Origin of the sequence: Pseudanabaena sp. CCNP1317 (genome assembly GCF_034931345.1) — a bacterium.
Classification (GTDB): domain Bacteria; phylum Cyanobacteriota; class Cyanobacteriia; order Pseudanabaenales; family Pseudanabaenaceae; genus Pseudanabaena; species Pseudanabaena galeata.
Genome location: NZ_JAYGIF010000055.1, coordinates 1 through 115343, shown reverse-complemented (window position 1 = coordinate 115343; position 115343 = coordinate 1). Strand labels below are relative to the sequence as shown.

97 protein-coding genes, 1 tRNA gene and 2 pseudogenes (1 of these 100 running past the window's edge) are annotated in these 115343 nt (G+C 41.7%); 60 read left to right on the top strand and 40 right to left on the bottom strand.

Going from position 1 to position 115343, the window contains the following annotated elements; genetic code table 11:
- The 3 genes in view from VB775_RS10770 to VB775_RS10760 are tightly spaced (each overlapping or abutting the next) and all read left to right on the top strand, a layout consistent with a single transcriptional unit that may run on beyond the window.
- Nucleotides 1-376 carry the end of a class I SAM-dependent methyltransferase gene (locus VB775_RS10770; protein ID WP_281005537.1) on the top strand. It extends 542 nt beyond the left edge of the window, so the window shows 376 of its 918 coding nt (coding positions 543-918); its start codon lies off the left edge, out of view; the stop codon is at nt 374-376.
- Nucleotides 363-1211, top strand: a complete 849-nt coding sequence (locus VB775_RS10765; RefSeq protein ID WP_281005536.1) for a class I SAM-dependent methyltransferase — start codon at nt 363-365, stop codon at nt 1209-1211. Before VB775_RS10770 ends, VB775_RS10765 begins: the two co-directional genes overlap by 14 nt.
- On the top strand, nt 1208-2422 hold the full coding sequence (locus VB775_RS10760; RefSeq protein WP_281005535.1) for a glycosyltransferase family 4 protein: 1215 nt from the start codon (nt 1208-1210) through the stop codon (nt 2420-2422). The genes VB775_RS10765 and VB775_RS10760 overlap by 4 nt, the downstream gene beginning before the upstream one ends.
- 162 nt (nt 2423-2584) lie before the next feature.
- On the opposite strand, the gene VB775_RS10755 is transcribed toward VB775_RS10760, so the two are convergent.
- Both VB775_RS10755 and VB775_RS10750 read right to left on the bottom strand, forming a co-directional pair.
- Complete coding sequence (locus VB775_RS10755) at nt 2585-4108, bottom strand: NADH-quinone oxidoreductase subunit M (protein ID WP_281005534.1); 1524 nt, start codon at nt 4106-4108, stop codon at nt 2585-2587.
- Between the two features lie 61 nt (nt 4109-4169).
- A complete protein-coding gene (locus VB775_RS10750; protein ID WP_281005533.1) occupies nt 4170-6044 on the bottom strand; it encodes an NAD(P)H-quinone oxidoreductase subunit F in 1875 nt (624 codons plus the stop codon).
- 490 nt (nt 6045-6534) lie between these two features.
- Here VB775_RS10750 and VB775_RS10745 point away from each other — a divergent pair, with 490 nt between their 5' ends.
- The 4 genes from VB775_RS10745 (at nt 6535) to VB775_RS10730 (ending at nt 10194) form a co-directional block, all read left to right on the top strand.
- Entirely contained in the window at nt 6535-7563 is a 1029-nt protein-coding gene (locus tag VB775_RS10745; protein ID WP_281005532.1) for an ABC transporter permease, read from the top strand.
- 29 nt (nt 7564-7592) lie between these two features.
- Nucleotides 7593-8243 (top strand): rhomboid family intramembrane serine protease, encoded by a 651-nt coding sequence (locus VB775_RS10740; protein ID WP_281005531.1) that lies wholly within the window; start codon nt 7593-7595, stop codon nt 8241-8243.
- Between the two features lie 96 nt (nt 8244-8339).
- Nucleotides 8340-9566 (top strand): AAA family ATPase, encoded by a 1227-nt coding sequence (locus VB775_RS10735; protein ID WP_281005530.1) that lies wholly within the window; start codon nt 8340-8342, stop codon nt 9564-9566.
- 1 nt (nt 9567) lies between these two features.
- Nucleotides 9568-10194 carry a phage tail protein gene (locus tag VB775_RS10730; protein WP_281005529.1) on the top strand — a complete coding sequence of 209 codons (627 nt, stop codon included), beginning with the start codon at nt 9568-9570 and terminating at the stop codon, nt 10192-10194.
- Here VB775_RS10730 and VB775_RS10725 read toward each other — a convergent pair.
- From VB775_RS10725 to VB775_RS10715, 3 genes are all read right to left on the bottom strand, one after another.
- Nucleotides 10189-10950: a cadmium resistance transporter gene (locus VB775_RS10725; RefSeq protein ID WP_281005528.1), complete on the bottom strand. Its 762-nt coding sequence runs from the start codon at nt 10948-10950 to the stop codon at nt 10189-10191. The genes VB775_RS10730 and VB775_RS10725 overlap by 6 nt on opposite strands.
- 195 nt (nt 10951-11145) lie before the next feature.
- On the bottom strand, nt 11146-12468 hold the full coding sequence (locus tag VB775_RS10720; protein ID WP_281005527.1) for a sensor histidine kinase: 1323 nt from the start codon (nt 12466-12468) through the stop codon (nt 11146-11148).
- A gap of 59 nt (nt 12469-12527) precedes the next feature.
- Complete coding sequence (locus VB775_RS10715) at nt 12528-12818, bottom strand: DUF3181 family protein (protein ID WP_281005526.1); 291 nt, start codon at nt 12816-12818, stop codon at nt 12528-12530.
- Nucleotides 12819-13114: 296 nt separating this feature from the next.
- Between VB775_RS10715 and VB775_RS10710 the strand changes: the two genes are divergently transcribed.
- From VB775_RS10710 to patD, 4 genes are all read left to right on the top strand, one after another.
- Nucleotides 13115-13774 carry a Uma2 family endonuclease gene (locus VB775_RS10710; RefSeq protein ID WP_281005525.1) on the top strand — a complete coding sequence of 220 codons (660 nt, stop codon included), beginning with the start codon at nt 13115-13117 and terminating at the stop codon, nt 13772-13774.
- A 79-nt stretch (nt 13775-13853) separates the two neighbouring features.
- Nucleotides 13854-15245 carry an argininosuccinate lyase gene (gene argH / locus VB775_RS10705; RefSeq protein WP_281005524.1) on the top strand — a complete coding sequence of 464 codons (1392 nt, stop codon included), beginning with the start codon at nt 13854-13856 and terminating at the stop codon, nt 15243-15245.
- 99 nt (nt 15246-15344) lie between these two features.
- Nucleotides 15345-15587, top strand: coding sequence for a 2TM domain-containing protein (locus tag VB775_RS10700; protein WP_281005523.1), 243 nt, complete (start codon nt 15345-15347; stop codon nt 15585-15587).
- Between the two features lie 155 nt (nt 15588-15742).
- Nucleotides 15743-16087 (top strand): heterocyst frequency control protein PatD, encoded by a 345-nt coding sequence (gene patD, locus VB775_RS10695; RefSeq protein WP_281005522.1) that lies wholly within the window; start codon nt 15743-15745, stop codon nt 16085-16087.
- 223 nt (nt 16088-16310) lie between these two features.
- Here the strand turns inward: patD and VB775_RS10690 are convergent, their stop codons facing one another.
- From VB775_RS10690 to VB775_RS10680, 3 genes are all read right to left on the bottom strand, one after another.
- Nucleotides 16311-17579, bottom strand: a complete 1269-nt coding sequence (locus tag VB775_RS10690; protein WP_281005521.1) for a bifunctional folylpolyglutamate synthase/dihydrofolate synthase — start codon at nt 17577-17579, stop codon at nt 16311-16313.
- Nucleotides 17560-17916 (bottom strand): ethyl tert-butyl ether degradation protein EthD, encoded by a 357-nt coding sequence (locus tag VB775_RS10685; protein ID WP_281005520.1) that lies wholly within the window; start codon nt 17914-17916, stop codon nt 17560-17562. Before VB775_RS10685 ends, VB775_RS10690 begins: the two co-directional genes overlap by 20 nt.
- Nucleotides 17917-18115: 199 nt before the next feature.
- On the bottom strand, nt 18116-18601 hold the full coding sequence (locus tag VB775_RS10680; RefSeq protein WP_281005519.1) for a CGLD27 family protein: 486 nt from the start codon (nt 18599-18601) through the stop codon (nt 18116-18118).
- A 614-nt stretch (nt 18602-19215) separates the two neighbouring features.
- Between VB775_RS10680 and mfd the strand changes: the two genes are divergently transcribed.
- From mfd to VB775_RS10655, 5 genes are all read left to right on the top strand, one after another.
- The gene (mfd, locus tag VB775_RS10675) at nt 19216-22662 is read left to right on the top strand and encodes a transcription-repair coupling factor (protein ID WP_281005518.1); all 3447 of its coding nucleotides are present in this window, start codon (nt 19216-19218) and stop codon (nt 22660-22662) included.
- Between the two features lie 22 nt (nt 22663-22684).
- Nucleotides 22685-23602 carry an Rpn family recombination-promoting nuclease/putative transposase gene (locus VB775_RS10670; RefSeq protein WP_281005517.1) on the top strand — a complete coding sequence of 306 codons (918 nt, stop codon included), beginning with the start codon at nt 22685-22687 and terminating at the stop codon, nt 23600-23602.
- A 189-nt stretch (nt 23603-23791) separates the two neighbouring features.
- Nucleotides 23792-25552 (top strand): EamA family transporter, encoded by a 1761-nt coding sequence (locus VB775_RS10665; RefSeq protein WP_281005516.1) that lies wholly within the window; start codon nt 23792-23794, stop codon nt 25550-25552.
- A 92-nt stretch (nt 25553-25644) separates the two neighbouring features.
- The gene (locus VB775_RS10660; RefSeq protein ID WP_281005515.1) at nt 25645-26370 is read left to right on the top strand and encodes a hypothetical protein; all 726 of its coding nucleotides are present in this window, start codon (nt 25645-25647) and stop codon (nt 26368-26370) included.
- 86 nt (nt 26371-26456) lie between these two features.
- Nucleotides 26457-26960 carry a hypothetical protein gene (locus VB775_RS10655; protein ID WP_281005514.1) on the top strand — a complete coding sequence of 168 codons (504 nt, stop codon included), beginning with the start codon at nt 26457-26459 and terminating at the stop codon, nt 26958-26960.
- Nucleotides 26961-26992: 32 nt separating this feature from the next.
- Here the strand turns inward: VB775_RS10655 and VB775_RS10650 are convergent, their stop codons facing one another.
- The gene (locus VB775_RS10650; protein WP_281005513.1) at nt 26993-27343 is read right to left on the bottom strand and encodes a hypothetical protein; all 351 of its coding nucleotides are present in this window, start codon (nt 27341-27343) and stop codon (nt 26993-26995) included.
- Between the two features lie 468 nt (nt 27344-27811).
- Between VB775_RS10650 and VB775_RS10645 the strand changes: the two genes are divergently transcribed.
- The 3 genes from VB775_RS10645 (at nt 27812) to VB775_RS10635 (ending at nt 30921) form a co-directional block, all read left to right on the top strand.
- Nucleotides 27812-28213, top strand: coding sequence for a pentapeptide repeat-containing protein (locus VB775_RS10645; protein WP_281005512.1), 402 nt, complete (start codon nt 27812-27814; stop codon nt 28211-28213).
- Nucleotides 28214-28364: 151 nt separating this feature from the next.
- The gene (locus tag VB775_RS10640; protein ID WP_281005511.1) at nt 28365-29441 is read left to right on the top strand and encodes a PIN/TRAM domain-containing protein; all 1077 of its coding nucleotides are present in this window, start codon (nt 28365-28367) and stop codon (nt 29439-29441) included.
- A gap of 52 nt (nt 29442-29493) precedes the next feature.
- Complete coding sequence (locus VB775_RS10635) at nt 29494-30921, top strand: hypothetical protein (RefSeq protein WP_281005510.1); 1428 nt, start codon at nt 29494-29496, stop codon at nt 30919-30921.
- Between the two features lie 32 nt (nt 30922-30953).
- Here the strand turns inward: VB775_RS10635 and VB775_RS10630 are convergent, their stop codons facing one another.
- Nucleotides 30954-31421: a tetratricopeptide repeat protein gene (locus tag VB775_RS10630; RefSeq protein ID WP_094531081.1), complete on the bottom strand. Its 468-nt coding sequence runs from the start codon at nt 31419-31421 to the stop codon at nt 30954-30956.
- Nucleotides 31422-31598: 177 nt separating this feature from the next.
- Between VB775_RS10630 and VB775_RS10625 the strand changes: the two genes are divergently transcribed.
- On the top strand, nt 31599-31937 hold the full coding sequence (locus tag VB775_RS10625) for a rhodanese-like domain-containing protein (RefSeq protein WP_281005509.1): 339 nt from the start codon (nt 31599-31601) through the stop codon (nt 31935-31937).
- A 21-nt stretch (nt 31938-31958) separates the two neighbouring features.
- Here the strand turns inward: VB775_RS10625 and VB775_RS10620 are convergent, their stop codons facing one another.
- On the bottom strand, nt 31959-32144 hold the full coding sequence (locus VB775_RS10620) for a hypothetical protein (protein WP_281005508.1): 186 nt from the start codon (nt 32142-32144) through the stop codon (nt 31959-31961).
- A gap of 81 nt (nt 32145-32225) precedes the next feature.
- On the opposite strand from VB775_RS10620, the gene VB775_RS10615 reads away from it, so the two are divergent.
- The 9 genes from VB775_RS10615 (at nt 32226) to VB775_RS10575 (ending at nt 41183) form a co-directional block, all read left to right on the top strand.
- On the top strand, nt 32226-33584 hold the full coding sequence (locus VB775_RS10615) for an anthranilate synthase component I (RefSeq protein WP_281005507.1): 1359 nt from the start codon (nt 32226-32228) through the stop codon (nt 33582-33584).
- Between the two features lie 149 nt (nt 33585-33733).
- Nucleotides 33734-34459 (top strand): phosphoribosylaminoimidazolesuccinocarboxamide synthase, encoded by a 726-nt coding sequence (gene purC / locus VB775_RS10610; protein ID WP_281005506.1) that lies wholly within the window; start codon nt 33734-33736, stop codon nt 34457-34459.
- 246 nt (nt 34460-34705) lie between these two features.
- Entirely contained in the window at nt 34706-36712 is a 2007-nt protein-coding gene (locus VB775_RS10605) for a BamA/TamA family outer membrane protein (RefSeq protein ID WP_281005505.1), read from the top strand.
- 2 nt (nt 36713-36714) lie between these two features.
- The gene (gene lpxC, locus VB775_RS10600) at nt 36715-37542 is read left to right on the top strand and encodes a UDP-3-O-acyl-N-acetylglucosamine deacetylase (protein WP_281005504.1); all 828 of its coding nucleotides are present in this window, start codon (nt 36715-36717) and stop codon (nt 37540-37542) included.
- A 39-nt stretch (nt 37543-37581) separates the two neighbouring features.
- Nucleotides 37582-38088: a 3-hydroxyacyl-ACP dehydratase FabZ gene (gene fabZ / locus VB775_RS10595; RefSeq protein WP_281005503.1), complete on the top strand. Its 507-nt coding sequence runs from the start codon at nt 37582-37584 to the stop codon at nt 38086-38088.
- Between the two features lie 99 nt (nt 38089-38187).
- Nucleotides 38188-39006 (top strand): acyl-ACP--UDP-N-acetylglucosamine O-acyltransferase, encoded by an 819-nt coding sequence (lpxA, locus tag VB775_RS10590; RefSeq protein WP_281005502.1) that lies wholly within the window; start codon nt 38188-38190, stop codon nt 39004-39006.
- 101 nt (nt 39007-39107) lie between these two features.
- Nucleotides 39108-39257 carry a hypothetical protein gene (locus VB775_RS10585; protein WP_323216784.1) on the top strand — a complete coding sequence of 50 codons (150 nt, stop codon included), beginning with the start codon at nt 39108-39110 and terminating at the stop codon, nt 39255-39257.
- A gap of 167 nt (nt 39258-39424) precedes the next feature.
- Nucleotides 39425-39754, top strand: a complete 330-nt coding sequence (locus tag VB775_RS10580; protein ID WP_281005501.1) for a Mo-dependent nitrogenase C-terminal domain-containing protein — start codon at nt 39425-39427, stop codon at nt 39752-39754.
- 157 nt (nt 39755-39911) lie between these two features.
- Entirely contained in the window at nt 39912-41183 is a 1272-nt protein-coding gene (locus VB775_RS10575) for a hypothetical protein (protein WP_281005500.1), read from the top strand.
- On the opposite strand, the gene VB775_RS10570 is transcribed toward VB775_RS10575, so the two are convergent.
- On the bottom strand, nt 41176-42465 hold the full coding sequence (locus VB775_RS10570; RefSeq protein ID WP_281005499.1) for an FGGY-family carbohydrate kinase: 1290 nt from the start codon (nt 42463-42465) through the stop codon (nt 41176-41178). The two genes, VB775_RS10575 and VB775_RS10570, sit on opposite strands and share 8 nt — an antisense overlap.
- Before the next feature lie 138 nt (nt 42466-42603).
- The gene (locus tag VB775_RS10565; RefSeq protein ID WP_281005498.1) at nt 42604-43008 is read right to left on the bottom strand and encodes a DUF3119 family protein; all 405 of its coding nucleotides are present in this window, start codon (nt 43006-43008) and stop codon (nt 42604-42606) included.
- A 179-nt stretch (nt 43009-43187) separates the two neighbouring features.
- On the opposite strand from VB775_RS10565, the gene VB775_RS10560 reads away from it, so the two are divergent.
- From VB775_RS10560 to VB775_RS10550, 3 genes are read left to right on the top strand one after another with little or no spacing between them, the layout of a single operon-like run.
- Nucleotides 43188-43430, top strand: a complete 243-nt coding sequence (locus VB775_RS10560) for a hypothetical protein (protein ID WP_281005497.1) — start codon at nt 43188-43190, stop codon at nt 43428-43430.
- Nucleotides 43431-43445: 15 nt separating this feature from the next.
- Nucleotides 43446-44114 carry a HEAT repeat domain-containing protein gene (locus VB775_RS10555; RefSeq protein WP_281005496.1) on the top strand — a complete coding sequence of 223 codons (669 nt, stop codon included), beginning with the start codon at nt 43446-43448 and terminating at the stop codon, nt 44112-44114.
- Nucleotides 44111-44995 carry an Rpn family recombination-promoting nuclease/putative transposase gene (locus tag VB775_RS10550; protein WP_281005495.1) on the top strand — a complete coding sequence of 295 codons (885 nt, stop codon included), beginning with the start codon at nt 44111-44113 and terminating at the stop codon, nt 44993-44995. The genes VB775_RS10555 and VB775_RS10550 overlap by 4 nt, the downstream gene beginning before the upstream one ends.
- Nucleotides 44996-45066: 71 nt before the next feature.
- Here VB775_RS10550 and VB775_RS10545 read toward each other — a convergent pair.
- Nucleotides 45067-45254, bottom strand: a pseudogene (locus tag VB775_RS10545) (DUF29 family protein); the annotation flags it as partial.
- 157 nt (nt 45255-45411) lie between these two features.
- Nucleotides 45412-47025 carry an iron uptake porin gene (locus VB775_RS10540; protein WP_281005494.1) on the bottom strand — a complete coding sequence of 538 codons (1614 nt, stop codon included), beginning with the start codon at nt 47023-47025 and terminating at the stop codon, nt 45412-45414.
- A 795-nt stretch (nt 47026-47820) separates the two neighbouring features.
- Between VB775_RS10540 and VB775_RS10535 the strand changes: the two genes are divergently transcribed.
- The 6 genes from VB775_RS10535 (at nt 47821) to rdgB (ending at nt 57003) form a co-directional block, all read left to right on the top strand.
- A complete protein-coding gene (locus tag VB775_RS10535) occupies nt 47821-50145 on the top strand; it encodes a ribonuclease R family protein (RefSeq protein ID WP_281005493.1) in 2325 nt (774 codons plus the stop codon).
- 103 nt (nt 50146-50248) lie between these two features.
- Entirely contained in the window at nt 50249-52264 is a 2016-nt protein-coding gene (locus VB775_RS10530) for a chloride channel protein (RefSeq protein WP_281005492.1), read from the top strand.
- 55 nt (nt 52265-52319) lie between these two features.
- A complete protein-coding gene (locus tag VB775_RS10525) occupies nt 52320-52910 on the top strand; it encodes a GUN4 domain-containing protein (protein WP_281005491.1) in 591 nt (196 codons plus the stop codon).
- A gap of 142 nt (nt 52911-53052) precedes the next feature.
- Nucleotides 53053-54207, top strand: a complete 1155-nt coding sequence (locus VB775_RS10520; protein WP_281005490.1) for an Hpt domain-containing protein — start codon at nt 53053-53055, stop codon at nt 54205-54207.
- Nucleotides 54208-54291: 84 nt separating this feature from the next.
- A complete protein-coding gene (locus tag VB775_RS10515; RefSeq protein WP_281005489.1) occupies nt 54292-56286 on the top strand; it encodes a DUF3352 domain-containing protein in 1995 nt (664 codons plus the stop codon).
- A 117-nt stretch (nt 56287-56403) separates the two neighbouring features.
- A complete protein-coding gene (rdgB, locus tag VB775_RS10510) occupies nt 56404-57003 on the top strand; it encodes an RdgB/HAM1 family non-canonical purine NTP pyrophosphatase (protein ID WP_281005488.1) in 600 nt (199 codons plus the stop codon).
- Between the two features lie 108 nt (nt 57004-57111).
- On the opposite strand, the gene VB775_RS10505 is transcribed toward rdgB, so the two are convergent.
- The 4 genes from VB775_RS10505 to VB775_RS10490 form a co-directional block, all read right to left on the bottom strand.
- Nucleotides 57112-58077, bottom strand: a complete 966-nt coding sequence (locus tag VB775_RS10505) for an exopolyphosphatase (RefSeq protein WP_281005487.1) — start codon at nt 58075-58077, stop codon at nt 57112-57114.
- A 611-nt stretch (nt 58078-58688) separates the two neighbouring features.
- Nucleotides 58689-62210, bottom strand: coding sequence for a response regulator (locus tag VB775_RS10500; protein ID WP_281005486.1), 3522 nt, complete (start codon nt 62208-62210; stop codon nt 58689-58691).
- 500 nt (nt 62211-62710) lie between these two features.
- Nucleotides 62711-62998: a DUF3288 family protein gene (locus VB775_RS10495; RefSeq protein ID WP_281005485.1), complete on the bottom strand. Its 288-nt coding sequence runs from the start codon at nt 62996-62998 to the stop codon at nt 62711-62713.
- A gap of 39 nt (nt 62999-63037) precedes the next feature.
- Entirely contained in the window at nt 63038-64234 is a 1197-nt protein-coding gene (locus VB775_RS10490; RefSeq protein ID WP_281005484.1) for a hypothetical protein, read from the bottom strand.
- Between the two features lie 449 nt (nt 64235-64683).
- On the opposite strand from VB775_RS10490, the gene VB775_RS10485 reads away from it, so the two are divergent.
- Nucleotides 64684-65865 (top strand): glycosyltransferase family 4 protein, encoded by a 1182-nt coding sequence (locus tag VB775_RS10485; RefSeq protein WP_281005483.1) that lies wholly within the window; start codon nt 64684-64686, stop codon nt 65863-65865.
- Nucleotides 65866-65882: 17 nt separating this feature from the next.
- On the opposite strand, the gene VB775_RS10480 is transcribed toward VB775_RS10485, so the two are convergent.
- A complete protein-coding gene (locus tag VB775_RS10480; RefSeq protein WP_281005482.1) occupies nt 65883-66077 on the bottom strand; it encodes a hypothetical protein in 195 nt (64 codons plus the stop codon).
- Between the two features lie 100 nt (nt 66078-66177).
- The gene (locus tag VB775_RS10475; protein WP_281005481.1) at nt 66178-66810 is read right to left on the bottom strand and encodes a GIY-YIG nuclease family protein; all 633 of its coding nucleotides are present in this window, start codon (nt 66808-66810) and stop codon (nt 66178-66180) included.
- A 123-nt stretch (nt 66811-66933) separates the two neighbouring features.
- On the opposite strand from VB775_RS10475, the gene VB775_RS10470 reads away from it, so the two are divergent.
- The 3 genes from VB775_RS10470 (at nt 66934) to VB775_RS10460 (ending at nt 71047) form a co-directional block, all read left to right on the top strand.
- Nucleotides 66934-67917, top strand: a complete 984-nt coding sequence (locus VB775_RS10470) for a tRNA dihydrouridine synthase (RefSeq protein WP_407072987.1) — start codon at nt 66934-66936, stop codon at nt 67915-67917.
- Between the two features lie 138 nt (nt 67918-68055).
- Nucleotides 68056-69744 carry an ABC1 kinase family protein gene (locus VB775_RS10465; RefSeq protein WP_281005479.1) on the top strand — a complete coding sequence of 563 codons (1689 nt, stop codon included), beginning with the start codon at nt 68056-68058 and terminating at the stop codon, nt 69742-69744.
- Nucleotides 69745-70093: 349 nt separating this feature from the next.
- A complete protein-coding gene (locus tag VB775_RS10460; protein ID WP_281005478.1) occupies nt 70094-71047 on the top strand; it encodes an RluA family pseudouridine synthase in 954 nt (317 codons plus the stop codon).
- 23 nt (nt 71048-71070) lie between these two features.
- On the opposite strand, the gene rsmI is transcribed toward VB775_RS10460, so the two are convergent.
- Nucleotides 71071-71907, bottom strand: a complete 837-nt coding sequence (gene rsmI / locus VB775_RS10455; protein WP_281005477.1) for a 16S rRNA (cytidine(1402)-2'-O)-methyltransferase — start codon at nt 71905-71907, stop codon at nt 71071-71073.
- 122 nt (nt 71908-72029) lie between these two features.
- Nucleotides 72030-72353: a phasin family protein gene (locus tag VB775_RS10450; protein WP_281005476.1), complete on the bottom strand. Its 324-nt coding sequence runs from the start codon at nt 72351-72353 to the stop codon at nt 72030-72032.
- Between the two features lie 202 nt (nt 72354-72555).
- On the opposite strand from VB775_RS10450, the gene VB775_RS10445 reads away from it, so the two are divergent.
- Complete coding sequence (locus VB775_RS10445; RefSeq protein WP_281005475.1) at nt 72556-73038, top strand: peptidylprolyl isomerase; 483 nt, start codon at nt 72556-72558, stop codon at nt 73036-73038.
- Between the two features lie 245 nt (nt 73039-73283).
- Here VB775_RS10445 and hmpF read toward each other — a convergent pair whose 3' ends face one another.
- The 5 genes from hmpF to VB775_RS10420 all read right to left on the bottom strand — a co-directional run bounded on the left by hmpF (nt 73284) and on the right by VB775_RS10420 (nt 77948).
- Nucleotides 73284-74972: a pilus motility taxis protein HmpF gene (gene hmpF / locus VB775_RS10440; protein WP_281005474.1), complete on the bottom strand. Its 1689-nt coding sequence runs from the start codon at nt 74970-74972 to the stop codon at nt 73284-73286.
- 173 nt (nt 74973-75145) lie between these two features.
- On the bottom strand, nt 75146-76174 hold the full coding sequence (locus tag VB775_RS10435) for an ABC transporter permease (RefSeq protein WP_281005473.1): 1029 nt from the start codon (nt 76172-76174) through the stop codon (nt 75146-75148).
- A complete protein-coding gene (locus tag VB775_RS10430; protein ID WP_281005472.1) occupies nt 76174-76359 on the bottom strand; it encodes a hypothetical protein in 186 nt (61 codons plus the stop codon). Before VB775_RS10430 ends, VB775_RS10435 begins: the two co-directional genes overlap by 1 nt.
- Before the next feature lie 134 nt (nt 76360-76493).
- Nucleotides 76494-77207 carry a hypothetical protein gene (locus tag VB775_RS10425; protein ID WP_281005471.1) on the bottom strand — a complete coding sequence of 238 codons (714 nt, stop codon included), beginning with the start codon at nt 77205-77207 and terminating at the stop codon, nt 76494-76496.
- A gap of 330 nt (nt 77208-77537) precedes the next feature.
- On the bottom strand, nt 77538-77948 hold the full coding sequence (locus VB775_RS10420; protein ID WP_281005470.1) for a GIY-YIG nuclease family protein: 411 nt from the start codon (nt 77946-77948) through the stop codon (nt 77538-77540).
- 131 nt (nt 77949-78079) lie between these two features.
- On the opposite strand from VB775_RS10420, the gene VB775_RS10415 reads away from it, so the two are divergent.
- The 4 genes from VB775_RS10415 to VB775_RS10400 all read left to right on the top strand — a co-directional run bounded on the left by VB775_RS10415 (nt 78080) and on the right by VB775_RS10400 (nt 80580).
- Complete coding sequence (locus tag VB775_RS10415; RefSeq protein WP_271254026.1) at nt 78080-78214, top strand: hypothetical protein; 135 nt, start codon at nt 78080-78082, stop codon at nt 78212-78214.
- 168 nt (nt 78215-78382) lie between these two features.
- On the top strand, nt 78383-78871 hold the full coding sequence (locus tag VB775_RS10410; RefSeq protein WP_281005469.1) for a flavin reductase family protein: 489 nt from the start codon (nt 78383-78385) through the stop codon (nt 78869-78871).
- Between the two features lie 135 nt (nt 78872-79006).
- Nucleotides 79007-79078, top strand: a tRNA-Gly gene (locus VB775_RS10405).
- 59 nt (nt 79079-79137) lie between these two features.
- A complete protein-coding gene (locus VB775_RS10400) occupies nt 79138-80580 on the top strand; it encodes a TldD/PmbA family protein (protein ID WP_281005468.1) in 1443 nt (480 codons plus the stop codon).
- Nucleotides 80581-80612: 32 nt separating this feature from the next.
- On the opposite strand, the gene VB775_RS10395 is transcribed toward VB775_RS10400, so the two are convergent.
- Complete coding sequence (locus tag VB775_RS10395; RefSeq protein WP_176453325.1) at nt 80613-80768, bottom strand: hypothetical protein; 156 nt, start codon at nt 80766-80768, stop codon at nt 80613-80615.
- 200 nt (nt 80769-80968) lie between these two features.
- Nucleotides 80969-82567 carry a glycoside hydrolase family 57 protein gene (locus VB775_RS10390; protein WP_281005467.1) on the bottom strand — a complete coding sequence of 533 codons (1599 nt, stop codon included), beginning with the start codon at nt 82565-82567 and terminating at the stop codon, nt 80969-80971.
- A 1147-nt stretch (nt 82568-83714) separates the two neighbouring features.
- Here VB775_RS10390 and VB775_RS10385 point away from each other — a divergent pair.
- The 5 genes from VB775_RS10385 (at nt 83715) to VB775_RS10365 (ending at nt 92144) form a co-directional block, all read left to right on the top strand.
- Nucleotides 83715-86264 carry a peptidoglycan DD-metalloendopeptidase family protein gene (locus VB775_RS10385; RefSeq protein WP_281005466.1) on the top strand — a complete coding sequence of 850 codons (2550 nt, stop codon included), beginning with the start codon at nt 83715-83717 and terminating at the stop codon, nt 86262-86264.
- 150 nt (nt 86265-86414) lie between these two features.
- On the top strand, nt 86415-87419 hold the full coding sequence (gene pheS, locus VB775_RS10380) for a phenylalanine--tRNA ligase subunit alpha (protein ID WP_281005465.1): 1005 nt from the start codon (nt 86415-86417) through the stop codon (nt 87417-87419).
- Nucleotides 87420-87451: 32 nt separating this feature from the next.
- Nucleotides 87452-89296, top strand: a complete 1845-nt coding sequence (gene hepA / locus VB775_RS10375) for a heterocyst formation ABC transporter subunit HepA (protein ID WP_281005464.1) — start codon at nt 87452-87454, stop codon at nt 89294-89296.
- A gap of 211 nt (nt 89297-89507) precedes the next feature.
- Nucleotides 89508-91013 (top strand): hypothetical protein, encoded by a 1506-nt coding sequence (locus tag VB775_RS10370; protein WP_281005463.1) that lies wholly within the window; start codon nt 89508-89510, stop codon nt 91011-91013.
- Between the two features lie 288 nt (nt 91014-91301).
- Entirely contained in the window at nt 91302-92144 is an 843-nt protein-coding gene (locus VB775_RS10365) for an ABC transporter permease (protein ID WP_281005462.1), read from the top strand.
- Between the two features lie 17 nt (nt 92145-92161).
- On the opposite strand, the gene VB775_RS10360 is transcribed toward VB775_RS10365, so the two are convergent.
- The 6 genes from VB775_RS10360 to cpeB all read right to left on the bottom strand — a co-directional run bounded on the left by VB775_RS10360 (nt 92162) and on the right by cpeB (nt 98011).
- Entirely contained in the window at nt 92162-92944 is a 783-nt protein-coding gene (locus VB775_RS10360) for a TIGR03943 family putative permease subunit (protein WP_281005461.1), read from the bottom strand.
- A 366-nt stretch (nt 92945-93310) separates the two neighbouring features.
- Nucleotides 93311-94504, bottom strand: coding sequence for a class I SAM-dependent methyltransferase (locus VB775_RS10355; protein ID WP_281005460.1), 1194 nt, complete (start codon nt 94502-94504; stop codon nt 93311-93313).
- A gap of 89 nt (nt 94505-94593) precedes the next feature.
- A complete protein-coding gene (locus VB775_RS10350) occupies nt 94594-95202 on the bottom strand; it encodes a HEAT repeat domain-containing protein (protein WP_281005459.1) in 609 nt (202 codons plus the stop codon).
- Nucleotides 95203-95393: 191 nt separating this feature from the next.
- On the bottom strand, nt 95394-96659 hold the full coding sequence (locus VB775_RS10345) for a HEAT repeat domain-containing protein (protein ID WP_281005458.1): 1266 nt from the start codon (nt 96657-96659) through the stop codon (nt 95394-95396).
- A 226-nt stretch (nt 96660-96885) separates the two neighbouring features.
- Entirely contained in the window at nt 96886-97380 is a 495-nt protein-coding gene (locus VB775_RS10340; RefSeq protein WP_281005457.1) for a bleomycin hydrolase, read from the bottom strand.
- Nucleotides 97381-97453: 73 nt separating this feature from the next.
- Nucleotides 97454-98011 (bottom strand): C-phycoerythrin subunit beta, encoded by a 558-nt coding sequence (cpeB, locus tag VB775_RS10335; protein WP_281005456.1) that lies wholly within the window; start codon nt 98009-98011, stop codon nt 97454-97456.
- Nucleotides 98012-98508: 497 nt separating this feature from the next.
- Here cpeB and VB775_RS10330 point away from each other — a divergent pair, with 497 nt between their 5' ends.
- Nucleotides 98509-99660 carry an ABC transporter ATP-binding protein gene (locus VB775_RS10330; RefSeq protein ID WP_281005455.1) on the top strand — a complete coding sequence of 384 codons (1152 nt, stop codon included), beginning with the start codon at nt 98509-98511 and terminating at the stop codon, nt 99658-99660.
- 3 nt (nt 99661-99663) lie between these two features.
- Here VB775_RS10330 and VB775_RS10325 read toward each other — a convergent pair whose 3' ends face one another.
- Nucleotides 99664-100239, bottom strand: coding sequence for a Uma2 family endonuclease (locus VB775_RS10325; RefSeq protein WP_281005454.1), 576 nt, complete (start codon nt 100237-100239; stop codon nt 99664-99666).
- A 127-nt stretch (nt 100240-100366) separates the two neighbouring features.
- Nucleotides 100367-101431 carry a heat-inducible transcriptional repressor HrcA gene (gene hrcA / locus VB775_RS10320; RefSeq protein WP_281005453.1) on the bottom strand — a complete coding sequence of 355 codons (1065 nt, stop codon included), beginning with the start codon at nt 101429-101431 and terminating at the stop codon, nt 100367-100369.
- Nucleotides 101432-102075: 644 nt separating this feature from the next.
- On the opposite strand from hrcA, the gene VB775_RS10315 reads away from it, so the two are divergent.
- Together VB775_RS10315 and VB775_RS10310 are read left to right on the top strand one after the other, a co-directional pair.
- Nucleotides 102076-103947 (top strand): protein phosphatase 2C domain-containing protein, encoded by a 1872-nt coding sequence (locus tag VB775_RS10315; RefSeq protein WP_281005452.1) that lies wholly within the window; start codon nt 102076-102078, stop codon nt 103945-103947.
- Between the two features lie 62 nt (nt 103948-104009).
- Nucleotides 104010-105554, top strand: a complete 1545-nt coding sequence (locus VB775_RS10310; protein ID WP_281005451.1) for an NAD(P)H-hydrate dehydratase — start codon at nt 104010-104012, stop codon at nt 105552-105554.
- A 216-nt stretch (nt 105555-105770) separates the two neighbouring features.
- On the opposite strand, the gene VB775_RS10305 is transcribed toward VB775_RS10310, so the two are convergent.
- Nucleotides 105771-107942, bottom strand: coding sequence for a glutamine synthetase III (locus VB775_RS10305; RefSeq protein WP_281005450.1), 2172 nt, complete (start codon nt 107940-107942; stop codon nt 105771-105773).
- A gap of 514 nt (nt 107943-108456) precedes the next feature.
- Here VB775_RS10305 and VB775_RS10300 point away from each other — a divergent pair.
- The 5 genes from VB775_RS10300 to VB775_RS10280 all read left to right on the top strand — a co-directional run bounded on the left by VB775_RS10300 (nt 108457) and on the right by VB775_RS10280 (nt 114920).
- Complete coding sequence (locus VB775_RS10300; protein WP_281005449.1) at nt 108457-113583, top strand: DUF4011 domain-containing protein; 5127 nt, start codon at nt 108457-108459, stop codon at nt 113581-113583.
- A 28-nt stretch (nt 113584-113611) separates the two neighbouring features.
- The gene (locus VB775_RS10295) at nt 113612-113833 is read left to right on the top strand and encodes a hypothetical protein (protein ID WP_281005447.1); all 222 of its coding nucleotides are present in this window, start codon (nt 113612-113614) and stop codon (nt 113831-113833) included.
- Entirely contained in the window at nt 113821-114216 is a 396-nt protein-coding gene (locus VB775_RS10290) for a type II toxin-antitoxin system VapC family toxin (RefSeq protein ID WP_281005446.1), read from the top strand. Before VB775_RS10295 ends, VB775_RS10290 begins: the two co-directional genes overlap by 13 nt.
- Nucleotides 114217-114309: 93 nt before the next feature.
- Nucleotides 114310-114534, top strand: coding sequence for a hypothetical protein (locus tag VB775_RS10285; protein WP_281005445.1), 225 nt, complete (start codon nt 114310-114312; stop codon nt 114532-114534).
- The gene (locus VB775_RS10280; RefSeq protein WP_281005444.1) at nt 114522-114920 is read left to right on the top strand and encodes a type II toxin-antitoxin system VapC family toxin; all 399 of its coding nucleotides are present in this window, start codon (nt 114522-114524) and stop codon (nt 114918-114920) included. Before VB775_RS10285 ends, VB775_RS10280 begins: the two co-directional genes overlap by 13 nt.
- Before the next feature lie 70 nt (nt 114921-114990).
- Here the strand turns inward: VB775_RS10280 and VB775_RS10275 are convergent.
- Nucleotides 114991-115343, bottom strand: a pseudogene (locus VB775_RS10275) (photosystem II q(b) protein); the annotation flags it as partial.

The following is a 115343-nucleotide window of genomic DNA, read 5'->3' as shown; positions in this document are numbered from 1 at the left end:
TCAGATATTAAAGCCTAATGGGAAATTGATTTTATGTGTACCAAATGCTCAGAGTTTTCTAAAATATCAGTATAACCTGATGGATATGCCACCTCATCATATGACTCAATGGGAAATTTTGACATTTAAATCATTAGAAAATATTTTTCCTATAAAGTTGGAACGAGTGATTAAAGAACCATTAGCTCGATATCATGTGAATGGATATATCAATGCGTATAGCAATTACTTTTATAGTATCTGCCCACAGGCTAAGATTTTATTCAATCGTTACACTAATAATATCTATAGCTATATTCTTAAATCTGGCTTAAGACACTTTTTGACTGGACAAAGTATATATATACAATTTCAAAAGTTAGATGAAATATCTTAATCTTGGTTGCGGTCAGCGCTTTCATCCATCTTGGACAAATATTAACTTTATATCTACAGGTGAGACTGTGATTGCCCATGATTTAAGGCAAGGAATTCCCTTCCAAGACCAATCATTTGATGTAGTCTATCATTCTCATGTTTTGGAACATATCCCTAAAGCTGAAGCAGAACTATTTATAAAGGAGTGCTATCGCGTTTTACGCCCAAAAGGAATTTTACGAATAGTAGTTCCAGATCTTGAACAAATAGCGAGAATTTATCTGGATTGCTTAGAAAAAGCTAATATTAATTCTCAGGAATTAGATCAGAATTACCAATGGGTACTTCTAGAAATGTATGATCAAACTGTGAGAAACCAGACAGGAGGAGAAATGATTAATTTTCTTTCTCGTCAAGATCTGTATAGCAAAGACTTTATAGTTAGTCGTTGTGGAGTTGAAATTCAAAATATTATTACTGCTCAAAAATACAAATATTTGCCAAGTCCTACGACTGAAAACTTGATGGTAAAACTGATCAAATATATTTATCGTCTATTGAAATATCGTGATTACCGTCATCAAGAACTGCTCAAACTTATTCTTAGCACAGCAGAGTTAGATGCACTGAAAATTGGTCAATTTCGACAAAGTGGGGAAGTTCATCAATGGATGTATGATCGTTATTCATTATCTATCTTGCTAAAAAATTGTGGGCTAGCAGAAATCACAAAAAGAAATGCATATGAGAGCTTTATTGATGAATGGACTAAATTTTATTTAGACACAGAACCCGATGGTTCTGTTTACAAACCTGACTCCCTATATATAGAAGCTGTAAAGCCAGTAGTATGAAGATACTTCATGTCAATCAATCTGATATTTCTGGTGGGGCGGCGATCGCAGGATTTCGCCTACATCAAGGCTTATTAGCACAAGGGATTGATTCTAGGATGCTGGTTGGAACTGTGAAGACTGATAGCGATCGCATAGCATCTATTCCTCGTAAACCTCGTTTTGAAAATCAACTGAATCGGTTGACAAGGTATTCTGGGCTTAACTACATTAATCTTTTTAGCAGTTTTAATATTCCCAAGCACAAGTTTTATCAAGATGCAGATCTTCTCAACTTTCATAATTTACATACTGGTTACTTTAACTATTTAGCTATTCCTACATTAACTAAAACTAAACCCGCAGTTTTCACGCTCCATGATATGTGGAGTTTTACTGGACATTGTGCCTATAGCTATGACTGCGATCGCTGGGAACTTGGCTGTGGCAAATGCCCTCATCCTGATACCTATCCTGCCATTTATCGCGATAGTACTCGGATTGAATGGAAACTTAAAGACTGGAGTTACAGTAAATCAAATTTAGTAATCGTCACTCCTAGTAATTGGTTAACTGAGCAAGCCAAAAAAAGTATGCTTAAGGGGTTTCCCATTCACCAAATTCCCTATGGTATTGATACAAATGCTTATCTACCAGTAGATAGACTTTTATGTAAATCTATTTTAGATATTCCTAGTAACAAAAGAGTTCTTTTATTTGGTGCAGATAGTCTTAAAGACACACGAAAAGGAGGAGATTTATTATTAAAGACTCTGCAACAATTACCTCAATTTTTAAAATCTGAAACAGTACTTTTAACTTTTGGTAATGGTAGTGAAACTATTACCTCTGAATTAGGAATGCGAACTATTAATTTGGGATATATTTATAGCGATCGCTTAAAGTCTATTGCTTATTCGGCATCTGATTTATTTGTTTTTCCTACCCGTGCTGACAACCTACCTCTAGTACTACAAGAAAGTATGGCTTGTGGAACTCCAATGGTTTCCTTTGATATCGGTGGTGTTCCAGATCTAGTGAGACATATGTTCACTGGTTATTTAGCAAAACCTGAAGATGCTAAGGATTTTTGTAAGGGTATTGTGATGTTGCTAGAAGATGAGCAATTACGGCAAACAATGAGCGCTAATTGTCGGGCGATCGCCCTTGCTGAATATTCTCTAGAACTACAAGCAAAACGTTACATCGATCTATATAAAAAGATTTTGTAAACAGTTATTTAAAAGGCTTGCAAAGCAAGCCTTTTAAATAAACGTCAGTTCGACGAAAGCAAAAAATGGTAAGAATCGCTTAGCGATTCTTACCATTTTTTGCCATTTGTGTCGTGCGAAGCACGACACAAATGGCTATATCGAAATCACGTTAAATAACTGTTAAGTTGATTCTACTAAAGCAACTTGAGTTTGTTTAGTGTGATTTGGCGCGATCGCCTTTGCCGAACTCTCGATTATTTGGGTAGCAAAATTGGGGATTAATCCAAAGAAAACGATGATTAGGGCTAAGGCGATCGCAGGGAATTTTTCTTGCCATTTGGCAAAGGGAAAACTACTAACTGGTGGTTTGTTCACACTTTTCTCAACCGCAAGACGACCGAAAAATACGCGATCGATCATGATTAGAAAATAAACAGCCGTTAAGCCTGTGCCTATCATGCAGAGCAGTGTCTGCACAGGGAAAACTGCAAAGCTACTACGGAAAATCACAAACTCGGCAATAAATCCCACCATCCCCGGCGTGCCTGCGCTTGCCATCGCCGCCAAGATCATCAGTGAACCTGTGATCGGTAAACCACGTTCAGGATTGAGTAATCCATTCAAAGAATTAATATTGCGGGTTCCCGTTTTTTTGTAAACAATGCCTACCAAAATAAATAACAGTGCCGAAATTAGACCATGACTAATCATTTGGAAGGTTGCGCCTACTAGGGAGAGGGGCGTAGCCGCAGCTAAAGCTAGAAGGATATAGCCCATATGTCCAACGGAACTATAAGCCACCATTTTTTTCATATCAGTTTGGGTAATTGCGGTAAGACAACCATAGATCACACTGACTACAGCCCATCCTGCCAGAAAAGGGGCGATCGATTGCCATGCGTCTGGCAATAAGCCCAGTCCAAAGCGCAATAAACCGTAGGTTCCCAGTTTAAGTAGAACTCCAGCAAGTAACGTGGAGACTGGGGTTGAGGCTTCAACGTGAGCATCAGGTAACCATGTATGCAATGGCACGATCGGAATTTTGATGCCAAATCCGAGGAGTAGTAAAACCAGCAAAATTCTTTTGGTGGTTTTGGATACGCCTTCGAGATTTAAGTCCTGATAGTTGAAGGTAAAGGCTGTTCCATCAGCACTACCGAAGACTGCCATACCAAAGAAAGCTGATAAGATCAGAACGCCTGAGATGGCTGTATAAATCAAAAATTTAGTGGCTGCGTAGCCCCGTCTTTCACCGCCCCAAATGGCGATTAAGAGATAGAGGGGAATTAGTTCGACTTCAAAAAAGAGGAAGAAAAGGAGGAGATTTTGAGCAAGAAAAGCCCCATTTACGCCACCACCGAGTATTAATATTAATGGGAAATACAGTCGCGGGCGTTGAATATCATTGCTAATATAGATGGCGATAATTAGTAGCAATCCGTTCAGTAAAACTAGAGGAAAAGACAGACCATCTAAGCCTAGTCGATAGGTAAGTCCAATGGGATCTAACCAAACAATGGATTCACTTAATTGGATTGTGGCAAGACTAATATCAAATTTAGTGAGTAAGAAGATCGACCAACCAAAGGTAGCGATCGCAATTCCTAATGATATTCGTCGTAAATTTTGAGGGTCGAGGAATGCTCCTAGTAAAACGATCAGCAGCGCACCTGCGATCGGAACCCACACTAATGTACTAAGCATGTTTGATTTAAAAAATAATAATTAAAAAAATTAAAAGCTCAGAGCCTCATACGCTGAGTTTTTAATTAAGACCATAAAAAGCAGCAAAGCCAATCAGAATAAGCCCGATCATGATCGTTAGCACATACTGCTGTAATCGACCTGTCACCGTATATTTCAGACTCTCGCCACTAAATATCGAAGCAAATCCCAAAAAATTGACGGAGCCATCAACTAAGTAGCGATCTATCCAAGCTAAAACCTTAGAACCGCCGCCCACAATTAAGACCACCGTATATTTATAGATAGTCTGCACATAGAGATCGTAGGCAAGTAAATCCTGAACCGCTTTCCATGAACTGCGAATAAATTTGGGAGGCATAGATACTGAAGTGGTAGTGCCATAATAGGGCTTGATATAGATGTATGCACCTACCCCAAAACCAAATAAGCCTGAAGCTGATAATACGGTCGCACTCAAAACATCAACTGTATTTAAGTCGATATCTACAAAGTCCCACGATGGAAGCAAGATGGGAACAAGTAAAGTAATGATTGTCAGTGAGACTAATGGAAGTGCGACTTGCCAAGCGACTTCGGGAACACGACGGGTTTTAGGTTGAACGGGGCCGAGGAATACCAGCCCAAATAGGCGCATCAGTCCAAAGGCGGTAATGCTATTTACTAATAAGGCGATCGCAATTAGCCAAGGGTCACTATTCCAAAAAGTTTCTTCCCAGCGTAAGAGTGTCCAAAATCCTCCAAAGGGAACCAGCGCTACTAGTCCTAGTGAGCCAACAATGAAGGCGACTAGGGTGGCGGGCATTCGCGTTTTAATGCCTCCCATTTCCGTGAGATCTTGAGTCATGGTAGACATCATCACCGCACCTGAACTTAGGAATAGCAGCGCTTTGCTGATGCCATGACTAAAGAGTAGCCCCAAAGCTAGATCAGGTTGTTGCATCCCCACAGCGATGAAAACTAGACCGAGGTAAGCACTGGTGGAGTGGGATAGAGCGCGTTTCATATCGATTTGGGCGATCGCTACTAACGATGCACCAATCGCGGTAATTGCGCCAATGATCACCGAGACTTCCGCAGCGACAGGAAACAAAGACAATACAGGTTGAAACTTGATCAGCACATAGGCTCCAGCGCCCACAACAACTGAATTTCGCAAAATCGACGCTGGGTTTGGACCTTCCATCGCCTCATCAAGCCAGAGATGTAAGGGAAACTGAGCGCATTTACCTAGTGGCCCCGCAATTAGAGCTAGCCCCAATAAAGTGCCAAATTGTTGATGTTCGGCAAAATAGGCGATCGTTTGTGGTGCGGCAGCCCATGAGTTTAGATCAGAAAAATTTAGACTGTCCGTAAGATTGGCGAGTGTAACTACAGCCATTAACAAAAACAAGTCACCAACCCGCTTTGTCCAAAAAGCATCTCTTGCTGCGGTGACTACTAGGGGCTGTGCATACCAAAATCCTACTAATAAATAGGTGGAGAGGGTCAGCATTTCTAGTAAAGCATAGCTAAAAAACAAGGAGTCACTAAAGGCTATCCCTGTAATCGCCGCTTCAAAAAAACCAATTAAGGCACAAAATCTGGCGATCGCCCAGTCAGTTTCTAGCGATCCTAACCCATAGACCTGTGAGATTAAGCTCATGGTGGCGATCATCACTGATGCACCAGCACTAATCGTGGAGAGTTCAAAGGAGCAGGCAATATTTAAATCAAACGTTTGAAACCATATAAACTCAAATTGTTGAGGAGGTTGCCCCCAAACTGATGTTAATAACCAACAACTATGCACTAAGGCAAGGGCTGTCATTAAAATATTTAGGTAAGCCGCAGGACGGGGACCAGTACGACGTACTATCCTTAACGACCAAGGAAGGGTAAGCCCTGCGCCCAGCAAACCATAGCAAGGAAGTAACCAAGCTGTTTCTAGGATCATTGATTCTACTATAGAGTTTTTACTATGTTTATATTAAAATATATCGATTGTTCCATAAGTCTACAGCAAAATGTTTCACCTCTAGGCTGTAGTGAGCGGCATAAAAAAGTAAGCGATTTAAGCACCCTTGTTCAATGCATATGGTTACTTGACATCATTAACTAAACGTGAGTTCGATATAGCCATTTGCGTCGTGCGAAGCACGACGCAAATGACGAAAAATGGTAAGAATCGCTTAGCGATTCTTACCGTTTTTCGCTTTCGTCGAACTGACGTTAACATGAGTGCGGGATAAGCTACAAAATGTTAAAAGCCAAAACAGTAAAAGCCTCGCGAAGCGAGGCTTTTACTGTTTTGGCTCCTAGATAGGGAATCCTATCTAGGAGGTGGTTTGAAATTCACCCGAACTCACGTCTATTTACCTAGATGAGTGTTTAGACTAATATAACTGCATAGAAAATGACCCAAATTGACTAAGCAACTTTGAGCTATGACAACTGCAAATCAAGGAAATCGCTCTTTCTGGCGCTTAATCATTAATGATACGACGGGTTTTGTGGCAAAGCGTTTAGGACAAGCGATTATTGTCGTTTTGGGTGTGTCAATTTTAAGTTTTTTTGCAATCACGAAGTCTCCTGGAAATTGCTTTGCAGATCTGCGAAACAATCCCAGTACCCCAAAAAAGACCATTGAACAGTTAGAAAAACAACTGAATTACGATAAGCCTGAAGCAGTACAGTACCTTCTATGGTTACAAAATACTCTAAGTGGTGACTTAGGAGTGCGTTGTCAAGGCTTAGCACCTGTTACACCATTAATTGTTGAGCGGGCTGGCAATACATTGCTGATGTCGCTTGCGTCCTTGTTCACGACATGGTTTTTGGCGATACCCCTAGGTATTTACAGCGCTGTTAAACAAAATACTTGGAGCGATCGCCTGATCCAAATAGTAAGTTATGGGACACAAGGTTTTCCTAGCTTTGTTCTAGCAATCTTATTGTTGATGTTGGCGCAAAATACAGGTTGGTTTCCTGTTGGAGGGATGACTAGTATTGATTTTGCCGATCTCTCACCCTTTGGCAAGTTCCTCGATATTAGCCATCACATGATCTTGCCAACTTTGACGTTGACAGTGGTTAGCTTTGCAGGATTGCAAAGGATTATGCGCGGCAGTTTGCTAGATGTATTGCGGCAAGACTACATCAAAACAGCACGTGCGAAGGGATTACCTGAGAATAAGGTGATCTATGTCCATGCTCTCCGCAATGCCATCAATCCTTTAGTTACATTGTTAGGATTTGAGTTTGGCGGATTACTGGGTGGAGCCTTTATTACAGAGTTCTTTTTTAGCTGGCCGGGATTAGGCAAGTTGTTGCTAGACGCAACCAAAGAAAAAGATACGAATCTGGTTATGGCTGGGCTAATGTTAGGAACTTTGATGTTAGTAGTCGGCAATCTTATTGGTGACTTATTGCTTAAAGCCGTCGATCCGCGCATTAAGCTTGATGACATGGAATAAAATCTATAAAGTGTCGCTTATGGTTAGCAATGTTTCCTTTACATGATGACAATCCCACCCAAGATACTTCTGTAGTTGTCTATGCGTTGATTTTGGTAAATGTGCTGATTTTTGGATATCAGGTCAGTTTGCCAAACTTTCAACTTGGTGAATGGCTAAACAATTGGGCTTTAGTTCCAAAGGAATTAATTGCTAACCCTTCAAAAGAAGCGATCGCTTTATTCTCATCGCAATTTCTCCATGCCAGTATCTTCCATTTAGTTGGGAACATGTGGTTTCTCTATCTATTTGGCAATAATATCGAAGATCAACTTGGGCATTGGAAGTTTTTATTTTTCTACTTGCTTTGTGGAGTTGTGGCGGGACTGGTGCAGGTAATCACGGCTCCCACATCGCTAGTGCCAATGGTGGGTGCTAGTGGTGCAATATCAGGAATAATGGGTGCATATCTAGTCAGGTTTCCGCGTGCAAGGATTTTGAGTCTAGTATTTTTAGGGATTTTTATCACTGCGATTCCCATTCCTGCGGCTGTGTTTTTAGGTTTATGGATTGCAGCACAAACTGTTTATGCTGCAATGGCAAATCCCAATTTACCAGGGGTGGCTTATTTCGCTCATATTAGCGGTTTTGTAATTGGCGCGATCGCCATGCTGCTAATCTCAAGGCTTTCTAAAGATTAGTAGCAACACATAGCAATATCGCTGGTGGTTACTTAACTAAGGTGAATGCTAAGCTATAGCTAACTCATCACGGTTGTTCACCTAAGTCTCAATCCTATGTTTACCAAAGTTCAAATCGAGAACTATAAGTCTATCCAAAATCTCAAGATAAATTTGGGTCGGGTTAATGTGTTCATTGGTGAGAATGGTTGTGGGAAGAGCAATATTTTAGAAGCGATCGCGTTGGCTTCTGCTGCCGCCGCTGACAAGTTAGACAATGAGTTTTTAGCTCCTAGAGGAATTAGAGTTACTGAGCCAGAATTTATGCGATCAGCCTTTGATAAAGAGAATATTACAAAAGATATAAAAATAAATTTAAAGAAAAAGCAAAAAGAAAATTTAGAAGAAAGTAATTTGCAGTTTATAATTCAGCATGACAATCAACCTTACTCAAATTGGCTTCAAGCTGGAGTAATTGGGAAACTTGATGTTTTAAACTGGGTTCCTCAAGGTGTAACTAGTCAATACGAAAAAGTAGCTTTAAATCTAAAATCCAGTGAAGAAACTGAGCGTATAGCTAAGATTACTCAAGATTTTTTTGAGAGTCAATTTGGCGAGAAAATTTCATACGATGCAATAACTTACTTCTTACTTAACTTAAAAAATAAGTACATTCAATATAGTGATGAAATCAAACATTTTATAATTTATTCTCCTGAAAACTCTCTGTTACGAATCTTCGCTGAAGAAGGTCAAGTTCAACCTTTAGGCATTAAAGGAGAAGGCTTATTAAAACTTTTAAGAGTTTTAAATAACAATCAAGATAAAATCAATGAAATCAAACAAAGGCTCAATTTAATTGATTGGTTTGATGATTTTAAGCTTTCAGTTGATTCTGAATTAGAAAGAATTATTCAAATTAAAGATAGATACTTAGATAAAGAGTTACCTTACTTTAATCAAAGAAGCTCTAATGAAGGTTTTTTGTTTTTGATGTTTTATTTTGCTTTATTTGTCAGTGATGATACGCCGAAATTCTTTGCGATTGACAATATTGAAAATGCACTAAATCCTAAACTATGTACAAGACTAATTCAAGAATTAGTAGAACTAGCTAAGAAATATGATAAACAAGTTATATTTACAACTCATAATCCTGCGATTTTAGATGGATTAGATTTAAGTGACGATGAACAAAAGCTTTTTGTTATTTATCGAAATATGGATGGGCATACTCAAGCTAGGCGTATAGCTCCATTAGAACCCTTAGACGACGATGAAATTGCGCCTTTGTCAGAGGCTTTTATAAATGGTTATATTGGTGGACTACCGAAAAATTTTTAATATGTATACATTTGGCGCAATTGTAGAAGGAATAACTGATTTTCCTATTATTAATAGTATTTTGATAGGATATTTTCAAGACAGTAAAATTGATATCAACCCGATTAGCCCTATCAACTTTAAAGCCTCATCTAATTACGACAAAGTTTTTAAAAGCTGTAAGCCAGAAAAATTAAAACGAGCTTTTCTAGCTAACAGATATATTATTATTCATGTCGATACTGATGTATCCGAAAGTTTTGGCGTTTCACATTACGAAAATAATCAACCACTTTCTCCACAACAATTAATTGATAAAACAGTCGATAAATTTAAAAAGCAGATGGGAGAAGAATTTTATAGTCAGTATGGACATCGAATTATTTTTGCGATCGCAGTCCATTCAATAGAGTGCTGGCTATTTCCTTTATTAGCCTCTGATGATAAAAGTGCAGAAATAGAAAACTGTTGTCAAACTTTAGAAAAAACCGTTCCCAGCTTTAGGAAAAAATACGATTATTATCAAGAAATTACCGAGAGATACCGCAATCACGATGATTTATTAAATCTCTATTCTAAAAATCCAAGCTTGAAGATTTTTATTGAGCAACTTGAGAGTAGAAATATTGAAATATCTGAAGAATCATGATTTAACAAAAGGAAGCAATTGATAGGTTTTGCTTTCGTAGAGAATGTAAATACCTAGCGCAATTAAGACAAAAGGCATGATCGCATCACTGTATTGTGTAAGAAACTTAGCGATCGCAGGATGACTACTGATACTTTTGGCGGCATAACACCAAACTGTGATCAGAATCAAAAAAGTAGCGATCGTAATTGAGAGAGTAACTGCATTGCTACTCGCAAATAGAGGAATATAAACGCCAATATTGTCGCCGCCATTGGCAAAAGTGACAGCCGCCACATGATAAGTCTGTGGCGCGATTAGAGTTGATTTCCTTTGCTCAGGAATCGCGCAAGTTTGCACAGTTACTTCTTCTTGTTTTTGGAATAAATCTTTAAGCCCGATCGCGATCGGTAATAGCCCTAACAGTCCAATCCATTTAGGGTCAATAATCAGACCACCCAAATATGCAGGCAAACTCGCTAAGAGAATTAATCCAAAACCTAAGTACTGACCAATCAGAATATGACGCGGACGAAATTTTTCATCAACTTGAGCAAAGAAAATTGTGAGAATGAGAATGTCATCGATATTTGTAGCAGTAAAAGCAGTAATTGCGATCGCTACATTACCGATAATCCATTCCATATTTTTCCTCAAGCTAATAGTCAGTAGAAGTATAGCAAAGATAGAGATGCCGCACTCCTCCTCATATTCACGGCTAATCAGCGTTGTTTGAGGTGAAATAAGAGGCTTGTCACTAACTGTTGCCGCTAGCAATGCTTTAGCTCTTTAACTTTCGTGTTCGTATAGCTAAAGATTTGAACTGATGTTACGTGGAATGAAGATTGCCCTCACCCCCCCCAGCGCCCTCTCCCAGAGAGGAGAGGGGGAGCAAAATCCAGAAAATTCTTGTTCCCCTCGCCCTTTGGGAGAGGGGCTAGGGGTGAGGGTCTTAGAAACTTCCACGTAGCATCAGTTAGAATTTAAAAAACTTACCGTAAATATTGTTCCCTGACCGACCTTGCTCTCTACCTTGATTTGTCCCTGATGACTTTCGGCGATCGCTTTGGCAATGGCTAATCCCAGCCCTGAACCACTGGTGTAGAGATTACTAGATTTAGAACTAGATTTAATGTTTTTTTGTGGTTGGTAGCGATAGAAACGCTCAAAAATTTGAGATAGCTCTGCTTCAGGAATCCCCATCCCAGTATCTTGAACTTGAACTTGGATTTGATTTTGAGAAGTGATTTGCACGGTAATTTGGACTTTCCCACCTGCGGAAGTATAGGCGATCGCATTACTGACGAGATTGGTAAACAAACGCCCTAGGCGATCGCGATCGCCTGACACCGATAGTTTTGGTTCCAAGCTAGGTAGCTCCAAACTGATTTGTTTTTGTTGCGCGATCGTCTGTTGCTCTTCACCCACCTCACGCAAAATTTGCGATAAATTGCAAGGCTCCCGCCTTTGATTAGTAATACCACCATCATGTCTTGCTAAAAATAGCAAATCTTCGATTAATCTACCTAAACGTCTGGTAATTCTCTCAATTGCTTCCAGTTGCGATCGCTGAAATTCTAGATCAGGATGAGGATCGGCAAGGGCAACTTGGACATTAGTTTGAATCACAGCGATGGGATTGCGAAGTTCATGGGAAGCATCGGCGGTGAACTGTTTTAAACGTTGGTAGGATTCGCGCACAGGTTCCATAGCGATCCCAGCTAACCACCAACCGCATAGTAAAACCACAAATACCATCAGCGTTGTGCCGATCGCCAAATCGAGAAACAATTGCTTGACGGGTTTAGTAACTTCAAACCAAGGATGACTAATTCGCAAATATCCCAATAGTTTGTCATTAATCACAATTGGCTCAATCATCTGTCGCAATGGCTCTGCTTCTGACAAATGCACAGTGCGATAGAGTGGTTGTAAGATTCCTCTCTCTCTCTGTTGTAATGGCTCCGTATTCGCATTAGTCGTCCAGAGAATCTCTCCGCTGGGGCTAAACCAGTCAATATCAATATGATCGGCATCGATCGCTTGAGCGTTTGCCGAAAAGCTGCGACTAAAATCTGATTCTAAATCAATTAAGTTAGACCGTATCAGTGATCGCTCGATTACTTCCGCAACATGGTCGATTGTGTCGTCAATGCGATCGATTAAGGTTGTCTGCACATATAGATAGAATCCTGTCGCGAACACAATTAATAAAATTGCCGTGACAATCGCATACCAAAGCGCCAAACGGCGGCGCATTGACTGAAAGACAGGATTGGGAGTGACAATGGTCATGAGTAATTTAATGGCAAAGCTGTAGCGCACGCTGTGCGTGCGCTACAGGGCTTAGGATTTTAATATTCAAACTCTTCTAAAATCGTTACTAATCGATTTTGACAAGACTTAGGAATCAAGTCACTTAAAGGAATTTCACGATGACCACCACCGATCGCAATCATCGTTTCATTTAATACTTTAGTGACATCCGCCGACTTAATACCATTGAGCAACATGGGATAGAACTTTTCAGCAAGAGGGCGATGCAAATGTGCGTCATTTAAGTACAAGTGCCACTTTGCAATATCAATATAAACATCTTCGGCAATAGTGGCAGCTAGTTGTTCGATACGTTCTGATGTACTCATTTGTCTCGTAATTGGTGATTTATAGCGATCGTTATCATGTAAGAGTCTTAGAAACCATTTTAAGAATTGTCTAGATCCCCCCCAGCCCCCCTTAAAAAGGGGGGAGAATTATCTTCTTCCCCCTTTTTAAGGGGGATTGAGGGGGATCTCTTAGAGCTTTTGACCATAGAAAGTCATTCTTAAATGGTTTCTTACATGATAACGATCGCTACATCTGAATTACACAAGACTAGGACAATATGACAGATTAAATTATGATCAAATTATGATCATTTGTGTTGCGCGATCGCAAATTTATGACTACTACTCCCCTCCCTCTCAAGCCAGAAATTACTACAACAAACATTAGTAGTGCGAGTAATGCTGTACTAAAAAATATTAGCTGGCAAACCTATCAAGCCATGCTAGCTGACATGGGCGATCACCGTTCAGCACGTTTAAATTATGACCAAGGAGTTGTAGAAATTAGAATGCCGTCTGACCTACATGAAGCAATTAACCGTTTATTAGCGCGAATTGTTGGGGTTTTAGCCGAAGAACTAGATTTGCCATTAAAAGAATTTGGTTCAGTGACGCTCAACCGTCAAGACATCAACAAAGGTGTAGAGCCAGACTCTAGCTTTTATATTCAAAATAGCGATCGCATCAAAGGCACTAAAATCGATATCTCTGTAGATCCGCCCCCAGATTTAGTATTGGAAATTGATATTACTAATTCCAGTATGCGAAGTTTTGCAGTTTATCAACAATTAGGTATTCCTGAAATATGGCGCTATGCCAATGGAACCATAAAAGTTTATCAATTACACAATGGTCAATACCAAGAATGTGAATTTAGTGCTGCTTTTCCGATGATTTCTGGGGTTGTGCTTGATCGCTTCTTACAAATGCTCAACACTGAAGACAGTATTAGCATTGTCCGTGCAGTACGGAAATGGCTCAAGGAAAGTAGTTAAATAATGAACTTATGACAAAAAGGCGCAAAACCTCCTGTCAAAAAGTAAACTTAACTCTCAATTAACACAGTTTTTTTGTATGAGCCAGCCAACAGCCCCCCAACCTTGGAGTCAGCGTTTCGAGACAGCGCTACATCCTGCGATCGCGCGATTTAATGCCAGTATCAGTTTTGACATTAATTTAATTGAATATGACATCACAGGATCGCAAGCGCACTCGCGAATGTTGGCGAAAGTGGGGATCATTAGTGCCGAAGAAGGGGAAATGCTTGTTAATGGTTTAGAGCAAATCCACCAAGAATATCGGTCTGGAAATTTTAATCCTGGGGTTGATGCCGAAGATGTGCATTTTGCGGTAGAGCGTCGCCTGACTGAGTTAATCGGTGATGTTGGGAAAAAAGTGCATACCGCGCGATCGCGTAATGATCAGGTTGCTACCGATGTGCGTTTATATTTGCGTGACCAGATTCGCAAAATTCAAACGGATATCAGAACTTGGCAACAAACTTTAGTGAATAAAGCTGAGCAGTATGTCGAGACGTTCATCCCCGGATATACCCATTTGCAACGTGCCCAGCCAATTAGCCTCGCCCATCATCTGCTTGCTTACTTTGAGATGGCGCAGCGCGACTGGACAAGACTTGATGAAATCTATCAAAGGGTCAATGTTTGCCCCCTTGGTTCGGGCGCATTAGCGGGAACACCTCACCCCATCGATCGCCATTACACCGCCGAACTTTTAGATTTTGGTTCCGTAGGACGCAATAGCCTTGATGGTGTATCCGATCGCGACTTTGCCGTAGAATTTCTCTGCGCTGCGAGTCTAATCATGGTGCATCTCAGCCGCCTTTCTGAAGAAGTAATTCTTTGGTCATCACAGGAATTTAGTTTTGTAAAACTCAGCGATCGCGTCAGTACTGGCTCCAGCATCATGCCCCAAAAGAAAAATCCTGATGTTCCCGAATTGGTACGTGGCAAAACAGGCCGTGTATTTGGACATTTGCAAGGTTTACTGACAATTATCAAGGGCTTGCCTCTAGCTTATAACAAGGATATGCAAGAGGATAAGGAAGGTATCTTTGATGCAGTGGTCACGGTTCGGGCTTGTTTGGAAGCAATGACAATTTTGATTGATGAAGGGATCGAATTTCAGACAAAACGCCTTGCTGAGGCAGTTGCTGAAGACTTCTCTAATGCGACCGATGTTGCCGATTATCTCGCTTCTAAAGGAGTTCCTTTCCGTGAGGCTTATCAACTGGTTGGCAAACTTGTGAAAACCTGTACTAGTGAAGGGATTTTACTCAAGGATTTGTCAGTGGAACGTTGGCAGACTTTTCATCCTCAGTTTGAGGCGGATATTGTCGAGGCGATTGCTCCTGCCCAAGTCGTTAAGGTGCGTAATAGTTATGGTGGTACTGGCTTCGAGCAAGTCCGAATCCAAGTAGAAGCTGCCAAAAAACTTATTGCTTAAATCCAAAAATGAGTGTCAGCACGAAGTGCTGACACTCATTTTTGGATGCTTTTGCGTTAGCATAAGTTTTAGTTAAATTTGCCAAATTTTCGATTTTCTATGCCCAAGTTATCAAAACCACCAGATCCTAACGATCCTGAATACCAAAACCTCGAACGCAGAGTTAACTTTTATCTACACCTTGCTATCTACTCAGCTTGCATGACCTGTATGTGGTTTATCCAGTCAATTACGGAGAAAGTCTGGATCTGGTCAATTTGGGTTGCCGTGATCTGGGGAATCCTCATCCTCGGTCATGGGATTTGGGTATTGTCTCAAGAAAAACCGATCCAGAAAGCTTGAGATAGTTAGGCTACGGTTAGAAGTAAAATTTTTTAAGATTTACACAAAAGAACGAAATGTAGGGGCAATTCATGAATTGCCCCTACGGTAAGATAAGATTTTGGAGCATTTTTGCGTAAGTCCTAATTTTTGTAAAAACAAGGTCTATGAATTAAGTGGCACAGGACTATGGAAATTTGATTGATGATTTGCAAGAGCAGTTAGAAAGATTGCAAATATTGATCGCTCCACAGTCAGAACCTGCCTCTGAAATCGTCAAAGAATGGCGGCGATCGCTGGATGAAATCCAAAAGTTTTTTCAGTCAAAAATTATCAATACCAATTTAGAGATAACGCCCCAAAATTTATCTTTGCAAGTGGAAATTGATAAACAATTAAAAATGCTCAGCGTGGATTTAAGCATGTTGCAAACTTCCCGCAGTCAAGCCACATGGCAAAAGCGACATCAACAAGCCTGCGATCGCTTTACTTTATTAGCCCGCTATTGCCAAATGCATTGAATTGGCGTTTTACATTAAACAATCCTCAAGTTCATGATATTTACTGATGTTACGTGGAACTCAGATGATGAATCTTTTGCTGCTAGCACGACAGGGTAACCACGGGGGGATTGCCCCTACCCCAATAATTTAACGTGAGTTCGATATAGCCATTTGCGTCGTGCGAAGCACGACGCAAATGGCTATATCGAACTCACATTGTTTAAGTCCAAATTTAGGAAATCTAACCACTTGTTCGTTGACTGAGGAATTCTCCTACTAAATATAAAGACCCACAAAGAATAACTACATCATTTTGCTGATCGTCAAAAGCTGCTTCTAACCCTAAATTCAAGCTTTCATAAGGGTATGGCTTAACCTTGAGAAGAGAAGATGCAATTTCAGATAAGTCCTGTGGAGAGGTAGTTGCAGAGCTAGGCACAGGCACAGGAAAAAGTAAATCATCAGTATCCAAAAGCACTTTGAGAATACCAAATTGATCTTTCGTATTCAAAATCCCCATTACCCAACGTTTGCGATGATTAGGAAAAGCTTCATTGACAAATTGACGTAGATATTCTGCTGCCGCTACATTATGCGCTCCATCAACTAGGATTTTACAGGACTTACCATTTAATTTAAATTCCACCCATTGCAACCGTCCTGACCATTGAGTATTTGCCAATCCTGTACGCATCGCCTCGTCACTAATTTGCCAACCCTGCTCTCGCAATGATTGAACCGTGGCGATCGCCACCGCAGAATTAATTAACTGATGATTTCCTAACAATTGCAAAGCATACTCAAAACCTTGATAGATAGCACCTGTAGCCGTTCTCATAGCTGCATTTACCAAGGTTATAGGCGCATCATCATCTGTTGCTTTTGCTTGCAAAGTGGCACTCACTTCAGGATGGTTTTCCGCAACTACCACAGGACATCTTCGTTTAATAATTCCTGCTTTTTCAGAAGCGATCTCCGCTAATGTATTTCCTAATTGTTGACAATGATCTAGACCGATGGAAGTAATGACAGAAACCAAAGGGCGATCGCAAACATTCGTAGCGTCCAATCTCCCCCCCAAACCAGTTTCTAGGATCGCCATATCAACTTCCTGTTTAGCAAAATACCACCACATCGCCGCCGTAATCACTTCAAATTGAGTGGGAGGAAATTCAGGAGCGATCGCCCTTTCTACTTGCTCCAAAGCCTCTAATAAATCCTGATCGCTAATCCATTCGCCATTAATCGTAATCCGTTCTCGCCAATCCATCAGGTGTGGCGACGTATAGCGACCAACGCGAAGCCCTGAAGCCTGCAAAATTGACAACAAAAAAGCACAAACAGAACCTTTTCCATTTGTGCCTGCGACATGAATCACGGGAATCTGTTGATGGGGATTTCCTAAAGCAACAAGTAGTTGATAAATTCGGTCTAAACCGAGATGAATGCCAAACTTATCGAAACTGGCAAGATATTCTGCGGGAGATAGGTTAGCTAGCTTTGGAGACATGAACTTCTAAGGCGTAGATTTTGCCATGGGCATCGACTTCGGCAATATGTCTGCCTTGCATCGCGAATAGTTCACCACTATCACGCTTACCTGCGATCGCCCAAATTGCTTCTAGTCCATTTTCCGTCTTTCTGGTCGTCCAAACACGTTGCATTCCTGAATAAGATTGAAAAAACTTACGGTATAGTTGGGCGATTTCATCTTTGCCAACTACTTTTCGCGCCCCAGATGGATGAACTTCAGCCTGCTCCGCAAACAAATCTACCAATTCATTAAATGCTTGTTCATCATCACTAGCGCGATCAGAAAGTTTAAAATATTGATCTAAAACTGTCATATTCCCTTACCTCAACTACTTTAAAGCTGAAAACTTCGTTTGATGAAGATAAGCAAGCTTTATTAGAGTTTTACTATAAATTTGATTGGTTTGTAAACATATATTAAGACTTTTGCTAGCAAATTAACTTCCCCCTACAGGGCATAAAAAAGATTGAGAAAAGTGCATATCACTTTTCTCAATCTTTCTAAAATGACATTTAGCTGAAGATATTTAGAGTGCCAAAGCCAAGTACAAGAAAACCGATGATTCCCAAAAGTGTTTTTTGTAATCTCGTCATGACTGGCTTTATTTCGTAAGTGACCAGCAACCGATCCTTGGCTAGGTCTGCTTCTGGCTTTTCCCATATTTGCCCGTCATACCAACCCGACTCTTCATAAAAAATTTTCGCACTATCTAGTCTTTGCTTGACGTGACTCCATCCTGACAGCAATAACAACACTGGTAAAATCAGCCCTACAGCACCGCCAATACTTGCTACACAGATAAATTGCCATAGGTGTCGGCTTGGTGACTCAATGCTCATCGCCACAGGTGAAAAAATAATAGTAAATCCTAGCCACATGAACAATAACATTCGCAAATACTGCGATCGCGCCAGCTTAGCCCAACGATAAAAGAACGCTTCCTTAAGTTCAATATATTCATTGAGTGGTTGTTGGTCTTTGGGAACTGGACAGGTCATGGGTTATATAATGAAAAGCAAATATTCTGACAGTGTAACTCGTTTCCACAGGTTTAAGAGCTAAAAAGGACGAACAGTTAGCGATTATCATTATGAGACTAATTTTGGCATGAAGAGCACCTTTGGCGCTGGAAATACCAGAATCGATTTTTTGAAATCACCTAGTTGCTGCTAATCGACAAATTTATCGTCTCTATCAAATGCTTCAGTAGGTTTTGATAGAACTTCGACAATTAGTTTAAGAAAATGCTTGTGATTTTGGGTTTGGGTTTGAGCGCAAAACGCTGTAAAAACCAAACCCAGTAAGCAACTGATGTTACGTAGAACAAAGATCGTCATCATGTTTCCATATCATCTTAAAAGAGGATTTGGAGACCAAATCCCTACATTTTGTAAAAGTAACGGCTTGGTCTCCAAGCCCCAATCTCAGCGTTCCACGTAACAATTAGTAAGTAATACTAAATTTAAGAAATGGCGTAGACATTTCTTAAATTTAGTATTACTTACTGGGGGGTGTTAGCCTATATTTTTCAGTTTAACCTTCATCACTAAATGACTGAATAATATTGCTAAACTTTGATGTATTGCCACTTCCTAATATTGCCTTTTAGCCCATGCCATTTTCCTCAGTAATTCGTTCTTTAATCCGATCACCTCTCACTGATGAACTAGAGAGTAAATTGGTGCGATCGCATCAAATCACGCTTTCGGGGTTATCGCGAGTCGGCAAAGGGCTGGTTAGTTCGACCCTGAGCCAAAAGCAAGAACGACTGATGTTAGTTATTGCCGCCACGATCGAAGAGGCAGGACGCTGGTCGGTACAACTAGATACTATGGGTTGGCAGACTGTACATTTTTATCCTACTTCTGATGTCCTACCCTACGAACCCTATGCACCTGAATCAGAGGTCGTTTGGGGACAAATGCAGATTTTGGCAGATTTAATCAACTGGGATGAACGGGAAGGAGAAAAGAAAAAAGTAGCGATCGTGGCAACCGATCGCGCCCTCCAGCCACATTTACCAAGTCCTGAAGAATTTAGAGAATATTGCTTATCCTTAGAAGTTGGCTCAGAAATTACACTGAAGGACATGTCAGAGAAGCTGACTCTGATGGGCTATGAGCATACATCAACGGTCGAGACAGAAGGACAATGGGGAAGACGTGGCGATATTATTGATATTTTCCCAGTTTCCAGTGAAATGCCTGTGCGGATTGATTGGTTTGGCGATGAAATAGAACGAATTCGCGAATTCGAGCCTTCTACCCAAAGACCACTAGATAGCATTCCCTCGGTGATGTTAGCGCCGATTAGCTATGGACATATTTTAGGCAAACTACCAGCAAATGATGGCAATCTAGAAGATGAATTTAGCATTCAGGGGTTTGCAGTTCATCCCAAATCTACAGCTTCTCTATTAGATTATTTACCGACTTCAGAGAACTGCTTGGTAGTAATTGATGAAATCGATCAATGCAAGGCACATTGCGATCGCTGGCACGAATCTGCCGAAGAAATTTGCCCTCACCCCCAACCCCTCTCCCTCTGGGTGAGGGGAGAAAGAGAGGAGGGCAAACTCCATCGCTCCTTTGCTGAATGTTTAGAACAAATATCCAAGTTTGATCGCCTTGAATTATTTGAACTAGGTGAAGAAAATCGCGGCGTGAATATGTCCAGTCGGTCGATTCCTGCAATTCCCCATCAGTTCGGCAAAATCGCCCAAACTATCCGTGACTACCGCGAACAGAAGTATAAAATCATTCTTATCTCCGCCCAACCATCGCGCACAGTTGCTCTGCTGCAAGAACATGATTGCCAAGCCCAATTTATTCCCAATGTTCGCGATTATCCTGCGATCGACAAAACCCATAACCTCCGCATCGCCGTTGCTTTGAAATATTCAGGCATTGCTGAAATTCAAGGTTTTGTGCTGCCCACTTATCGCATTGTGGTGATCAGCGATCGCGAGTTTTTTGGTCAACATGCTTTGGGTACTCCCAACTATGTTCGCAAACGTCGCAGGGCTGTTTCTAAACAAGTAAATCTCAATAAGCTCTCCGCAGGAGACTATGTTGTTCATAAAAATCATGGTGTGGGTCAGTTTATCAAATTAGAAAAATTGACGGTCAATAATGAAACTCGTGAATACCTAGTTCTCAAATATGCCGATGGATTATTGCGCGTAGTAGTCGATCAGATGTCGATTTTGTCTCGTTATCGGGGCATGAATGAGGGCAGACCAGAACTTCACAAAATGACGGGCAAAACATGGACAAATACCACAGCTAAAGCCAAGAAAGCGATTAAGAAAATTGCTTTTGATTTGCTAGAACTTTACGCTAAGCGATCGCAACAGTTGGGATTTGCTTTTCCGCCTGATAATCCTTGGCAACAGGAAATGGAAGATTCTTTTCCTTATCAAGCAACTCCTGACCAATTGAAAGCAACTCAGGATGTTAAGCAAGATATGGAAAGTTCGCGCCCAATGGATCGGCTCGTCTGCGGCGATGTGGGCTTTGGCAAAACCGAAGTTGCTATCCGCACAATTTTTAAAGCTGTAACAACAGGAAAACAAGCAGCGCTACTAGTTCCGACCACGATTCTCGCACAGCAGCATTATCACAGTTTGCAAGAGCGCTATGCTGCTTATCCAGTGAATATTGCACTGCTTAATCGCTTCCGCACCACTTCCGAGAAAAAAGAAATTTGTCGTAAGCTGAAGACTGGAGAACTGGATATTGTTGTCGGTACGCATCAACTTTTATCCAAAGATGTGGAATTTAAAGATTTAGGGCTATTGGTCATAGATGAAGAGCAGCGCTTTGGGGTTGCTCAAAAAGAGAAAATCAAAACCATGAAAACGGAAGTAGATGTGCTGACTCTATCGGCAACGCCTATTCCCCGAACCCTCTATATGGCTATGTCTGGGGTGCGCGAAATGAGCCTGATTACGACCCCACCACCATCAAGGCGATCGATTATGACGCATTTATCGCGTTATAACCTTGAGCTAGTTCGCGCCGCGATTCGACAGGAACTCGATCGCGGTGGTCAGATTTTCTATGTGGTGTCGCGCATTGACGATATTGAAGAAGTTTCGGCGCGAGTCCATGAAATGTTGCCATCGGTACGCATGGCGATCGCCCACGGACAGATGCCCGAATCAGAACTAGAAGCAACGATGCTCAGTTTCAATAGTGGTGAAGCCGACATGATGATCTGCACCACAATTATTGAATCAGGATTGGACATTCCCCGTGTCAACACAATCATTATCGAAGATGCCCAAAGATTTGGACTCGCGCAGCTTTATCAATTGCGTGGTCGGGTCGGTCGGGCAGGTATTCAAGCCCATGCGTGGTTGTTCTATCAGGAAAAAGGTGAACTAACCGATGTTGCTCGCAAACGACTCAAAGCAATTCAAGAATTTACCCACCTTGGTTCAGGTTACCAATTAGCAATGCGTGACATGGAAATTCGCGGCGTGGGCAATCTCTTAGGCTCTGAGCAGTCGGGACAAATCAATACAATTGGCTTTGATTTATATATGGAAATGCTGCAAGAGGCGATCGCCGAAATACGTGGCTCAGAAATCCCTGAAGTCGATGATACACAAGTCGATCTGCCAATTACAGCCTTTATTCCTGCGGAATATATTCCCGATGGCGATCGCAAAATGAGCGCTTACCGTGCGGTTGCCTCTGTTACATCACGTCGGGAACTTTCCCAAATTATCGAAGAGTGGAAGGACTGCTATGGCAATGTCCCTGCTCCTGCTATGCAACTTCTAAAAGTTATGGAATTAAAACTGATCGCTAAGCGGATTGGGTTCTCGCGGATTAAGCCAGAAGGCAAGCAACATGTTGTCCTAGAGTCTAAGATGGAAGAGCCAGCATGGAAACTATTGCATGAGCATTTACCTAGTCATCTGCGATCGCGCTTTGTTTATAGTCAAGGTAATGTCACCGTGCGAGGCTTAGGCACACTATCTCACGACAAGCAGCTTGATAGTCTGATTGAATGGCTTGATACCATGCATCTCGCCAAAGCTGAAGCTTAATTATTGAGAACTAACGGTAGTTATGAAATTTATTAATCCCAAAATTGACTTTGCCTTCAAAAGAATATTTGGCTCAGAACAAAGCCATGATATTTTAATTAGCTTTCTCAATGCCATGCTTTATGAAGGGCTTGATATCATCCAAGACTTAGAAATACTTGACCCATACCTTGCACCAAAGATACGCGGCATTAAAGACACCTACGTTGACGTGAAGGCAAATATTCGCAATCAAGAAGGCGAAATAACTTCTGTAATTATTGAAATGCAAGTGTTAAACGTAGAAGGCTTTGAAAAGCGGATTTTATACAATGCGTCCAAGGCATATTCCACTCAACTAGATATTGGTGAAGACTATACGATTTTGCAACCAGTCATCGCACTGACAATTACCGATTTTGAGATGTTTCCAGAGCTAGAACAAATTCTATCTCGCTTCATTCTCAAGGAAAAGACTTACCTTACTGATTATCCAGTTTATGATATTGAACTGGTATTTATTGAGTTACCCAAATTCAAAAAGGAATTAGAAGAGCTAGAAACAATCACCGACAAATGGCTATATTTTCTCAAAACTGCCCGTAAGTTAGATGCTGTACCAACGGTGATGGACAATGAGCCAGCAATCAAAAAAGCTTTTGCGATCGCCAGTCAAGCCAACCTAAGTAAGCAGGAGCTAGATGATCTAGAGCGCCGTTCGATCTTTATCCATGACCAACGCAACGCCCTCAAAAAAGCAACCAGATTGGGGCTTGAGCAAGGCAAAAAAGAGGGAATCCAGCAAGGTATTCAACAGGGTATCGAGCAAGGTATCGAGCAAGGAGAATTAAAAGCAAAACTGGCGATCGCCCAGCAACTATTGGCAGTACTTGATGACGAAGCAATTTGTCAGAGTACAGGACTAAGCGTAGATGCGATCACCAAACTCAGAAATGGCTAAAGCGATCGCAAAATTTCCATAATCACCATGTTTTTTTGATCAACAAACAAAACAAAATATGTCAGATGCTCAAATTAGTGTTATAAAGTTCGCAAACTAGACGCAACCAATTAAGCCAATTAAAAAATTAGTGCCAAACTTAGTCCCTAGCGTTATTTCAGATGGCATTGTTACGAGGTGATTTCTTCAATGGAGAGCAATAATATTCGTAGTAATAATAATTACGAGCAGACCCTCGCGGGAGTCACCAAGGACTTGTCGGATCTGCGGGCAAATATCTTGGGCAAGCTCAGCCGTGAAATTTTGATTTTACAAGCCCAAAAAAATGCCCTAACTGATGATATTCAGCGCCTCCAGTCTCAACGCAAAGAGCTAGAGGTGCTAACTGTCGCGCAGCAAGGCATGAACCAGCAAGAAATCCAGCGCCAACAATGGATCGAGCAACTTGCCCAAGCGATCACCTATCATTTAAAAAATGATGTGATCGTTACTAACTCAAAGGTACTTAACGATCATTCTGAGAACTTTGAGCAGTTAATGCTTAATCTTGATAGTGCTATTCGCACAACATTCCAGTCTTTACAACGGGATGTAGATACCTATCAGCGCGATCTCGACGATCAGATGCAGCGCATGTATACCCAAAGACAGCAAGGCGAGTTAATGCTCTCAGCTCTTGTTGAAAGAATTGATGAATACTTGCGGCGATCTTCAGGCGATCGCTACACAGGTGGAAACCTAGGCAGTAATCCACCTGTCAACTTCACGGGGACATCTGGTTTTGCAGGGGCGATCGGCGCTAATGGCAACAATAGCCCCGTACCTATTAATCCTAATGGCAATGCTAATTATGGACAAATTCAGATTCCCACATTTAGTAGTAGCCAGTTTAGGCAATATGACCCCAATGACACTCGCCCCTATGCTGGTGATCCCACAGAACCATCTAACTCTCTAGAATCAGCCCCTCCCATAGCTCAACCAACTAAGCGTCTCAATGACTGGTGGTTAGGATTTATCTTGGTATTAGGCGCTTCAGTGGTTTTGTCCTTGCAAAATATTTTAGTAAGGGTGATTTTCTCCAATTCCAGTATCTTTGGACTATTTAGTTTTGGGGGATTGATTAAGCCAAGCATACCTAACTCCTTCATGTTGTTGTTGTTACGAATGATATTCGCCACACCAATTATGTGGATAGTTGCTAAGCTTATTTTTCGGGTGGATGTATTACGTGACTTTCAGCAATTGCTTACACCTAACCGCAGATTATTATTCTGGCGGGTTACCTTCAGTGCTTTACTGCAATTTGCCTCTTTTGCCTTCATTTATGTAGCTTTAGGCATTTTGAATCCGGGATTAGCAGTTACCCTGTTTTTCATCTTCCCGACGGTTACAGTTTTGATGGCTTGGTTACTATTTGGCGATCGCCCTAGCAAGGAGCGCTGGTTGGTAATTGGGGTGATTTATGTAGGCATTATGCTGACTTACAACGTTTTCGGCGTGAACAAGCCCGACACATGGGGTGTAATTGCAGCGATGCTTTCGGGAATTTCTTTTGCGGGATATATCATTACCTCGCAGGCTTGTTTTAAACAACTAAATCCTGTTTCTTTTACATCAATCAACTTTGCGATAATTTTACTGCTCTGCTTTGGAACATTGCCCTTTACCTTAGCTTCGATTTCCTTTAATAGCTCACTAATATTTATGTGCTTCCTGATCGCATTAACGACTTTAGGTGGTTATTTGCTGACCAGTTTCGGCACAAAGCTAATGGGGGCGGCGCAAGCTTCAATTGTGAGTGCTAGTGGTCCCGTGTTTACCACGTTCCTAGCCTTCACAATCTTGGGAAACAAACTAGATTTCATCCAGCTATTTGGGGTGTTTCTGGTGACAGGTGGGGTGGGGCTACTCAGCTTGCAAAATATGTACAAGAAACCTGTTAAATAAAAAAGGTGAGAGTGACTAAGTGCCTCTCACCTTTTTTAACTAAAATCCTGTAAAGTAGCTATTACAGTCCTTAGGGATATAAGTGGCAATCTGTGGTCAAAACTTCACATCATTCAGAACAAGAATCAACTGCATCTCCATCGCCAGCTCAACAATTAATGCGATCGCTTTGGCGTGGGCTTGCCCGTGAGCAAGGTTTGCCAGTATGGGCTTTGTTAGCGATTTTTTTGGTGATGTTGCTACTGTGGAACTGGCAGCTAATCGCGGCAACTAGTGCGGGGATCTTTGCCATGACTGCGGTCTATATGATGCAGGACTGGAACTGGAATGTGATTTTGTGGCGCATTCAGAAGTTTTTGCAAAGTCCCTATCGCCACTTACCTTTATCAGTCGCGAGCGGCACGGTCACAGTTTTTTTGACCTATACAGTATTAGCTGTATGGTCTAACCAAGAAAATCATTGGTTAGCGTCAGCTAACATTTTGCAGCTTGTCGCAACTTTAGGGATTTTAGTGTTGCTCGTGCGTCAAGCTTTTAGCCAATGGTTGCAACGTCAACAAAATAATTTTGATCAGCTTATTGCTCAGCTAGCAGTAAATGATGATCTAGCAAGACTGATTGCCATTAAGAAAATCAATCAATATGTTCAAGATAATCGGTTGCCTGCTGCTCAAGAACGGGCGATCGCTGATTATTGCCAAGTATTGCTAAATCGCGAAACCGAGACAACTATGCGTGAGGCAATTTTTGAGACTTTAGAGTCATTGCAATCGATTACAGCCAAACCTGCACTTCAGAGATCAGCCAATAATATTTAGATGATTAAGCCGCGCAGAGCGCGGCTTAATCATCTAAATTCAAGATACTCAAGATATTAATCACGATCAACGTTAACTAAAGATTCATGCTAACTAAAGATCAAATTCTCGATCGCCAAGTTGCTTTATTAGTTCAGAGTACACCCGATGAAGAAACGGCTAGCGCAGTTAGTTTGATTGCGTCAGTACTAAAGGCGATCGCCCAAAATCTTAAACATACAATTTATTTTGTGATTCAAGATATTGAAGGTGGTTGGTTACTCACACCGCTTAGCAATCATGACAATCCTGAACTGGAAAAAACTACGATCTATGCCTATTGCGATCGCACGCCTGCCAATATTGACCGATTGCGATTAAATGACGAAAATCTCGAATGTGGAGAATATAACGTAATTGATATGCTGTTTCGCCTAATTGGGATGAAACAGGTGGACAGCATTGTATTTTTTGATAGAGCCACGGATACGCAAAACGGGATTGAAATTGCGCGTACCGATATTGAAGAATTATGCGAAAAACAAATTAAACGCGCTCAGTTCGGGCTGCAAAAGCTAAACGAACTTAAAAATAACGCCAATATTGCCTAAATCAATAAAAGGGACGCTTCGCGTCCCTTTTATTATTCATAGTCGATGAATCCACACATAACAGTACCATCAACAGAGCCAGTGCCACTTACTAAGCAAGCAAGACTATCTTTGTGACTCACAGTTACGATGCGATCATAACTATCACCAGTAACCAAGTTGTACGCGATCGCCATTACTTCAGGGGTGGTATTGACCGCAAGGATAATTTGATTGGTGCTAGTAGCAGCACTGTCATAACGAACTTCGGTTTGAGGAGCAGTAGGGTTTTGATAGAGAGCGGCGACGATCGCTGTTTGAGCATTAGCTGATGTAGCGAATGCAAAACCTGAAATGGCGAAACCCGAAATGGCTAAAAACGTGGCGACGATTGTACTTTTCATGACTGCCTCTACTTCTACGTTCTCTAATTACTTGCAACGAATTAGAAAATCAAACTTCTATAAATTTAATTTTCTATCAAAAGTAGCGATCGCTACTTCCTTCTATCAATTCAACCGACTGGGTGATCTTTAACTTGTGAGTGATTAACTCCATGAAGTCATCATCTAGCTTTTTTTGATAATCGCAAGTGACACCAGATATCTACCCCTGTGATTGCGATCGCACTCCGCAGTGATATAGCTACAGTTACTTGTCTTAGGACAAATCAAAGCCCAAGAATTGACTGGCGGCGCTCCGCGCCGCCAGTCAATTCTTGGGCTTTATGTCAAAAAAATGAAAGGGTTGCAAAGCAACGCTTTCATTTTTGGGGTGATTGAAATTTGCTAATGCTAAAGATGCGACTTTACACGGACTCTACTTTCTAGGTTTTATACTGACAGTAAGCTCAACAACTAAGATCTAAAGAAATGAAAACTCTAATCAAGACTTGCTTGATGATTTCAGGACTAGTCAGCGCGATCGCCCTAATTAGTTGGACAGAATCCGCATCTGCTGATCCCAACCAAATCCGTCAGGTTTTGCAAACTAGAGAATGCCAAGGTTGCGATCTATCAAGGGCAAAACTAAGTTTTGTAAACCTGAGAGGCGCAAATTTACGCAACGCAAATCTGTTTTCAGCAGATCTTAAGCTTGCTGATTTGCGAGAGGCAAACTTAATAGGCGCGATTCTAGATAAAGCGGATTTAAGGGGAGCTGATCTCACGGGAGCCGATCTGACAAGTGCGTATATGTCAGAAACTAACTTTTGTGGCGCAACTATGCCCGATGGACAAAAATCTAGCGAAGGATGTGTTCAACCCCCAAAATAGACAATCCTCTATTACATTTGTGTAGAATTGTATGCAAAGGATTGAGAAAGTTGGAAAACTATTAACTAAACTCAATTAAAGCTTTAGGCTAGAGGTTATTTGAGTTGATCTCACGTCCTTATATTTATTCGTCCAAGCGGAGTTCCGCCCTATGATTGACGCTATTATTATTTTCACATTTATCCTTGCGGGAGCAGGCACTGGCTTCCATGGCATTGATTTCTTACCACCAGAGACGATCTCCCATCTCAACGTCCAAAATTTGCGCTGGGTCACACTTGGTGTCGGCTCGGTAGTCGGGCTAATTGCTGGTTTAATCGTCCAAAATACCTATCGCCGTATTGAAACGAACATTCGTTCAATGCCAATTGAGACAATTTTGGGTCGTGCTGTAGGATTGGTATTTGGTCTACTGGTAGCTAACTTGATGCTAGCACCATTATTTTTGATCCCTATTCCCGATAACTTTGACTTTATTAAGCCCCTCACAGCTATTTTGGTAAGTATTATCTTTGCCTATTCGGGGATGACTCTATCGGATACTCATGGGCGTGCATTGTTGCGGTTGATTAATCCCAATAATGTCGAAAGCAGTCTCCTCGCCGATGGAACTTTGCGTACCGCGACAGCGAAGGTTTTGGATACTAGCACCGTAATTGATGGACGAATTCAGACCTTGATGGAGACAGGCTTCCTAGAAGGACAATTACTGATCCCCCATTTTGTAATTCAAGAATTGCAGACGATCGCTGATAGCTCCAACGATCAAAAACGGGTGCGTGGTCGCCGAGGATTGGATATTCTCAACAATATGCGTGATCAGTTTAGCGATCGCATCACAATTCATTCCGCCGATTATGAAGACTTGCATACTGTAGATGCCAAGTTAGTTCGTTTAGCCCAAGAGCTAAGCTGCACGCTGATCACCAATGATTACAACCTCAACAAAGTCGCCAATTTACAGCAGGTTGAAGTTTTAAATATCAATGATCTGGCTCAAGCTTTGCGCCCGACCTATTTACCAGGGGATCTGATTGAAATCAAAGTACTCAAGGAAGGCAAAGAAGCATCGCAAGGCATTGGCTATCTGGAAGATGGCACAATGGTTGTCATTGAGGAAGGTCGTGAGTACCTCGGCAAACAAATTATTGTGATAGTTACTAGTGCTTTACAAACTTCGGCTGGTCGCATGATTTTTGCGCGTCACGAAGCGATCGCCACTGTGTAAGGCAAAAGTAAAAAGTAGAAAGTAAAAATTAATTACCAAGTCACTATCGCCTATGCAAGTTTTGCCTTCTCACTCACAGCGACAATTGGTATCGGGTAAAGTCGGGTGGGGCTGGCGGCAGGCGACTTATCCTATTTCTGCGAATTTTATTTTTGCAGGTTTGTTGATTTTCGGATTGGCGATCGCTCAATTAGTGCGATTAGGTGATGCGAGTATTATGGCGATCGTCGTTGTCATATTGATTGTGGGCTTTGTGGTCGGTCTATATACAGCTAAATCTGTGGTTGAAGTATGCCGCCAAAACTCAGATTATTTATTTTCGCGATCGCAGTTAATTGGGATGACAGCCTATTGGTTAGTTTTAATCGCAGGGCTAAGTGTATCTTCCGAAGCTTTTGCAAAGTCATTGATCGCATTGTGGTGGATTTTACCTGCTGCGATTTTCGCAGGTATGGCTAGCTCTCTAGCTTGGCGTTCAGGTAAATCGAAGACAGCAGCGGAAAAAAAGCAAATCATCGAAGCCGTTAATGCGGACATATTGAATGTAATTACCTATTCTGACCAAACAGTTTTGGTTAGCCCATCGGCTATAGGTCAACAGCCACGACAGTTTAATAGTTTGGTGCTAATCGTGTTGGGCTTTTTCTTTTGGACAATGCTCGATTTTTCGGCAAATTTGAGGGCGATCGCGGCGATCGCTTTGACAGCTTCAGGACTTACAGGATTTTTTACATGGCAAGCCCAGTTGCGATCGCCCGAAAAGATTTTACATCTGAGATTTAGTGGCTTATGGGGGATTGATGCTGAATATGCGATCGATTTACGCCCATTCTCAAGTCTGTCAGTGGTTAAACTGCAAGAGGCGAGTGGCGAACTAAGCTGGATGCAGCTATCAGGCAATAAGAGTGACATCACCATCCCTTTAGCGATGACGGTTGTGACATCAAGTACTAAAGAAAGCCCAAATCAAAATGATCAGTTAGGGCAAACCATTCGCGATCAGTTTCACCTTGCCAAACAAGAATCTGAGCGAGACAGTTTAGGGATGGCGAATGTATTACTGCCACAGGGCGCAGGGATTTTAGCAGGAACTGCATTTATCATGGTCGGGGGATTGCTTCTATTTATTTTCCCTCTACCCACAAACCTATCCGCAGAAAGTGCGATCGCTTGGCTAGGTGTTTGTCTCGTCAGTCCTGCGATCGCCAGATTTTTCTTGCAATTAGTTGCCCCCAATAGTTTACAAAGCGATCCCCCTAGCTATATAAAAAATCATTTACAACCTTGGGAAATCGGTACAGCACTTTTATTAATTAGTGCGTTTCTATCCAGACAAACCACAGAGAACATCACTTCCTTAGGCACATTCAATCAATCATTGCCCCTATTAACTCTCATTTGTGGCTGGCTCAGCATTAGCATCGGTGTTTGCATCCTTTCCTTTGTACGTCGTACTCCTCTTTGGAATACAAACTACTAGCAAAAAACTCACTTCGCAAGTTTTTTGCTTGGTTAGTTAAGCATAGCTGTACATTCAAGAATTAGTTTTTGGTTGGTGAGTGAGTAGGGTTGAATCTCCAGCGCTCTGCGGAAAGTAGCGATCGCCTCATGGTAATTACCGATCGCCGCGTAGCACAAACCCAAACCGTGCACTGCTCCAAAATGATAAGGATTCAGGGCGATCGCCTTCTGACAATCCTTGATTGAACGTTTGTAATCCCCTTGCATATAAAACAAAACCGCCCGCCGATTCCATGCTTCGACAAAATCTGGTTGAGCATGAATTAATTGGGTGAGCATTAGTTCTGCTTGTCTGACGTTGCCACTATCTGCCATCATTTGGCTCTGACGCAAAACTTGCAAGCCCTGCATTCCCTTTTGCATAAACCACATTTCCCACAGTCCCTGCGTGGCGCGATCACGAATCTCCTCATCTTCACTTTTGAGGTCTCTCAACAATTCTTCGATGGGTTGGCTCATTAGTCTAGACAAATAAATTTATAGTGCTCAAATAATTTTTTAAAAACCTTGCTTTGCAAGGTTTTTAAAAAATTATTTGAGTTTGTTGCGATGGCAAAGCGCAATAATCTAAAGTTTGAACTAAAAGCGGGACTTGTGTTAGTTTTTTAACTCATACCTAAGAGATATTTTGCGCGTATGTCTATCATACAAATTACTGTCCAAGAGCTAGCCGAACGTTTGGCTGGCGATCGCCAAGATTTACAACTGATCGATGTGCGGGAACGCGATGAGGTAGAAATTGCCGCGATCGCTGATTTTACGATCTTACCTCTCAGTGAATATGCCGAGTGGTCAGTAAATTTTAAGGAAAAGTTTGATCCCCATGCGGAAACATTAGTGCTGTGTCATCACGGAATGCGATCGGCGCAAATGTGCCAATGGCTAGTCAATCAAGGCTTTACTAATGTCAAAAATATTGGTGGCGGCATTGATGCCTATGCCTATGCGGTTGAGCCAAGCATGGCAAAGTACTAAAAAATTTGCTTCGCAAATTTTTTAGTTTGAGGTCAAGAAAGGAATGCTGAAAAATACTGCTAAGCCGATCACCGAAACGATACAGGTGATAATCGTGATTATGATGAACTTGCGATCGCTTGCACCGTAGAACTTATTCGGTAACGAACTTGCCAACACCATTAGCCCAATTAAGACGAGAATCCCAATAAATAAGGTGCGATTCATAGGTTTTTGCTTTTAAATTATAGAGAGGCGGTGCGAAGCGCCGCCTCTCTATAATAAAACCATACCTTACGTAATCTATCTATGACCGATTGGTTGTGGCTTCAGCGATCGCTACCAGCAAATATGACAGGTGCAGATCTATGGGAATCGCTCTATGCTCATGAACCGATTGCAGTTCTGCTAGAAAGCCCTGCCATTGATAAAGTTCCTTCAAAACTAGCAAGATATTCGATCGCCGCAGGGAAGCCGCGACAAGTTTGGAATCCTGAAGTTGGTGAGATTTTGCCATGTTTGGAAAAATTGCGATCGCAGATGCAAAATTCTCATTCTGATTTACCTGATCATTTGCCATTTACAGGGGGATATTTAGGATGGTTGGGCTATGACCTCGCTTGGGAAATTGAACGCTTGCCCTATACCAAGCCTGATACTTTACCTTTTCCCGTTGCCTTTTGGTATGAGCCATCTAGTTTCGCGGTGATTGACCATCAAACTCAAACAGTATGGCTAGCCGCTAGCGATCGCCTTGAATTAACCGAATTAAGCGATCGCCTTAGCAATTCAGCAAACAAGGGGCTTAAGCCCCTTGCCTGTCAGAGTAAAGCTCATATTACACAAGCTATTCCAACTTATTTGCCAGAACGACAAGACTATGAAGCCATGGTGGAAAAAGCGAAACAGCATATTTATGCTGGCGATATTTTTCAGGCAAATCTCTCAATGCGGTTTGGCTATCCTTGGAACTCGGATGGGTGGCAACTATACCGCCATTTGCAAAAGATTAATCCATCACCCTTTGCGAGCTATTGGCGAACAACTTGGGGAGAGGTAATCAGCGTCTCGCCTGAGCGCCTAGTTAGCCTAAGCGATCGCCATGCCGAAACTCGTCCGATCGCAGGTACAAGACCACGCGGCAAAACTAAACAGCAAGATCTGGACTTTGAGCGTGAATTACTGGCTTGCACCAAGGAACAAGCCGAACACATTATGCTAGTCGATCTAGAGCGTAACGACCTTGGACGAGTTTGTGAATGGGGCAGCGTTAAAGTCGATGAGCTATTAGCGATCGAGCGCTACAGCCATGTAATGCACCTTGTTAGTAATGTGGTAGGGACATTGCGTAGTGATCGCACGTTGGTAGATCTCATTCGGGCTACTTTCCCTGGGGGAACAATTACGGGCTGTCCTAAAGTACGCTGTATGGAAATCGTCGAAAAGTTGGAACCTCAGCGACGCAGTTTGTTTTATGGCTCCTGTGGCTATATTGATAGGCGCGGCAACATGGATCTGAATATCTTAATTCGCACTTTACTCAAGACTAATAATCATATCTGGGGACAGGTTGGGGCAGGCATTGTCGCTGATAGTATGAGCGATCGGGAATGGCTAGAATCTTTGCAAAAAGCCCAAGCTCAATTGGCTGCACTAGGCTTAAATTGAGTGCTTCACCATAAATTTTCTGATGGCGTGGCTCAGCCGCGCCATCGCTAACCCCACAAGATATTTGGGGTGCTTCGCGCCCCAAATATCTTGTGGGGTTAGCGATCCTATAGAATACTTAAGCAACTACTATCGCCATATATCTATCCATGAGTGGAACTAAGCTCTACGAAGGCAAAGCCAAAATCCTGTTTACAACAGACGATCCCCATATTTTGCTGTCGCGCTACAAAGATGATGCAACCGCCTTCAATGCTCTCAAAAAAGGCACGATCGCCAATAAAGGAGAAATGAACTGCGCGATCGCTTCGCATATTTTTCAGTATCTGGAAACTCAAGGTATTGCTACCCACTTCATCAAGCAAGTTTCACCTAATGAGATGCAAGTTGCCGCCGTCCAGATATTGCCCATCGAAGTTGTGGTTCGGAATATTGCCGCAGGGAGCATTTGCAAACGCCTTGGTTTAGCACAAGGTCAACCACTCAAGCAGCCCCTAGTCGAATTTTTCTATAAAAATGATGACCTTGGCGATCCTCTGATTACTGATGCCCATGTCTCCATGCTTGATCTCGCCACACCTGAACAAGTTACTCAACTCAAACAACTAGCTCTAGATATTAATCACCATCTGCAAACTTTTTTTGAGCGCTGCAATTTAATCCTCGTTGATTTTAAGGTGGAAATTGGATCTGACGCTAATGGGCATTTACTGCTAGCCGATGAAATTAGTCCCGATACCTGTCGTCTCTGGGATAAGGCGATCGCCGACCCCACCGCCCGTATCCTAGATAAAGACCGCTTTCGTCAAGATCTCGGTAATGTTGCTGAAGCCTATCAAGAGGTTATGAAACGAGTCTTAGCAGCGATCAGTTAGCATAGTTTTTACAAATTTTTGCAAAAAAGGGCTTCAACGGTAGACTTTTGAGGTAGTTATGATTTTTAACATCGGCGATCGCTATGAAAAAATTTAGTTCTTAGTTAATTACTGCTAGCAATATAGGGATGTTGAAAGTTATAGTTATTTATTACTATTCTCAGAAACTTTCTGTTCACATTTGTCCGTCAATAGTTTCCTGTTCAGTATTCTGTTTAAATATTCTGTAGGTGTTTGGAAGACTTTATGCGTATAAACTTGCTCGTATTCACAGCCATTGCCGCATCCAGCACGTTACTAACAAGTCCTTTGCTGGCACAGGCTGCTCCTGTAAAGCAAGAGATTGCTCAAGCACCAACCCCGCAGCCAACTCCTCCTCCAACTACAACTGAGGAGACCCCAACTCAACCAAGTTCCCCACCCCCAAGTACATCACCAACTTTTACCCTGCCCTCGACCACTCCTCCTCCAGCAACTACAACAGAAACTCAAGTACTAGTTGGAGAAGTTGCTATTAAAACCCCAGAGGGGCAACCTCCTTTGCCTCCTGAACTTGAGCAAAGAATTTATGATGCGATCGCTACAAAGCCAGGGCGGACAGTAACTCGAACCCAGCTTCAATCTGACATCAATGCTGTATTTGCCACAGGCTTTTTCTCAAATGTTCAAGCGGAGCCAGAAGATACTGACATTGGTGTGCGTGTAACGTTCTTCGTATTACCAAATCCTGTTCTTAGATCCGTCAATACTGAAGGTACACAAGTGCTAGAGGAAGGTGTGATTGATCGCATCTTTGGTTCACAGATTGGCAAAGTTACTAATCTCAAAGATATTCAAGCAGGGGTGAAAGAGCTTGAAAAATATTACCAAGACAAGGGCTATGTTTTAGCTCAAATCGTTGATATCAAAGCTACACCAGAAGGAAATATTAATCTCGTTGTATCTGAAGGTGTAATCGAAGACATCAAGGTTGCCTTTATCAATGAAGATGGCAAAACCGTAGACAATGAAGGCAAACCAGTCACTGGTACTACTCGCGACTTTATCATTACCCGTGAACTGACGATTAAAGAAGGTGAAATCTTCAACAGAAATGCAGTTCAGGGCGATTTACAAAAGGTATTTGCTCTTGGATTGTTTGAAGATCTCAACATTGGGCTTGCCCCAGGTACCGATCCACGCAAAGTAATCGTGACTGTCAATGTCAAAGAACGCAACACAGGATCGATCGCCGCAGGTGCTGGTTTAAGCTCCTCCACAGGTTTATTTGGTACAGTTAGTTTCCAACAACAAAACCTTGGTGGCAACAATCAGAAGCTCGGTTTAGACATCCAAGTTGGTGAACGTGAGCTACTATTTGACCTCAACTTCACCGATCCTTGGCTAGCGGGTGACCCCAATCGCACTTCATTTACTGCCAATATCTTTAACCGTAGCTTGTTCAGCTTTATTTTTGATACTCCAATTGGGATTGGTCCTGACAATGTTAGTCCGCGCATCAACAGACTTGGTACAGGTTTTAGTTTCTCACGACCTCTTGGCACAGCCACGACGGCTTCACTGGGATTGCGCTACGAACGAGTCAGCATTACCAATAGCAACAATAACGAGATCTCTCCTACCGACTCCCTCGGCAATCCTCTGTCTGCTAGTGGTACTGGGCAAGACGATCTACTCTTGCTGCAATTTGCCTATGCCACCGATCAACGTGATAATCCGATTAAGCCATCCTCTGGCTCTGTATTTCGGATTGCTACTGAGCAGTCGATTCCCATTGGTTTAGGTTCCGTTTTCTTAAATCGAGTTCGTGCTAGCTACAGCTACTTTATCCCTGTTAATTTCTTGAATTTCTCTGAAGGTACACAGGCTCTCGCATTTAACGTTCAAGCGGGGACTGTAATCGGTACTTTGCCACCCTACGAAGCTTTTCAGCTAGGTGGTAGCAACTCAGTTCGTGGCTGGGATGAAGGAAAAATAGGTAGCGGTCGCAGTTTTGGCATCTTCTCGGCAGAATATCGCTTCCCTGTCTTTAATATCGTCGGGGGCGTATTGTTCTTTGATTATGGTACGGATCTAGGCTCGGCCTCAGCCGTACCAGGCAATCCCGCAGGAGCAAGAAATAAACCAGGTGACGGTGCAGGTTATGGAATTGGTGTTCGGGTACAGTCGCCTTTAGGTTCCATCAGAGTAGATTACGGCATCGGCTCAAATGGCGGTACACAGTTTAGCTTTGGGCTAGGAGAAAAATTCTAGTCATGCTCTACCAACAGACGATCGCTGCCCCATTTTCGTTGTCGGGGATTGGGTTGCATAGTGGTGAGCAAGTTTCTGTGACTGTCAGTCCTGCGCCCATTAATTCAGGTCGCTATTTCATCTATGGTGAAGCCAAGATACCTGCGGATACGACTGTAGTTTCGGCTTCGCAGTTATCGACGGAGTTACGCCAAAATGGCACAGGTGTTCGCACAGTCGAACATTTGCTGTCCGCTTTATTTGGAATGGGTGTACATAATGCCTGTATTCAGCTTGATCGTCCTGAATTGCCGATCCTTGACGGGTCGGCGTTGCCTTGGGTGGAAGCGATCGCTAAAGTTGGTATTAAAACTCAAGTGCAAGGCGATCGCCTAATCCCCCTCCCCGAAGCAGTGACAGTTTCTAAAGGTGACAGCTTTGTCACGGCGATACCTGCGGATACTTTGCGCTTCACCTATGGCATTGAATACCCAACTCAGGCGATTGGTGAGCAGTGGTTTAGCTGGTCACCTGCGATCGCTAACTTTGGCGAAAAATTTGCTAGTGAAATAGCACCCGCAAGAACTTTTACGCTTGCAGCATATATTGATCAAGCTCGTGCGGCAGGGTTAATCAAGGGCGGAAGCCTAGAAAATGCGCTGGTTTGCGATGCTGAGAAGTGGATCAATCCACCTCTACGTTTTGCCGATGAACCATGTCGTCATAAACTTTTAGATCTTATTGGTGACCTAAGCTTGCTAGGATTCTTACCGAGAGCGCATATTCTTGCCTACAAAGCTAGCCATAATCTTCATGCTGAATTTGCGATCGCCTTAGCTCAAAAGCTATAGCCCCACAATTCATTTTCCTCCTATGCAAAATTAGTTAATATGTCAACTTTGACCGAAGAACCGACCATAAATAGTGCTGAACTCAATACTGATAGTACCAACAGCGTAACTAGTCAGGTTTTAATGATTGAAGATATTCAGAAATTGTTACCTCACCGCTACCCATTTCTGCTAGTTGATCGCATTATTGATTTTGTGCCAAATAAATCTGCCACAGGAATTAAAAATGTCACTTTTAATGAACCATTCTTTCAAGGTCATTTTCCTGAAAGACCGATTATGCCTGGTGTACTAATTGTCGAGGCGATGGCGCAAGTAGGTGGTATCGTCCTAAGACATTTACCAGGAATGGAAAATCAACTTTCATTATTTGCTGGTATCGATAAAGTTCGATTCCGCCGTCCCGTAGTTCCTGGCGATCGCTTAACTATTACTACCGAGCTGATAGTTGCACGCAAGCGCTTTGGTAAGATGCATGGACGTGCTGAAGTTGATGGTCAATTAGCCTGCGAAGGTGAATTGATGTTTTCATTAGTTAACCTTTAAATCTTTTCACTCTCGTTTCAAATTTTAATTTGTTATCTGGCGATCCAAGCGATCGCAAATCAAGCGATCTAACTTAGTATCAAGCGAGCCAAACTTTTTATGCCTGTGTCTCATGCGCCTGTGTCTGAATTTATTCACCCGACAGCCATAGTGCATCCTGATGCCCAACTCCATCCGACTGTCAAAGTTGGAGCTTATGCTGTCATCGGTGAACAGGTGAAAATTGGCGCTCATACTGTCATTGGGCATCACGCCATTGTCGAAGGGAGAACTGAAATCGGCGATCGCAACCAAATTTATCCAGGGGCAGCGATCGGTTTGGATTCTCAAGACTTGAAATATGCTGGTGCTGAGAGCCTTGTCAAAATCGGTAATGACAACCGCATTCGTGAGTACGTCACCATTAATCGCGCCAATGAAGCTGATGAAGTTACCCATGTTGGCAACGGCAATTTACTGATGGCCTATGTCCATGTGGGGCATAATTGCGAGATCGAAGATCGCGTGATTATTGCTAATGGTGTAGCTCTGGCAGGACATGTTCATATCGAGTCCCATGCCAGAATCAGTGGGGTGCTAGGTGTGCATCAGTTTGTGCGAATTGGGCGATTATCAATGGTTGGAGGTATGAGTCGGATCGAGCGAGATGTACCTCCTTACACTCTAGTCGAGGGTAATCCCTCGCGGGTGCGAACTCTAAATCGAGTTGGCATTGATCGGGCTGGACTAGATGGGGAAACCCAACAAGCTTTGAAGTCGGCATTTCGATTGTTATATCACCAAGATTTAACCCTTGTTGAGGCTCTTGAGAAACTAGTCACCCTTGTCGATAACCCTCATGTTCAGCATCTGCGCCAATTTTTACAAGATTCGATCACTATTTCTCATCGACGTGGTCCAATTCCCATCCGTCTCTAATCTTAAAAGCCCAAAGAGTCAAGGCGGCGCTTCGCGCCGCCTTGACTCTTTGGGCTTTTATAGCTGTCGCCATTCTTGTTAGGACATAAAACCCAAATAGTGTGAGGCGACGCGAAGCGTCGCCTCACACTATTTGGGTTTTGATTTGTCCTGATACAGGTGGCTATAGCTATAATTCACAAAAGTGTTGGCAAACTTTTGTGAATTATAGCTATAGCGATCGGCTATACAGACAAGTGGGTACGATCTAAATTATCAAGGTCATAGAAAAAGCTCTATTCGTTCTGTTTGGATTGCATATCTCATACATAAGAATGAATAATGTATTTTCTATTCTCTATTTAAGACGGTTATGTTACGATTAGTAACGTAAATGCTTTAGATCTACATACTCTGTTGTAAAGAGCGTTTGGTGAATATGTCAAGTATTAATAGCTCAGGATTTGGTGGGGAAAACTCATATATCGGCAGACCTCAACCCAAAAAAAACTTCGATCTGCTTCAACCTTTACGTAAGACCATCGATAACTTTGAAATCCACAAATCTAAAACTGCCCATCGCATTGCTAAACTAATTCCTGCTCAATGTCCCTTTGAGCGCACCATTAAATTCTTTGGTCACACTCTCATCCACATTCCACCCCTGTGTAAACTCAACCCTGTATATGATGAACTCGTCGGGCTTCGATTCCGTGCCCTTTGCTTTTTAGCGGATCGCTGTGGCGAAGACATTAGTGCTTATTGTTAAGCCAATTAAAACCCAAATAAAGTAAGGAGGCGCGAAGCGCCTCCTTACTTTATTTGGGTTTTATGTCCTAAGTAAAATTTGCATTGCTTTATATGCGAAAAATAAATGATGTAAGCTAAGTTTGAATCATTTATTTTTTGTACTTAGGAATTTGAATATGCAAAAAAAAATGCAGTGGCTATGGCGATCGCTGTTCGCTATCTTGATTTCTTGTTTGATAGGATTTACCGCGATCGCTTTACAGCCAAGTAATGCAGCGATCGCGCCATTACCTGACCCCTATCTCACCACAGGAAAGCTTGCTGAGGGTGAAAAGGTCTTTAACGACTATCTAAAAAATAATTCTCAGGATGACAAAGCTCGCTTTGGGTTGGGCGTAATCCAATTTATGAGTAGTACTGAACGGTTAATGCAGTCGCTCTATCGTTATGGACTGATCCAAAATCCCGTAAGTGGATCGATCCCTTTATTACGCTTGCCAGTACCTCAAAACCCCAAACCACAAACTTTAACTTATGACGGGCTTCAGCAGGTTTTTCAGGCTTGGATTAATGATCTGGCTACAGTGCGGACTACCCTCGAACCAATTAAAGATCAAAATCTTAAACTTGCCTTACGTTTAGGCTTGATTCGTTTAGATTTTGATGGCAATGGCAAAGCCGATGACAAAGAAATGTTATGGCAGATTTTTAATTCTGTGACTGGTGCGAACGTTACCGAAAAAGAAGCACAACAGTTTCTAATCGCTTTTGATCGTGGTGATGCATTGTGGTTACAGGGCTATACCCATGTCTTAGGAGCAATTAGTGAATTTTTGCGGGCTTACGATAGCCGCGAGTTATTTGCTGCTTGCGCTCACTTATTTTTCCAAGATGTAGATACGCCCCATAAATTTTTGCTCACAACGCGTAGAAAATCTCCTGAAGACTATAGTTCCAGTTTCTTTGAGATTCTCGATTTGGTTTCAGCAGTTCATCTTGCTAAGTTCCCTTTAGCGGAACCGCAACGTATGACGACTATTCTCAATCATATGAAATCAGTAATTAGTCTCAGTCGTGAGTCATGGAAGTCGATTTTGGCAGAAACGGATAGCGATCACGAATGGATTCCCAATCCTAAGCAGACTTCTGCAATCCCTCAAGTTCGGGTTACGGATGAAATGGTGAAATCTTGGCTAGCCGCTCTTGATGAAATCACCGCAATTCTTGACGGCAAGAAGAATTTACCCTTCTGGCGTGATGAGAATCTCAGCATTGATTTTGTAAGGATTTTTACTGAGCCACGCATTTTTGATTTGGGATCATGGGTTCAAGGAACAGCCGCTACTCCCTATTTAGAAAAAGGAAAGATTACCGATATGAATGTTTGGAATGATATGGTTAGTGCTTTTGGTAGTAATTTATTTGGCTTTGTAGTTTGGTTTAATTGAGTGCAGCATATAAAGCAGCCCCATAGGCTGCTTCTGGTTGTTGAGACTGTTGCATTGAGATCTGTAAAAGGCGATCACGTATTTTTGTCCACACCTGATTTTTTGCTCCACCCCCTGCGGTATAAATTCGCTGAATTGGTGAAGCGCCTAATTTTTGCAAGAGTTGATAGCCCTTTGCCTCAATTCTTGCCATACTTTCCAGCAATCCATGCAAAAACTCAATGGGATCATCAGGACGTGGTTCTAGTCTTGGTACAAGCAGAGGATCGTTAATCGGAAAGCGATCGCCTATTTTGGTTAGAGGATAGTAATCCAATGAACTAGCAATTTGTGGATCAATGCGATCGCTAAACTCTTGCAACTCTGAATCTGTAAAAAATTGTCGCAATACAGCCCCGCCAACATTGGAAGCCCCACCAACTAGCCATAAGCACCCCAATTCTGGATGCTCAAACCGATGGCTATAAATCCCGTAACTGGGATCATTAATGGGGCGATCGCTTAAAACTTTTAGCACCATCGTTGAACCGAGAGAGGTCACTGCTGTACCGATGGCAGGAGTCGCCGTACCAACACTAGCTAAAAAAGCAGCATTACTATCAGTCGTTCCCGCACCAATCGCACAATCTAATGGCAAATTTAATTTTAAGGCGATCGTCTCCTCAATCTTGCCTACGGTTTTACTTGGTGCAAAAACTTCAGGCAAAACTACCGCAGGATTGTTGAGTAGCCATGACTGTAACCAATCAGGATATTGCAGCAGCAAAGGATCGTATCCTAACTTGAGCGCATTGTGATAATCACTCACGCCCAATTTGCCATGGAGTAAATAACCGAGCCAATCAGCTTGATGCAAAAAATAAAGCGATCGCACTGGGCTTGTAAATGAATCTGGAATCTCTACCTTGGCAAGGAATGAAATTAATTTAGCAAAACTGGAAGTTGCACTACAAACTGAGTGTTTTGGTGGTGCGATTTTTTTTACTTGATTTACAACTTCAGACTCACAGGCATCGCTATAGATCATTGGTGTAGCGATCGCCTTACCATTGCGATCGCATATCAAAACAGTAGAGGAAGTGCCATCAACAACTATTTTTTTAGTATTTTGCCTAATTTCCTGAGGTAAACCTGTAATTACTTCATAAAGCGCTAATAGCCATGTTTCGCAATCACGAATGTCATATTCAGCGAGAGAGACTGCGGCGATTTCTTTACTTGGATTAATGGCGATCGCCCTCACGCCCGAAGTCCCAAAATCAATACCTAAAAAGTAATTCATGCTAATTGCTAATACAGCGCTTTGCGCTGACTTAAAACCCGAAAATATTTTTAAAAGCGTTGCTTAGCAACGCTTTTAAAAATATTTATGTACTACTGTATTAATTAGTTGTAGGGTGGAAATAGCCAACCCTAATTGCTATAACTTTTTCAAAGGAATATGTTTTTCTAAACAAGTTTTCAACATACTTGCATCAAATAAAACTGGCAAGAAATGAATACTTTTTACTTCTTTGAAATAAAACAAAATTGGAAATGCAACCCAAAAAACCTTCCAATCTTGCCACTCTTGATAAGGGAAAGTACGGAACTTTTCTTGTGATCGATAAACCTCTAAATCTGTCGCGGTAAATACTAACCGAATCGTCGCTGCTTGATAAACTAAGAACAATCCAAAAATTGCAACTACACCCGCAGCAATTGGTTGAACCCAAATAAGTGGAACTCCTGCCAACACAAGTACAACTGGTATTGCATAGTTTGGATTTAGTTCTGTAGCCTGCGATGCAATGTTTGGATCAACAAAAGGATTTGATGTAGTCATAATGATTTAAATGGTTGATTTATACCTATAGATATACATTTAATTCTAGGTCTATGGCTTCTTTATTGAAGTGATAGGATAAATATTATTGAGTTAATTATGCTCTTTAGTTGGTTTATTCTTAACTAACTATGCTTTTAGCACATTTGGTAATCTCTATATAAGCTTAGGAAATGTCTATGAACTTATCCTCAACAGCGAATGACTTGGCTCTCCCTTTACATGAAGCTGCCAAAGATCCTAAAGTCTGGAGTCATCTCAAACAAGCGATCGCTACCAGTTCAGGATTTGATAAGTGGCAGCGATCTCGAAATGGTGATCCCAAAGGCGATCCCAAAGATGTTTTAGCAGTACAAGAAAGCGTTCTTGATGATCTCGTGCGTAGCTACTTACGTGAGACACTAGAAACGTTAGCGTATTAATTGCGAGATTTTCTTGTGAGCGAAACATCAGAAACTCAGTTTGAAACCTTAAGAGAGCAACTAGCTATAGATGATATGGGTATTCGGATGAAAGCCCTTCATGCTAGTCGCTCTCTTGCCATTTCTGAGAGATTTACTTTACTATCGATCGCCGCGATCGACTCCTATGCGCGTATTCGTTATGATGCCGTTAGTCAACTTGGCACAGTCGGCACGGTTGATTTAGAAAAATCCTTGGAAATTTTAAGCGATCGCCTAAATACTGATCCTGAAATAGATGTACGCGCTGCCGCCGCCGCTTCGCTTGGTTCTCTACAACTTACCCAAGCCTTTGATTTACTAAAAAAAGCCTACGAGTCCACTAACGACTGGATGTTTCAATTTAGTATCATTGCCGCGATCGGTGAGCTAGGCGACCCTCAAGGCTTTGATTTACTAGCTGAAGCTTTGCAAAGTCCTAATGAACTAGTCAGAATAGCAGCGATCGGTTCCCTTGGTGATTTAGGCAATCCCGCTTCGGTGGCTCTTCTGTTGCCCCTTGTCGAAGATCCCGATTGGCAAATCCGACATCGAGTTGCCCAGTCTCTAGCTCAACTCGGCGGCGATGAAGCTAAATCTGCTCTAGAAAAACTAGCCAATGATCCTATGCCCCAAGTTGCTGAAGCCACGCGATCGCAACTATGAGTGGATACGACAACACTTGTAAATACTTAGCCGAAACATTTCCATCAGATTTTGCTATTTGGTTATTAGGGAAAGCGATCGCCCTCACGAAACTGGAACCATCGGAACTCTCACTTGAGCCAATTCGCGCCGACTCAGTGATCTTTCTAGAATCGACAGAAGTAATTCTGCACTTAGAATTCCAAACTAGAACCGATGAGTCAATGGCATATCGGATGGCAAATTATTGGCTAAGACTTTACGGCAAGTACCCGAACAAAGAAATTCACCAAGTTGTCATTTACTTAAAACCGACTAGTTCGCCTTTGGTTTACCAAACCACTTTTAGTTCTCGTAAATTAAATCACGAGTTTAATGTGATTAGGTTGTGGGAGCAGTCAACTGAAGTTTTACAGAATTATTTGGGATTGCTACCTTTGTCAGTTTTAAGTAAAACCGATGATCCGACTGAAACTCTGAGAAAAACCGCAAAGATAATCGACAATATCAAAGACAGGCAAGTAAAAAATAATGTCAGTGCGGCAACTGCAATTATTTCTGGGTTAGCATTAAGTAAGGACGTGATTCAACATTTATTGAGGAGCGACATTATGAGAGAGTCAGTAATTTATCAAGATATTTTACTTGAGGGTACGGTCAAAGGTAAGGCTGAAGGCAAAGCTGAAGGCAAAGCTGAAGGCAAAGCTGAAGGTAAGGCTGAAGGTAAGGCTGAAGAGAGAAATCAAATTGCTCTGAAAATGTTGCGTTCTAATATGTCTGTCGATTTGGTTGCTCAGTTTACGGGATTGACGATTAAGCAGGTTGAAAAATTACAAAAATCCACTACAGAATCGAAAAAGATTACAAAGCCGACAAGATCTAAGCGATCGCCTAAAGCCTAAAATTATGAGCCTAAAATCACGGTTCTATAACTACAGGGTGATCATGGACATCTCTAATCGAATAGGGGCAATTGAATAGTTATTTGCCAACTCCACGATCGCCGTTCGGGTTGATAGTCCCATTCGAGAAATGATGCAGGATCAGCCGCACGCTACTTAATAAGCGATCGCGTTCTCGCTTGGATAAATCACGCACCTTTTCTACCAAATTATCGATATCTAATTCAGCAAAACGACCTGCCAACAACAAATCAGCCATCTGCTCGGCTCGGAGTGCATAATCCTGCTCGTATAAGTACAGTCATTGCTACGACTCCAACTAAGGCGCATCACACTTAACTATAATATTATTTTAAAAATTAAAAAGGAGAGGCGCTTTGCGCCTCTCCTTTTTAATTTTTAGGTAACACTAAATCCTAGAATGAGAAAGTGGTACGAATTACACCAACGGTTGCAGTGCCGTTAGCATTTGCACTGTTTTGATTGAATACAAAGAATACACCAGGAGTAATGCTGATATTTCTAGAAACACGGAAGCGGTAGAAAGCTTCTAGGTGATAAGGAGTATCAGTCGATCCAGTTGCTCCATTGCTCACGCTGCTGCGGAATAGTGGCTGACCAAACAATATGGCAGCAAGATCGCCTTGGGTAAATAAATCCTTAGCAGACAATGCAGCCATCCAGCTAGTAAAGGTTGTAGAGCCAGTTGTTGCACCAGTACCACCGATACGATCAGCAAAAGTCCATGCACCCCAAGTATTAAAGGTTACTTGCTTGGTAATATCCCAAATCAAGCTTCCTGCAACAGTGTTGGTCTTGGTGCCGATGCTTGGAAGAAGTGTAGCAACAGAATCAAGATTTAAACCAGAGCCTAGGTTATTACCTGGGATGTAAGCATTAGCATAGCCAACACCCAATGTAAGTACGCTAGATGGCTTGTAAACCAACTGAGCAGCCAACTTTGTAGCGCCACCAGTCAATCCACCAGAACCTGTTGCATTAGGAGAGTTTGCAGCAGTATAGGCTAGTTCAAGATTCGATTGATTGTTGAATTTGAAATTCAAACCTGCAACAGCCAACCCTGTTCCACCACTAGAAGCAATGCGAATCAAAGGATTAAAACGACCAAAGCGGGAGATAGTACCTTGGCTGTCGCTTTCCAAAGGATTCAGAGGGCTGATAACATCTTCTGGTGCGCCGATAGGTGCGACATAAGCAGTGATGCTCTCACCAATTGGGAAACGATAAAACAAGCGACCGATATCAAAGGCATTAGCAGTATTGGTAGAACCAAATCCATCATAAGAGAGCCGAGTGCTGTTGCTCCCAGCCAAGTTAGTGAAACTTGCAGTGTTGGTTGCTTGTAACCGAGTTCTTAGCAAGTCCTTACCAGTAAAGCTGGTGTCAAGATTAAGACGTGCTCGGTAGCTGAAAGTCACATTAGTTCTGTCAACACCAGCAGGAACACCGTCACTACCAGCAGCAAGCGAGAAGACTGCTTCGCCGCGTAGCTTGGTGGTTGTCGAGAATTGTTGAGCTTCGAGCTTAGCGGTCTTAGCATCAAGAGCATCTACACGACCACGAAGGGTTGCGAGTTCAGCAGCAAACTCTTCTTGTAGCTTTTGTAAAGTCGCGAGGTCTTCTTTGCTGACCTTATCAGCCAAACCTGCGGAGATAATTTCGTTGATCTTGTCCAAGCAAGCATTCAAACCAGCAGCAAACTCGAAGCGGCTGGTTGCTTGTCTACCACGGAAAGTGCTGTCAGGATAGCCAGCGATACAACCGTAGCGCTCTACCAAGGATTGCAATGCAGTGAAAGCCCAGTCAGTAGGGCGGACATCACTGAGTTGAGATACTGAAGTTACATTTTGAGCAACAGCACTGGGACGAACCAAGCTGTCAGTAGTTACGGAGCGGATTACTTCAGAGTCTTGAGAAGCTTGAGCATTAGCAGCACCGCTAATTAAAGCGGAAGCAGCAACAGCAGCAGAAATTACTACGCTGTAATTTTTCTTGGAAAACTTAGACATTTGTTACTATTCCTCACAACATAACAGCTTAAATATCTGTGTGGAAATAATGTAGCAATAATAGCAGCACAAAGTTAAGTGTTGCTCAATACATTAACCATGTATTTATGCTCAGACTTATGTATTTATGCTCAAAAGCTCTATTACAACTGCAATAAACCCGAAAAATAAATACAAAACTCCCTGAAGTTGTGATTCAAGAGATTATCTATGCAGAAGGATTTTAGGGTTTCCAGCGCCTAAAGTGCTGGAAACCCTAAAATCGTTTTTGTAATGAGAATTTCTGAAATTTTGTAGCTTGTGCTGAAATCACACTAAATTAAAGTCAATATCCAAAATATTTGCTGGAGCAATTGGGCTAAAATAGGATTAGCAGGGGAACACTGTGCAACCTAACTTTGCAAATTTGGTAATTTACCTAAGCCCTATAAGCATGCAAAAAAGCTAGAGCTACCCCCCCTTTAGAAAAAACAAAGTTTCTTAGGGAAATTCTATTCAGGATAGGTAGATATGCGTTTCGATCCATATTTTACTATCCTGTATTGAGTCTGTAATACCATCGCAGAGCTATCAAGATCGTCTCTAAGAAGATAGATTAACTTCCACAGTTTCGTTTTGATAAGTCGAATCTATCGCAGTTAATTTGTCTGTGCTAAATGTCGAAATCTTGACTGTCATTGATTTGTGATGTTGATATTTGCTTCTAGTTTGTGTTTACAAGTAGATATCTACTTTGTTGTTACCCCTCGTTTGCTCTAATTTGCTCACCTTAACCAATCGTTCGACCTTCGCCTCATGGAATTCTCGATTAATCAACTGTTAGACAATTTCTCTGATGACAAGCTAGTTACGCCCAAAGCGATCGAAAAAAAACTTGGGATCGGTGATGACAACAAAAGTGTTCGTCGGCTCCAAGTTGCCCTTGATGCGCTGGAAAAAATCGGTATTCTTGAAAAAGACAAAGGACGATATCGCCGCATCCAAGAAGAAGGTCTGGTAGAAGGTCGTTTGCGTTGTTCAAGTAAAGGTTTTTGCTTTGCGATCCAAGATATTGAGGGTGCTGAAGACATCTATGTACGCGAAAGCCGTTTGAGCAATGCTTGGAATGGCGATCGCGTATTAGTGCGGGTAACTAAAGACGGCGTGCGGCGGCGATCGCCTGAGGGTGAAGTACGGTTGATCCTTGAGCGATCAAATCCAACATTACTTTCGACCGTGAAATTTACGGATGATAGTTATCGAGCCGTACCGCTAGATGATCGCCTATTGTTTGAAGTAGAGCTAATACCAGACGAGGAAACTCCCGATCTCAGTGTGGCGAATGGCAAACTCGTACATTTAGAAATGGTGAGATTTTCCTTGGGTAATCACTTACCTTTAGGACGCATTTTGCAGATTTTGGGCGATGATGCCGAATCGACTAATGACATTGATCTGGTATGTTGCAAACATAATTTGCCCAGAAGATTTAGTGCCAAGGCTTTGACAGCCGCTGCAAGTTTACCTAGGGGTGTACGAAAAGCCGATCTCAAACATCGTCTTGATTTACGTAAAACTTTAACTGTCAGAATTGGCAATGCGGCAGCAATTTCGATCGCTGAGGACGATACTGGTTGGGAATTGGGTGTACATATTCCTGATGTTGCGACCTATGTAACGGCGGGCTCACCTTTGGATTTGGAAGCTCAGAAGCGTTTACGGTCATTTTTCTTGGGTGACACCATTTTGCCAATGTTGCCTGAGATGAATGTATTTAATCAGCCCGAATATCTCACAATGTCAGTGTTGATTAAACTGGATCACGAAGGAAACATGCTTTCTTTCGAGATTCAGCCTTCAGCAGTATTAGTTCGGGCTAACTTGAGCTATCAGAGAGCGCAACAAATTCTTGATGGGAAAGTAGCTGTTGATGAGGATGCACCTAGTCAAGAAATTGATACAGAAGTAGAAGAGTTAGTTCATCTAATTGCCAAGGTAGGAACTTTACTACAAGAGAAATCTAACGCGATCAGATTGGTATTACCACAGATTCCTTCTCAAGAGGCGGATGAGGGAGTACGAGGTTTGACAGTAGTTCCCTTAACTTTGCAGATCTCTGGCAAGGTTACAGAAGTAATGATCTTGGCAAATAAAGCGATCGCTTCCCATCTCCAGTCTTTATCAATTCCCTCTATCTATTTGCGTCAAATCCCTCCCGATCAAGGCAAGGTTGATGACTGGACAAAGCTATTAGAGAGCATGGGTATTTCGGCGCAATTAGAAACGCCTGAACAGATTCAAATAGCTGATTTGCATCGTATTTTGGCACAGGTAAATCAGCTTGAACAGGAAGCAGCTCGTGATATTCTCAAATATCTACTAATGTCCATGTTTAAGACTAATGAGTATGTACTTGCACCATCACTCCACTTTGGATTAGGGTTAATCGATCAGCCCTATGTGCATGGCGTGTTTACACAAAATCATTATGGTGATCTACTAATCCAACGCATTTTACATACTGTATTTGAAGAAGGACGTGATCGCCGCAGCATTAGGATTAAGGACGGTGTTAATCTTCGTAGTTCTAGCGCTCATGGTCAGGTAAATTGGAGTGTTTTACCACCTGAAACAGAGCGGCAGTTAATTGAGGATTTGGAAGCCATTGTGCCAAAGCTCAATCAAGCCGATGCTTTGTATCACCGTTCAATTTCTGATCTGGATGGATTGCGTAAAGCGGAATTTATGCGATCGCACACAGGCGGGAATTTCTATGGCATCATCACCAGCGTTCAGTCCTATGGGTTCTTTGTAGAGATTGAGTCTCTCTTGGTTGAAGGCTTAGTTCATGTCAGTTCTCTTAAGGATGACTGGTACGAGTTCCCCTTGATTAATGGTAAAGGTAGGGCGAGAGCTTCAACTTTACTCGTTGGTCGTCGTAGTGGTCGTCAATATTGTTTAGGCGATCGCGTAGAAGTACAGGTCAAAGGGGTAGATTATTATCGCCAACAAATCGACTTAGTTGCCGTAGTGAATTCTGAGGGCGATCGAGACTTGTCTAATTCCGAATCAGGAATGAGGGCAGAATCAGAGGAACCTTTAGAGTTTTCTGAAGATGACGATGTAGAGAATCTAGAATGATCTGCCAAATCGTCCCGTTGGACTGAGGCATTTCTCAACTCCAGTCTAGGTACAATACTGAATTGCTCTAGCTCCAATTACTCCCTTCCACGAGTTCTCCACCATGTCGCTTTCCCGCCTATTGGTGACCGTTCTAAACCGTCTTCAGCCATCTGCGGAGACGGTTATGCTTGTTTCAGCGATCGCTGTGGGCTTGATCAGTGGTACTGGTGTAACCCTATTTCGCAAGCTGATCTTATTTACCCAAGAACTCTATTGGCACAAGATCGCCGTAGTTATCAGTAACCATTTGCCTTGGGCTATTATTTGTATCCCGATGCTTGGAGCGCTAGTTGTTAGCCTTTTACGTTTCAAATTAGATAAATTAGATCAAGTAAAAGCCAGTGCTTCTAGCCGAGAGTTAGGGCTTTCCTATTCGCAAGTTCCTCTGAAAACCGTGGCGGCGGCTCTTTCGCTGGGCTCAGGTGCTTCTCTTGGACCTGAGGGACCAAGCGTTGAGCTTGGTAGCAATATTGGCTCTTTGCTTGGTCAAATGCTGCAATTTTCTAGCGAACGCATTCGGCTACTAATAGGAGCAGGGGGAGCAGCAGGATTGGCGGCAGGATTTAATGCACCGATCGCAGGTGTATTTTTTGCCCTTGAAGTCTTGCTACGTGATTCCTATCGCACTAATAAATCTAGTCCTAACTCTGATGTAAGTGTTGTTGTAATTGCCTCCGTCATTTCGGCGTTAGTTTCTCAGATTAGTCTCGGCGAACGGCCAGCTTTTAGCTTGCCTGTCTACGAAGTACGCAGCTACTGGGAGTTGCCTCTATACCTTGGATTAGGGGTACTGGCTAGTGTCGTCGCCCTGATGTTTACTCGCGCAATTAAACAAGCAAAGAAATTTTTTGCGGGGGAATGGGCGATCGCCCCATTTATGCAAAAGCTATCGATGCCAATCAAATTATTGATTGGTGGACTATGTGTCGGTCTGATTGCCTTAACTTTTCCTGAAGTAATTGGGATTGGCTACGAAACGGTGGAATCGATCTTGCAAGATACACCGTTCACAATTCCACTATTAGCAATTTTGTTGGTAGTTAAACTTTTATTGACGGCAATTAGTTCTGCGAGTGGTTTTGTCGGTGGTATTTTTGCACCTTCGATTTTCTTGGGCGCAGTGTTAGGTAGTTTGTATGGTCAGGCGATCGCTAGTTTTTTACCTGCTTCAATCCCGATCGCTGCTTCTCCTGCCTATGCCCTCGTGGGGATGGCCGCAGTTTTGGCAGGGACTGTTCGCGCCCCCTTAACATCAGTATTGCTGCTATTTGAAATGACTCGCGACTATCGCATCGTTTTACCATTGATGGCAGCCGTAGGACTCTGTGCATGGGTACTTGACCAAATTGATTCATCAAAATCCGCAGATCGGATGATCATGCAATGGTCTGGGCTACCCGCTGATATCGAAGTCCTTGAAAAAATCAAGATTGCCGAAGTCATGACCCTCAATCCCGCCTCGGTCAAATATTCCATGCCCCTGATGCAAGCCGCCCAATTTATTACCAGTGGCTACCACCATAGCGCCTTAGTATTAGATGAGATTAACCATTTGCAGGGAATTCTAACCACTCAAGATCTAAAACGCTTGCTATCCGCGCCTGCAACTGATCGCCCCCTTGAGGACATGACGGTACAGAATATTTGCACCAGTGAAGTAATCTGTACCTTTGCCGATGAATCTCTGGCTGAAGCTCTAAAACGCATGGCAACTAGGGACTTACGGCAGATGCCTGTGGTCGATCGCCACCAACCTAAGCGGGTAATTGGGATGGTGGATCGGATGGCGATTACCACAGCCTATAATACAGCACTAACAAAACGAGCGATTACTGCTAGAATTACAGCGACTAAATCGACCGTACCTATTGCGAATAATACTTATACAGCTATAACTAACGGTGCTAGTAATGGTTCTAGTAATATTCCGAGCAATAGTGCTAATGACAAGAGCAACGATAAAGAACATAATTTAAGTAATTTAAGTAATTCTTTAAGTAACAATCTAGATAGCACTTTAACCAATAACTTAAACAGAGAGTCAGATATGCATAGTTCTGAGGCAATTTCCTCTTAAAATTTACGCAGAGCTTGTCTTAAATATCTGACAACTAGCCCAAACTAAGGATGTCATGGATAGCGAAGAAATACTAATTGAATTTGTGGGAAATGGCGATCGCGCCAATGGTGAATCGATCAAATCGATCAGCACCACGAAAATTAAAGACAGCATTCAAAGACTTGCTAGCTTGGTGCAGCAACTCGCTACGGACAATGCGCCAAGTCATGCCAATGGGTTAGCACTAGATGAGGTCGAGATTTCGATCAAACTCACAGATACTGGCGAAGCCATTTTATTGGGTGATGGTCAAAGCAATGGAGCTATGACTTTGCGGTTTCGTCGTCCTCAAAAAGGATTAGCGATCGCCAATGTTGAGCCATCTACTCAATTACAATCACTCACTTCTAGCACTGGCGTTGACTATACTAAGTTAAGAGCTTTTCTATCTAATGGTAAATGGCAAGAAGCCAATCAAGAAACATGGAATGTGATGTGTCAGGCTGCACGTAAAAATATTGGTTCGGTGTTGACAGCCGAGGAGATTAAGCAAATTTCCTGTGATGACTTACAAATTATTGATAACCTGTGGCGGCAGTATAGTCAGGGTCGCTATGGATTCAGCGCTCAAAATCAGATCTATATGTCATCAATTCTGGGGTAAGTGTATGGACGCAATTAATTACAAATCCCAACCCGTAAAGTTTAGCCTCGAAGGGCTACAACGCTAAAGATTTGGGTAATTTGTATAGGTACTTAGCAACTTCACAATCAATTCACAAGGCAAATCATAAGGGGTTAGTGTCATGGATCAGGATAAGCAAAAGCAGATTACAGGCTACTTCATTGAGGAGGCTAAGGAACATCTCCAAACAATTGAATCAGGACTGCTCAATTTGCAATCACTGATGGGTAACTCTGAAGCGGTAAATGAAATATTCCGAGCAGCCCACTCAATTAAGGGTGGAGCTGCCATGCTAGGGTTTAGTAGCATTCAACATGTTGCCCATAACTTTGAAGACTATTTTAAAGTTATGCGAGAGAATACTAACTTTCAAGTCGATCAAGATTTACAGACGCTTTTTTTACAAGCTTTTGACAAATTACAAGAGCTTGTAGAACATTTGCAAAGCCCTTATGGTTTGACCAAAGATGCTGTAGATACAGTTATGGCTGGGTCTGATCAAATCTTTGCGAATCTCAAAAATCATCTGCAAAATTTAATTGCTGGTAATGACACCGAAGCCACAATGGTGGTGGCAGATCCTAAAATTGACATAAGGGGAATGCTGTCAGCATTTCAATCGGAAGTACCGCTCAAGTTGCGAAATATGCTGGAGTTGTTTAAGCAACCTGATAGTCCTCGCAGTCGTCAAAATTTAGCGGCTATTTGTATGCAGCTACAGCAAATCGGCGATCGCTTTGGGCTAGTACCTTGGTCGATGTTGATGGAATCGGTAAACATAGCCGTAACCAATCCCAACAATCAATTTCGCACCCTCGCACCGATTCTAATCAAAGAAATCAAGCAATCTCAGGAACAAGTTTTAGCACAGAAAGCGGATCAAATTAAAGCATCACCGCAGCTATTGCAATTGCTGCCCGCTAATGTCACCAGTAAGTCTTCACCACCTAAAACAGCTCCCTCACAAACTACCAAAGCGGCTAACATTGCCTCGGAAAATACTTCAGCCGATGAAGTGAGTAAAATTTTTGGTGCGGTGATCGAAGAAGATAAAGCGATGAAAGGTTGGCAAGTCTTTAGCGATTGCGTTGGGTGGCGACAAAATGGAACTTGGATTGCGTCTAATGCCAGTTCTACTCAAACCGCTCCTGAAGGACATTTCCCTACACCACTCTGGCTAGCATCATGGCATCAGTCTAAGGATTCTAAAGCCAAAGAATTTCAGGCTCAGTATGCTGCTCTCTTAGCGAAGATTGCTAGCTGTAATATTAATTAATCATCTTAATGAGAATGGGCGGCACTTTGCGCCGCCCATTCTCATAACAAAATTTTACCGTTTACTTTAAAGAGGGTTGCTTCTATGAGGAGTTTGTTTGCCACAATTTTGGCGATTAGTGCCAGTACATCAGCTTTGCCTGCGATCGCTAATTCCATTAACGATACAGTTACTAGTTCCAAATCAACGAACTTTCTAAGTACTATTGCTACTGGAAATATTCAGAATTCTGCATCTAGTCAATTTGCTCAACGTTCTCTAGATCTCGCTAAGCAGCTTCCCATAGATGTCATCGGATTAGTTGTGGTTGATCTGAATCCAGACTCATGGAATGTGGTGAGTAAATCTCAAACTGTCGATCCAATTTCTGCGCTTGATCAGTTATTGACCTTTTTCAGTCAATCCCCCCAAATTTCCATAGCCAAAGATGTCCAACCTTGGCTGGGTAAAGAAATGGCGATCGCCTTTTCGGCGAATACCGAAGACAAACTGGAATTAACTTTTACAGCATTATCTCCAGTTGCAGATGGACAGAAATTTGAGCTTTTTCTGAATAAGTTAAAAAGTCTCGATTTGCCAAAACCTACAGAAACTCTGTATCAAAATGTCAAGATTCTGGAATGGCAACTCGAAGAAGAATCTATTGGAGACAAGAAACCAGTTCTATCTCAGAAAAAACCAGCAATCACACTAAAATCTTTGTTAAGCAATAAACAAGATAATTCGCCTGATACAGATGCTCAAGAAGAAGATGCTGATTCTGAAGAAGAACCAATTGTACCTAGCGTTCCTGATTTCAGCTTAAAACGCTTGGCGATCACCAAGTTGCCCAGTGGAGTAGCCGTGATTTCTACCAATCGCCAAGCAATCCAGAAAATAATTGATACATCAGTTGAAACTTCTGAACTGAAGGTAGCACCTCTTGCTAATCATCCTTTGTTTTTGCGATCGTTAAATAATCCTCTGTGGAATCGATCTGTGATTGCAGGTTACGGTGATTTTAAAGAGTTGGGGCAAATTTCTGAGCTTGTGGCTGTGGATCTACCTGAGACTTCGGAAATTCCAGGATTTAGTCGAGCAGAATATATTCAAGGCTTAAAATACACGTTGGGGCAGTACAGCAGTTTTGATCTGTTTACATGGATAACGCCCAAAGGTATTCGTAGTCAGAGTAATAGTTATTTCTCAGAAGTGCGATCGCCTTTACCCAAAGACACCAAAACTCGCGATCGACTCCTGTCTTATCTGCCCTCCAATCTCTATGGAGCAATCACCAGCCGTAATCTCAATCGTCAATGGCAATGGTTTGTAGAAGAGTCAAAAATGCTACCTTCCTACAAAATTTTTGTCGAAGGACTACGAATGCTTACTCCTTTGATTGCTGGTTCTGGATTAGATCTCGACATTGAGAAAGATATTATCTCTTGGATGGATGGAGAATACGCAGTTGTTGTGTTTCCAAGCGAACACTCTCCTTTTAAAGAGATTGGTGTTGATTTGACCATAGGAGCATTAATTCGTACATCCAATCCTGAAGCGGCTAATGCAACTCTTGCCAAATTAGCCAAATTTTTTACTGGATTTACGGAGATGGATGAAAATATTCTCCAATTGAAAAAGCGTCAGGTGGGTACAACTCTACTAACCAGCTTTGAGTTTCCTGATAATCGAGTAGCTGGTAAAACTCAAAGCATTTTTGCCTATGGCTGGCGCGATCGCCAGACCTTAATGCTAACCTTGGGTGCAAATACTGCATCAGCTTTTATTCCCATCCCCAAGCCTGCTTTGGCTGAATCAGAGATGTTTCGCGATGCGATCGCTGATATGCCCCAACCAAACTTTGGCTATTTTTATCTCAATGCTAATGCGATCGCCAAACAAGTCGCGACTTTGGGATTCCTCTTGTTCGCACCTAATTCTGATATTCCACCCAGTCAAGACAAGTCATCGCAACCAGTGCTACCCACCGAGATCCAAAAGGCAATTGATCGACTTGGGGGTGCAGTTTTTGTCTATTCCGAAACTAGCGATCGCTTTCAGTCTGATTTCTTCCTTGGATTAAATCCATCGTATAAGTAATGGCGGCGCGAGCGCCGCCATTACTGTTTGTTTTTTTGAAACACTGTATCCTGAGAATTTATAACTGTTTTACTATGGGAATCATATATGATTCCCATAGCAATGATGGTTTAACAAATGTCTGATATGTCAACTCAACTGCAAAAATTAGTAATTGCCAGCGGAAATGCGGGCAAAATAGAAGAATTTCGTGCTTATTTAGCAGACCTAGGCGTAACACTGATTCTCAAACCTGACAGTATTGATGTCGAAGAAACAGGTACAACTTTTATTGAGAACGCTCATCTCAAAGCTTCTCAAGTGGCGATCGCGACAGGCGAATGGGCGATCGCCGATGACTCTGGACTAGAAGTAATGGCTCTTAATGGCGCTCCAGGGGTACTTTCAGCTAGGTATGCTGACACAGATAGCGATCGCATTAATCGAGTTTTATCTGAACTTAGTCAACACTCTAATCGTGAAGCTCAATTTGTTTGCGCGATCGCGATCGCCTCGCCCGATGGTGCGATCGCGGCGGATGCAATAGGTCATTGCAAAGGGGCGATCGCCAATGCTCCCCGTGGTAATCATGGATTTGGATATGATCCAATTTTCTTAATACCAGAGTTTCAGCAGACCTTTGGCGAAATTCCACCAGAAGTTAAAGCCAAAATAAGCCATCGAGCCAATGCGCTCTCCATCCTTCGCTCCAAATTACAAAATTTCGTGAATCAGTAAATTTTTACAGCCATTGCTGATCAAACTAGGATATTTTTTGAAAGTTTTGCTTTGCAAAACTTTCAAAAAATATCCTAGTTTGGGTTTAAGCGCAAAGCGCTTTAAAATCTATTCGAGAAACGTCATAGGCTGAGCCACATTATTTCTGGTAATAACGTCAATTAGTTCCTGTTTAACTTCTTCCGCTTGTTCGTTATTAATCTGACAAGTACCCGCATTAGCATGTCCACCACCTTCATACCTCAACATCAACTCACCAATATTGATCGAACAGGTACGATTGAGAACTGACTTACCAACTGCAAAAACACAATTCTGTTTTTGTCTTCCCCACATCTGATGAATAGAAATATTGCAATCAGGGTATAGAGCGTATACCATAAAACGATTTCCAGCATAGATCGTTTCTTCATTCTGCAAGTTCACTATAACTAATTTGTCATAGACTTCTGCACAGTGCTGAATCTGCCTCTTAAATATCTCCTGCTGCACAAAATAAAGTTCTACCCTTTCTTTAACATTTGGAAGTTCCATAATTTGCTCAATGGACATGACCCGACAGCCTTCTACCAATTCCATCATTAAGGCATAGTTAGAAATCGTAAACTCACGAAATCTCCCCAAACCTGTCCGCGAATCCATCAAAAAGCTCAACAATACCCATCCCTGAGGATGGAGAATGTCATCTATATCAAACTGTGCTGAATCACATTTGTCCACTGCTTGCATCATTGCTTGCGAGATCTGGGGAAACTTTAATTTGCCACCATAGTAGTTATAAACAACTCTTGCCGCCGATGGAGCTTCACCTTCAATAATATGATTTTCAGGGGTATCATAAATTCGCATCGTTTCACTTGTATGGTGATCAAAGACTAAATATGCACCTTCTATGTATGGCAAGTTAGTCAAAATATCGCGATCGCACACCTCGACTTTTCCATCTTGGACATCTTTCGGATGGACGAATAGAATCTCATCGATCATATCAAGTTCTTTAAGCAATACCGCACTAACGACACCGTCGAAGTCACTACGGGTAATTAATCGATATTTTTTGGTTGCGGCTGACATAAGTTGAGACCTTTGATAATCTTACAAATATTATGATTCTGTCCATAACTATAGCAACGCTTGAGTTAGTTAGAGCAAATCAAAAACCAAAATAGTAATGGCGGCGCTTAGCGCCGCCATTACTATTTTGGGCAAGTAAAACTTGCATCGCTATATAGCGCTTTGCGTTGTATAGCAATGCAAGTTTTGCTTAGGACAAATTAAAGCCCAAATAGTGTGAGGTAGCGCAAAGCGTCACCTCACACTATTTGGGCTTTAATTTGTCCTGATACAGGTGGCTTCTAAAAATAACGTGAGTTCGATATAGCCATTTGCGTCGAACTGACGTTAAAAATAACGTCAGTTCGACGAAAGCAAAAAATGGTAAGAATCGCTAAGCGATTCTTACCATTTTTTGCCATTTGCGGCGTGCGAAGCACGCCGCAAATGGCTATATCAACTCACGTTAAAAATAGACATAAAAACTAAAAGACTAGCGGTGCGGAGCAAAGAACCACACTGCTAATCCTTTCACAATGAAGGATTAGACACAATTACTTGGAAATCTAAACACTTAAAGTTGCGCCTCAGAGAGGCGCAACTTTAAGTGTTTGACTAATTTAGTTGCCATCTTAAGAAGAGATTTTTTGTTGCATAAATTGAGATACTTTATCAAACTCAAGCTCTAACTTCTGAAGTATCATATCTAAAGTTTCAACCTTCCTAGGATGACTAATCGATTTGCAAAGATTGCTTAATTCTTTACAAATTGCAACGAGCCTATCGGCTCCTAATGTACCGCATCCGCCTCTAAGTGAATGATTTTCAAAACTGATTGCGGCAAAATCTAGTTGGTTTAAGGCTTTTCGCATTCTGGCGATCGATGCTCCTGATTCTGTTAAGTAGGAGTTAATAATTTCAGTAAGAGCCTGCTTGCTTATACATTTTTCTAACATATTTAGAGTTGACACATTAATTACAGCAAGCCCAGCAATAGAAGTGGCTAATTGTAAGTCAGTATTAAATGTAATAACAGGTTGCTCAACATCACTAAATTTTACCTTTGATGAATCAAGTAATTTATCTGTTAATGTTTCTAGGTTTCGAGCTGGCATCTCAGCTTTAGTTTGATCATACTGAGTTGTACTTGATTGCAAATCGCCTGAAATTCCTTGTAGAACTGACATTAAATTTTCAATTTGGAGAGGTTTGGTAAGATAATCATTCATTCCCGCCGATAGAGCCTTATCACGAGATTCTCGAAAAGCATTTGCTGAAAGCCCAATTACCCAAGGGTTGCACCTTGACTTCCGTCGAATATGCTGACAAGCCATCAACCCATCCATGATTGGCATTTGTATATCCATAAAAACTAAATCATAGGATTGTCTTTCAAATGCATTAACTGCCTCCAAACCATTTGCTACTGCATCTGCTTTATAACCAAGTCGTTCTAGCATTAATAAAAGAATTTGTTGATTTACCATATTATCTTCAACAATTAAGATTTGAAAAGGATAGAGACTAGCAAAATTACTATTTATATAGGAAGCATTAATGGGATTTATTGATTGAAGGGAGTCTGTTAAAAATAAGTTTAAAAATACTTGATAAAGCTTTGATATTGTGATTGGCTTCGTTAAATATCCAGCAACACGAATAGAACTAGGAATATCAATAGCTGTAAATGAAGTCAGCAGAATAATTGGTAAAGATGGGAAAAGATCTTGAATATTGCTAGCTAAATCTAAGCCATCAATTAATTGATCTATTGATCGGAGATGACGATCAATTAAAATAGCATCATATTTTGATGAGCTTAAGTACTGTAATGCTTCCACTTCAGAGAAAGCAGGTTGTCCGAGCATACCCCATGATTGAATATAAACCCGAATTATTTGTTGAATTGTGGCATTGCTATTGACGATCAACACTTTTTTTTGATTTAGTTCTGGGGCGATCGCTAAAGTTTCTACAGCGATCGCTTGAGTGCGGATAAAAAAGCTAAAAGTTGTCCCCTGTCCTACTTTGCTGTCAACTTGAATTTCACCTCCCATAAGTTTACAAAGTTGTTTACTAATTGCTAAACCTAAGCCAGTACCACCATATTGCCTTGTAATTGAATTATCTGCTTGGCTAAAAGGCTTAAACAATCGCTTGATCGACTCTGGATCAATACCAATACCAGTATCATGTACGGCAAAATTCAGTTGATGGGTATTGGAGTCTGGCTCGATCAAAGTCGAACTCACCATAATCGAGACTTCCCCATTTTCTGTAAATTTGATCGCATTACCAATTAGATTTACTAAAATCTGTCTTAAAAAAGTAGAGTCACTAATAATCCGTTGCGGTACATCTACTTCAATTAAAGCCGAAATCTCCAGAGATTTCGCAGCGGCATGAGATGACATCAGATCGAGGATCTCTTCAACACAGGTTCTTAAATCAAAGGGGTGTTCTTCTAGTTCGATAGTACCCGATTCAATTTGAGAGAAGTCCAGAATCTTATTAATCACAGATAGCAGTACTTCACCACCTTGACGAATTCCTGAAACAAATTGGTGTTGCTGAGGGGAGAGAGGTGTATTGATTAATAATCCAGCCATCCCAATTACGGCATTCATGGGTGTGCGGATCTCGTGGCTCATTGCCGCAAGGAATTCACTCTTAGCTTTGTTAGAAGCTTCGGCGACCTTAGCAGCAGCTAGTTTCGCGTCATTTTGTTTTTTTTCGGTGATATCCTCCACACTCACGACAAACTGCACAGGATGTTTATCAATATCTCGAATTAAGCTGATACGACTAATTGCATCAACTATTGCACCATTTTTACGGATGTATTGTTTTTCTAGAACTGTACTTTCCGTTTCTCCTACCAATAGTTTGTTTAGATGGGCTAAGGTTAATTCGATATAATTAGGGTGAGTGGTATCAATAAATGAAATTTGAAGTAATTCTTCAGAAGAATAGCCATAGGTCTTACAAATATCCTTATTAACGGTTAAAAATTTTCCTTCTAGACTAAGTGTCGCCATCCCCATTGGCGCATTATCAAAAGACACCTTTAGCAATTGCTCATTCTGTCTTAATTCGTTAGTCCGCTTTTGTACTTTGTCTTCTAAAGAAGAGTTGAGATTTTGTAGATTTTGGTAGAGTTCTGCTTGTTGAATAGCGATCGCTAACTGTACTGATAATTGCTGAAGTAGTCGTAAATCTACATCTTCCCAACTACGTGTAGTGGAACATTGATGAACAATTAATAGTCCCCACAAATGAGATGAAGAATTACTAGCATCAATATCAAAATACTGTGTGGTTTCTGGTAAAAGAATGGGAACTACTAAATTCGCTTTTACTTGAAAGCTCTCTAGTAGTTGAATATGGCAATCAGTTAAGTTGGCTTGATAAATATCATTAGCAGCAAAAATTTTACCCTTTCGGTATGCACAGCCCAAGTTATCGCGAAAACAAGTGTCAAGTATATTGGCATGAAGACTTGGCTCCCAAGGAGGATCAACAGCTTCAGCGACTATTGTTCCATTCATATTTGGATTAAATTTATAAATCACCGTGCGATCAGCCTTGATAAAATCTTTGACATCCAGCACGATCGCTTTATAAATTTGAGCAAGTTCCAACGAGCTTCTAACATGTAAAGAAATTTCAGAGATTAAAGCTTCTTGTTGTTGCGATCGCTGAAGTTTAAGAAACAAAGTAAACCGATCCAGCAGTCTATGCATAGCTCGACGCAGCGATATGGCACTTATCTCATCCTTGAGCAAGTAGTCGGCAGCCCCCAGTTTAATCGCATTGGCTGCGGCAATACCATCTTCATATCTAGCCAGCATAATTACTGGTAGTTTGGGATCAACAATTCCTGAGCTGATAATCTCTAAAAGATCGATTCCATTACCGTCCAGCAAATTAAAATCCAGTAATATGATGTCTGGATTGTGCGATCGCCAAAGAGATAGAGCCTCTTTAATATTGTCAGATTCTGAAATCTGATAGTTAGTGGTAACGTCAGACTGAATATAATGGCGATAAATAGAGCGATCTTGTTCACTAGTATCTACAATCAAAACCTTGACTTGAGTAGGGGATGATTGCGAATTATTTAATGAGATCGGGCTATTTATAGAATTGAACATTTAATCTTTATAAAAACATCCTAACAGCGAATTATAAGAAAATAAGTAGCTCTCCATAATTAAAACCTAAAACCAGAAGCTGTCCCACACTCTTCGCGGGCGGGGCAGCTTTCTAGATTTTTAGTTTACTTATGTCTAGTTACTTCAATCACTAAACTTTTTTCTCAATGTATATAGAGTTTTTCAAGCAAGCGAGGCACAAAATTTTGTTTCCCCGCCTTCGGCGGGGAAACAAAACCGTACTTCACCAGACCGATAAACGCTATAGGAATCCTATTTCAGAGGTATAGGATTCCTATAGCAGGGACATATGACCATACTTCACTGGGATGGGAAACGCTACATACAAGGTTGTAAGCCCTATGATGACTTGATGTTATCAAGTATACCCGTTGTGTTTTGCTTAATGCTAAAACGCAAAATGGCTGCTGCATTTTGCGTCTGTAAAACCCTTGCTGGGCTTAGCAAAAAAGGAGATGGTGCGCTTTGCACGCCATCTGCTAAGCCCAGTCGTCTTGTCCTTCGTCCCTTGCCATATAGACCTTGCCGATCGCATGGATCTGTCGGGTTTTGACAAATAATTCTTCCTCAGTTAACTGCCAATTATGGAGAACTTTGAGTAAATCAGCCTGAATATCTCGCGCTCCTACAAATCCTTTATAGCGAATGCTCAAACGAGCTAACTCGGCATAATTGCGATTACTTGGCGTAGTTTGCGCCAATAGTTCATTTACGATTTGACGATCTTTAGTGTACTGAGGATGTCTCTGATCTTTTACTTCTGCCATAAAAACTCATAATATAAACGGCGCAAAGCGCCGTTTATATTATTGCCTCAAAATAACTACTTCGTTACCAGTGACAGGGGTACGTGCAATCAGATGATTTTCGGCATCAGCCACGAATAATTTCTTGAAATTCAGCGACTGAGAACGATTTTGTAAATCTGTCACCAATTGCGTTTGCTGACTTGGCTCTAGCTTGTACCATTCGTCATTGAGCGCCACAACTAATCGTCCACGCTTAAAGTCAGTCTGTACCGAACCAAACAAAGATTCGCCATACTGCTTGGCTACTTCAGAAACTTGAGTTTGGATTTTGGCGATCGCAATTTGCTCAGATGTTAGCGGAGCGTCACCACGTTCTGGTTTTACTAAATCTTTATTGACAGATGGTGGTTGCTTCTTAGCAATAGTGCTAACTGGTTTGTTAAGCGGTGCTGGGGTATCTGCGACCTTCTTAACATTTTGACTGAGAGCATGGGATGGCTTAAGAATGATCAACAGGGAAAACAAAGTGACCAAAGCCACCGTACCAGCCCGCTTATCCAGAATGCGTTTAACCTCATCGGAGAGGGGAACTTGTACCGCTATCCCACTAATGGATCGCCAAATGGGTGCTGTTGCAGTTACAGTCTTTTTCCAAGCATCGTTTTCTTGGAGCTTTTCCCAAGAATTGACCAAAGAAGGGGTTGCTGCCGCTTTAGTCGAAACTTTTTGCCAAATATTTGTGGCGATCGGATCAAGTTTGTCTACAGAAATTTGTAAAAACGACAAAACTTTTGGTGTGACTTGCTCTTTGACAAATTTCCAAGCAATGCCAAACTCTTGCTTAACTTGGGCTACTAGTGGGGAATCCACCTCAGTTGATGCATTAAGTAAGCCTGCCGCTTCACCTGTCGCATCTAAAGTACTTTCTCCTTCGAGACTTTGTTGAAGTTTCGTTAGGGCAACGATTAAAGTAGCGATCGCCTTAGATGAAAGTACTTTCCCTATCTCTAAAGCCTTGTTGAGGGTAGGGTTGCTAGAAAGCTTTTCTGTGCTGGTTGTGGCAGATGCGTCTTCGCCTTCCTTTGCCATCAAATCTGACTTGGTGAGCTTTGTTTGTAGGTTACGCAATGCAGGCAACAAACTCTTAACAAGTTTAAGTAGTAGCGCTTGCAACTGCGGCTGCACTTTTGTCCAAGTCTGCCCAACTTGCTTAGAAACGCCCTCAATTACTTCTTTAGTTTTGTTTTCTGTCATAACTGACTCCTGTCACAATTCACACGGTTGTCATGAAAAGTATCACAAATTATGCTGTGAGATTAACATATCTTGAGCCATTTCTTAGTATCACAGTGCGTTACGTTGAAGACAAACCCAATATTTTTGTTAAAAGTGCTTCTCTGCAACAGTTCCAAGAAAATTATTGTGGTTTGTTTAATAGCAAAGTATTGTCAGTAATTATGAAGAGATCTCCATATGAAACCGATTTTAGCTTTTATAGCAACTTCGGCGCAGGAAACACCAAAATCATTTTTTTGAAAGCCCTCCGTTGGTGGGCTTTCAAAAAAAACAACTTTTATAATCAGAATTATTGATCTGCGTTCCTATACATACATAATTGCTATAGTTAGTTAAGCTTAATTACTCAGTTATTATTCTTTTCTTAACCATCCGTTTTTACTAAATACAAACTTCACTTAAATATCATGCGTATTCTCGCTCTAGCTTGGGAATTTCCACCACGCATAATTGGAGGAATTTCTCGCCACGTAGCTGAGCTATATCCTGAAATTGTTAAACGCGGTCATGAGGTGCATTTAATCACTGTCGCTGTCGAAAATGAGCCATTAGAAGCGATCTTTGATGGCATTCATGTATACCGTATTCCCGTTGGAGTTAATAACGACTTCTTTCAATGGGTTGGGCAGATGAATAGAAATATGCTGAACTTTGCGAGAGAGTTTTTGGCATTTAATTCTATGGATTTACTCCATGCCCATGACTGGTTGGTTGAAGAAACAGCGATCGCCATTACTAACGAATTTCAGATTCCGCTAGTTACCACGATCCATGCTACAGAATATGGACGATGTAATGGGATTCACAATGACACCCAAAGATATATTCACCATAGGGAAATTCTTTTAACTCAGGCTTCCCAGCGAGTAATCGTCTGTTCTGAGTATATGCGCGGCGAACTACAGCGAGCGTTCGATTGTCCTGTCGAAAAAACTGATGTGGTTTATAACGGGCTAAGTGTTGAGCGTTGGCAAAATATCACTGCGGAATATCAGTATGATTTGGCAGACCTGAGATCGCGATATGCCAAGCCAGAGGAAGCAATTATCTACTTTGTAGGACGGATTACCTATGAAAAAGGAATTTACATCCTGCTTAATGCTATGCCCAAGATAATCGCGGCAATGAATGATCAAGTGCGCCTAGTGATTATTGGTACAGGCGACGCTTATTCGATTTTGCTGCAACGTCAAGCTTGGGATCTGGGGATCTATCACAAAGTGTTATTTACTGGCTTTATGGCCGACAGCGATTTTTGGAAATTTCAGAAAGTCGCCAATTGTGCGGTGTTTCCTAGCTTGTATGAGCCATTTGGGATTGTCGCCCTTGAGAGTTTCGCTGCCAAAATTCCGCTTGTAGTGTCTGATACGGGCGGATTACCAGAAGTAGTCCGTCATAAAATCACGGGGCTAGTAACTCGCGTTAATGATGCTGATTCCTTGGCTGACGGAATCATCGAGGTTTTACAAAATCCTGAATATGCACAAACGTTAGTCCATAATGCCCAATCAGAACTAAGAGAGCGCTTTGCTTGGGAAAAACTCGCCGAACAAACTGAAGCAGTTTTTTTCAAAGTTAAAGAAAATTAAATCGTAACTCTTAGAAATTAAACAACAACAGAAATAGCTTGCAAATTCAACCCTGAACTTTTAATTTGTGGTGAATTGCGTAGTGCTGGGGAAGAAGGCAAAAAGGCCAGAACTACAGTCAAGAGCGTGATTGCTACCATGCTACCAATAAAAAATTTTGCAAACCATAGTTCATTAACGTCATGGTTAGAGTTCAGATTGGGAGAAGACATAATAATCCTAGTGTTTTTAGTTGAAGAACTTATAGAAGGCGATTTTTAAGGCTACCTGAATCATTACTATGAGAAATGTAATTACAGAATTACAGACTCTCTAATGCATAAAAGGAGTTCCCCAATATCTCCAGTTTTCCTTATTAAATGGCGATCGCCATTTCTCGATCAAGATCCGTTCTAGCTGTTGTCGAGGGCGTGTGGCTGAAGGTGCATCCCACCAAAAGGTCATGACAACTTGTGTCGGGAGATTGTGGGTGGTATGCAGTTCACGGTAGTTAAGGAGATACCGTTTGCAGTCATGCATTCCTTTCCATCGCTTATGAGAACGGCATGTCTCACCTACATACAGTAGCACGGGTAATTGTGTTTCACAGGTGAGATCGATCACAAAGTATATGCAAGTGTCGTCACTGTCACGACTGGGCAACCGATAGAATTCCGCAGGTTGAATTGGTAAGGCAAAGGGATTAATCTTATGGGGATCGCAATGACTAGACGGCATATCAAACAGAGCAGTTTGATATGCGGGGATCATTGTGGTGATGGAGTTCTGATACTTGGCGATCGCCTGTTTCCAGCCTTGTAATGACTGACTTCCCATTTCATAATTCGCGCTACTGTCATAGACTCGCGAAGTACGCTGAATCCCTTCACTAAAGAGCGATCCCTGTTTATACTCAGAGGATTTATTCTCATCTTTGCTGTTGTATTGAGTGGGGCGATCGCTCATAGTGATTGTTATAATTGTGAATCTTGCTTTATACAGCACAGTTCACAATTATAGTTAGCCGCTTTGCCAGAAACTTTACCACCACCTATTTTATCTGGACAACCACTGACAGCCCTTGCGCCAATGCAAGATGTAACCGATCTAGCTTTCATGCAAATGCTAAGCGCCTATGGCTGTCCTGATTATTATGTGACAGAATACTTTCGAGTCTATGCTAATTCCAATATCGATAAGAAAATTCTTAGGTCAATTACCCTCAATACAACAGGAAGACCTGTATTTGCTCAATTAATTGGCGAAAGTATTCCTGACATATTGCGAATTGCTAACCAGCTTACGAAATATCCGATCGCGGGAATCGATTTAAATTTGGGCTGTCCTGCGCCGCGTGTCTATCGCAAGAATGTTGGTGGTGGATTATTGCGCGAACCTGAAACCATCGAGAGAATTTTTGAGGCTATGCGATCGCAAATTTCGGGGCTTTTCACCGTGAAAATGCGCGTGGGGTTTGACTCAACTGATAATTTTGAAAAACTTTTAAATTTAATTAATCAATACCAAATTGATCTCCTGAGCTTACATGGTCGCACCGTCAAGGAGTTATATCGAGGCGAAGTGCATTATGACTTAATCCGTCAAGCCGTACAAACCGTGAATTGCCCTGTACTAGCTAATGGCAATATTACTTCCTACCTCAAAGCCGAACAGGTTCTCCAAGAGACAGGTGCAGCAGGTGTAATGATTGGGCGATCGGCGATTCGCAATCCTTGGATTTTTCAACAAATACGCGATCGCTTTGTTGGAAAAACCGTCCAAGTGATTACCCTTGCGGATGTGCATAAATATATTCAGCATTTATTTACAATTACTTGCCAAGACACACTCAGAGAAAAATCCCATGTGAATAGTTTGAAGAAGTTCTTGAATTTTATTGGCACTGGCATCGATCCCGAAGGCAAATTTTTAGCAGGAATGCGCTTGGTGCAGTCAAAGCAAGAACTTTTTGAATTATGCGATCGCCATTTATTAACAAATCCTGAACAACCCTTTGCGATCGAGCCATACGAAAATCTTGTAGCGCGTCCTAGCTGTGAGTCCTGCGAATAAAGTTGCGGCGCTATGCGCCGCAACTTTATTGTTTAAAAAAGCTCAAAGCCCTGTAACTATTTAAAAATTATTAACACTATATTATGTAGTTTTGTATACTGATAGATTAATGGGATATAAAAAACGGTAATTACCAGCGTGAGTCAGCATCCTCTTGAGCAGCTAAATCGCTACGATGCCAAAGCCAATGCCGCATATTACGGTCGTCGTCCTTGGTTAGCGATTAGTCGGATTTTTAAAATAATTTATTTTGCAATCAGTTTTGGGCTAGCTTTTGGCTGGGATGTCTTGACTGGTAACACAGTGAGCCAACCTAAACTCGCCGAGCAGTTACGACGCATTATTACAGCCCTTGGTCCTACCTATATCAAGGTGGGGCAAGCACTATCAACACGTCCCGATTTAGTACGGATAGACTTTTTAGAAGAACTAACCAAACTTCAAGACCAATTGCCACCATTTTCTAACGAGCAAGCTTTTGCCATCATTGAGTCAGAGCTAGGTAAACCTGTTAACATGGTCTATCGCAATATTTCTGAAGATCCAGTTGCTGCGGCAAGTTTAGGTCAGGTATATAAGGCGACCTTGTTTTCAGGAGAAGAAGTGGCGGTAAAGGTACAACGCCCCACCCTAATCCCGATACTAACGCTCGATCTTTACCTGATGCGTTGGATTGCTGGGTGGCTAGGGCCACTATTGCCTCTTAATTTAGGCAATAGTCTACAAGCGATCGTTGATGAGTTCGGTTTGAAATTATTTGAAGAAATTGACTATGCCCATGAAGCAACCAATGCTGAGCGCTTCGCTGGTTACTTCAAAAATGATCCTGATGTTAAAGTTCCCTCTATCTATCGTCAATGCAGTACCCATCGTGTTCTCACCTTGGAATGGATTAATGGCATCAAGCTTAATGAGATCGAACAAATTAAATCAGCAGGCTTGAATACCGACAATCTCGTGAGAATTGGTGTCATGTCTGGTTTACGCCAACTTCTTGAATTTGGCTTTTTCCACGCCGATCCTCACCCAGGAAATCTTTTTGCCACCTACGATGGCAAAATGGCCTATATCGATTTTGGGATGATGGATCAATTGGATTTGCAAACTAAAGAGCAGTTAGTTGATTCGGTCGTTCACCTACTGAATAAGGACTACGATGAGCTAGGGCAGGACTATGTGAGACTTGGTTTCTTGCAGCCAGACATCGAGATGAAGCCAATTGTTAATGCGCTGGAATCAGTATTGGGCGATATCATGTCTGAGAAAGTGAAGGACTTCAACTTTAAAGTTGTCACCGATCGCTTCTCGAAGGTGATGTATGACTATCCCTTCTGTTTACCCGCTAAATTTGCGCTGATTATTCGCTCTGTGATTACTCAAGAAGGTGTGGCTCTAAGTCTCAATCCAGAATTTCGGATCGTGCAGGTTGCCTACCCTTACGTAGCAAGACGTTTGCTCACCGATGAGTCTGATAGTCTGCGTCAACGACTACTGGAAATTCTCTTTAAGGACGATAAATTCCAATGGTCAAGGTTAGAGAATTTATTGGCGATCGCTAAATCTGATGGTCAGTTTGACATCATTCCTACTGCAAGCATGGGCTTTAAGTTCTTAGCCTCCAAAGATGGCGAATATATCCGCCGCCGCATATTGCTAGCTCTCACCGAGGACAATCGTTTGCACACTGAGGAGTTAATGCGAATCTGGCAAATGATCGGTGCTGACTTAGAACCTGCGAAGTTATGGAATATGGCAGTTAAAACTTTGACTGGAGCAATGCCCAAGGCGATCGCTGCTGCTCTCCCCTTCGCTGTTTTTCAAAATTGATTTCATAATTAATTATCTAAGCAATCCTCAAAAAGGGTTTGTTAAGTGGGGCTAAGCCCCACTTAACAAACCCTTTTTAAACAATTTATGTTATGTATAGCAATGTAAGAGATAGCTCGGACAAAAATCAAAACCCAAAAGATGAGTGGCGGCGCGAAGCGCCGCCACTCATCTTTTGGGTTTAATGTGCTAAGCAAAACTTACATTGCTATAGAACAAGAATTGTTCTGGTCTTGCCATATCCTATTCAAAGAGGGCTTGGAGACCAAGCCCCTACCCATCTAGAAAATGTAGGGGCTTGGTTTCCAAACCCAAGTCTCTGTTTCTTTGCTTTACAGTCAAATTTGCGATGAACTTAGAGATAATACCTACAGCGAATAATATTAGCTTGATTGAAGTTACGGCAGATTTGGCTAAATCTGAGCGAATTGATCGCTTTTTAGCAAATCAACTCACTAACTTATCCCGATCGCGGATTCAAACATTAATTGAGGAGGGCTATGTCACCGTTAATAATTCTCTGTGTAATAACAAAAAGGATTTAATTAAAGCAGGCGATCGCATTCAGTTAATTACTCCAGCATCAACACCTCTTGATTTAGTCGCGCAAGAAATTCCTTTAGATATCCTCTATGAAGATGAGCATTTAATTGTAATTAACAAACCTGCGGGGTTAGTAGTGCATCCTGCGGCGGGACATAGTGATGGAACCTTAGTTAATGCACTTTTAGCGCATTGCAAAGAACTTTCAGGAATAAATGGAACTCAACGTCCTGGCATCGTACATCGTTTAGACAAGGATACTAGTGGCGCAATGGTAGTAGCCAAAAGCGATCGCACTCATCAAGATTTACAAACACAAATCCAAGCAAAAACAGCCCGACGCGAGTATTTAGGAATTGTGCGTGGAGTTCCCAAAAGTGAATCGGGAGTGATTGATGCAGCGATCGCCAGACACCATAGCGATCGCAAAAAAATGGCAGTAATGGAAAATGGACGCAGAGCCGTTACCCACTGGCAAATCAAGGAACGTTTAGGAAATTACACACTCGTTAAATTTGATCTGGAAACAGGACGCACCCATCAAATTCGTGTCCATGCCGCACATATGGGCTGGGCGATCGCATGCGATCCTGTCTATGGAAGCCCTAACAAGGAGGTTTTGCAATATCTTACAGGGCAAGCCCTCCATGCATGGAAGCTGACTTTTACCCATCCAGTTTCAGGCGAATTAATTGAAAATATTGCGCCTTTACCTGAAGGATTTGAGAAGTTATTAGTACTTTTACGTCGTCGAAGCTAGGATGTCGAGCTTGGATCAACACCTTAGAGAGTTAGTGCTAACTGATATATTTGGCGGCGCGGTAAGTCGGCAAGTTCTGCTAATTGACGGCTTGCATCTGATCGCGACATACCTGCATCAATCAAATTTTGTAACTCTTTTAAAATTACATCCTCAGTCCATACAGGCTTTTCACTAGGTTCTGCTCCTTCTAAAACTAGGGTAAACTCTCCCTTCGGTGAGTGCATCCTAAAATAGGTGATCGCATCTTCAATGGAGCCACGCCAGAATTCTTCATGGAGTTTCGTTAATTCTCTAGCAACTGAGATACGCCTTTCTCTTCCCAAACTTTCTGCTAAATCTTCCAATGTGCGTAATAAACGATGCGGTGCTTCATAGAGAATCATCGTTCTTGTTTCCAGTCGCAAAATCTCTAAGCGATCGCGTCGCTCCTTTTTATCAGTTGGTAAAAATCCATCAAATCCAAAATGCTGAGTGGCAAAACCCGAAGCTGTTAAGGCAGCAATACCAGCAGTAACAACAGGAATCGGGACAACTCTAATTCCCGCAGCAATAGAACCTTGCACCAGTTCCACACCTGGATCGGAAATTGCAGGCATTCCCGCATCTGTAACCAAGGCGATCGCCATACCTTGTAATAACTTTTCAACTAGCTCAGGTACGCGCTTAAAAGCATTATGCTCGTGATAGCTGGTTTGCGGTGTATCAATTCCAAAATGATGTAATAGCTTACCTGTATGTCGCGTATCCTCAGCCGCGATTAAATCTACTTGTTTGAGAGTAGCGATCGCCCTGAAAGTCATATCCTCCAAATTACCGATCGGCGTTCCCACCAAATAGAGAATCCCTGAAACTTCCATTAATTAATATCCATATACAGCATTTTAGGATTAATCCAAAACCCAATATTTTTGTTAAAAGTGTTAACCTGCAACACTTTTAACAAAAATATTGGGTTTTCATTTAGGACAAAGCACTGTAGTTAGCGCCACTGTTTATTTTCTAAATCACGCATCTGACGCTCTAGGCGATCAATCCGTCCACGCAATTCATCCATTTCATTTTGACGTGGTACACCCAAATCTTGCATCACATTACGGATTTGTCGCTGAATTAATGATTCTAGATTTCCTTGCTCTGACTTAAGGCGATCGGCAATATCATTAAAAATCTCAGAAGCCTGCTCAGGATCGATTTTGCCATCTTTGACCCAATCTTCACTAGCTTCTTTTATTTTTTCTAGCACAATCGAAGTCGTACCGACACCAAGCATAAGTAACTGCTTAAGCAAATTATTGGTATCCATAAATATCTGTGATCCTCAAAAGCGATCTATCACTCCATCATACTAAACAAAAGCAGGGCAATTCATGAATTGCCCTTGCTACTCCCTTGCCACCCAAGAATTAGTAGGGCGGCGCGAAGCACTCCACTACCACAATTCTTGGATAGCAAAGGGTATACTTTAAACTGATTTAAATTTAAAAAACTTTCAGGTAAGTTGATTTATGATCCGTGCTGTAATCGAGACTGCTAAGGGAACTATGCGTGCTGAGTTTGACGACCAACATGCCCCGATCACTGTCAAAAATTTCGTAGACCTAGCCAAACATGGTTTTTATGATGGGCTAACTTTTCACCGTGTTGAGCCAGGATTTGTGATCCAAGGTGGCGATCCTCTTGGCAATGGTACTGGTGGATCAGGCGATCGCATCAAGCTGGAAATCTGGGCAGAAGGTGATAGCGAAGCGACTATTGGCGGTATCTTAACTGGTGGCAAAAAACCTTTGATTAAGCACAACAAAGCAGGTGTTTTTTCAATGGCTCGCACTAATGACCCCAATAGTGCTACCAGTCAATTTTTTATCACTCTTGGTGATGCATCATTTTTAGACGGTCAATATGCAGCTTTTGGCTATACAAACGATACCGAAGTTGCTCAAGCAATCCGTCGTGGTGACAAAATTCTTTCAATCAAAATTGAAGAATAAACAAATTTGGATTTCAAAAAAGCAAGGGTGTAAAGCACCCTTGCTTTTTTATTCTTAACTGATATTGCGCGGAGACAGAAAAAGGGCTTGGAGACCAAGCCCCTACTATTCAAAAAATGTAGGGGCTTGGTCGCCAAGCCCTTTTTCCTTTTTCAATAGGAAAATGTAGGGGCTTGGTCTCCAAGCCCTTTTTCAATAAGATATTGAAAGATAAGAACAATCCTTGTTCTGCGTAATATGAGTGCTTAAGAAGAAACTAAACTTTGGATCACTGATTGTAAATCAGCAAGAATTTGCGAAGAGTTATTACCATTTGACATAACTCCCAAATCTTGAACCGCAGCCTCTAACTGTGGACGTAACGTATCCACAATGTCCTGCACAGGACGTAAAAGCTGCTCTTGAGCGCTAATTTGCCCTAACAACTCAGCCACAACTCTGATGCGATCTTGTTGTTGAGATTCCGCAGTACGAATTGCCTGCTCTTGTTGCTGATGTTCCTGATTTTGCTTTCCTAGCACCTCTTGTTGCTGCTGTGTATAGTTTCTCACCGCCTCAATCTGGCTTTCCATTTTCCGCAGTTCTTGTTCTTGACGATTCTTTTGCGCTTCAATTTGGGCTAACAAAGGCAATAAACTTTGGACGGGACTCGACTCAACCACAATTCCTTTACGGCGATCCAAAACTGCCTTTTGCTGATTTAGCACCGACAGACGCTCTTGCATACTGCGTCTCATTCCTGAAACACTCTCTTCTAGAAGCTTATATTGTTCCTCAGCAAATTCTTTATTGCTTTCTAGCTCAATTCGAGCAAACTGATCGGCTGTTTCTACCTGACTTTGCAAATCAGCAATTTCGCCCTCTAACCCAGCTAACTCATCCTCTTGAGCACTGACATAATTTACTAACTTATCAAAATCTGCTTGAAGAGCTTTAATCGTAGACTCTAGCTCTTCAATGGGCATTGACTGCAAGCGGCTTTCTTCTTCTGGGCTAAGCACCTCCATACTGCCTGGTCCACCAAAGGTTTCGATCGCATTAGATGTTTGCTCATAGAGATCAATTTGAGCATCAAGCTGCACCCTAGACATAGCCATATTATTTTCTTGCAACTTGAGGATGCCACGCTGAGCTTTAAGCTCCGCCTGAGCATCAGCAAGAGCAACTTGGGTCTGCTGCCATTGGGTTTTACGGGTATTCAGTTCTTCCGTTGATTTATTCAGAATTCCTTTTTGTTTTTCAGCTTCACTTTTCAGTCCATCTAAATTTTGCCAAAATCCTGTAAGAACCTCTTGGCGCTGGTTGATTAGATTCATGGCGCTAAGAATTCTGTCTCTCAGAGAGTCAGGGTTGGTAAAACTTGTAGATAGCTGACTAATTAACGTTTTGATATGCTCAGCTTGATCGACAGTTAGAGATGCTGCTTTAGCTTCAAACTGACCACGTTCCGCTTCAATATTTTTGCGTAATTGCTCAATTTCATTACGCTCTTTGGCAAATTTGGATTCTAACTCCTCAATTTCTTGCTTTCTTGCCTCAAGATGTTCTAGCTCTAGTTCCTTTTGTTCTAATTCTTGCTCACGACGGTGTAACTCTTGGCTTTGAAAATTAAGGGACTGTTTCCACTGTTCGACTTCTTCTTCAGCAGATTTATATTTGTCTTGCGATCGCGAAAAAGCCTGCAAGATATTAACAATTTTTTTAGAGGCATCTTGGATACTTTGTACTTGATTACTGCCCGTCACCTCAGCAATGATCATTTGCCCATCTTTAAAATCTTTCGCCTGACTCGAATCTTGAATTGGTAAAACTTGCTCGTTAGTGATCGGTTGCCAAACATTTTCACCCGTATTACGTGCTAGTAGTCGGACTGACGAGTTACCACCTAATCCAAAAGCTGCTTGAGTTTTTTGAAGTTCCGCTAAGTACTGCACGCTGAATATACTCCTATTTTGCTGATGCTGACTTTCAGATTGACATGACGAAGGAGCAAAAACCCGTCACAAACAATACAAAATAGCCTAAATTCTAGTCTCATACTACCTAATTGCACAAACATTTTGGCAGTATATTTTTTAAGACCAATGGAAATTTTTTTGTAAAAAGTCTATTGCCTAATGTTTTTTGGGTCAAGCGCATCGCGTAAACTATCACCCAGAAGGTTAAATGATAGCACCGTCAATACGATCGCTATGGCAGGAACCCATACTAGCCAAGGCTGTAGAATTACAACCGAGGCATTTGTAGAAACAGACAGCATATTGCCCCATGATGGATCGGGAGGCTGGATACCCAGTCCCACAAGACTCAAGACTGCTTCTACGACAATAAATCGGGGGATATCGAGGGTTGCCGAGATGATAATAAATGTGATGGTTTGTGGTAAGACATGTTTGACAATAATCCTTAATGGACTTGCTCCTGATGCGCGAGCTGCCAAAACAAAAGTCTGTTCTTTGATAGACAGTACCTGTCCTCGGATAATTCTTGCTAGTCCTGCCCATGATACAAATGAAATGATCGCAATGATTAACGCGAATCGCTCAGTATTACTGATTTGTGGTGGCAAAATTGCAGCTAATGCTACTAACAAATAAATTGAAGGGACTGACATCAGAACTTCAACAAAGCGCATTAAAACTACATCAAGCCAACCACCAATATAACCAGAAATACCTCCGACGAGACAGCCTACTGTATAGGAAATAATTGTACCAATAAAGCCGATTAGGAGACTAATCCTGCCGCCGTAAAGTAAGCGGGTCAACTGATCCCGTCCTTGCTCATCTGTTCCTAGTAGGTTTAGCTGAGCGCTGCTTGAGGTAGTAAACAAATGCCCTCCACTAAAAAGTTGAATTTGTGATGGTTTGGTATAGTCAACCACTAGGGCGCGATCGCCTGTTTCCATATCAACTTTGCCTTGAGTCGTCGGATAGACATGAGCGCCTATATATTGGCCCTGTTGATCGCGCCAATGAATTTGGGTGGGTGGTAGTAATGCACCATCTTTAGCTTGTTCGTTAACTCCATAGGGAGTTACAAAGTTAGCAAATAGAGCCAACCCGTAGAAAATCGTTAAAATTGTAAGCCCAATCCAAGCAAGAGGATTGGCTTTGAGTCTTTTCCACCAAGTCATTAGGAGCCTTTAAGTGCTTTAAAGAAATTTTTGCGGTAGTTGCCATTCATAGCGAATAGAACTGGCCAGAGCAATGCTAGCCCAATCTGATTACCTGAAAAGTCGGTACGGCGAAACCCCAGCAAAAATTTCACTACCCCAAATACATAGGCAATTAGTAGCAAAATTCCAATTAGTTGTGGCATATATCAATTTCCCTTGACTAATTATCTAATTTAACACCAAAAAGTTACAGCGCTTCGCGCCCAACCCAAACAAGAGATTTTTGGAAAGCGTTGCAAAGCAACGCTTTCCAAAAATCTCTTGTGACATCTTCATTTTACCTATCACAATCAAAAACTCCAGACCATTTTGCCCATAGCTGATCACCAAATAGTAATCCTCTAGTCAGTAGTTCCTGATTTTGCTGTTCTATATTTCCGATTTCGCCCAAATAAGCCGAGGCGATCGCCCCTGACTGGAGAGTAACTTGCGGTTGATTGCTTAAGGGATGTTTTCGGGCGCGTTCGGTGACAATCTGCCAACAGTGAGGAGTGCTAAGGAAATAATACAAACTACTAGCGATCGCTTGAGATAAGCCTCTATTTAAAATGTGGGAAGTAATTATACTTGCACCTTGCTCGACAAACTTTTGAGCAAGCTGTAATTGCCTTAAGCAATTGTCTTGGTCTGCGGGATCGCGGCTTAGCGATTTTCTGGTAGTGAAGTCATGACAAATCTGGCTAATAAATGATCGAGGGTGCAGATCATCTCGACAGGCTAAAGCGATCGCATAGGCCAGCACTAATTCCTGAATATCAGCATTGCTCAGGGATTGTAAGGCTAATATCCGCGATCGCACTTCCTGTAAGTCTTGATGCCAATATGCCCCAATGATGATTATCACTATAGTTAGATCAATGTCGTTGGCTATTTCTAGATTGTTCAAGGAGTCATTAACAACTAATTTGGTCAAAGACTCTAAGCGATCGGCATAATTTGGCGGTGTAGTTAATAAAATGCTTGTCCAAATTGTGCGAAATCGACTTTTCAAAGATTTCTGTATTAGCAACATGAACTCCAATATAGCAATCCTAGATGAGTTGTGAGAGTGCGCCCTTCGGGGCGCACTCTCACAACTCTCCAAATCTTACAACTCATTTAACGTCAGTTCGACGAAAGAGAAAAATGGTAGGAATCGCTTAGCGATTCTTACCATTTTTCGCCATTTGCGTCGTGCGAAGCACGACGCAAATGGCTATATCGAAAGCAATGCAATAGATAGCTAGAACAAATCAAACCCCAAATAAATGGAGGTGGCGCGAAGCGCCACCTCCATTTATTTGGGGTTTATCGCTTAAATTGCACTAACGCATCCTACGAATTAATACTGCGATATCAGATAAAGAAGGGTAGCGATCGCCAGTAGCAGCAGTGAAATATAAATGATTACCCGCCCCCATACCGCAACAAACAAACATAGTAAATCCCAAAAAGTTACTCTGGCTGTCCCATTCCATGCAGGACGAAGGCGGGCTATTTCGGCTTTTTCATAGGAATGGATCTGAGCAGTTGTTAAAATTTTGTAATGCAATCTTCCAAATGGATGGAGAAGTTTGAATTGTTGATAGCGATGATGAGCAGTTTTCCAGCGATTGCGTAAGTTTTTTGCTTTACCAACGTACAACACAATCCATAAAGCTGTGATGTAATACACTCCAGCGTCTTGGGGTAATTCCTTTAACTTTGCAACAGGTTTAGATGGTAACCAAAAAATACGAAGCCATTCAGTCATAGGTAATTTATTATCCTAGAGAGCTTATTCCCAGATATTTGATTACTTTTGTGCCATCAGCATGATAATTAAGCCATAATCAAACTGTTTTGCTTGAATAATCTAAATCATCCTTGTTAGGTTTTGCTACTATGTCAGATTTTAATCGCGGCATCATGAAGTTTGAAAATGCCGATAGCCCTTTATCAATTGTGCTATCCAGCATTGTTGTTTTGAGTGCGATCGGATTCCTGCTCTGGTGGGGATTCCAGACTGCTTACGTCTAAAGTTTAATATTGAATAAAAAGCGGCGCATTGCGCCGCTTTTTATTTGCTAAAGAGATTTTTTAAAAGGGTTGCTTTGCTACCCTTTTAAAAAATCTCTTTGTTTGGTTTTGAGCGCAAAGCGCTGTTAAGTTAAGCTAAAGCAAGTCTTTTTATAATTTTAGTGAATAATGACCGTTACCACTTCTCAAGATGAACAACTCGGAGCCGCCATCGGTGCGATCCCTAGTGGTTTGTTTATTGTCACATCTCAACAAAATGGCAAAACTGCCACCATGCTAGCTTCATGGGTACAACAGGCTGGGTTTAATCCTCCTTCCGTAACAATCATTGTTGGCAAAGGTAGACCCATTGAGTCTTTTTTGACCGTTGGCAGTCCAGTTGTAATTAATATTGCCGAAAAAGGAAATGGCAAAATTATCGGACATTTTGCCAAAGGTTTTGCTCCCGATGTTGATCCTTTTGATGGGCTGGAGACTGCAACAGCCCCCAGTGGTCAGTCCTTCCTAACTGAGGCGATCGCCTATCTTGATGCGACAGTTACAGGTAGTCTCGATGCAGGTGACCACAGCGTAATTTTGGCAACGATCACCGCAGGCGATCGCCTCCGTGATGGCGAACCTGCCATCCACACTCGCAAAAATGGCTTCAAATACTAAAAGATTAGGGGCGCGAAGCGCCCCTAATCTTTTAGAGATAAAAAAATAGTTGACATTAATCGCAATGTTTGTCATATTAATAAAGCGCTAAACGCAAGCAAGTGACTTAACAAAGCACTAAGTGAGTTTAGAAATGCGGGTGTGGCTCAGTGGTAGAGCATCTCCTTGCCAAGGAGAATGTCGTGGGTTCGAATCCCATCACCCGCTTAATAGTTGATAAAGTAAAAGGGACGCTTTGCGTCCCTTTTACTTTATGGATTTTACTGATGCAATTTGATTTAAAAGCCGCCTTATCTCATATTGATCTACCATCTGCTGAATGGATCGGCTTACGTGAAGTCAAAGAAATTAATACGACTCGATATGTACGCGATCGCAAACCCCAGTCCAATGGACGTAGCCAGTCCCACGGCGTGATGATCGAAGTATTAGCTGACGGACAGTTTGGCTATGCCAGTACCAATCATCTCGACCTCGCAAATATCCAAATTACAGCTCAGAAAGCCTATCAACAAGCGAAAACTGCCGCAAAATGGGCTGTGCATCGCTTTACAATCGCTCAACGCCCACAGGCGATCGGGCAGTACTTCTCACCATTTCTCAAACCTTCGGATGCGATCGCCCCGCAAGAAATTAATGAACTCTTGATCGAGATCTGCGACACCTTAAAAGTTTCTGACAAGATCGTCAAAACTAGTGCCTATGCTGTCATTACTGAAATTGAAACCAACTTTGTTAGTAGTAACGGCTCTGACATTTATCAAAAATTTCTGACCATAGCCACAGACTACGCGGCTACGGCTCAAGATGGTGCGATTATTCAGCGCCGTGGTGATAACGGACAGCTTGCGCGATGCAATCAAATCGGCATGGAAGTATTTGATCGCCAATCGATTTTGCAAAGAGCGCAAATTATCGGTGAACAAGCGATAGAACTACTCTCAGCAACCGAATGTCCTACGGAAACCACAGCGCTAGTCCTTGCACCAGATCAAATGTTGCTACAAATCCATGAAAGCATCGGACATCCCTTAGAAATCGATCGCATCCTAGGAGATGAGCGCAATTACGCTGGTGGCAGCTTTGTTAAACTTGAGGACTTTGGCAATATGCAGTATGGTTCACGATTAATGAACGTCTCCTTTGATCCCACGATGGCTGGCGAATTTGCTAGCTATGGCTTTGATGATTCAGGAATACCTGCGACTAAGGAATATTTAATTAAAGAAGGTAAGCTTTTGCGAGGTTTAGGCAGCACTGAAAGTCAAGTGCGATCGGGTATCGAGGGTGTCGCTAATTCCAGAGCAACTTCGTGGAATCGTCCCGCGATTGATCGCATGGCAAATATTAACCTTGAAGCAGGCGAACAATCCTTTGAAGAGATCATCGCCAATATTGAAAGTGGCATATATATGGAATCCAATCGCTCTTGGTCAATCGATGACTATCGCAATAAGTTTCAATTTGGCTGCGAATACGCAAAACTCATCAAAAATGGCAAATTAACCAAAACTCTGCGTAATCCTAATTATCGCGGGGTTACTAATCAATTCTGGAATAGTTTGGTAAAAGTAGGCGATCACCACACTGTCGAAGCCTATGGTTCCCCCTTTTGCGGCAAAGGTGAGCCTAACCAAGTAATTCGGGTAGGACATGCCTCACCCGTTTGTTTATTTGAAAACATTGAAGTCTTCGGCGGTGCATCCTAACAAAAAAGGGACGCTTAGCGTCCCTTTTTTGTCTAATTTAAGCCCAGTTGCTTCATTTCTTGCTCTAGGACATTTAGTAATCCAGCGTCATTATTAGCACGAGCAACTTCCATACGGCGCTTGACCGAGGCTGATAGATTGGCTTTATGATTTGCAGCAGCTTCAGCCTTTCTTTGAAGAGTATTCATCGCTAATATCCTTTAAATTACATATTGTTTATATATAAGTACCATAACATATAATTATCTAAACGGTAGCATATGCTACTAACACTTTATTAAATAAATGTAAAGAAAAAGACTTGCGATGCAAGACTTTTGGGGTATCCCCAAAAGAGAAAAGAGGCGCATTGCGCCTCTTTTCTCTTTTGGGTTTGCTACTGAAGCAATTAGCCAGCAGTCAATGGTCGATAGGTTCTGTAATTAATGTCAGGGAATATATTGTCTATATATTCAATTTTTTCCAACCAACCAGCGTCAATTTTGCCTGCCTCGATATCTTCAAATAGTTTCTCCAATCGCATTAAGTGCGATCGCGTTCTTCTAACCGCATAGGGAACCATCGTGCCAGTACGCATAATGAAAGCCCAATCAGAAGATTGTGCTAAAAGCAACTCACGAGCAGCCTGATTTAAAGCTCTCCACTCCAGTTCATCCGCAGGTTCACGATAGGATAAATGAATCATCCGTTCTGCACCTTTATGTAAATGCTGATAAACCCAAGCATTCGTCTCATTTAGCCAATATTCATGGAAACCCTTGTAACCCCAACTAGATTGAGCAGGACGTGATACCTGCTGAGTGGGGTTGACACGCAAATAATCGGCAAGATGCGTCATCTCATAGGTTGTTTGATCGTAATAGGACTTACGGATCAAAAAGTCAATAAACCAAGGACCTTCATACCACCAATGTCCAAACAACTCTGCATCATAGGGAGATACCACAAGGGGCGGACGACCCATCATATTATGTAGATAGCCAACTTGCCTTTCACGGTTTTGCATGAAGTTTGTTGCATGTTCAGCAGCCTTTTCTTTTGCCCAGTAAGGATCGTAAAGCTGCTTCGCATCTAGCCCAAAATCACTTCCTGTAATGCGGTGATATTTGACACCTGTATTTTTACGCTGACCATTAGGCATGATAAACGGCTTGATGTATTCATACTCAGCCTCCCATCCTAAATCTTTGTAAAACTCCCGATAAACCGCATTTCCGGGATAGCCGACCTTCGATGACCATACTTGCTGTGATGACTCATGATCGCGCGCAAATGCAGCTACACCTGTTTCCGTAAAAACAGGCGCATATGTGCCAAACCGAGGCCGAGGTTGACCATACAAAAGCCCATGTCCATCGGTCAGAAAATAGCGCAATCCTACATCCGCTAATAATCTCTCTAATCCGTCGTAATAAGCGCATTCTGGCAACCAAATTCCATTCGGTGCGCGTCCAAATTCTTGGGTGTAATGTTCAACTGCGACTTCTAGTTGCGCCCAGACTGCCTCTGGATACATTTTCATCAGTGGCAGATAGCCATGAGTCGCTCCACAGGTAATGATTTCCAGATTATTTGTATCTTGAAATTGCTTAAACGCAGTTACTAGATCGCCGCCGTATTTTTCCCAAGTTTCGCGAGTTTCAGCAAATTCTTTAACATAGTACTCAGCCAGATACTTGACATGACCATTATGCTCATTGCGGATGACTTCAAGCTCAACCAATTGTTGTAACAGGGCAAGATGCTTATCATAACGTTCTTGCAGAAGAGGATCGCGCAACATTGATACCAATGGCGGGGTCATGCTCATGGTCATTTTAAAATCAATACCATCTCGCCTCAGCCCCTCATATACTTTGATTAGGGGAATATAAGTCTCAGTGATCGCCTCATATAGCCATTCTTCTTCAAGTACGTAGTCGCTTTCAGGGTGGCGGACGTAAGGCAGGTGAGCGTGTAAGACCAGCGCGAGATATCCAATGCTCATAGATCTTCTTTTCCTAAAAAGTCTTTAAATTAGCCTATAGTGCTAAAAATGGCAGAATTTCAACATCGGGTAGACAAAGCTATGTGCTGCCTATTCAGATATTGAAATCTATTCAGTTAGTCTGACAACGGTTTTTGAGCAAATAAAGTACGTTAACCCTAATTTAAAGATGGGTAGAGTCTCGGTACTGTGGTTATGCTGGTAAAAGCTGCTATCTCTAAATGTGATTTCATTTTTTAAGGCATTTTTAAAGTAATTTTAAGCTATTGATGTACCCAATGTAATTATGTATACATGCTGACGATCGCGAGTAAATTACAAGTAAATTTTCTTGAGGGGCAAGGCTCTGCGAGATGCGACCTTTGTTTTTTAGAGATTAGGGCTGTGTGAATAAATAAACGTTAGTTCGATATAGCCATTTGTGTCGTGCTTCGCACGACACAAATGGCGAATCCTTTCCATTTTTCGCTTTCGTCGAACTGACGTTAAATAAAGTAGCACTAGAGCAAAACCCGAAAATAAAAGGCTACGTAATTTACGTAGCCTTTTGTTTTCGGGTTTTACTCTAGTTGAGTAGCCTGCTTAGAATGAATTTTGTAAATTTTTTGAATCAAATTGTTAAAAAAAGCTTACATAACAAAACAAATTAATTTAAAACGCTAGATGTAGTAAACAAGCTTAAAATGGAGATATCAAGAGCTTGCACCTATAAAAAACTACAATACTTCCTATTGCTATCCATGGGAATGAGAGATACCTTAAGATCTCGAATTCAGCAAAATCATTTAGTAGACTCAAAAAAAACGATAACGGGTAAGAAGATTTTTTTGTAAAAACTATCTTTGGGTATATTTAAGTACAAATAGATTTTCTATAGATTTTGCAAGATTATTTTACCAAACTGCTGGTTGACAGAAACCCATTAAATATGCATTCGGCAGGAAAAGGAGACTGAATGCATACAATTCATTATTTTGCTGTTCACTATGAACTTGTTTTAAAGAAAAAATCAAGGTAACTTATGAACTGTAATTGCTCCTTGCTGGGTTATTAATTTTGCTAAATTTAAAAAGGCTTAATTATTTAACTCGCTTTATTCTCACACTTGATTTATCAGGAGCAAAGCTAGTTTAGAGGAGGCAGTTTTTTGAAAAAGATATCTTCCAAAGACGAGGATCTTATCCCCCGTGTTTCCCTGACATTGGGCGACAAGATGACCTCTACGAAGGTGCGTCGTTCGCTTGCAGTTTTAGGTTTTGCTTTATCCGCTGGAACTGTGGGGGTGTTGGTTAACCAACAAACAGTGAATAATAATCTCAAAGCATCGCCTGTTGCTACGTCATCTCGTACTTTGACTGATGTGATGTCACAAAATCAGGATCGTAAGTATGAAATGGCAAGAACTGCGATCGCTTCGGGAACATGGGATCAGGCTCAAGGCGTAATCGTCCATGAAGTGCGTGAAGATGAAACTTTATGGAAATTAACTCAAGTTTATCAAGTTGATGCGGCAGCGATCGCCGCTTCAAACAACATAAGTGCAAATACTGAATTGCAACCAGGCGCTAAACTGGTAATCCCTCCTGTGAACGGTTTGGTTCATAAGGTTAAATCAGGAGATACCCTCGAAGCTATTTCTAGTTACTACAACGTTCCTAAGAACGAAATTATTAAGTTTACATCATTAACTTCTGGCGACTTTTTAGCAATTGATCAGCCTCTGGTAATTCCAGGCAATGTTTCGACCTTAATGCAAGTAAAAGAAGGTCATGTCAAGAGGCAGTTAATAGCCGAGAAAGAGCGCTTAATACAAAGGTTGCAGGAATTAGAAGGAAAAAAGACAGTAGCTACCTTGGCTAGCAACAGTTCTAAGTCAAATGTTGCTGAAAATTCCATCTCCAAACAGCCGAAATATATCTCCTATCGTGTTCAGAATGGCGATACGATTGAGACTATAGCTCGCCGTTACGGTATCACTCAAAAGTCGATCATTGAGGCAAATAAGCTAGAGAGTCCTCAATGGTTAGAGCTTAATCAAGAGTTAAAGCTTCCTCAGGGGCGCAACCTACCAGAGACGCAAGTGGTCGCCTCTTCTAACGAGAAACCAATTAAGCAAATCCCATCTCCTGTAGCAACTTTGTCGGAGACTACTCGATTTTCTGCAAATTCTACTACTAGAGATTTTGAACCAGTAAGAGTTACGGCTGCAACACCGATGGTTTTCCCCAAGGATGCGGGAACAAAAATTGCTGCGGCAAATCGTATTTCTCCTTGGACTGGCTTAATGCAGTTGACTGGCTCTGAAGTCTCTGCTAGTTTGCCAGTTGCTCCTGCTCAAGAACAGTCAAATAGTCTGCAAGCAAAAGGTACAGCTCTGCTACCAAGCTTACCTATTGCTGATGAACCAGTAGCTAAGGTTGCTGTTGCACTTTTCCCATTTGCACCTGAACAGCTATTAGGGGAACTAGGCAGTTCTAGTAGCCAGAAAAATCCTGCCTTATCTTCAACGGCTCTTAATTTGCCAGCTAGGTCGATTGCGACACCATCTATTCCTGCCACTTCAGCTTCTGAGCAGTACAGTAGCAGTCGCTCAATTCCTCTAGAATCTAGCTCCTCTCAGCCAGTTGCTGAACCTCAGATTCAGTTCTCGCCCAGAATTGCAGCAGCTTTGTCAGTTCCACTGATTCCTACCACCTTAATTAAGGAACAACGAGTCAACCTAGGTAATGCTCCTGTGGAAACGTTGAATCAGCCAGTGGCTGAGCCGATTATCAAATCTGAACCCTTAGCTGCCATATCAACTCCGCCTATTCCTGCTAATCGGGCGATCGAGCAAGGCAACATCACTAATCCTGAGCCTGCATCTGCAATATCTCAGCCTGCTTCTGAACCAAATGTCCAAATTCCTGCAAGGTTAGCAGCTAGCCTTGCGCCTAAAGTCCCCTCCTCGGCTTCTGTTGATCAGCAGGCATCAATCATTACACAGCCAAATCAAGTTGCTTTACTACCTGATCCCGAAGCAAGAATGACATCTCTTGAGGTGAAGCGGTTAGAGACTGAAGTGGATCAACTCAATGCTAGAGTTCGTGATGCTGAAATCAAAGAAGCTGCGCGTAGAGCTGAAGAAGCTCGTAAGCTAGAAGCAGCTAAGATTGCAGCCGCAAATTTAAATACTTCTCCAAATCCAGATCGCAATTTTGATAGTAGTCGTAGTGCGATCGCCAATCCAGGTGATCGTTCAGGAATCTCTCCTCAGTTACCTCAACTGACAGCTAGTGCGTATTTGCCTGATGTCCAAGATTATGGATTATCGACTGGCTTTATCTGGCCTGCCGATGGTGTATTTACATCTGGCTATGGATGGCGCTGGGGAAGAATTCACCAAGGTATTGACATTGCTGCTCCCATTGGCACTCCAATCCTAGCGGCTGCTTCTGGAGTAGTAGAATACTCACAGTGGCACAATGGTGGATATGGCAACATGATTGATATCCGTCACGCTGACGGCACAATCACTAGATATGCTCACATGAATGCGCTGTATGTCAAAGAAGGTCAAACAGTTGGCCAAGGTCAAATCATCGGAGAGATGGGAAGTACAGGCTTCAGTACTGGGCCTCACCTCCACTTTGAGATTCGTCCGAATGGTGGTAGTGCGATCGACCCAATGACGTTTTTAGCCAATGCTAAAAGATAAACCAGACTAACTATCTTTAAGAAAGAGGACTTGCTGAGCAAGCCCTCTTTCTGCTTTTACAAGAAAATTGACTGATAAGAGCAGAGTTTACATTTTTTCTGCTAAAGTTATGACATCAAAAGATTCTTCATAAATAAATAGGAAACGTTGATGGCAACGGACTTAGAGAGCTTAACCACTCAATTGCAATCTCTATCAGAACTCGCAACAAAATCAGTTGGAGATGTGCAAACTCCCGAAGAATTAGAGCAGTTAAGGGTAGAGTACTTAGGAAAGAAAGGCACTCTCTCTCAAATTCTAGGTGCTATGGGTAAATTATCTGCTGAAGAACGCCCTCAAGTTGGTGCGATCGCCAATCAAGTTAAGCAGACTTTGCAAACTCAGCTAGAAGAACGCAAAATTACGATTCAGCAATCATTAATTGCTAAACGTCTCGAAGCTGAGACTCTTGATGTGACAATGCCAGGGATCTTAAATTTTTATCAAGGTAGGCAACATCCTATCCAAAGTACAATTGACCGCATGCTGGATATTTTGGTGGGCTTAGGTTTTACCGTCGCCCAAGGACCAGAAATTGAAACTGATTATTATAACTTTGAAGCCCTCAATACCCCAGCCGATCATCCAGCCCGTGATATGGCAGATACTCTATATTTGAGCGATGGTAAATTGCTGCGATCGCAAACTTCCTCGGTACAAATCCGCTATATGGAAGAAAATGAACCTCCATTAAGAATTGCTTGTCCTGGGCGTGTTTATCGTAAAGACGACATTGATGCCACCCATTCCCCAATTTTCCATCAGATCGAGCTTTTAGCAGTAGAAGAAGGGCTAACATTTGGCGATCTTAAAGGTACTGTTAAAACCTTTGTCGAAGAACTTTTAGGAGACTGCCCAATTCGCTTTCGTCCTAGCTACTTCCCTTTCACTGAGCCATCTGCCGAAGTCGATGTAATGTGGAACGGACGATGGCTCGAACTTGGGGGCTGTGGTATGGTTGATCCTAATGTTTTTAGAGCTGTTGGCTATGACCCTGAACTAGTCACTGGTTTTGCTTGGGGTTTTGGTGTAGATCGGGTTGCCATGGTTTTACATAAAATAGATGATATTCGTCGTCTATTTACAAGTGACTTACGCTTTTTGCGTCAGTTTTAAATTGAGACTCAAGATATATATTGGTCAAATCCATGTTCCTGAAAACAGATTTTTTCAAAAATATTGTAAGAAACAGTAAATTTTGGCGACACAACTACATTTTTCTTCGGGAATTTAAGTATTTTTGGTTAATTGCTTTACTTGCAGTAGTGTTTTCTATTCTAGGAGCATTATTTGAAGGGGTTGCTGTAGGAATAATTAATTTATTCCTACAAAGTATAACTAGTCTTAACGCACCATCATCTCAAGCAGGTACAGGTTGGATAGACACTTTTATCTTTGGGGTACAATCTAGCCACATAGAAAGACTCAACAGATTGGGGCTTTTAGTAATTATTGCGGCTTTTTTGCGTTCATTATTTTCTTATGGGGCAGCAGTATTTTCTCTGTCAACAGAGTCTTCATTTGGCGATCGCTTACATAAATCAATGTTTGAGCAATTGATAAGTGTAAGTTTGAGTTATTATTCAACCTCAAAATCTGGTGACCTAATTAATTCAATGACCCATGAGATAGAGTCTATCCAGCGATCTTTTTCATCTGCTTCATCGCTAGGTATTACTGGAGCAACGCTGATAGTTTACATTATCTCAATGTTTGTCATATCTTGGCAGCTATCCATAGTTGCTTTAATTCTATTTGGTGTACTGTCGTTATTTATATCAAAATTTGGCATTAAAGTAAGAGAGTTGAGTTTCCCAACATCACAAGCTTATTCTAGTTTTGCTTCTGGTACGCTTGAATTTATTAATGGTATTCGCACAATCCAAACCTCGTGTACACAACAGTTTGAGAGAGAAAGATTTTATAAAAATTCGGTGGATTTGCGGAAGACACATCTTAATTTGTTCTCTTATATGAGTCTTGTGCGTCCTTTAGCAGAATCTATTTCCACTGCAATTTTGATTGGTATTATTTTAGTAGCATTTAACTTTCTCGTAATTGAGGGAAAATTAGAAATTTCTGCTTTGCTAACTCTTATGTTTGTTCTGTTTCGGATGATGCCCCTTGTGCAACAGGTTAATGGTATAAGAACAGAACTAGCAGGTTATGCAGGCTCATACAGTAAAATTAGGAGTGTCCTGCAACAAGAGGATAAAGTTTATCTTCTAAATGGTGATAGGGAATTTAAGAGCTTAAAAAGATCAATAGATTTCTTGTCTGTTTACTTTAGTTATAGTTCTGACCAACCTATTCTAAAGGATATTAACTTATCCATCAAACGTGGAAAAACAACTGCTTTTGTTGGTACTTCAGGAGCAGGAAAAACTACTTTAGCTGATTTAGTTCCTAGATTATATGATCCAACTCAAGGACAAATTTTAGTTGATGATGTTGAATTAAGAGATTTAGAGATTAATTCATTTCGTAGTAAGATGGCTATTGTTAGTCAAGATACTTTTATATTCAATGCTTCAGTTAGAGATAACATCGCTTATGGAGTAGATTTAGTCGATGAAATAGAGTTACAAGAAGCTGCTAAACAAGCTAATGCTCTAGATTTTATCTTAGCAATGCCTGAGGCGTTTGATACAGTACTTGGCGATCGCGGTGTACGACTGTCAGGCGGGCAAAGACAAAGAATTGCGATCGCAAGAGCTTTGTTACGAAAGCCTGAAATTTTGATTTTAGATGAAGCAACAAGTGCACTTGATTCTGTAACAGAGAGATTGATTCAAGAATCATTAGAAAACTTATCAAAGGGATGTACGGTAATTATGATTGCCCATCGACTTTCGACAATTGTTCGTGCTGATAATGTTGTCGTTTTGGAGAAAGGAGAAATTGTTGAACAAGGAAGTTATCAGGAACTTATAGAGAAGAAAGGCAGTTTATGGAAGTATCATCAAATGCAAAATGAGTCGTCTCAAAACTAAAGAGATTTCTAAAAATATTTTTTTATGTCAAAGAAATAGAATAATGATATTTGGGATATGAAATATCTAGAACTCTTCTTAATTATTTACATCCCCACGTAAACAAGATGCTCCTATTTGACTAAATTAAAAATCAACCCCAGTAAGTTTTTGTAACTTTAAAATAGCGCTACCATTTTTAAACTTCTTATGAGTATGTATAGTTAAACAAATGGATGTAAGTTTGTCTCCTTCTCTAAAAACAGATCTCAATCGTTACGAACAGATGATAGTAGAAAATGAAAAACTATCATCTTATTTTAGATCTCAACTGGTTGAGACATCCCGTATCTGTCGATTACATTGTCCTGAAACTGAGATCAATAAAAAGACGATTTGGGATACTTCTACTAATGTTATTGCGCCAATCATTTTTGGTTTCGTCCATTGGGTTTTGATACAAGCGAAGCAGAAAGGTATTCAAAGGCTATATTTCATGGCTAGGGATGGGCAAATTCTTTTTAAGGTTGCTCAAACGATCATCAGTCAATGGGGATATGAGATTGATTGCCGATATTTTTATGGATCGAGACAAGCTTTTCACTTTCCCTCCATTGAGTCTATAGGTGAACAAGAATTTAATTGGCTTATCGATAATCCAGGATTTCTTTCGATTCGTATCATTTGCGAACGAGTTAATCTGAAACCAGAACTAATTGCTGATATCCTCTCTAGATATGATTTTAGAGAAGACAGTTGGGACAAAGCACTTAATGCTAATGAAATTATGATCTTGACAGAAGTCTTTCAAGATCCATCTTTTCTAGAGCAAATTCTTGCTATGGCTAAGATCTTTCGGGACAAAGCTATTGGATACTTTAAGCAAGAAGGAATGGGTGACAAAATACCTTATGCCACAGTAGATATTGGCTGGTCTGGTAAATCGCAAAGATCTCTAAGTAATCTTTTAGCAGCAGGGAATATTTATCCAGATACGGGCTTACAAGGCTTTTTTTTCGGTCTCCTTAGTACTACTCAAGCTTTCCCTAAGGATCGGTTAATGCCTTATTTTTTAGAAGTTAATGACAGAAGCGATCGCTATTTTTTATGCGATCCTCAAATTTTAGAGTTGTTTATGGCAGCAGATCATGGAAGTACAGTTAGATACGAAAAACAAGATGACATATATGTGCCTATTTTAAGGTCTGATAGTAATGAAAGTGGTATTGAGTGGGGGCTACTAGTGCAACATCAGGCAATTGTTAATTTTGCTGAGCATCTAACTAAAAATTTTCAGCCACAAGAAAGTACATCTGATTACTTTAAGCAAATTACCGAAGACTTACTGAAAGTTTTTATTTGTAATCCAAGTAAGGCTGAAGCAGAAGCCTTCGGAACGCAACCATTTTCACGACATCAATCAGAAAGTAAGTTCTACGATCTTGCGCCAAAGTATGAATTCAAAGATACTTTAAAGATTTTATTTTCAAATTACGTTCACGCGTTTGCTTGGCTGCCCGCTTCAATACAAAGAAGTAATCTATTAGCCAAGATCGCTCTAAAATATGTCTACGCTCGCCAAAATAGTTTTGCATATTCTAATTATGCGTGGCAAGAATTGCAAAAAGGTCATAAGGATTCGTCTCGCAGGCTCGCTGTGAAAGCCCTAAAATCTAGTCCAATTATTTTATTGTCAAGACGATTTATTTACATGAGTTTTTTATTGTTTTTTTGCTAAGTAGCTCACCATAATTAAAACCTAAAACCAGAAGCTGTCCCGCCCGCTACGCGGGCGGGACAGCTTTCTAGGTTTTTAGTTTATTTATGCCCAGCTACTTATAAACTATTAACGTGACTTGACATTTACACTTAAACTTATTACGTCTTATGAGAGTTGTGGTCTGAGAGGAAGTAAATACGCAAAGACTTAACTTATACTTATCTCGTATGAGCCATAGCTTGAAACCCTTGCTATAAGCTGTACAATTCCAACTCACATAAGACGCTTATTCCAAATTTTAATTTTATGGATGACCAAGGTAATGCTTCTCAAAAAGAACTAATAATTGAAGCTGGAAGTATAGAAAATCAGTATTGGAAGGACTTGTGGCGCTATCGAGAACTATTTTATTTTTTAGCATGGCGCGATATTTTAGTCCGCTACAAACAAACTGCGATCGGCATTACTTGGGCATTAATTAAACCTTTTCTAACTATGGTTGTATTTACTGTGGTGTTTGGAAATATTGCTAAATTACCTTCACAAGGCGTTCCTTATCCAATTCTAGTTTTTGCAGGTATGTTACCTTGGCAGTTCTTTGCCAATGCTTTGGGTGAGTGTAGCAATAGTTTGATTGGGAACGCTAATCTAATTTCTAAGGTGTACTTTCCTCGACTAATTGTGCCAACTAGTGCAGTGATTGTCAGTTTTGTGGATTTCTTAATCTCAGGAATCATTCTTTTGGGATTAATGGCTTGGTATAACTTTGTTCCTGATTGGCGAATTTTGACATTGCCATTTTTTATCCTAATCGCTTCAGCGGCTTCAATGGGTGCAGGTTTATGGTTAGCCGCGTTGACTGTCCAATATCGAGATTTTAGATTTGTTGTACCTTTTATTATTCAGTTTGGCTTGTATATTTCTCCAGTTGGTTTTAGCAGCAATATTGTGCCTGAGCAATGGCGTTTACTATATTCTATTAATCCAATGGTGGGTGTAATTGACGGGTTTCGATGGGCAATTCTTGGTAGTAATGCAAATATATATATGCCAAGCTTTTTGCTTTCAGTCGGATTAGTATTTTTATTGCTTTGGAGTGGTATTTGGTATTTTAGGAAAATGGAACGGACATTTGCTGATGTCATTTAGCTGATGTCATTTAATTGTTAGTAGTCGTAAGGGTTTTTTGGCTCGGCGATCGCGGTGATATTACTTGCCACAATTACTACTTGGCGGTTGCCATTGTTAATATCCACATCGGCTTGACCTTCGATTTGCAACCATTTATCGGGTGGGTAGTTAGCACGGCTTTCCGCAATTTTGACTGGCAGGCTCACAGGATAAACATCGGCAGCGCAACAGGTAATCACAAATCTCGTAATCAGAAACATATTGTCTGGCTGATCGGGCGCATGGACAACAAAGCCTGTTAATTTTACCTTTTGACCTTTATATGCATCAGGTTCAGGATAGGCGCTGATTGTGCGTACCCATTCTACTAGGGTGCGCTCTTCGGGGCGGTTGCTAGCGCGAAACGATTGGGGGATAGTTCTGGCATCGGCAATATTGTCGATGACACCCCGATGAATTGCTTTTTCGCTAGTGAATGGTCGTGGGTTAATAAGCAAAGCGATGATCGCTACAATCAAGAGCAAACTACTACTCAAGGATGGCTTGATCAATGTCACATGTTGTTGATTATTGGTATAACCTTGTCGCCGTTTTGACACACGCCAAGCTTCAGCTATACCAACAATGGTTAGTATAATTCCTCCGATTACGGTTAGAGGAATGTAGTTGGGGTGGACTAGGAGATATAGCTGTCCCGCCAGCCATAGCTTCAGAAGCGTAATTCCCCAAGCTAAGATTGCACAAGATTCTAGCCAAGGTAAAAACTTCTGCCAGTAAGTACTTAGAAACGATGAAGAATTCGTGGATCGTGAAGACATGGGGAAAGACGACTAGATAAGTCCTACAGTTTGTATCTTATACCAAAACACAAAATGGCTACGCCATTTTGTGTTTTTAAAACCCTTACTGGGTTTGGTTTTTAATATATAGCTGTCGCCATTCTTGTTAGGACATAAAACCCAAGTAGTGTGAGGCGGCGCTTCGCGCCGCCTCACACTACTTGGGTTTTGATTTGTCCTGATACAGGTGGCTATAGCTATACAAAAGTGTTGCCACACTTTTGTGAATTGGTATTACGGCAATTTCTGATCGAACGAGCCATAAGAAAGATTTTGAAAACACTGCTTAGCAGTGTTTTCAAAATCTTTCTTAGTTTGGGTTTCAATAGATCTGCAAATTAAATTTTAGGCGCTCAAAAGAATGATTTGTTGCTTTTGGAGCGATCGCACATCATCTAAACTCGCATCAACGGACTGCAAAATCTGGGCAACTGTTTGCTGTTTAGTTTGATTTTCATCGCAAGCTAGTAGGAACTTCCATTCTGCATCACTAATTCTCGCAAGTTGATAATTATAGTCAAAGAAGTTCGGACTATCTTTCCAGCCATAGATACAAGGACTAGGCTCAGGAATCGCCGCAAGGATTTCTGCATCAACTTGCCAAGTTTGTTTAGGAATTGGAGGACGTGCTAAAAAGAACTCATAATGAGAAATTGTATGGGGATCGAGAACTTCAATCAGTCGGTAGCGATCGCGTTCAGAGAGATGTTGCGATCGCTCAATTAAATCGGGTGCTTTACCAATCAAGCGATCTAAATCCCATACCTGTGGATTTGAGAAGCCGAGAAATTCTAAGCCCGATGCATCAATTAATTCAAATAGCGTATTAACGTTGTAATCAATCTCTTGAGGATGCACATACATATCGGCAAAACAGGCATCCTGAGTATTTTCCATTTCCCAACGTTCTTTTTCGCGACGACGTAGAGCATTAGTCTCAGGTAGATTGGCAAATATCTCTCTACCAATTTTTACGCCATCAACATAATCACCGCGTTTGTCACCTTGCAATAAGGCGATCGCTTCTTGCATCAAGCGAATTTCCCAACGACCTAACTCGCCATAGACAAAAATATGTAGCAATCCTCCAGGGGCAAGCTTATTGGCAAGGGCTTGAATACCACGAATCGGATCGGAGGTATGGTGTAACACTCCTACGGAGTTGATGAGATCAAACTCTCCTTCGAGTTGGTCGGCATCAAACAAGCTGAGGTGATGGAACGCGGCTCTGGTGGCTCCCGATCTTTTGCAGCGTTCTTTGGCAACGGCAAGAGTCCCTTCACTGAGATCAATCCCAACTACGGTTGCTTCAGGATTGAGATGGACTAGGTATTCTGTACTTACGCCCGATCCACAGCCAGCATCAAGAATCCGAATATTATCTCTAGCAGGTTTTTGCCCCGTACAAAAGCTATAGGCAGCTTGCCAATTCCAACGCCAGTTATACCCCGGTGGTGGCTCATCTAAGATGGGTTCAGGTGGAAAAGGATAGGTATTGTAGAGACTCGCTACGGCGGCGCTAACCTTGGGATCGGACATAGTGATTTTTTAGAATTGTTTTATTATCGGTTTAATATTTTAGGGTTAATTTAGACCACATCTTGGTATTTTTATTACCCGAAATCACCTTAATTTCTCTTAAACCCTGCCACCATCTCTAGTCTGGATATGGCACTAGTTGCCGTCTCCCGCACATAGGAATCCGCCGCCTCATCGTTAATAATGGCTTGTAACACGTCAATCCCACGACTATCACCAGTCGAAGCGATCGCATTAACCAAAGAAACCGCCAAAGCAGGATTTTCAGTTGTTTGCAGAGCCTCAATCAAAAGATGTACTACAGGTGCTCCGATCTCGCCCATTGCCATTACTGCTGCGATATTTACCACAGGATTTTGATCTTGTAATGCTGACCTTAATCCTTGCACACCCTCATCGGACAAAGGCTCATCGGGATGACAAATTACGACTTGGGCTAAAGCTTTGGCGGCACTACTTCGCACGGTCATATTGTCGCTATTGAGCAAAGCCTCAACTAATGGCGTTACTGTCTCATGACCGATCGCACCTAAAGTTTTGACGGCGGCTCGACGATAGGTAGTGTCTTCTTCATCGAGCAGTGCCATTAGTCTATTAATTACTTCGGCATCGTAATTGTCAGCAATTCCCCACATTGCTTGGTTGCGGACATTGGGGTTGGGGTGTTTTAGTTGTTGGAAAAAGGTTTCGGTGGACATGGTGATGGGTAATGGGTAATGGGATTTAGCTTTTAGCTTTTGGCTTTTGGCTTTTAGCTTTTGGCTTTTAGCTTTTAGCTTTTAGCTTTTAGCTTTTGGCTTTTGGCTTTTATGAACATTGAAAAAGTTTCACTTTCTCATCTTTTGCCTACAACCTTTATTGACTAATCTAAACAGCTAACAGCTAACAGCTAATAGCTATTAGCTTTCTCACGAATTAGTAAATCGCTATCGTTGGCAAGTACTTCGTAGCCACTGCGATCGCCAAGTTTCTCTAAGGCTAGTAGAGAGGCATATTTGAGATCCCAGATTTGGGCGGTGAGACAAGATTTGATTTCGGAGATGGCTCTTGGGTCACCAATTTCAGCTAGGGCGATCGCGGCGGCGGCACGGGATTTTTGGAATTGGGGTTGCTTATTGTGTAGAGCTTCAATTAATAGATCGTAGGCAGGAGCATGTTTTAGCCAACCAAAAAGCTTCATGACGTGGAAATGAGCCCCATAGTCATTTTTTGCTTCTTGCTCGTAAGTATTAAAAAGGGCTTCTGGAGCAGTTTCGGCATAGCTCTCTAAAATTGTCTTAATTGCTGTGTAGCACCGCCCAAAATCAGTTTCGTATAATTCATGAATTAAAAAAGATAAATCTGGCAAAGTATCGTAACGATGCACAAGGCATAGTGAATTGGGGTGATCGATTAAAGATTTTTCGAGATAGGGTTGAATGTCAGCAAAAGCGATCGCTCCTTCTTGGATTCCTGCTTCTCCTAACATGCGAATGCCACGCAGTCGGAATACTAGAGATACAGGGCAATGGGAAATATCGGGAATTGCCGCGTAATAATTAGCATCAATTAAATCTTGAATCGATAAGCGTCGAGCGATCACGTTGCGATTTTGCAACAGCGCCACAATCTGATCCATTTGCGAAAAATCTCGATTTAACCGACAGAGAGCCGTAATTGCAGCACTGGAAATGGGCAGACTCTCATCGGTGGTGAATGGTTTAATCTTGGCGATCGCAGGTTTGTAATCTAACTTCGCTAAAGTCTGGATGATCACGCGATAGGTTTGTGCTTCTCTATCCAGTAATTGCGTAATTTCTTGCAGAATCTCAGGATCTTCCGTACCAATTTCACCGATCGCCCAAACTGCATTCTCTACCATGTAGCAATCTGGATCGGATAGGCATTCCCGAATGACGGGCAAAGCTACGGTTGCTTGAAGCCTTCCTAGAGTTTCCACAGCCTTCCGCCGCACAATCCGATTTTCCATTTCAGGATCGTTTTTTTGAATTGCTCTAATTAAAGCGTCAATCGATCTTTCAGAATTAAAATTAACTAAATGTGAAGCAGCGATATACCTCGAATCATCTTCACCTATTTGATCTTGAGGCGTATCTAAAATGGCGATCGCCTGATCTTCTGTCAAATTAAAAAAACTATAAAAGCGTTTATCCATATGTTATTTGGCTGTTAGCCGTTAGCCTTTAGCTGTTAGCTAATTAGAAACTCGGTTGACAAAATACAAAAAGCAAACCCAGAAGTACTAGGATTCTACCTTTTGAAGGAAGAAAATCGCTTAGAACTTCTGGGCTTACATAATTAATTATTTCAGCTAAAAGCTAATCGCTAAAAGCTAATCGCTAAAAGCTAATCGCTAAAAGCTAATCGCTAAAAGCTAAAAACTAGGAGAGAGAATTGATTGCGTAGTCGAGCAATGCATTGTACTCGGTCAAAGCTTGAGGAGACAAGTCACGAGGAGAGCAACCACGGTTACGAGCGTAGCTCAATGCTTCAACATAAGGAGCGGTAGGCAAGCCCAAAGAGCGATATACTTCGCGCTGACCTGCAATACCCCACTCATCCAAAGGACCAGTACCACCAACAACGAGGCTGTACTGAATCAAACGGAGGTAGTGCTTGATGTCACGAGCGCACTTTGCCTTGAAAGTATCGGTGGAGTTTGCTTCACCTGCATTGTTCAAGTAAGGATACTTCTTGATTGCAGCATCATAAGCTTCTTTAGCAACTGCATCAATATTGTTAGCGAGCTTTTCAGCAGCTTCCAAACGAGCAGCAGCGCGTTGGATGGAACCTTGTACTGATTCTAGGTCAGAGGTGCTAGGGAAACGACCTGCTGCATCGGCAGCAGAAATGACTGTGGTAACAACGGATTTCATTTATTAAATCTCCAAACTGGATTCTTTTTATACTGTTAGCTTTCTGTTAATGTTTATGAGCAATTAGCAAAGACTAGCTCAGTGCTGCGATGACGCGATCAAAGTATCCAGCAGCTTCAGCAGCGATGCTAGCGCAACGATCTTCTACTAGAGGAGTTTCGTTCTTGCGATACTTAGCTCCTGCTCTAGCTTCGGTGTTAGTACCTTGGATGTGTGCTACAGCGATCGCTTTGAGGATTTGTACTGCACGGATGGTAGAAGTTGTGGGGACTCCAAGTGCAGAGTAGGTTTCTTTCAAACCATTCAAAGCACGATCATCCAATACGGAAGAATCACCAGCCAACAAAGCATAGGTGACATAGCGGAGGATGATTTCGGTGTCGCGTAAGCAAGCAGCAAAGCGACGGTTAGGATATAGGTTTCCACCAGCTTGGATTAAGCCTTGGTTTTCGCAAACGATACCTGCGATTGCATCGGAAACTGCACAGCTTGCATTGCTGGCGATCGCATTTACTGCGTCTAGGCGGCGGTTACCGCTAGCTACGAATGCTTTAAGAGCATTGATATCACTTACTACTGAAGTGCTAGCATCGGCTGTAACTACAGCTCTAGAAAAAGCGTCAAGTGGCATTTCGCTCTCCTTATAAATTGGTTATCTTATTAAAATGTTGTTTTTTTGCTTGTGTCATTCACAAGACATATAGAACATAAAAGATGAAGGTGGAGCTAGTCTCAACTATTAGAAACTAAGTAACATTCCTTAACAACTCCAGTAAAAATCTTGATATAAAACCCAAGTAATTTTTAGAAGCCTTACAAAGCAAGGCTTTTAAAAATTATTTGGGTTTTATTGCTGTCGCCAATGGTTTCAGGACATAAACCCAAAATAGAGTGAAAATGCGTCGCATCGCCACTCTATTTTGGGTTTGGATACGGTTATATTCGATCGCAAGGAGATAAAATGAACTCTGGGATTTTCATCTCTTTAACTCCATTCCCAGTCTAAAAATAGACATTACACAACTCAAGAATTAGTGTTGCGGTGCTTTGCACAGCAACACTAATTCTTAGATGGGAAAGGAATAGTTGCTGAAAATCTCAAAATTGACTTAATTAGGATGTTTTGCGATGGCTCCTGTGCGATTGTGTGGTGTGACCAAGAAATTTGGACAAAATGTTGTTCTTAAAGAAATTGATCTAGAGGTAGGGGATCGCGAATTCCTAGTTTTAGTAGGTCCTTCAGGCTGTGGCAAAAGTACTTTATTGCGCCTAATTGCTGGTTTAGAAGAGGTGAGCGATGGTTCGATCTACCTAGGTGATCGCCAAATCAATCATTTACCTCCGAAGGTGCGGGATATTGCCATGGTATTTCAAAGCTATGCGCTCTATCCGCACATGACGGTTTATAACAATATTGCTTTTGGCTTGAGGAGACAGCGATCGCAAAATTCCTCACCCTTGGCTTGGTTTGCAACAACAAGTAAAAAACAACGCGCCGAAATTGATCAGCGGGTGCAGCAGGTTGCCGAATCTTTGCAAATTTCCCATTTATTGACGCGCAAACCGAAAGAATTATCAGGCGGTCAAAAACAACGAGTTGCATTAGGGAGGGCAATCGCTCGTAATCCGCAAGTATTTCTAATGGATGAGCCGTTATCCAATCTGGATGCCCAGTTACGCAGTGATACGCGATCGCAAATTGTGCAGTTACAAAAGCAATTACAAGTAACCACGATTTATGTCACCCATGATCAAGTCGAAGCGATGACGATGGGCGATCGGATTGTCGTTTTAAACAAGGGAGATATCCAGCAAGTAGATACACCTCTGAATATTTATCGGAAACCCGCAAATCAATTTGTGGCTGGATTTATGGGTTCCCCTCCGATGAATTTTCTACCTGTAAATGTCAATGGCGATGGATTTTTGCAAGGGGAAAGTTTGATTAAGGATCTCGCTATTAATGAATTGCCACTTAGAGAAATTGGTAGCGATCGCTCTTTCACTCTTGGATTTCGTCCTGAAGATTTACAACCCGCAACGTCAGCAGATGCACATCTTGAGGGAACTGTGGAACTAGTGGAAGCTCTTGGATCAGAAACAATCGTCTTGTTGAAACTTCAAGATAGCGAATTAAGAGCGCGAGTTTCGGCAGATATTGGCTTAGAGCATCATTGGCAAATTGGCGATCGCAGTTTCTGGCGATTTGATCTAAATAAACTTTATGCTTTTGATTCTAAATCTGGCGTTACTTTGCATCATCCTTACAACAAAATTTAGCTTTTACCAAATAGAAGTTAGCTCTAACACAAAGTCAGGTAAAACTGTTTCACCAGAAAGCGTAATTGGTGATTGGAGAACTTCGACAGATTGTCCAATGCGATAAATTTCTACTTGGCGATCGCGCCGATTAATTAGCCAACCGAGTCTTGCGCCATTGTCTTGATATTCTTGCATTTTGGCTTGGACAGTAGACAAACTATCGGTTCTCGACATTAACTCAATTACAAAGTCTGGACAAATTGGTGCAAATTTAGATTGCTGTTCTGGAGTCAGGGCATCCCATCTTTCTTTTAAGATCCAACAAGCATCAGGCGATCGCATTGCACCACTAGGCAATATAAAACCTGCGGAAGAACCAAACGCGACACCTAACTTTTTGAGACGATTCCAAATCACCAAGTCCGCACTAATCTCAATGCTACGCATTCCTGTGTCACTACCTTCGGGAGCCATGATTGTAATATCTCCTTGAGCGCTGCGCTCGAATCTTAGATCGCGATTTTTTTGGCAGAGTTGAAAAAACTTTTCATCTGTTAATTCAAATATTGGCTCTAGGCTGATAGTTAGGGCGTTCATAACGAATATTTGCCTCTTGCTGCTAGGTATGGCAGATCCCAATTTTCATTATGACAGAATTATTACAACGACCCAATAAGCGATCGCTTGCTAATCAACAGGAAACTGCCTTCACATGATCCATTGGCTACCATTTACTAATTGCATCGGTTAGATGTAATGCGGCTGCCTGTACTGAGGCGATCGCCCTTGTATAACCTAAACGTGTTGGACCTAATACGCCAACTGTTCCTACGGGCTTATCATCACAGAGATAAGTACTAGAAATAAATGTACAGTTCTGAATTGGCTCAATGGATATTTCTGAACCGATTCTAATGCTGACCGAATTAGCAGAAGGAGTAGGCTGATCGACAATTAGCGCCATCAACGAAGCGCGATCAGCTTCGAGTAACTGCACAATATTTTGCACCTGTCGCAAATTAGAAAACTCAGGCTGACGTAATAGCTCAGTTAAACCACTAATAAACATCTGCCCCAAAGCCGTGCGATCGCATAGCTTCATCAGCTGTTGCAAAGATTTCTGTAACAACACCGCATATTGCTGAAACTGGCGATCAAGATCATCCCATTGCAAAGCGCTGTTTAACTCAGACCAGTTTTTATCGCGTAAATGTTCATTTAAGAAATTATTGAGAATATTTAATTCACCTTCTAAAACTTCGGACTTAGTTTCACTGGGCAAATCCATCGTTACTGAAGCCGTGTGGTAAGTATCACTAACCGCGATCGCCATCACCTTACAATGATCGACCATTACTAATTGCAAATGTCGAATTCGCATCGTTTGCATATTTGGGGCAGTAATCACCGCAATACAGCCACTTAAGGTCGCCAAGATTTGAGCTACATCCCGCATCACCCCATCCAGACTGGATTTACCGAGGCGCTCATTTTTACTAGCAAGAAATTTGTGAGTACTGTAGGTTAACTCGCTCGCAGGATCAATTAATTCATCAACATAGACTCGATAGCCAGAGTCCGAGGGGACGCGCCCCGCCGATGTGTGGGGTTGATACAACAAACCACTGCGATCGAGCATATTCATCACATTGCGGATCGTCGCAGGGCTAATATCAAAGTCATACTCTGATACCAACGCCTTAGAGCCAACTGGTTCCGCCGTTTGAATATAGTGATCGATGGTTGCCCAAAGAACTTTTTGTTCTCGATGGGTAAGTTGATGCTTCATAGGTTATGGCGCTGTAATTAATGTTGAAAAAATTATAAAAAAGGGATCTAAAAAAGGGGTAATGATAAAAACTGAAAAATAAATCAAAAAAATAAACGGAAGAAAAAAAATAAGTATTAAATTTTTACTGGTAAATTTGACTTTTAATTATTCAAAAGTCTAACTACTACAATAACCAGATTCTAAAGAAATCTGGTAACAAGTTGTACAGGCTCTTAATTTTTGTAGATTTGCTCGCCCAGAAACACTGTAAGTAGATGGGCTTAATTAATTACAAACCCAAACCCGTAAAGTTGCGTCCCGCAGGGGCGCAACTTTACGGGTTTGAGAATTTATTCTGCACAGGTACTTACAAATCCATAAAAATATTCTCTCTGTTTCGCTACAATAGCCAAATGTCTCTTGAACAAATAGGTTAAAACTTCTAACTTATAGGTAGGATATGGCTCAGCGCCTCCTATTCTTACCTTAGAAACTAGTAACTTAATTAAAAATCGTTTCATATGTGGATGGTGAAGCCACCCAACATAATAATCAAACAAATTTTTGATTAAGTTGCATACTCCTTATCTATCAATAGTTCTAAGACATCTGCGCTTTTCACTATATTCACCACATAATTTTGGCAAGCGATCAATACCTTCATGGAAAAACAAGAGCAAGCTACGGCAGTTGAGCAGCAATATCTTTGGGCCGTCGGACTGGACACCGAAGCATTTCCCCCTGAATCTCTGATTGGCGATCGCTACCGTGTCATCTCCTCGCAAATTGTTGTTGATACAGATGCGTATTCACTGCCAGAGCTACCCCTTGAATTTCAGACCTATGTGGTGTCTTATCTCAAGTTGTCACGTCTGAGCTTACATTTGCCGCGTCCTTACGGCTTATTGCTGATCGGTGAAGAGCTAAATCTTTCTGAAGTATTTTTGTTAGAAAATGTGCCAATTGATCGACAAGGCAAGCTCTGTCCGACCTTAGCCGAGGCATGGGCGGAAGCATCAGCTCTGCGGCAAATTAATCTGCTGTGGCAAGTGCTAAACCTCTGGCAACCTCTAGCTGAGCAGAACATGGCTCGTACCTTGATTGATTTCAAATTGGTACGGGTTGATGGGATGTGGGTGCGCTTGTTGGAATTGCAAGCGGATGTTGCGGCTGTGCATATTTCGCAATTAGGCGATATTTGGGTGCAATGGTTGGATTTGGCTAAGCCTGAGATTGCCGAACCGATCGCGGAATTTTTCTACAGCCTAGGTCGTGGTGAATACGACATTAACAGTGCGATCGCCTACCTCGATCAAATGACGCTCAAGGTGATGGAAAATCAACCGCTTACAGTGCGAATCGCCAGTGCTAGTGATGTCGGACAACAACGCGAACATAACGAAGATGCTTGCTACCCTGATGTAAAACGCCAAAAACGTGCTGAACAGGCGGATAGTCTCCGCGATCGTCTTGCGGTTGTATGTGATGGTCTGGGTGGACATGAAGGCGGCGAAGTGGCAAGTTCCCTTGCAATTAAGACTCTAGAGCAGCAACTAAAAACTTTATTACAACAAGCTGAAAACGATCCTGATTTTTCTTCCCAAGGTTTTATTGCTCAACTGGAAATGGTGGCTCGCGTTGTTAACAATCAAATTGTTGCCATCAATGACCAGCAGCAGCGTCAAGCTCAGCAACGTATGGGGACAACGCTCGTAATGGCAGTGATGCCGCGTCCTAATGGCAAGATGAGCAATGAAGTCTATGTGGTACATGTGGGAGATAGCCGCCTCTATTGCGTCACCAAAGACAATTTGCGTCAAGTTACCCTTGATGATGATGTGGCTACTCGTGAAACCACCCTTGGCTATAACTTCTATGCCTATTCTTCGCAGCGCATTGATGGGGGAGCCTTAATCCAAGCTTTAGGCACAAGATCCTCGGATATGCTTGTCCCACGGGTACAAAGATTTTTTATCGATGAAGATTGCCTCTTGCTACTTTGCTCCGATGGCTTGAGTGATTTTGATCGGATCGAGCAAATTGGCGATCGCTACCTGCTGCCAGTTTTGAGTGAAAATAAGCCCCTTGACCGCAGTTGTCAGGATCTAATCGATCAGGCTAATGAATTAAATGGGCATGACAATATCACAGTTGCGTTGATGCGTTGCCGCTTTGCCCCAATCGATCCTGAGGAAGATCAGGTAGGTGAAGATGGTATCCCCGCAACAACCAGTACTGCCGAAGAAGAAGCAGATACTGAAGATATTCAGCCTGAAACGGAAGAGCAAGCAGGTGCTTTGGCTCGGACATCACTAGACTCGCAAGCTTCAGACAATATCGAACCTGAACTCATGGATATTGATTCGGCTAAAACTGAATTTGCTGTACCGAAGCAAACCAATAGCGCTTTTATTATTATTTTAATTTTAGTGGCTCTGATTCTGGGCAGTGGTTTAGCTGCGATGCAGTTCAAACAAGTTAGAGATTGGGTTCGCCCAAACTTGCCAGAAAGTCTCCAGAGATTTGTCCAATAAGTTGGTCCCAGTTATTTGATGGCGCGGCGTAGCCGCGCCATCAAATAACTGGGAGAAATCTAATGATTGAATCGCTCTCATCACAGGCGATCGCTACAGCATCACAAATGCAAGCGATCGAAAATTTGATTTTTCAGGCAGGAATGCCTGTTGCTGCCTTGATGGAAAAAGTAGCAATCAGGATTACCCAACGCTTGACGGAACTCTATCCTGTGCAATCTTACCCGCATGTCGGTATCTTAGCTGGCTCTGGACATAATGGTGGCGATGCCTTAGTAGTTGCGAGAGAACTGCATCATCAAGGGCGACAGGTCAAAATTTATACCCCCTTTGCTAAATCGAAACCATTAACACGAGTGCATGGCTGTTATGCCAAAAGTTTAGGGATTCCCTTTGTATCTTTAGAGGCATTGCCAGATTGTAATCTGTTAATCGATGGCTTATTTGGATTTGGATTAGCGCGTGAGGTGGTTGGTGATGTGGCGATCGCGATCAACACAATCAACAATTGGCAAATCCCAATCGTCAGCATTGACTTGCCTTCAGGAATCCATACCGATCATGGCGGTGTTATGGGAACAGCGATTCAGGCGACCAGTACCTTTTGCTTAGGTCTATGGAAGCGAGGCTTACTTACAGAAGCCGCTACTCCCTATGTTGGTAAACTTGAAAGAATCAGCTTTGATATCCCTGAAAAATTCATTTTGCAAGTACTAGGTGAGCATCATCTCTGGCGGATTCATCCGCAACAAAGCCTACTAAAGAACTTCCCAATTTCTCGAAGTGTGATCACCCATAAATATGAAATCGGGCATTTGTTATTGGTGGTCGGTTCTCAAAAATATGGTGGTGCTGCAATTCTGGCGGCAATGGGAGCTAAAGCTACAGGTATCGGCATGTTGTCGATCGCCGTTCCTAATTCCCTCAAACCAATCATCCTCTCCCAAGTTCCCGAAGCCCTTGTAATTGGCTGTCCTGAAACTGAGTCAGGAGCGATCGCTTCATTACCAGATCTTGATTTGCAGAAATATCAAGCAATTACTTGTGGCTGTGGACTTTCTCTTGACGCATTCCCAATTGTGGAACAGGTAGTAAATAGCGATCGCCCTTTAGTTCTTGATGCCGATGGCTTAAATGCTTTAGCATCTATGGGCAAAGCTCAAATCAGAGAGAGATTAAATCAGCGCAGTAGTTCGAGCATCCTCACACCGCATTGGGGCGAGTTTTGTCGATTATTTCCAGACTTGCGTGAAGTGGAAAGATTAGAGGCTCTGCAAACTGCTGTAAATCAAACAAAAGCAACTATTTTACTTAAGGGCGCAAGAACGGCGATCGCTGTTCCCATAGAAGCAAGAATACAGACATGGATCAACCCAGAAAGTACGCCAGCCTTGGCAAGGGGCGGTAGTGGTGATGTCCTAGCAGGTATGCTCGGCGGTATCTTAGCCCAGGGGGTATCAGCAAAGGATGCAGCGATCGCTGCGACGGTTTGGCATTCGCAAACAGCCATATGGCTAGCAAAGCAGCGCACTGAAATGGGAGTTGATCCTGTGACCCTTGCTCAAAATTTATTACCATTTTTACAGTTTTCAAAAACTGACAAATAAAAAAGCGTCGCAATGCGAAGCTTTTTTAACCCCTAAAGGAAAATGGCAGCGAAAAGCGCTGCCATTTTCCTTTAGGGGGACATAGAAAACGGCTTAGCTATTTTCTATGTTTGTATTAAGTAGCTAGGCATAAGTAAACTAAAAACCTAGAAAGCTTCCCGCCCGCGTAGCGGGCGGGACAGCTTCTGGTTTTAGGGTTTAATTATGGTGAGCTACTTACTTGATGAAAAGCATTTCTTGGTAAGTGGGCAATGGCCATAGGTCATCAGCAACTTCACCTTCTAAGGCATCAACATAGCCACGAATTCCATCCATTAGAGGACGTACAGTTTGTGAGAGAAACTGCATATGTTCTTCAATAGAGGCGAAATCATGTTTTGACAAAGCATCACTGAGCTTGCTGACTCCATCCATGGCTAGCTTAGTCAAAGATGCGACTTTTTCGATGCTTTCCTTATCAAAGTCCACACCAATCTCTTTCAAGCTCAGTGAAGTATTGCTGAGATCTGCAAGATAGCGAGTTGCCGCAGGGTAAATCATGGTTTTCACCATACTGACAACGAGCTTAGCTTCCACTTCAATCGAGAGAATATACTGCTCTGCATAGGTTTCAAAGCGGCTAGCTAGCTCAACAGGAGAGAGAACTCCCATCTTGCTGAACAATTCTTCGATATAAGATTCCTTCAGAACAGGTAGAGCATCAGCAGTAGTGCGAAGGTTGGCTAAGCCACGTTCGGCTGCAAGCTTGTGCCATTCTTCAGAATAGCCATTACCATTGAAGATAACTGCGCCATGCAATTCCATCACTTCTTTAAGAACTGTAGAAATAGCAGTACTCAGTTCAGCACCTTTAGCTAGTTCGTCTTCTAGTTTACCTGCCATCCAGTTGAGGGAGTCTGCCAAAATCGTGTTCATGGCAACAAGTGGACCAGCCACAGATTGTCCTGAACCAACAGCACGGAACTCAAAGCGGTTGCCAGTAAAAGCAAAAGGAGAAGTACGGTTGCGATCGCCTGGGTCTGTAGGCAAGATTGGCAGAGTGTCTACACCAATATTCATCAAGCCCTTACCAGTAGAGCTTTTCAGTTCACCTTGACGAATTTGTTCAAATACATCCTCAAGCTGTGAACCTAGGTACATGGAGATGATCGCTGGAGGAGCTTCGTTTGCACCGAGGCGGTGATCGTTGCTAGCAGTTGCCACAACTGAGCGCAACAGAGGTCCATAGGTATGAACGCCACGAATAATCGCACCACAGAAAACCAAGAATTGAGCATTGGAGTGGGGGGTATCGCCTGGATCGAGCAGGTTACCTTGGGTCGCATTACCAACTGACCAGTTAACGTGTTTACCCGAACCATTGATACCTGCAAAGGGCTTTTCGTGCAGTAAACAGACAAATCCATGCTTCTTAGCAGTGAAGCGGAGGATAGTCATCAGCATTTGTTGGTGATCGGTTGCCACATTAGCTGCTTCAAAATATGGGGCAATTTCAAATTGACCAGGAGCAACTTCGTTGTGACGGGTCTTAGCAGGAATGCCGAGACGATACAAACGCTCTTCCACATCTTGCATGAAGACTTGGACTCGTTCTGGAATTGCACCAAAGTAATGGTCATCAAATTGTTGACCCTTTGCCGATGACTTACCAAATAGGGTACGACCTGCTAGTAGCAAGTCGGGGCGTGCATTGGCAAAATTGGAATCTACTAAGAAATATTCTTGTTCAGCGCCACAGCTAGAGTTAACAGGAGCAACTTCTTTTTCACCCAAAATCTTTAAAACTTTGGTGGCAGCTTTGTTCATGGCTGCATTGGAACGCAACAAGGGGGTTTTCTTATCTAGAGCTTCGCCAGTCCAAGATACGAAAACTGTAGGAATACACAATGTAGAACCATTGTCGGTTTCCATGATGTAAGCGGGGCTAGTTACATCCCATGCTGTGTAACCGCGTGCTTCAAAAGTGGAGCGAATACCGCCATTGGGGAACGAAGATCCGTCTGGTTCGCCTTGTACTAATAACTTGCCAGCAAATTCTGAAATCGCCGAACCGTCGCTTTGAACTGAGATAAAGCCATCATGCTTTTCGGCTGTAGCGTTGGTCAAAGGATAAAAGACGTGGGCGTAATATAATGCGCCTTTCGAGATAGCCCAGTCTTTCATTGCTAGTGCGATCGCGTCAGCTACTGAGCCATCAAGAGGTTCGCCAGTTTGAATAGTTTTCTTGATCGATTTGAAGACTGTCTTGGGTAGACATTCTTGCATTTTGCCCAGAGTAAACACATCGGTTGCCCACATCTCCTCCAATCGCTTTGGAGCCTTCTTGGGCTGTGGTTCACGATTGGTGATCTGATAAATAGCTTGAATGCGTGACTCGTTTCCGCTCATGATTATTTTTAGAGAGTATTGTCAGGTTTTTACAATCATACTCAAGATATATTTATCAAATGGCTAAAAAAGATACCGAATTGATTGCACTTGATTGGTATTAACGCGCACAAAAAATCAAGAGATCCAAATTATCTTTTTATTTTTAGATACTTGTCATAGATTTGCTTCGTTTTTGCTTTGGAGCGATCGCCTATAGTACAAATCCAAGCTTATTTACAGGAATTCTAGGCGCAGGACAGCTAATTAGTGATAGGGCGATTTAGTGATAGAGCGATGAAGACTTTGATTGGCAAGGCTTGACAAGTAAATTGCGACTAAAGCCTGAAATCGTTGCCAGATAGGGATTACAGCTTAATATCACTAATTAGTGAGCCAGCGCCATATCGCTTAGTATTTACTTTTAATCAGTAGTTATTGCTAAATTTGGGTTGAATAAGTCTATTTAGTATCATTGGACTAACAAAGTCTAGTTAAAATATATAAAGCAAATAATCGGAAATCCTAAATTGTTATGAGTCAAGAGCTTGTCTACCAAACGATCAGAAAATTTCAAGATAAGCTGCTTGATCTCTCGGCTAGGAATAAGCTCTTAAACTTTAAGTTTTCAGAAAAGGCGCGTACACAGATTCGGATTGTGAATGATGCGCCAGATCGGATTTACAAGCGTCTAAACGATGGCAGAAAACTGGTCTTAGAGACTTTGCCTGAGCCAGATAGTACGCCGCCCGATGAGAATAGTGAGCAGTTTCAACAAATGCTCATAGAAATGCGTAGCACGGATGAGCAGTATCAAAGTGCGATCGCCAATGATGATGAAAGTCCAGAAAATTTACAGGCAATTGAAAGATTATTGCGAGACAAGGTAAGAGCTAAGCTAAAGCTGCCAAAATTGATCGGTTCTAAGATCAGCCCAACACCTCAACAACAGGCGCAAGGACTTGGGATTAATCCTGCCTATGATTTGCCTTCTTCAGTCACAGATGGCATGAGTAATAATTTGGTTTTACAAACTCTACTTTTTCCGAAAGAGTTTGAACGCAAAGCATCAGGATTATCATCGGGGGCGCGTACATCTATTCAGGAAACGGGACGAAATACGCTCTATCTAGCGTTTGGGATGTTGGAATGGTTTGAGTCTGAGTCTTCTGATGTGCGCTTTATTTCACCTTTGCTGCTTTATCCAGTAAGTATTGAGCGTGAATCAGTAAGGGGGCAATATCGCTATTTTATTAAAGCTCATGAAGATGAGGTTGAGGTAAATCCATGTTTACGCGAAAGGCTAAGACGGGATTTTGGCATTGATTTACCTGACTTTCAAGAAGCTAGTTCACCTGATGCTTATTTTCGGGAAGTTGCACAGTTAATCGAAGGGCTGAATCGATGGCAAGTGCGGCGATTTGTGACTTTGAGTTTATTTTCGTTTGGAAATTTTGCACTTTATAAAGATATCGATCCAGAAAATTGGACTAATGATGGGTTAGCAAGTCATCCTATCGTCTCTAGTTTGCTTGGTGGCGGTAATACTGAGACGCATGACACATTTAAAATACCTAGCGATTATGAGGTAGACAAGCCAGAAATTAGCCATCGAGTTCCTTTGATTATTTCTGAAACTGATGCTTCTCAGTTTTCGGCAATTGTTGATGTGATGGATGGGAAAAATCTAGTTATTGAGGGACCTCCCGGAACTGGAAAAAGTCAGACAATCACAAATTTGATTGCGGCGGCTCTAGCCAAGGGAAAAACGGTGCTATTTGTATCGGAGAAAATGGCAGCAGTGGAGGTGGTACGAGATCGCCTTGATGCCGTAGGACTAAGAGATTTTTGTCTGGAAATTCATTCAACTAATAAGCCTAAAGTTGATGTCTACAAAGAAATTAAAACTAGATGTGAGAGAGGATCTGTTACACAATCTGCTAATCCTGATGATATCGAACGCGAGTATTTAAGGAATCGTCAACAACTCACTGACTATGTAGAGCTACTCAATCAACCGTTTGGGGCAATGGGCGATGAGAACAAAATTCATACAATTCAAGAAATTCTTTGGAGAGCTAAAAGTCTACAACAAGAATTTAAGTCAGCAAATATTCCCGAAAATTTATTAAGTCTTAGTATAGCGAATCCACAATCTCTAACTAGATTTGACTTTGACAAACATCGCACATTATTAAGAAAGTTTGTCAGAATTAAAACTGAAGTAGAAGAATCCAAGCAAAATATAGATATTTGGAAAGGAGTTAATTCTTTAGATATTGATCCTATTGAACAAGAACAATTAATAAGATCTTTCTCAGAATTGAGTAAAGTAATTTCTGAGACATTAAATCTTTATCAAAAGCAAGCCGCTATATTTGAGCTTTCTCATAATCCAACTATAGGCAACCTAAAACAGCTAGATGATTTACTTATAAAAATCCCTGAACTACCAACGCAAATCGAGATTGCTTTATTAGCATCTTTAAGATCTCAGTCTTCCATTCTAATTTGTCGAGAGTTTGTTCAAAAATATTCTGAAACTAAGCAACTACTGAATAATGTAAACAAGTTTTTTGACAATGAGAATCCAGAGTCATTTGACCTTGATCAAGTACAAGAATTTGTTTCAAAGTTACATTCTATTAAGCAATCTCGTCAACTTCCTAATGAATGGAATACTCAACCAATTAGAAATCAAGTACATCAGTTATGGAGTAGTGACCGCAATAATTTAGAGCAGTGGCAACGTATTTTACCCATTTTTGAACATCTGCAAAATTTGCTTAACTTAAACTCAGAGATCCAACTTGGGGATATTTTAAATATTAATGCTGTGTTTAGTTTTGCGGAAAGCACACCAGAATATATTCTGCGTTACCGTAATCCTAAACTGTGTAATCCTACAAATCTCAAAATATTATCTAAAGCTGAGTCACTTCAGAAAAAATTTGTATTCTTGAATAATGCCGTTCATCTAAATCGATTTACGGATTCTGCAAAGTTACGACACTATGCAAAAAGAATAGTTAATGCAGGGATTTTCTTTTTTATTGACGGAGAATATCATGCAGCACATAAGACTTGGCATACAATAAAAAACTTTGCTAAGACTAATAGTGATCAAGAAATTTCTCAGATACTTATTCAAGTTGCTGACTTTTGGGATGAATATACTGTCTTAAAAGACAAAGATGGAATAGATGTAATATGTGGCAAACTTTATCGAGAGTTTGAGACAGACTACAAAGTTTGTTTCGAGATAAATAATTTTGGGAAGAAATTAGAGGAATTAACTGCTGAAATTTCTTGTAAAGATAAAATCAGAAACTTTGTTGTAAACTCTCCTTTAGACAATTTAAGAAATGCAATTAGTTATATTAATTCTCCTGATTTTCAAGGCTTATATAAGATTTGCCAAAACTTGGTAAATAGTGGAGTCTTAACTATTAGTAGTTCAGATTCAGCTTTGACTATTTTAGAAAACCGAAAACAGGAAATAGAGCAGACATATCAAAATTTATTACAACTAAAAATTAGACCTGACCTGTCTTTGCAGGAGATCCCATTGCTGATGTCGGAAATTTACAATTATCGACGATCACAAGAAGATCTCGATTCCCCATTGTTTACTAGTATTTTAGGAACTTATCCAAAATCAGAATTATTTTCTCTGGAATCATTGCAAGGTTGCCTTAATTGGGGAGAATTAATGCACAAAGCACAATTACCAGAAAATATTAGAAATCAATGCTTAAGTCCTAATGTTAGCGAATTTATTGCAGGCACTAAGGAATTTAGAACGCAATACCATTCTTTTATACAGAAACAAGATCGATATTGCGAAACTATTTTATCTCTAGGAAAGATTGACAGTCTAACAATGTTTGGCAATGCGAAAATCTTAGATTGTAATGCCACTAGGCTACGCGATCGCATACAACAGCTAAATCAACTAGATTCTCTTCAAAGGTATCTATCCTATAGCCAAGTCAAAGCTAAAATAAAGTCAGCAAATTTATGGGATTTTGTTGATGTTACTAGTGTTTCTAATCTGAATGAAGAACAGTTTGACTGCCTGTACAGAAACATTTTTTATCGTTCTCTTGTAAGTAAAATTCACAAAAAACATGACAATTTAAGATTATTTAAGGGAGAAGATCAGCTAATTGCGCGTCAAAAATTTCAAAAACTGGATCGAGAGATACTGAATCTTTATCAAAATAAGTTAGCTGCACAACTAGCTCAAAATCAAATTCCTGAAGGTAACGGAAGGGGACTAAAAAATACTTGGACAGAAAAAGCACTCATTAAAAATGAGATTAGCAAACAGTCTAGGCTAGCACCCTTACGAAGTCTCCTTCAACGTTCAGGAAATGCTTTGCAATCTCTTCATCCATGCTGGATGATGTCTCCTGCCAGTGTGGCACAGTTTATCCCTTCAAATTCCATTCGCTTCGATCTAGTCGTTATTGATGAAGCCTCACAAATGCGCCCAGAAGAAGCATTAGGTGTAATGGCTAGAGGCAAACAGCTAGTAGTGGTAGGAGATCCCAAGCAATTACCACCCACAAACTTCTTTAGTTCTACTGCTGGGGCGACTGATGATAACGATGAAGAGTCTATTCTGGACATGACAATCAAAGCATTCAGTGTACGCCGACTCAAATGGCACTATCGATCACGACATGAGAGCTTGATTGCCTTCTCTAACAAACATTTTTATGATAATAGCCTCACTGTTTTCCCCTCCCCTAATCGCAAATTCGCCATTAACTATCATCACATCGCAGACGGACTATATCAATCAGGTGTTAATCCCATTGAAGTGAGGAAAGTCGCAGAAGCAATTTTAGAATTCATGAAAAATTCTCCAGAGCTATCTCTAGGCGTAGTAACACTCAATCAAAAACAAAGAGACTTGCTACAAGATGAGATGAGCTTACTCGTTAATAATCATCCTGAAATTGCCGATTACATTGCTAAATGGGAAGAAACCCTGTCATCATTCTTTATCAAAAACCTAGAAAATGTCCAAGGTGATGAACGTGATGTTATTTTCATCTCTACAGTGTATGGTCGTGAACGTCCCGACCTATCAGTTGCTCAAAGATTTGGTCCAATCAATAGCGCTAACGGACATAGACGACTAAACGTACTCTTCACCCGTGCTAAAGAACGCATTGAAGTATTTTCTTCTATGACTGCTGCCGATATTCGTCCTACAGAAGCCTCTAATCGTGGCGTTCATGCTCTGCGAGATTATTTAGAATATATTCAGACTCAACAACTGGAAACGGCAAGGCTAACAGGTAGAGAGCCAGATAGTGACTTTGAAGTATTTGTTGCTAAAGCTATACGAGCTAAAGGCTTTGAAGTTGTAGCACAGGTTGGAGTTGCTAACTACTTTATTGATCTGGCAATAGTCGCTCCCAATCGCTCAGGAACATATTTATTGGGTATTGAGTGTGATGGCGCTACCTATCACTCATCCAAAGCAGCACGCGATCGCGATCGATATCGCCAAGAAGTACTTGAAAAACTAGGCTGGAAACTGTACCGAATTTGGTCTACTGACTGGTTTAAAAATCCTGATGCAGAAATTGAGAAGTTAATTAGATACATCAATCAGATTGTAAACCCCGCTATCACTTTACCGTAAACGTTATTTACTCAGAGGAAAAACAACCATGCTTAAAAGTTATGAAGCAACCTACGAGAACGGACAAATTAAATGGCTGTCCGAACAACCAGAAATCACATCAGCCCGAATTATTGTAACCATCCTAGAAGAAACTAAACCCCAAATAAAAAGACGTTTTCCTATACCTGATATGGCTGGCAAAGTGAAAATATTAGGTGATATCGTGAATCCTATTGTCGATGAAGAGGACTGGGAATGTCTGAAATAATCGTTCTCGACACCCATATTTGGTTATGGCTAATCAACTCAAACTTCGATCAGTTTCCCTCATCTTGGCTTGAACGCTTTGAAGCCGAGATATTAGCAGTATCTCCTCTATCTTGCTATGAAATTGCCTTAGCCCAAAGTCGAGGCAGATTAGAGCTAACCTGTTCTTCTAGAGAATGGTTTAGCAGAGCATTAGCACCTGCCAAAATCGAACTATTGCCATTGACTCCAGAAATTACCACCAGAGCCGTAAACCTAATGCCCATTCACAAAGATCCCTTCGATCGCTTAATCATCGCCACTGCGTTAGAATATGGTGCAAAACTTGCCAGTGTTGACAGTTTATTCTCTAAATATCCTGAATTAGAAAATTATCTCATGTAAATTGAGGAACAACAGGAAAAAGGCGATCGCCTCCGCTCTCTCATCTCTAGCAAAAAACAAGAATTTGAAAATACTTTAAGGAGATAAACAACCATGCTCAAAAGTTATGAAGTTGCCATTGAAGGCGATCGCATTACATGGCTAGGCGAAAAACCAAATTTCCAGACAACTCGCGCCATTATCGTAATTGCCGAAGAAAATAAAGTCACCCAAATTAAAAGACGCTCTCCATCAAAAGCGATCGCAGGTAAAGGCAGAACATTAGGCGATATTGTTAGCCCTATTGTCGATGAAGAGGATTGGGAATGTCTGAAATAACTGTGCTAGATACTCATATTTGGTTTTGGCTGATGACAGAAGATTTTCAGAAAATTCCTGATTCTTGGCAAACAGCGATCGAAACTGCACCTCAAGTTGGCGTATCTGCAATATCTTGTTATGAAATTGCGCTCGCATCTCAAAAAGGAAGACTAGAATTGCCATGTCCAATATCAGAATGGCTTGAAGAAGCTCTACTTCCATCAGGAATTGAGTTGTTTCCACTAACTCCAGAAATTACGGTCAGAGCCGTAAATCTATCCCCCATTCACAAAGATCCTTTTGATCGCCTTATTATCGCTACCGCATTAGAATATGGCGCAAAACTTGCCAGTGTTGACAGCTTATTTTCTAAATATCCTGAGCTAGAAAATTATTTGATGTAAATTCTGCACAAATAAAAAAGCCCCTCCTTGCGGAGAGTCTTTTTTATTTCGAGATGACTAGACTAGTCGATTAACCGTTGATAGCAGGAGCAGCCATTGCTACTGGTGCTACATCAACTGCTGCCAAATCGAGAGGGAAGTTGTGAGCATTGCGCTCGTGCATTACTTCCATGCCCAAGTTAGCGCGGTTGATTACGTCTGCCCAGCTAGGTACTACTCGTCCTTGGCTGTCAGAAATCGATTGGTTGAAGTTGAATCCGTTCAAGTTGAAAGCCATTGTGCTTACGCCCAATGCTGTGAACCAGATGCCAACTACTGGCCATAGAGCCAAGAAGAAGTGCAAGGAACGGCTATTGTTGAAGGAAGCGTATTGGAAAATCAAGCGACCGAAGTAGCCGTGGGCTGCAACGATGTTGTAGGTTT

Coding starts and splice junctions, on each gene's coding strand:
- purC (WP_281005506.1), top strand. CDS start 33,734: ATGAGTGGAACTAAGCTCTACGAAGGCAAAGCCAAAATCCTGTTTACA.
- VB775_RS10580 (WP_281005501.1), top strand. CDS start 39,425: ATGTCAAGTATTAATAGCTCAGGATTTGGTGGGGAAAACTCATATATC.
- VB775_RS10665 (WP_281005516.1), top strand. CDS start 23,792: ATGGAGAGCAATAATATTCGTAGTAATAATAATTACGAGCAGACCCTC.
- VB775_RS10560 (WP_281005497.1), top strand. CDS start 43,188: ATGAACTTATCCTCAACAGCGAATGACTTGGCTCTCCCTTTACATGAA.
- VB775_RS10345 (WP_281005458.1), bottom strand. CDS start 96,659: ATGGATAAACGCTTTTATAGTTTTTTTAATTTGACAGAAGATCAGGCG.
- VB775_RS10420 (WP_281005470.1), bottom strand. CDS start 77,948: ATGACTGAATGGCTTCGTATTTTTTGGTTACCATCTAAACCTGTTGCA.
- fabZ (WP_281005503.1), top strand. CDS start 37,582: ATGTCAACTTTGACCGAAGAACCGACCATAAATAGTGCTGAACTCAAT.
- lpxC (WP_281005504.1), top strand. CDS start 36,715: ATGCTCTACCAACAGACGATCGCTGCCCCATTTTCGTTGTCGGGGATT.
- VB775_RS10540 (WP_281005494.1), bottom strand. CDS start 47,025: ATGTCTAAGTTTTCCAAGAAAAATTACAGCGTAGTAATTTCTGCTGCT.
- VB775_RS10640 (WP_281005511.1), top strand. CDS start 28,365: ATGATTGACGCTATTATTATTTTCACATTTATCCTTGCGGGAGCAGGC.
- VB775_RS10390 (WP_281005467.1), bottom strand. CDS start 82,567: ATGAGCATTGGATATCTCGCGCTGGTCTTACACGCTCACCTGCCTTAC.
- VB775_RS10645 (WP_281005512.1), top strand. CDS start 27,812: ATGAAAACTCTAATCAAGACTTGCTTGATGATTTCAGGACTAGTCAGC.
- VB775_RS10620 (WP_281005508.1), bottom strand. CDS start 32,144: ATGAATCGCACCTTATTTATTGGGATTCTCGTCTTAATTGGGCTAATG.
- VB775_RS10310 (WP_281005451.1), top strand. CDS start 104,010: ATGATTGAATCGCTCTCATCACAGGCGATCGCTACAGCATCACAAATG.
- VB775_RS10290 (WP_281005446.1), top strand. CDS start 113,821: ATGTCTGAAATAATCGTTCTCGACACCCATATTTGGTTATGGCTAATC.
- VB775_RS10430 (WP_281005472.1), bottom strand. CDS start 76,359: ATGCCACAACTAATTGGAATTTTGCTACTAATTGCCTATGTATTTGGG.
- VB775_RS10305 (WP_281005450.1), bottom strand. CDS start 107,942: ATGAGCGGAAACGAGTCACGCATTCAAGCTATTTATCAGATCACCAAT.
- VB775_RS10765 (WP_281005536.1), top strand. CDS start 363: ATGAAATATCTTAATCTTGGTTGCGGTCAGCGCTTTCATCCATCTTGG.
- VB775_RS10470 (WP_407072987.1), top strand. CDS start 66,934: ATGCAAGATGTAACCGATCTAGCTTTCATGCAAATGCTAAGCGCCTAT.
- VB775_RS10625 (WP_281005509.1), top strand. CDS start 31,599: ATGTCTATCATACAAATTACTGTCCAAGAGCTAGCCGAACGTTTGGCT.
- hrcA (WP_281005453.1), bottom strand. CDS start 101,431: ATGAAGCATCAACTTACCCATCGAGAACAAAAAGTTCTTTGGGCAACC.
- VB775_RS10365 (WP_281005462.1), top strand. CDS start 91,302: ATGGATGACCAAGGTAATGCTTCTCAAAAAGAACTAATAATTGAAGCT.
- VB775_RS10530 (WP_281005492.1), top strand. CDS start 50,249: ATGTCGCTTTCCCGCCTATTGGTGACCGTTCTAAACCGTCTTCAGCCA.
- VB775_RS10325 (WP_281005454.1), bottom strand. CDS start 100,239: ATGAACGCCCTAACTATCAGCCTAGAGCCAATATTTGAATTAACAGAT.
- hepA (WP_281005464.1), top strand. CDS start 87,452: ATGTTCCTGAAAACAGATTTTTTCAAAAATATTGTAAGAAACAGTAAA.
- VB775_RS10485 (WP_281005483.1), top strand. CDS start 64,684: ATGCGTATTCTCGCTCTAGCTTGGGAATTTCCACCACGCATAATTGGA.
- VB775_RS10285 (WP_281005445.1), top strand. CDS start 114,310: ATGCTCAAAAGTTATGAAGTTGCCATTGAAGGCGATCGCATTACATGG.
- VB775_RS10435 (WP_281005473.1), bottom strand. CDS start 76,174: ATGACTTGGTGGAAAAGACTCAAAGCCAATCCTCTTGCTTGGATTGGG.
- VB775_RS10350 (WP_281005459.1), bottom strand. CDS start 95,202: ATGTCCACCGAAACCTTTTTCCAACAACTAAAACACCCCAACCCCAAT.
- VB775_RS10490 (WP_281005484.1), bottom strand. CDS start 64,234: ATGACAGAAAACAAAACTAAAGAAGTAATTGAGGGCGTTTCTAAGCAA.
- VB775_RS10655 (WP_281005514.1), top strand. CDS start 26,457: ATGCTAACTAAAGATCAAATTCTCGATCGCCAAGTTGCTTTATTAGTT.
- VB775_RS10720 (WP_281005527.1), bottom strand. CDS start 12,468: ATGACCATTGTCACTCCCAATCCTGTCTTTCAGTCAATGCGCCGCCGT.
- VB775_RS10495 (WP_281005485.1), bottom strand. CDS start 62,998: ATGGCAGAAGTAAAAGATCAGAGACATCCTCAGTACACTAAAGATCGT.
- VB775_RS10450 (WP_281005476.1), bottom strand. CDS start 72,353: ATGGATACCAATAATTTGCTTAAGCAGTTACTTATGCTTGGTGTCGGT.
- cpeB (WP_281005456.1), bottom strand. CDS start 98,011: ATGCCACTTGACGCTTTTTCTAGAGCTGTAGTTACAGCCGATGCTAGC.
- rsmI (WP_281005477.1), bottom strand. CDS start 71,907: ATGGAAGTTTCAGGGATTCTCTATTTGGTGGGAACGCCGATCGGTAAT.
- VB775_RS10460 (WP_281005478.1), top strand. CDS start 70,094: ATGAACTTAGAGATAATACCTACAGCGAATAATATTAGCTTGATTGAA.
- VB775_RS10480 (WP_281005482.1), bottom strand. CDS start 66,077: ATGTCTTCTCCCAATCTGAACTCTAACCATGACGTTAATGAACTATGG.
- VB775_RS10730 (WP_281005529.1), top strand. CDS start 9,568: ATGTATACATTTGGCGCAATTGTAGAAGGAATAACTGATTTTCCTATT.
- VB775_RS10745 (WP_281005532.1), top strand. CDS start 6,535: ATGACAACTGCAAATCAAGGAAATCGCTCTTTCTGGCGCTTAATCATT.
- VB775_RS10690 (WP_281005521.1), bottom strand. CDS start 17,579: ATGTCTCCAAAGCTAGCTAACCTATCTCCCGCAGAATATCTTGCCAGT.
- VB775_RS10400 (WP_281005468.1), top strand. CDS start 79,138: ATGCAATTTGATTTAAAAGCCGCCTTATCTCATATTGATCTACCATCT.
- VB775_RS10505 (WP_281005487.1), bottom strand. CDS start 58,077: ATGTCAGCCGCAACCAAAAAATATCGATTAATTACCCGTAGTGACTTC.
- VB775_RS10565 (WP_281005498.1), bottom strand. CDS start 43,008: ATGACTACATCAAATCCTTTTGTTGATCCAAACATTGCATCGCAGGCT.
- VB775_RS10340 (WP_281005457.1), bottom strand. CDS start 97,380: ATGAAATCCGTTGTTACCACAGTCATTTCTGCTGCCGATGCAGCAGGT.
- VB775_RS10740 (WP_281005531.1), top strand. CDS start 7,593: ATGTTTCCTTTACATGATGACAATCCCACCCAAGATACTTCTGTAGTT.
- VB775_RS10685 (WP_281005520.1), bottom strand. CDS start 17,916: ATGACAGTTTTAGATCAATATTTTAAACTTTCTGATCGCGCTAGTGAT.
- rdgB (WP_281005488.1), top strand. CDS start 56,404: ATGTCTGATATGTCAACTCAACTGCAAAAATTAGTAATTGCCAGCGGA.
- VB775_RS10295 (WP_281005447.1), top strand. CDS start 113,612: ATGCTTAAAAGTTATGAAGCAACCTACGAGAACGGACAAATTAAATGG.
- VB775_RS10570 (WP_281005499.1), bottom strand. CDS start 42,465: ATGAATTACTTTTTAGGTATTGATTTTGGGACTTCGGGCGTGAGGGCG.
- VB775_RS10525 (WP_281005491.1), top strand. CDS start 52,320: ATGGATAGCGAAGAAATACTAATTGAATTTGTGGGAAATGGCGATCGC.
- VB775_RS10670 (WP_281005517.1), top strand. CDS start 22,685: ATGAAATTTATTAATCCCAAAATTGACTTTGCCTTCAAAAGAATATTT.
- lpxA (WP_281005502.1), top strand. CDS start 38,188: ATGCCTGTGTCTCATGCGCCTGTGTCTGAATTTATTCACCCGACAGCC.
- VB775_RS10755 (WP_281005534.1), bottom strand. CDS start 4,108: ATGCTTAGTACATTAGTGTGGGTTCCGATCGCAGGTGCGCTGCTGATC.
- VB775_RS10500 (WP_281005486.1), bottom strand. CDS start 62,210: ATGTTCAATTCTATAAATAGCCCGATCTCATTAAATAATTCGCAATCA.
- VB775_RS10300 (WP_281005449.1), top strand. CDS start 108,457: ATGAGTCAAGAGCTTGTCTACCAAACGATCAGAAAATTTCAAGATAAG.
- VB775_RS10750 (WP_281005533.1), bottom strand. CDS start 6,044: ATGATCCTAGAAACAGCTTGGTTACTTCCTTGCTATGGTTTGCTGGGC.
- VB775_RS10680 (WP_281005519.1), bottom strand. CDS start 18,601: ATGACCTGTCCAGTTCCCAAAGACCAACAACCACTCAATGAATATATT.
- VB775_RS10515 (WP_281005489.1), top strand. CDS start 54,292: ATGAGGAGTTTGTTTGCCACAATTTTGGCGATTAGTGCCAGTACATCA.
- VB775_RS10630 (WP_094531081.1), bottom strand. CDS start 31,421: ATGAGCCAACCCATCGAAGAATTGTTGAGAGACCTCAAAAGTGAAGAT.
- VB775_RS10410 (WP_281005469.1), top strand. CDS start 78,383: ATGACCGTTACCACTTCTCAAGATGAACAACTCGGAGCCGCCATCGGT.
- VB775_RS10370 (WP_281005463.1), top strand. CDS start 89,508: ATGGATGTAAGTTTGTCTCCTTCTCTAAAAACAGATCTCAATCGTTAC.
- VB775_RS10280 (WP_281005444.1), top strand. CDS start 114,522: ATGTCTGAAATAACTGTGCTAGATACTCATATTTGGTTTTGGCTGATG.
- VB775_RS10395 (WP_176453325.1), bottom strand. CDS start 80,768: ATGAATACTCTTCAAAGAAAGGCTGAAGCTGCTGCAAATCATAAAGCC.
- VB775_RS10535 (WP_281005493.1), top strand. CDS start 47,821: ATGGAATTCTCGATTAATCAACTGTTAGACAATTTCTCTGATGACAAG.
- VB775_RS10615 (WP_281005507.1), top strand. CDS start 32,226: ATGACCGATTGGTTGTGGCTTCAGCGATCGCTACCAGCAAATATGACA.
- VB775_RS10650 (WP_281005513.1), bottom strand. CDS start 27,343: ATGAAAAGTACAATCGTCGCCACGTTTTTAGCCATTTCGGGTTTCGCC.
- argH (WP_281005524.1), top strand. CDS start 13,854: ATGAGCCAGCCAACAGCCCCCCAACCTTGGAGTCAGCGTTTCGAGACA.
- VB775_RS10760 (WP_281005535.1), top strand. CDS start 1,208: ATGAAGATACTTCATGTCAATCAATCTGATATTTCTGGTGGGGCGGCG.
- VB775_RS10710 (WP_281005525.1), top strand. CDS start 13,115: ATGACTACTACTCCCCTCCCTCTCAAGCCAGAAATTACTACAACAAAC.
- VB775_RS10700 (WP_281005523.1), top strand. CDS start 15,345: ATGCCCAAGTTATCAAAACCACCAGATCCTAACGATCCTGAATACCAA.
- VB775_RS10475 (WP_281005481.1), bottom strand. CDS start 66,810: ATGAGCGATCGCCCCACTCAATACAACAGCAAAGATGAGAATAAATCC.
- pheS (WP_281005465.1), top strand. CDS start 86,415: ATGGCAACGGACTTAGAGAGCTTAACCACTCAATTGCAATCTCTATCA.
- VB775_RS10550 (WP_281005495.1), top strand. CDS start 44,111: ATGAGTGGATACGACAACACTTGTAAATACTTAGCCGAAACATTTCCA.
- VB775_RS10635 (WP_281005510.1), top strand. CDS start 29,494: ATGCAAGTTTTGCCTTCTCACTCACAGCGACAATTGGTATCGGGTAAA.
- VB775_RS10715 (WP_281005526.1), bottom strand. CDS start 12,818: ATGAGTACATCAGAACGTATCGAACAACTAGCTGCCACTATTGCCGAA.
- VB775_RS10605 (WP_281005505.1), top strand. CDS start 34,706: ATGCGTATAAACTTGCTCGTATTCACAGCCATTGCCGCATCCAGCACG.
- VB775_RS10360 (WP_281005461.1), bottom strand. CDS start 92,944: ATGTCTTCACGATCCACGAATTCTTCATCGTTTCTAAGTACTTACTGG.
- VB775_RS10445 (WP_281005475.1), top strand. CDS start 72,556: ATGATCCGTGCTGTAATCGAGACTGCTAAGGGAACTATGCGTGCTGAG.
- VB775_RS10330 (WP_281005455.1), top strand. CDS start 98,509: ATGGCTCCTGTGCGATTGTGTGGTGTGACCAAGAAATTTGGACAAAAT.
- VB775_RS10415 (WP_271254026.1), top strand. CDS start 78,080: ATGTCAGATTTTAATCGCGGCATCATGAAGTTTGAAAATGCCGATAGC.
- VB775_RS10520 (WP_281005490.1), top strand. CDS start 53,053: ATGGATCAGGATAAGCAAAAGCAGATTACAGGCTACTTCATTGAGGAG.
- mfd (WP_281005518.1), top strand. CDS start 19,216: ATGCCATTTTCCTCAGTAATTCGTTCTTTAATCCGATCACCTCTCACT.
- VB775_RS10575 (WP_281005500.1), top strand. CDS start 39,912: ATGCAAAAAAAAATGCAGTGGCTATGGCGATCGCTGTTCGCTATCTTG.
- VB775_RS10315 (WP_281005452.1), top strand. CDS start 102,076: ATGGAAAAACAAGAGCAAGCTACGGCAGTTGAGCAGCAATATCTTTGG.
- VB775_RS10735 (WP_281005530.1), top strand. CDS start 8,340: ATGTTTACCAAAGTTCAAATCGAGAACTATAAGTCTATCCAAAATCTC.
- VB775_RS10355 (WP_281005460.1), bottom strand. CDS start 94,504: ATGTCCGATCCCAAGGTTAGCGCCGCCGTAGCGAGTCTCTACAATACC.